Below are 115,343 nucleotides of genomic sequence, written 5' to 3'. Positions count from 1 at the left end.
CCGCTGCCAGCACCTGTACCGTTGCTAACCTGAATAGCCAGAAAGAGCTCGATTTCGTGCAGGGCTGTGTTGAGCAGAAGCTTGACAGCGAGGCGTTACTGACCATTATTCAGGCCGCCAAAGAGGCGAAGAAATGCGGCGTGGCACAGCGTTTGTATGCCAACCGCGCACAGGGGGGCGACAGTAAGATCGCCATCGCTTACGCCCGTGAATACGACCCTGAATCCCATCAGCCGGGCGAGTGCTTCAAAACGGCGGATAAAGACACGGCAGCCTACTGGTACGAGACCGCACTGCAGGCTGAACCTGACAATAAACAGGTCAAACAACGCCTTGAGGAGCTGGAAAAATGATCCCTTCCCCGATGTTGCGTCTGGCGCTGCCGCTGTGCGCCCTGCTGCTGTCCAGCCATGCGCTGGCCGCTGATGGCGATAAACCGCTGCTGCAGGAAGGGAAAAAAACCTTATTTCAGCGAGTACTCACCACGCCGGGTTGCACTCTGAGCAACGCTGCTGGCGAAGCGAAAGGCACGATACAACCCGCCTTCAGCAGTCTGTACGTTTACCAAAAAACAGAGGTGAAGGGCGCAAGCTGGATCGAAGTCGGGCCCGACAGCTACGGCAAAAAAATCGGCTGGTTACCCCAGGCCTGCACCGTTGACTGGAAAATGCAGCTGACCCTGGCCTTCACCAATCCGGCCAACCGCGACCGCCTGCTGTTTTTCAAAGAGCGAAAAAGTCTGGACGATATTCTCTCCGCAGCAGATCCGGTTTCTCTGGTTGCACCCCTGCGTGCCAAACTGAAGCGTGACGGCCATGCAGACGGGGTACAGGCCCAGGAACCGGCATTATTTGTCGATCTGCAAAAGCAGTTTTACCTGCTGCCGATCCTCAGCGGTGAAGAGGTGATGACAGAAGAGGGCTTCTATACCCGCCTGCTGAACGTCGCTTCGGTGAGTAAAGCCGACGCCACCGCCGCCGCCGCCAAAGAAGAAGAGAGCGTTAACAAAATCAAAGGGTTCAACGCCTCGGTGGTGTTTGTTATCGACTCCACCATTTCAATGGGACCGTATATCGATCGCACCAGGGAAGCGGTGAATAAGATCTACGATAAAATCAAACAGGAGAATCTGGGGGAGCAGGTGAAATTTGGTCTGGTGTCCTATCGCTCAAACACCAAAGCGGTGCCGGGCCTGGAATTCAGCACCAAAATCTTCGCCGATCCCAATCAGGTGAAAGATGGCCCGGACTTCCTGAAAAAGGTCGCCGACCTGAAAGAAGCCAAAGTCTCCAGCTCGCTGTATGACGAAGATGCCTATGCCGGTGTGATGTCGGCTATCGACGATATCGACTGGAGCCCGTTTGGCGCCCGCTACGTGGTATTAATCACCGATGCCGGCGCCATTGAGGGCAGCAATAAACTGTCAGGTACCGGTCTGGATGCCAGCCAGCTGCGCCTGGAGGCGGGCAACCGTGGCATCGCCATTTATACCCTGCACCTGAAAACGGCCAGCGGCAAAGATGACCACGCTAAAGCAGAAAGTCAGTATCGCGATCTCTCCAACTTTGACAGCACGCAGTCCAACCTGTACCAGACGGTGGATGCCGGCGATCTGTCCATCTTTGGTCAGCAGATTGATGCCCTGGCCTCTGCCATTACCGCGCAGGTGAAGTCCGCCTATATGGGGGATGCAGCCATCGGCAGTGCGATCTATGCCAAAGATGATGGTAAGAAGCTGACACCCGAGCAGAAATTACTGCAGGATACGGCGCTGATTGGTCATGCAATGCAGCTGGCCTATCTCGGCAAAAAGAACGGCACCCAGGCACCATTGGTGTTTAAAGCCTGGATCAGCGACCGTGACCTGATTAAGCAGAATATCCCCACCACGGATGTGCGGGTGCTGCTGACTAAGGGACAGCTGAGTGATTTAAGCGATGTGGTCAGTCAGATCCTGCAAGCCGCGAACGAGGGGATGATCTCCCCGGCAAAAATGTTTGAGCGTTTACGTACTGTCGCCGCCACTATGGGCGCCGATCCTAACCAGCTTAAGCAGCAGGAGAATGCCAAAATCAACGATCTCGGGGTGCTGGGCGAATATCTCGCCGACTTACCTTATCGCAGCGACGTGTTGAATCTGGACGAAGAGACATGGAAAAGCTGGGATGGGCTGTCGCAGGAGAAATTTATTCGCACGCTGTCGGCCAAGCTGCGCCACTACCAGAAATATAACGCCGATGTTGATCGCTGGGTTGAGCTTGCCGCTGGCAGCGATCCGCGCGATCGCGTCTACCCGGTGCCGCTGGAAATGATGCCCTGATGCTGCACATTGAGGACCTGTGTATTGTCCGGGGGCAGGGAAGCCAGGCCCACCGTGTCTCGTTGCCGCAGCTGGCACTGCGGCCGGGCGAGGTGATGGCCGTCACCGGCGAAAGCGGCTGTGGTAAAAGTACGCTGCTGGAAGCCATCGGCTTATTGCTGCGCCCCAGCCACATCGGGCGTTTTATGTTGAGCCAGGCGAGCGGGCAACGGGATGTTGCCGCCTTGCTCAATGGCGATCGTCAGGCGGAGCTGGCCGATATGCGTGCACGGCAGTTAGGGTTCGTCTTGCAAAATGGCGGCCTGCTTCCCTATCTGAACGTGCGCGACAATATCCGCCTGCCCTGCCAGCTGCTGGGCAAAACGCCCGACAAAACCCTGCTGAACCGGATTATCGACACCCTGAAACTGGGCCCTTTACTGGCCCGCTATCCGGCGCAGTTATCCTTTGGTGAAAGACAGCGAACCGCCTTTGCCCGGGCCATTGTCCATCGTCCCGCGCTGGTGCTGGCGGATGAACCCACCGCCGCGCTGGATCCTCACAATGCGCAGCAGCTGTTTAATCTGTTTATTGAGCTGGTGCGTCAGGAAGGGATGATGGCGCTGGTGGTGTGTCACGACTGGCCACTGGTCGAACGTTTCGGCTTACCTTGCCTGATCGCCCGCACCGATGCCCCAGCCGTGAATCCGGCCGATTCATCAGAGCCTGTCCAGGGGGAAACCCGCTTTGTCCTTTAACCGAACTCCGCTGCTTGCCCGGCTCGCTTTGCAGGACCTGTGGCACGACCGCACCATCTCCTTTTGCATCATTTCTTCGCTGGTGGCGGTGATAGCCCCTCTGCTGCTGCTGTTCGGCCTGCGTTTTGGCATTGTCAGCCAGTTACAGGACGACCTGGCGAAAGACCCGCGTAATCTTGAGATCCGCATGTTGAGCAGCAACAGCTATGACCAGGCCTGGATCGAACAGTTGCAACAGCGCCCCGACGTGGGCTTTGCTATCGGGCAGACGCGTTCGCTGAACACGCTGGCCGATCTGCAAACCGACAGCACCCATTTTATTGAAAGTGCCGAAGTGATCCCCACCGCGTCAGGCGACCCGTTACTGGGCAGCCTTGTTCTGCGTCATGACAATGAGGTGGTGTTAACCCAGGAAGCCGCACGCAAGCTGGCCGTCAGCGTCGGGGAGACGATCGATCTCCGGGTGAACCGTCAGTTTGAAGAGCGCCGCGAGTGGGGACGTCAGCGTCTGACCGTGGTGGGTATTTTACCGGCCACTTACTTTAATCGTCCGGCTATCTTTACCCGTCCATCGCTGTTACTGATGCTGGAACATTTCCGCGACGGCTTCGCTATCCCGGCCCTCGGCGTCAGCAGCGGCAACCCTCTTAGCGACACGTCACCGCGCTATGCCCGTGCCCGACTGTACGCCAAAGACATTGACCAGGTGGCCGGTCTTGAGCGCGATCTCCGGGCGCAGCGCATCGAAACCGCCAGCCGCCTGGCGGATATTGAAAATGTGAAAAGCATTAACCGGGTGCTGGGGGTGATTTTTAATACCATCGCCGCAACGGCCCTGATCGGCTGCATCGCCTCGCTGGTGGGCTCTTTTATCGCCAACGTCGATCGCAAACGTAAGCATATCGCTGTCCTGCGCCTGCTCGGCTTCACCGGCCCGGCCGTCGGCCTGTACGTGATGATACAGGGCTGTCTGCTCAGTTTGCTGGCGTATGTCGGTGGCTACAGCATCTATCTGATTGCCAGCCAGGTCTTTAACCGGGCGCTGGCGGGTAGCCAGGCCACGGGGCAGATGCTGTGCAAAATCACGCCGATGCATAGCCTTCTGGCCATGGCTCTGACGGCAGTGGTAGCGCTGCTGGTCGCCAGTATTGGCGCTTACCGTGCCATTCATATTGAACCCGCGCAGAGTCTGCGCGAGGTGTGATGCTGCCACCCTTATTTTCTTATTACTGATTAGCGGAGACTGTTCGTGACCTTTACGCCTTCCTCATTGTCATCCTGGCTGTTTCTGGCTTTGCTCGCCAGTACCGCACCTGCCCTGGCCGAGCCCTGGACAGGCGATAATTACAATCCGAAACCTGATGACGACGATATCATTTTGCCGATGCCCTGCGAGGGATCGATGGCCTTTCGCCGGGTCGAGATCCCCCTTGCTGGCCCTCTTGATGACTTGCCGATCACGCTGGGGCAGGATGGCGGAGAATGGGGCTTTGTTGAACACAGCTATCCGGCTTTTATCGCCGGGAGCTTCTCCGATGCCGGTAAGAGCAAAGGCCGTTATTACCTTATGGCAAAATATGAGCTTACCGCATTGCAATATCAGGCACTGACGCAGGGCACCTGCCCCACGCCGTCGCGTAAACTCAGCGTAGCGGAGACCGGTATCAGCTGGTTTGATGCGATCAGCGTGGCGAATAAATACAATGAATGGCTACGCAGTAATGCGGCCGATAAACTGCCGAAAGAAGACGGCACCGCTGGCTTTTTACGCCTGCCTACTGAGGTGGAGTGGGAGTTTGCTGCCCGTGGCGGACTGAAGGTCAACAGCGCGGAGTTTCGTGATGTCCATTATCCGATGGATGACATGAAAAACTATGAGTGGTATTCCGGTGCGCAATCGTCCAATGGCAAGGTGCAGCTGATCGGGCGTCTCAGCCCGAATCCTCTTGGCCTGCATGATATGTTGGGCAATGTCTCGGAGATGATGTTTACCCCGTTCTATCTCAATAAACTCAACCGCCTGCACGGTCAGGCTGGGGGCTTTGTGGTGCGCGGGGGCAACTTCCAGACCAGTGCAGCGGAGATCCGCAGTTCGGCGCGCAAAGAGGTGAACTATTACGACAGTACCAGCCCTGCGACCAGTAAAACCACCGGGCTGCGCCTGGTGCTGGTAGCCCCCGCGATGACCTCAACGGGCCGGGTTAAGCAGCTGGAAAAAAGCTGGGCTGCGCTCGGGGCAGACAGTAGCGGTGCAGATAAGAAAAAAGATGAAGCGAAAGACACCGTCAAAGCACTGGGAACGCTGGCCTCAGGGGTAGATGATGCCGCACTGAAGAAAAAGCTCAATGACCTGGAAAGTCAGCTGCGGGCCAGCAATCAGCAGCAGCAGGAAGAGCGCGCGCAATCGATCCGCGCCAGCCTTAACCTGGGATCGTTCCTCTGCACCAAGCTGCAGGATGATGGTCGCTTCCTCGATTTCCTCACACATAACTATGAGGCGCTGTGTAAGGATAAAGACAGCAGCGATCAGAACTGCGCTATCCGTAAAACCAAACTGGGTGAGCAAACAAAAAGTTTACAGCAGGTGACCAGTTACTACGCCAGTAGCCTGGTAGATTCGGCGACCTTATATGGCCAAGAAGGGCTGAAACATGAGGTTGGCGTCTTTGATCAGATGCTGACCCTGAACAAGCGTCTGTCCGGGCTCAAACCTTTCCTGGCCGCACACTGGCAGAACCAGCAGAAATATCTGGAGAACGGCAAGATTGATACCGCTGGCTGGCTGGAAAGCTGCAAGAAAATCTAAACCGTGTACAAAAGGCACAATGGATGTGCCTTCCTCAGCTCAACGAAAGCGGTTTACGATGCGCCCTGCTTATCTCCCTTCCTCAGATTTCAATCATGTTATACAGCATGCCGACCCACAGCAGAAAACCCGCCACGAAGTAGCTATAGAGAAATGCATTACTCGCCGGGAACTGATAAGGCCCCTTAATTTGGGCCTTTCTGGCTTTTATCAGGAGCAGAGGAGGAAGAAGCACGCTCCATATCACCAGCGCAATACCGGCATACGCTAACGCAGAAATAAAGCCGTCAGGGTTCACGATGCACAGCAACGCAGGGGGCAGGTAGGTCAGCGCCGCCGTGAGGGAGGACGAAGAAATGCCAAAAAAAGAACCCATCAGGTCATGAAGATAATCAAAAAGACCGAGGGAAGCGGACAGTAAAGAGGAGGTCACGGCAAAAAAAGCAAAGAACAATAAAACGCTGTTAATGTAATGGCTGAGTTCATTTTGACTCAAGGCCGTCATAAACACATTGATATTGCCTCCCTGGTCTTTGATGGAGGCAAGCGCGCTTCGGTCAAGGATGCCCATCGTCATGCCCAGCCAGTAGATATAAATTAATGCGGAAATACCCACGCCGAAGCACAGGGATTTGACGACTAATTTGTGCTCCTTCCCGCCATACATTTTGATTAATGAGGGGATGCTGCCATGGAAGCCGAATGAAATGATACAGACAGGGAGCGTTAATAATATCGAGGACAGGCTCCCGAAAGCCGGGCTACTCAATACCAACTCTGGAGAGATGCGATGTAAATGCCCTGCTGTTGCCATAAAAAAGGCGGTGAATTTTGCGGCAATAAAAAAGGAGATGATATGGGCAGAGAATCGCCCGCCCTTGCACACAACGGCCGAGACGAACAGGGTGATCAGGATGACGGAAATAACCGGATAGCGCTTCCCTGTCAGGTCAAATTGCAGGGTGGAAAAAACCGCAGAAGCCCCGGAAAGATACGCATAGGTCACCAGGTAGAGAACAAACACCAGGCTCAGCCCGACGATGAAGTTGATTTCTCGGCCTAACAGATTTTTTGTGAAAGTATGGAAGCTCGAACCCTGCGGAAATCTCATGTTCACATCGGCAAGCATCAATCCCGAGGCGAGCATAAATAAGGCGGAGAGAATAAGGAAGAGAGCGCCTTTGGTAAACCACAGTGCTTCTAACGCGATGGGCAGCGCAAACATTCCACCCCCGACAATGGTTGCAACGACCAGGACGGTGCCGTGAAACGCGCTGTTACTGTACTTCTGCATCTTTATACACCATAAAAAAGCCCGGAAGACCGGGGGTAAAATTGTCTTTCAGCGTCAGGCTTTGAAGGAACGATGAAACCTGTCTCTCACCTCCTGTGCAGGAGGGGGCGACGCGGCACGCCGTAGGATAGCATGACCTTCTCATCCTCAGGATGTGATCCCCACGACAAAATTCAATCCTCAGGTTCATATAAAATGAAATGCTGTTTCATTTTGTTGAGTTTGACGCGCTTTGCCGTTAAGCTGATTTCATCGGTTTCGGTATCGGGCACTGTCCGCACACTTTCGGGTCACGGCAAGCGCCTGAACATGTTTGGTAAAACTCAAGGAAACAACATGATTCTGGATAATTTCTCCCTGGCGGGAAAAGTGGCGGTGGTGACCGGATGTGATACCGGTTTAGGGCAGGGCATGGCGCTCGGCCTGGCGGAAGCGGGCTGCGATATTGTCGGCATCAATATTGTCGAACCTGCAGAGACCATTGAACGCATCGCGGCAACCGGGCGTCGTTTCCTCAGTCTGACCGCCGACCTCAGCGATACCAAAGTGATCCCGGCATTGCTGGAGCGTGCAGTCGCGGAGATGGGCCACCTGGATATTCTGGTGAATAACGCCGGGATTATCCGCCGTGAAGACGCCATCGACTTCAGTGAAAAGAACTGGGATGACGTAATGAACCTGAACATCAAATCCGTGTTCTTTATGTCGCAGGCGGTGGCAAAACAGTTTATCGCGCAGGGAACGGGCGGGAAAATTATCAATATCGCGTCGATGCTCTCTTATCAGGGCGGTATCCGTGTGCCTTCCTATACGGCCTCGAAAAGCGCGGTGATGGGCGTGACCCGTCTGCTGGCGAACGAATGGGCGAAGCACCAGATCAACGTCAACGCGATTGCACCCGGCTATATGGCCACCAACAACACTCAGCAGCTGCGCGCCGATGAAGCCCGTAGCGAAGAGATCCTCGGCCGCATTCCGGCCGGGCGCTGGGGCCTGCCAGCCGACCTGATGGGGCCGGTGGTGTTCCTCGCATCTACAGCATCTGACTATATTAATGGCTACACCATCGCCGTCGACGGCGGCTGGCTGGCGCGTTAATACCCCCTAATTCACTGATGTGCAGCGGGCGATCCCGCTGCACCCAAGAGGACGTTAAAATGAAAATTGCACTGATGATGGAAAACAGCCAGGCGGCTAAAAACGCGATTATCCTGAAAGAGCTGAACGCGGTCGCCGGGGAGAAAGAGTACCCGGTGTATAACGTTGGCATGTCAGACGAGCAGGATCACCACCTGACCTATATTCATCTGGGGATCATGGCCAGCATTCTGCTGAACTCGAAGGCGGTGGACTTTGTGGTGGCGGGCTGCGGCACCGGGCAGGGCGCGCTGATGTCGCTGAACCTGCATCCGGGCGTGATCTGCGGTTACTGCATTGACCCGGCAGACGCTTTCCTGTTTGCCCAGATCAACAACGGTAATGCGCTGTCGCTGCCGTTTGCCAAAGGATTTGGCTGGGGTGCCGAGCTGAACGTGCGCTTTATCTTCGAAAAAGCCTTTAGCGGTGCGAAAGGTCAGGGCTATCCGGCCGATCGTAAAGAGCCTCAGGTACGCAATGCCGGCATCTTAAATCAGGTGAAAGCCGCCATCGTTAAAGAGAACTACCTGGATACACTGCGCGCTATCGATAAAGAGCTGGTAAAAACGGCGGTCTCCGGCGAGCGCTTCCAGAAATGCTTCTTCGAGAACAGCCAGAACAAAGAGATCGAAAACTTTGTGCGTGAAATCCTCGCATAACGCGCTCTCTTTCTTCAGGCATAAAAAAACCGGTGCTGAATCAGCACCGGTTTTTTATTGGGCACGATAACTTATAAAAAGTCCTGCCGCTGCGGGGTAAAGGTGTCTAACAGCACGCCTTTTTCCAGGCAGATGCAGCCGTGAACAATGTCCGGCTTTTTATACAGCGTATCGCCCGCGCCTACTTCGTGAGTTTCATCACCGATGGTAAAGCGGAAGCGACCGGAAAGCACATAGGTAAGCTGCTCATGCACATGGTGATGCATCGGGCCGATGGCCCCGGTCTCAAAGCTGACCTCCACCGCCATCATGCTGCCGCCGTGGGCCAGAACGCGACGGCTCACACCATCGCCCAGGTCTTGTAAGGGTCTGTCTTGCTTGTAGATAAACACGGTTTAATCCTTCCTTAATGAGTGGCGCAGGGCGTCCGGGATCTCCGCCAGATAGAGCGCGGGCAGCCCTTCGTAATCCGTGGTGAACAGCACGTGGCGATCGTCCGGCGAGAAAGAGGGGTGCGGATGGGTTACCTGGCGGTCACCGTCCAGCACCTGCCAGGAACTGTTATGTGCAGCCAGCGGCGCGTACTGGCGCGTTTGGGCGTCGAACAGGTATAGCCACGGGTCGTTCTCAATCGTATGGCTGGCGGTATCTTTCACATCTACCGGTGTACCGGAGCCATCGCCGACCAGTAGTGTGCCGTTGTCATTGCTCATCAGATGCGAGCAGGCAGGCATGGTCATCAGGCTGATGTCTTCCCCTGTTTGCGGGTCGAAGCGGCGAATATGGCGGTCGTGCTGGCCCTTCAGATAGGAAACATAGATCAGCGCAGAGCCGTCCGGCACCCAGAACTCATGAGTGCAGCTTTCCCCTGGCGCGTGTTCTTTCACTTTACGCACGTTGCCGCCGTCTTCATTCACCAGCCACATACGCGCATCCACCAGATCGTGCGGGCCTTCATGGCAGAATGCCACGGTGCTGTCGTCAAACGGACGATAGATCGGGTGCCCCAGCCACTCATTTTTTTCATGGATGACGTGAGACTGGCCGCTGAGCAAGTCGATGCGCAGCAGGCGGCAGTGCGGGTTACTGTGATAGAACGACTGGAAAATGGTCCAGTCAGAGAGCGGCGTCCAGTCCTTGCGGTCGATCTCAATCCCTACCAGGCTGGTGCACTCGCTGTTGGCGACCCAGGTGCCGTAACCGACCCAGGCATCCGGCACCTGATAGACGGTTTCCTCACTGAAGTCAGCCAGCGTAACGCGTTGCAGCAGGCGTTCATTTTTTACGTAATAAAGGTGCTGGTCATCCGGCGACAGGAAACCCCCGAAGGTGTTATCGCCGGCGCCCTCCGTCAGCTGTACCGCCTTCTGCGACTTCAGGTCGAGCAGGTAATAGTTGCGATGACCGTCGAACTCTCCGGCAAACAGCAGCTTGCTGCCGTCGCGGGTAAAGCACTTCTGATAGAAGTAGTTACGGTGGCACAGCACATCAGGTGGCGTTAAGCGCGTCACCCGGGCGCCGGTCTGCGCATCCTGAACGGTGTGGAAGTTGAATTGGATCTGAGAACCTTTTGCCATGATTCACTCCATCGGTGGCCATGAGTGTCGCCCTGTGGTGAGCGTCTTCATTTAATTGAAATGCTGTTTCATAAATATGAAAACACATTACCACCGTGGAGAAGGCTACGGGGTCAGTCGCTGCCAGAAATGCAAAGCCGATCACAAAACAGCCGCTTTTTGTTCAGAAAAGCGGGATACATGGCGCAGGTAGCGGGGTGTATATTTCTTTTCTCACCGGGATGCTTCGGACAAGTTGTTATATTTAAGTGTCTGTATTGTAGTAAAAATAACAGCAATGTCGTTATTTTTACGCGGCATCACGGTGGGCCATGTGAGGCTGGCTTAGTCGTTTTATTGATAAGAATGTTACATGTCTCGCAAATCTGTCTGAGAAATCACCGTCTGCTGTTTTAACTGTGAGTTAATTCACATCTATTCAGCGGGGAGATCTATATAAAACACCGTATCTATAAAAATAAAACAACGGTTCATTTTTATAAAATCTCTCTGGGCGGGGCTCACATGAACGTAGAAAAACCAATTCTCTTCAGACATCAGCTGGCATACGGCGGTGGTAATTTACTCGGTAGCGGGGCGCTGGCGATTGCCGGTATCTGGCTGCTTTACTTCTATACCACTTTTTGCGGGCTGACGCTGTTACAGGCGTCGGCGATCTTCTCTGTTGCCAGCATCATCGATGCGATCAGTAATCCGCTGATGGGCTATCTTTCGGATAACTTCGGCAAAACGCGCCTCGGCAAACGCTTTGGCCGCCGTCGCTTCTTTATCTTACTCGGCATCCCGCTGATGATGGTCTACCCGCTGCTGTGGGTGGAAGGCTTCGGCTTCTGGTACTACCTCTCAACCTACGTGCTGTTTGAGCTGATCTACACCTCGGTGATGGTGCCTTATGAAACCCTCGCCACTGAGATGACCACCGACTTCTCGGCGCGCTCCAAGCTGACCGGCTACAAGGCGATTTTCGGTAAGGTTGCCAATTTCCTCGCGGCATTTATCCCTGGCCAGTTCATTCTCATTTACGGTAAAGAATCTGCCGAGCCGTTCTTCTTCACGGCGCTGACCTACGGCGTGATTTTATGCGTGGCGATGATCATGCTGTATATCTCCTCCTGGGAACGCCCGGTAGAAGAGACCACCCCGGTCGATGAGAAGAAAATGACGCTGGCGAAAACCATGCTGACGCTGGTGCGTGATATGAAGTCGACCTTCCATCTGCGCGTATTCCGCAAACATCTGGGTATGTACCTGTGCGGGTTCGGCGCCGAGTGGCTGTTCGCCTCGGTCTTCACTTACTTCATCATCTTCGTGTTGCAGTACGACCCGGCGATGGTGGCGGGCCTGAGCAGCCTTAACTCTCTGTTACAGCTGTTCTCCACCGCGATCTTTATCGGCATCTGCGTCAAGCACGGTTTCAGCAAACCCTACATTCTGGCGCTGGGCATCGTGGTGTTCTCCGTGGTGTGTTACAGCCTGCTGCACTTCCTGCATCTGCCGCAGCAGTACGCCACCGCCGCCATGCTGGGCATCACCGTGGTATTCGGCATTGGTACGGGTGGCGTCTACTACATTCCCTGGACGGTCTATACCTTCCTGGCGGATATCGATGAAGCCTTTACCGGCCGTCGCCGTGAAGGGATCTACGCCGGTGCCATGACCTTCTCCGGCAAGCTGATGCGTTCGGTGATTGTCTTCGCGATGGGCGCCATCCTCAGCTTCTACGGCTTCCAGTCTAAATCTCAAACGCAGCCGGAAAGTGCTATTACGGCAATTGCGCTGGTGTTCTGTGTGGGCGTGATTGCGCTGGCGCTGATGGCGATGGTCTTCAGCCATCAGATGAAGCTGAACCGCAAAACGCACCTGGTGGTGCTGGGCGAAGTCGCCAGAATAAAGTCGGGCGGGCTGATTGGGCATGTTCAGCCGGACGTGCGCTTAGTGATGGAAGAGCTGATCGGTTACCCGTATGAAGAGTGCTGGGGCAACAGCAAAGTGTGCCGCAAAATCTTCGATACCCCTGCCGTTGAACTGGTTGAGGAGCCTGCACCGAAACCGCTGGTGAACCGCACACAGCATCCGTAATACCCCGATTTAACACGCGATTTATCCACCTACCGACTGGCCGGAAAACCCGGCCAGCGGCGCCCTGCGCCTAAAGGATGAGAATGATTATGTGGGAACGTCAACTCTGTATTATCACGTTGTCCCTCGGGCTGAGCGCGCCCGTTGCGGCGGCGCTGCCGGAGCCTGGCACGCTGGTCTGGCACAGCATCACCTTCGGTCAGTCGACCGACGTTAATTTTGCCACCAACGTACTGGCAGACAAAATCGGCCGCAATGAAACCCTGCTGGCTGGAGGCAAAGCGGTGCCGGCAGAAGGCAGCCTGCTCACCACGCCCTTCACGCTGGAAAGCCGTGGCGGCAAGGTGGGCAACAGCCACGATGGCCTGACGTACTTCTATACGCGCTTACCGGCGGACGCCAATTTCCTGCTGGAAGCCGATATCACGCTGAATCAGTTCGGTCCGGAAAACGGGGCAAAACCGGCCGGGCAGGAAGGGGCGGGATTGCTGGTCCGCGATATTTTAGGCCCAGCCCGCGCGCCCGTTGTTCAGCCGGGCATTGAAGAGTTACCGGCCGCCTCGAATATGGTGATGAATACAGTGATGGCGATCGGTGACAAGCCGCCCGCGGTGGCGCTGGTGGCCCGTCAGGGCGTGCTGCAGCCCTGGGGCAATACCGGCATCGGCATTGTGCGTGAGCCGTATCAATCGTTGACCACGCCACAGCATTTTTCACTGCGTCTGAGCCGCACCGACAGCGGATTTGAGGTGGCGTATGCCCCCCAGGGCAGCCGCGCATGGAGCAGCAAAGCGGTGGCGGGCGCAGACCGTATCACCCAACTGGATAAAACGCAGTATTACGTCGGCTTCTTTGCGTCACGTAATGCCAGCATCACAGTGAATCACGCCACGCTGACGCTCAGTGAGGCGCATACGCAGCCCGGTGTGCCGTATGTCGCGCCTGTGCTGCCATCGCGTATTGAAGTGATGTCATCCCCTCGCCTCACCCGGCGTGACGGCGTGTTCCAGCTGCGCACCAACGGCAACGGTCTGATCACTATAGAACATGGTGACACCGCGCTACTGCGCCAGAAAAGAGTGCGTGGCGGCGACGTAGTGGCGCTGCCGGTGAAGGCCACATCGACGCCGCGCGATCTTAAGGTCACCTTTACACCGGATAACGGCCAGCGCCTGACGCAAACGTACCCGCTAAGTCTGGCGCAGGTCAGTCATCCGGATACGCTTTACGCTTCCGCGCAGGGGGCTGCGGATAACGATGGCTCACGTGAACATCCGCTGGATGTGGCCAGTGCGGTCAATCTGCTGGCGCCGGGCGGCACGCTGTGGCTGGCAGAGGGCGAGTATCCGGCCACGGTGATCCCTGCCACGGCCAGCGGCACCGGGCAGCACCGTAAAATGCTGCGGCCGCAGGGCGACAACGTGGTGTTTAACGGTCTGACGCTCGATGCCAGCTACTGGCATATTCAGGGCATTACCGTCACTAAAAAAAGTTTCCATATTGCCGGCAGTCACAACCATATCGACCGCGTTCGTGCTCATCATGCCGATGATACCGGCATCTGGGTCGCCTCACCGGATGGCATCGGCCGCGCACTGTGGGCCAGCCATAATCTGATCAGCAACGCTGAGTCCTGGGGTAATCAGGACCCGGGACGGAAAAACGCTGACGGTTTTGCGGTGAAAATGCGTGTCGGTGAGGGCAACCGCCTGGTGAACTGCTATTCCCACGACAATATTGATGACGGTTTTGACCTGTTCAACAAAATTGAAGACGGCCCGAACGGCAGCGTCACCATCGAAAACAGCCTGTCGGTAAATAACGGCAGCAACGGCTTCAAACTGGGAGGCGAAGGGCTGCCCGTGGCGCATGTGGCGCGCAACAACATGGCGCTGAACAACGGCATGGATGGCTTCAGCGATAACTTCAATCCTGGCGCGCTGATGATTGCAGGCAACCGGGCGCTGGATAACCAACGGTTTAACTTCCTGTTCCGTCCGTCGCCTTACACCACGCCAGATAAACAGGGCACCTTTAGCGGCAATATTTCGCTGCGTACCGTGCCGGGAAAATATGACGATGTGGTCAGCGGGAATATCGATGATACGAATGTTTTTTATCACGTGAAAACGAGTGAATTAATCAAAAGTACGATCCAAAAATAACATCAAACTCTCTGGGATAACTTAATGAAAAATAACAGACTGCTGCTCTGCGGTCTGCTGCTGGCCAGCGCCAGTAGCCAGGCCGTCACCCTTGACCTTCGCCATGAGTGGCTGGACGACAGTAAACAGCATAAAGACCGAATGATGGTGTCACACCGGTTTGATAATGGCTTTGGTTTTTCACTGGAAGCCAAATGGAAATCGGGGGGCGATAATAAGAATAAAGCCTTTACCGACCTGGTGGATAGCGGTACAGAAAGTACCGTCAGTTATCAGTACAAAGTGACGCCCGCCTGGTTCCTGCAGCCGGGGTTCACCCTGGAATCCAGCTCGGATAACAGTATTTATAAGCCATTTTTAACCACCGGATACCAGTTCGATAACGGTATTTATTTTAACGTGCGCTACCGTTATGAATATACGCGTTCGACGAAAGAAAATACGGATGATAAGAAAACGAACCGGGGTGAATTCTGGCTGGGTTATCGGCTGGCGGACTGGCGTTTTGAATATAACTATATTTATAAGCACAGTGACCAGGTGTTATACGACAACGACAAATGGGATTATGAGCAGGATCTGAAGGTGGCGTATAACATCAATAAACAGTGGACGCCGTATGTGCAGGTGGGTGATGTTTCCGTCAGGAAAACCGCCGATGACAGGCAGACCCGCTTGCGCATCGGGGTTCAGTATAACTTCTGACGTGAGATAATGATGCGTGGGCCCCCCCGGGGGCCCCGGGGGGCGCATAACCTGATTTACCGTCCCACGCGCGCCTGGATAGCCGCGGGATAGCGCTCCCCAACGATTTTCACCGTCTCCAGCGCCTGGTTGATTTGACGTAAATCTGCCTGAGCCAGGATGATCTCCGCAGCGTGCAGGTTCTCCTGTAACCGGTGCTGCTTAGTGGTACCCGGGATCGGCACAATCCACGGCTTCTGCGCCAGCAACCAGGCCAGCGCGATCTGTGCCGGTGTGGCACCTTTCTCTGCGGCCAGCGTTTTCAGTATGGTCACCAGTTGCTCATTGGCTTCCAGCGCCTCGGCGGCAAAACGCGGCACTTTACTGCGGAAGTCATCTGCGCCAAAGGTGGTGCCCGCGCCCATCGTGCCAGTGAGGAAGCCTTTGCCCAGCGGGCTGAACGGCACAAAGCCGATTCCCAGTTCCTCCAGCAGCGGCAGGATTTCCTGCTCAGGTTCACGCCACCACAGAGAGTATTCGCTTTGCAGGGCGGCAACGGGTTGCACCGCATGGGCACGGCGGATGGTCTGCACACCCGCTTCAGAGAGGCCGAAGTGTTTCACCTTGCCTTCAGAAATCAGATCTTTCACCGTTCCTGCCACGTCTTCAATCGGTACATCGGGATCGACACGGTGCTGATAAAGCAGGTCGATAACGTCGGTATTCAGTCGGCACAGCGAGCCTTCTACCGCTGCACGAATGTGCTCAGGACGGCTGTTTAAGATCTGCTGTTTATTGTCATCACCAAACGTGAAGCCGAATTTGGTGGCGATCACTACCCGGTCGCGGAAGGGCCTCAACGCTTCGCCGACCACGTCTTCATTGAGATACGGGCCATACACTTCTGCCGTGTCGAAGAAGGTCACACCCTGCTCAACGGCGGCGCGGATCAGCTCCACCGCCTGGCGGGTATCCGTTGCCGGGCCGTAGCCGAAGCTCAGCCCCATACAGCCCAGCCCGAGTGCGGAGACTTCCAGCCCTGACTGGCCAAGAATACGTTTCTGCATTAGTGAGTCCTCATGTAAAGGTGCCTGAAAGGATGCATCTGTTTTCCCCCAAAGAATGGCTCAAGGAATAGCCTAACGTAAGTCGACTTATCGGATTAGACGCTATAATTCGCTAGCCTTTATGAATTTAATTCATGAAATGATAAAGTCAGGCCAAATGAGGTAAAAATTTTAGTTTTTTGTCTAAAAAATAGTATTTTTACTTATTGTTTGTGTGGTGTTGAACTGGTAGGTTTCCACCGCGTTTGGGAACGCGAAAAAATCAGAAATGCAATAATTAACGTGTTGTAAAATATAAAGGATTATATTTTATGAAGGTTCTTTTTGTCGGAAGCGGTCTATCGGCCCAGCAGGCGCGTAGTTATAAATATCACGACCATATCAAAGTGTGCCTCAATAATGCCTGGCGTATCTATGAGGGAGGCGAGTTTGATTACTGGATACATCCTAATGATTTTCCGAAGGAGAATTTCCCTTCTTGTGTGAGTTATAAACATGAGGTCAGGCATGCAGAATACTCTGCGGTTATTCATGAAGGTGCCCGTCGTTTGGGTGTTCAGGCGGATACAGGCTTTGAGATTGAAAAAAATATTGGCTACACCTCTTTTTTCCAGGGCCTGTACTGGATAATGCTGGGTTTATCGCCAGAAAGAATTGGTTTGCTTGGGTTTGACCACGACTATAACAAAAATAAAACGGATAAATGGGTCGCGGACGATAAGCCTAATATTCAGAACTTTTTTAATAATAAAAAAGAAAAAACCATAAAAGAGTGGGCGGATAATTATTTTCAGGGGTTTGAAAAAGACTTTTTCTATGGCCATGGAACGCCTGATCCAATGCGATATGGCCCGGAATATATTGAGAGAAAAATGGTCCTGGCGCAGGAAAAAGCAAAAATCCTGGGTATCTCGATCGTCAACTATTCTGAGCGCGAATCGCCCTATAAAATATTTGAGCGTCACATTATTTAATATTCTACTTTTCGTCATGCCGATTCTTGCTGCCGTCCGCCCGTTGCCGCAAGAATCGGATAAGTGCTAATCTTTTGTCAGTATCCTGCTGATTTCATTGCCATATCCTCGTACTGTCAGTACGCCATCCAGCAATTCAACCACCGCAAAAGGCACCTCTTCCGCGCCGTCGAGCATCCCTTTCATAATAATAAAATCGGTATTGTCGCGCCGCACATAGCCACCGCGATGGTCATGCCCGGTAAAGCAGGCACGCACCTGATAGCGGCACAGCAAATCAGCCAGTTCACCGCCATTCCACAGGATATGACCCGTATGCGGGGCCAGCGGATAGTGACCAAACACCACCACGGTTTCCCCCAACTGCTGCGCCTGTTGCAGCTGTGCTTCAATCCATGCCAGTTGATCACTGCCCACTGCGCCGTTCCACAGCTCGGCCTGCGGCTGCTGACGGGCCTGCAGATCGGCCAGTATCGCTTGTGCCTGCTGACGATCATCACCGTTGCCCTGATTGCAATACAGGCTGATGTCATTTCCATCGAACACGATAAAGCGGTAACCCGAGAGGCGGAACTGATAATAGCTTTTCGGTAAACCCGCTGGCGGCGTATGCGCCGAGTTCAGGCGGTCGGAAATCACCTGCGCATCATGGTTGCCAATCACAATCGCGTGCGGATGATGCAGTGTTTCATACAGCGGCAGCAGTGCCTGATAGCTTGACCAGTGGCGGTCCACGAGGTCACCCAGCGTGACGACAAAATCGAGCGGCTTGCGGTTAAAGGTGGCAATCGCCTTCGGCAGCTTGTGCAGCGCATGGCGGTAATAGAGATTTTTCGGCACATCTGCGTCTACATCGGCGTACTGCGGGTCGGCAACCAGGCCAAAGCGCAGCGTGCCGTCGGCCGGGTGTGTGGAACGCATCACCGGCGGCTGATACAGCATGGCCGCAGCGCCCAGCGCCTGGCGTTGCAGAGAAGAAAGCGGGTGAGGTGTGGTTTCAAAAGACATATATCGCTCCGTTAGCGGATACCGGCACGCATAAAGGACTGAACAAACTGACGCTGGAAAATCAGGAACAGCACCAGCAACGGCAATGACGTCATCAGCGTTGCGGCCCCGACCAGCGCCCACTGTACCCCTTGTTCCGGGGCGGAAAACAGCTGCAAACCGACGGTAATGGGCCGCACGTTGATGGAGTCGGTGATCACCAGCGGCCAGAGGAAATCGTTCCAGTGGAAGCTGATCGACACTAGCGCAAACGCGATGTACACCGGTTTGGCCAGCGGCACATAAATACGGCGCAGAATGGTCCAGCGGCTGGCCCCTTCAACGATCGCCGCTTCTTCCAGCACCATAGGAATACTTTTAAACGTCTGACGCAGCAGGAAAATAGCAAAGGCCGAAGCAAGATAGGGCAGTGCAATGCCCCACAGTGTGTCGCGCAGCCCCAGCGCGCCCACGGTTTTGTAATTGTTGAGGATCAGCACGTCGGGGCTGATCATCAGCTGTAGCAGGATCAGGGCAAACAGCAGGCCGGAGAACTTGAGGCGAAAACGGACCAGCGCATAGGCAGCCATCGTCGCCAGCACCAGCTGACAGATCACAATCATCAGCACCAGCAGCGTGGTGTTAAGAAAGTAGCGGGCGAACGGTGCGGCGTGCCAGGCATCGATAAAGTTCTGCAATGTCAGCGGTGAAAACAGCACAAAGGTGCCCTGATCCGACGCCGGGTGAATGGCGACCCAAACCGCTACCAGAATCGGTAAAAACCACAGCAGGGCGGCCAGCCAGATCGCCAGATTCAGGCACAGACGGCCCAGCGAAAACGACCGTGCGGGAAGCGTCATGGTCAGGCTCATTGGTAATGCGCTCGCTTATCCAGCAGGTGGAATTTGATTAAAGCAATCGCGCCGAGGATCACCAGCAGCACCACGGTCATGGCGGAAGCGGCCGGTAAATCCCAGAAGCTGAAAGCGGTACGGTAGATGTAATAGAGCAGCAGGCTGCTGCTGTTATTCGGTCCACCGTTGGTCATGGCGATCACCTGGTCGACGATGCGGAACGCATTCATCGAGGCATTGATCAAAATAAACAGGGTGGTGGGCATTAGTAATGGCCACTGCACGCGGCGGAAGAAATAGCGGCGTGAGGCGCCGTCAATGTCTGCCGCCTCACTCAGCCGCGGATCTATCTGCTGTAATGCCGCCAGATAGAAAATCATAAAGAACCCGGCTTCGCGCCAGACGGAAACGGCCATCAGGCTCCAGAGCGCACTGTCGGGATCCCCCAGCCAGTTGACGGGCGGCAGCGAAAATAGCGCCAGTAGCTGGTTGAGCAGGCCGAGCTGGGGCGTGTAGAAAAACAGCCACAGGTTGGCGATGGCAATCATTGGCAGTAGTGAAGGAATAAAAAACGGCGGCGCGGGTCAGCGCGCTGCCGCGCAGGCGACGATTCACCGCCAGCGCCATCAGCAGGGCCAGCCCCACCGCCAGCGGGATCGTGACCGCGGCATACAACAGGTTATTACGCAGCGACAGCATAAAAATGTCGTCATCCAGCAGCGCGGCATAGTTATCCAGCCCGACGAACCGGGCCGGATGCCCGTTGCGCGCCGCAGAGAACAGGCTCTCCCACATCGTGGCCACCGCCGGATAATGGGTAAACGTCAGCAGAAAACCCAGTGCCGGTAACAGCAGCAGGTAGCCATAAATCTGCATTGACAGACCCCGCTTGCGGGCAGCCGGTGCCAGAGTGTGAAGAGAGCGCATAGGTGTCCGTTACTGGTAAGGTTTCAGCAAGCGGTCAGCCTGCTTCTGAGCCGACTCCAGCGCCTGCTCAGGGGTTTTCTCCTGAGTGACGGCGGCTTCAACCGCATGGTTCAGGGCATCCTGAATCTGCACGCTGTTGTAGGTCGAGAGTTCCGGCTGGGAATATTTCAACTGCTCACGCGCCACCAGGGCCTGAGGCACCTGTTTGACGTAATCCTGCATCACTGTGGTGTCCCATGCGGCAGGTGAGGTTGCCACGTAGCCGGTGGCGATACTCCAGCGAGCGGCCTGCTCAGGTGCTGATACCCAGCGAATAAATGTCATCGCGGCTTTTTGCTGCTCAGGAGTGGCATTTTTGAACAAATAAAGGTTACCGCCGCCGGTCGGGCTGCCGCGCTGGGTTTTCTCCGGCAGCATGGCGACGCCGAACGGGAATTTGGCGTTGTCACGCACGGTGGTCAGGTTACCGGTGGTGGTCACCATCATGGCGGTTTTGCCGCTGATAAAGTCCTGAGGTGTGGTGCTCCAGGCAATCGCGCCTTTCGGCGACACGCCCTCTTTCTGTCCGAGGTTGGTCAGCCACTGTAAGGTTTCGACGTTCGCCGGGGTATTAAAGGCCACGGCAGTGCCTTTGCCGTTATCCAGGCGGCTGCCGTTGGTGGCCGCCAGGCCCTGGAAGTTCCAGTAGCCGTTCGGCGTGGACGGGATCTCAATGCCCCACTGGCTCACGCCTTTGTCGTCTTTCACCACCAGTTTTTTACCGAAGTCGACCACCTGCTGCCAGTTGGCGGGTGGGGTTTCGCCGTCCAGACCGGCTTTCTCAAACGCCTGCTTGTTCCAGTACATCACTACGGTGGAACGCTGGAAAGGGATGCCCCACACCTTGCCTTCGATATGGCGCAGGAATGCCGGATAGAACCCTTGAATCCACTTTTTGCCCTCGGCATCATTCGCCAGGTCGCTGGCAGCGGTAATCGCACCCGCGTCGATCAGAGAATAGGCTTCGATATCACCAATTACGGCCAGCTGTGGCGCATTGCCGCCACGAAACGCGGTCAGGGCTTTGGTCACTGTCGTGGCATAGTCACCGGTATAGACGGGCTGAATGCTGACCTCCGGGTGCAGTTTTTCAAAGTCAGCGACCAGCGTATCGACGGTGTGGCTGATTTTGCCACCTACGGCAATCGGGTAGTACATCTGAAGTTTTACAGGGTCGGCCGCGAAAGCAGACGAGGCTGCACAGAGTAACATGGCAGACGTCAGGCGTGAGAAACGGAGAACTGGAGACATGGTTTTCCCTTAAGCGATAAAAGAGTGGTTAAACAGCATATTTTTGTTCTGACGGTAAAACGGTTTGTTCCGCGCCGTAGCAGCGTTTGCCGCTGGCGCTGACAAAGAAATAGTGTTTGCTCGCAGACCATTGCAGCCCGACTTGGCTGTGTTCGCTAAAGCGCCTCATGCCGGCCACTTTGACGGTGATCGGCTCCTGGCAGGCGGCGATCTGGCAGACCAGCAACGTGTCGGCGCCCATGTATTCGTAGCTGATCACACGCGCAGTCAGAGCGGCGTGTTCGGCTGAGGTCAGTTGAATATCTTCGGCGCGTAATCCGAGGCTCAATCCGGCTTCAACGCCGTACTGCACCACCGGGATCGGCATCTCACCCAGGTAGTGATGGTTGCCTTCACGGCGCAGCGGGATGATGTTCATCGGTGGAGCACCGATAAATTGCGCAGCAAATACCGTGGCCGGGTTGTTGTAGAGGTTATCCGGGGTGTCGTGCTGCTCGATGTTGCCGTCATTCAGCAGAATAATTTTATCGGCCATGCTCATCGCTTCGGTCTGATCGTGGGTCACGTAAAGCATTGTCAGGCCGAGCTTTTTCTGAATGGCGCGGATCTCGCGGCGCATGCTCTGGCGCAGTTTGGCATCGAGGTTGGAAAGCGGCTCATCCATCAGGCACAGTTTATTGTTGGCGATCACGGCGCGGCCCAGCGCCACGCGCTGCTGTTGCCCGCCGGAAAGCTGGGACGGCAGACGGTCGAGCAGCGGTTCCAGCTCCATCAGACGGCTGACATCGGCCAGACGTGAGGGAAAATGACGCTTATCTTCACCCCGGGCGCGCAGCCCGAACAGCAGATTTTCGCGCACATTCAGATGCGGGAACAGCGCGTAAGACTGGAACACCATCGACAGTTTGCGCTGTGAGGGCGGCAGTGCAGTCACGTCGGACTGCTGGAAATAGATCGCGCCACTGTCGGCCGATTCCAGCCCGGCAATGGTGCGTAGCATGGTCGATTTGCCACAGCCGGAAGGCCCGAGCAGCGCGATAAAATCACCCTCTGCCACCTCAAAGCTGATGTCGTTCAGCGCGGTTTTGGTGCCCCAGGCTTTGTGAATATGGTGAAGAGAGAGATAGCTCATGCCAGCGGTGCGTCTTTGCAATAAGAAGTGGGCCTAAGCTAGCGGGGCTGGATGAACTTTTTATTAACGCAGGATGACGCTTATAAGACGCTGACCGCTGACGTCAGGCAGGGTGATACCATAATAGCGCCCCGTCCGCAGGACACAGACGGGACGACAGGTTCAGACGTGGCGTTTTTCATGACATAAGTAGCTGAAAGTCGCAAACAGGCAAAGTGAATACCCCAGCAGTTCACTGCCTTCTTCCGCCATGTTTTTCACCGTGCGGTTATAGCCATCCAGCATAAGATGTTCCCAGAGTTCGTGCATACCGAACAGTCGTGAGAAGACCAGAATCGTCAGCATCCCGGCAGACATCAGCCCCCATGCCGGATGGGTCACAAAGGCGGCAAGACCCGGGATGATGCTACGTGAGTTCCGCAGCGCGACTGCCACGCAGGCCAGGGTCACCGCAAGGGCAAACCAGAGCCAACAGCCGTGTCTGATCGCATCAAACAAGAAATCCAACTCACGAATGAACATGCAGCTGAAGAACCCAGCCACCAGCACCATCACCGACCGCTGCGCCGGGGAACGCCAGGCGCGATGAAAGAACAGACAGGCAATGACTGCCAGCATGATTTCCTGAGCTATTTCCGTCAATGAGGTTTCATGGACGGCATTATTCATCCAGACAACATCAGCAAAGAGCAACCCCATCATCATGCCAAGAAACAAAGCAGCGCCTAAAAATGTGAATATCTTATTTTTTATAATCGATAAATCAGTCGACATGTTACCCCCCAGTCAATATTGGGGGGTCATGATAGGGATGTTCCATAACAGAACTGGTCATTTTATGCGATTGACTTATATAGAGCACATAATGACATCTAACCTGCAGTTTTTTTATTCAACCTATTGTTATGGATGGTATTTTTTTTCCTGCTGTTCAAACCAGCTTGCCGGTACGCTGTGAGGTGGCTGGCCCAACTGCGCTATTCCCTGTTCGATCACCTGATTAGCCATCTGGTGAAGCGTGGCATGACCTGCGGTCAGCAGACGGATTTGCACCCGTTTTTCAATCAGATAGACGCGGGCAAAATGCGGATCAAAATGAATAATTGAGCGGGTATTATCGATAATATCCGCCAGCTTAATGGTCTGCGCGTCAGCAGAGGCTTGTTGAGTATGGCGAAAATGGGCCAGCTTACGCGCGGTGCGGTTCTGCCCGGCAACGGCACCCTGGTTGGTCAGCATTTCAACCAGCGACATCACCCGTTCGCCGAAATGGGTGCGGATATCCTCCAGCGTACTGCTGGTGTCTTCAACGGTATCGTGCAGCCAGGCCGCAGCCAGCATCTCTTCATCGTCACTGACACTTCGCACCAGTTCGACCACCGCAGCCGGATGCACGATATAAGGTTCATCGGTGTATTTTCGGCGTTGATCCGCTGCGGCATGCGCCTTGCTGGCGTAGCGCTGCGCGCGTTCTTCCAGAGTTTGCATCGTTTTTCTCCCTGCCTGTAAAGTCGCTTGCAATTGTATAGTGCACTATCTATATTATTTTTCATGACTACAGATAAAGATGACAAAAAAGCGGCGGATGCGCCACTGTTGCTCGACCGGCAGCTGTGCTTCGCGATCTACTCCGCTAACCTGGCGCTGCATAAGATCTACCGGCAACTGCTGGCCCCGCTGGATATCACCTATCCCCAGTATCTGGTGATGATGGTGCTGTGGGAGCGGGATGACGTCACGGTGTCGGAGATCGGTGAGCGGCTGTTCCTTGACTCTGCAACCCTGACACCGCTGCTGAAACGTCTGGAAACTGCCGGACTGCTGCACCGTCTGCGTTCGCGTAAAGATGAACGCCAGGTGGTCGTGACGTTGACGGATAAAGGCAATGCGCTACGCCTGCAGGCGCGGGCTATCCCTGAATCCGTGATCTGTGCTACGTCCTGTGAGATGGAAAAATTACAGTCGCTTAAAGGTGAGCTGGAAATGCTGCGCAATAATCTGAACAGCTAATCTGCCCTTGTTTTTTCAGTCAAAGCGCTTTATTAATATAGGTAGTGTGCGATTTAATCGCGTAAAAAATCAAAAGGAAACACACCATGTCGTTAGAAAAAGTTGTATACCGTGCAAAAGCAAAAGCCACCGGTGGCCGTGAAGGCCGCGCTACTTCTTCCGATGGCGTGCTGGATATCCAGCTGGGCCTGCCGAAAGAGATGGGCGGCGCAGGCGGCAATGTCACTAACCCTGAGCAGCTGTTCGCGGCGGGTTACTCTGCCTGCTTCCTCGGAGCGATGAAGTTTGTGGCGGGGCGTGACAAGTTCGCTATGCCAAAAGAGGCGTTTGTTGAAGGGGAAGTGGGTATTGGTCCATTGCCGACAGGCTTTGGCATTGAAGCGACCCTCAACATTCATCTGCCGGGCATGGACAGTGCTGAGGCGAAAAAGCTGGTCGATGCCGCCCATATCGTCTGCCCTTACTCCAATGCCACCCAGGGCAATATTGACGTGACGTTGAATATTATCAACTAAGTCGTCTGACCGGGGCTGTCGCCCCGGTTATCGTCATTCCTGCTGTATATGATCCCACACTCTTGCATACCGTTCGCGGCACGATTCCGCACCTTCCTCTCAATGATACGTAAAATGCCGAAATTACATATCCTCACAGACTAACCCTGCTGAGTGTGTTTAACTACGCCCCCTGCTAAGGATTCTTACCCCCTCATTTATCATCAGATTCCTCTGGTTATGGACGGCCTTAAGGTTTATCGGTATTGCGTCCGAACTCTGACGCAGGACCAGGGTCTGATTAGCGTTCAGATCGTGTTAGCAATTGTTTAGGTTACGCCAGGATTAAGGTCGAATGAATTCTATTAAATTGTTTACCCAGCAAAAGTTGTCGCTGTTGCTGGCTGTCTACATCGGGTTGTTTTTAAATCTTCCGGTATTTTATCGTCGATTTGATCCCTTCCTCGCTAAGTTTGAAATGATGCAATGGCTGTCAGCACTGGCAGAAGGGGTGGCGGCGATCCTGCTGACCTTCTTCCTGCTGCGCCTGCTATCGCTGGGTGGGAAAATGTTCTGGCGCATTGCCGCCAGCCTGCTGGTGCTGATCTCTGTCTCTGCCAGCTACTACATGGCTTTCTTTAATGTCGTTATTGGCTACGGCATTGTCGCTTCCGTGATGACCACCGATACCGACCTGTCTAAAGAAGTGGTGGGTTATCACTTTGTCCTGTGGATGGTACTGGTCAGTCTGATCCCGTTGGCGTTGATCTGGTGGAGCAGCCTGCGTATGACGCTGCTGGAGCAGCTCAAAACACCGGGGCAGCGCATCAAGCCATTACTGACGCTGCTGCTGGCGCTGCTGCTGACCTGGGGCCCTATTCGCTATTTCGATAAGGTGCAGAGCGCCAATGAGAAGCTGACCAACGTTGACCTGCCGAGCTATGGCGGGGTGGTGGCGCACTCTTACCTGCCGTCCAACTGGCTCACAGCGGTCGGGCTGTTTGCCTACACCAGCTATGACGAAAAAATGGACAGTGACGATCTGTTCGACCCGGCAAAAAACTTTACCTATAAGGCGCCTGAAGGGCTGGATGATACCTACGTGGTGTTCGTCATTGGTGAAACCACCCGCTGGGATCATATGGGCCTGCTGGGCTATGAGCGTGACAACACGCCGAAGCTGTCGAAAGAGAAGAACCTGGTGGCGTTCCGCGGTGAGTCCTGTGATACCTCCACGAAACTCTCCCTGCGCTGCATGTTTGTGCGTGAAGGGGGAACGATGGATAACCCGGGACGTTCGCTGAAAGAGCAAAATGTCTTTTCGGTATTGAAATCGCTGGGCTTCAGTTCGGATCTGTACGCCATGCAGAGTGAGGTGTGGTTCTACAACAACACCAATGCTGACAGCTATGCCTTCCGCGAACAGATAGGCTCAGAGAAGCGTAACCAGGGGAAATCCGTGGACGATATGCTGCTGATCCCGGAGCTGAAATCGTCGATTGACGACCACCCGAAAGGTAAGCATCTGGTGATCCTGCATACTAAAGGCTCTCACTATCTTTACTCTCAGCGCTATCCGCGTGAATTCGCTCGCTACCAGCCGGAGTGCATGGGCGTGGATGATACCTGCAGTAAAGCGATGCTGATTAACGCTTACGATAACTCCATTCTGTATGTTGATACCATGCTGGACAGCGTGTTTGACCAGCTGCGTGATAAGAAAGCGATTGTGTTTTACGCCGCCGATCATGGTGAGTCCATCAGCGAAAACATGCACCTGCACGGTACGCCACGCAATATGGCGCCGCCGGAGCAGTTCCGTGTGCCGATGATTGTCTGGGCGTCGGATAAATATCTGGCAGACCCGGCCAATAAGAGCGCGTTTGAGCGCCTACAGGCTGAGCAGAAAGCGGGCAAGACGCACCGCCACGTTGAGCTGTTTGACACCATCATGGGATGCCTCGGCTATACTTCTCCCAATGGTGGGATTAAGCAGGCCAATAACTGGTGTGCTAAACCATAAGTAAACGTAGGGGCCAGGCATGCCTGACCCTGACCTGGGCGAGGCATGCCTCGCCCCTACGCTTGCCATTATCCAACCGAATAATCTGCTGCTGTTCAACATTCCCTCTCCCTCCTTTTTGCAGAAAAATACCCTAAAAACCGCAGAGAAGCCTTATCCGGCCTGGGGCCAGTTACTTAATTCGCAACGCGTTTTTCTTATGACCGAATGTGACTTGTTGCCTGTTTCTTATCTTAGCGTTGCAGCATTTTTATCTATAAGTTAGCCATATAGCCCATTTTATCGGGGGGAAATCGGCTGTTGGTGGATTATTTTGTGGGTTTTTTTTCGGCGTGATGTACTGACTGTTTTCCATTAAACCAGGGTTTAATGTGGCGTTCATCACACTTAATAGCGTTTTACGCCATTAATGTTATTAAATTGTTTTTTTTATATTTGCTTGCTGTTTCTCACACTCTGAGTAAATACCCTACGCTTGTATTGACGTTCCCTGAAACAATTGACAAATTGAAGCCTCAGTACAAAAGGTAAGGGGATTTTTCTGATAGTTTCTGCATCGTCAGAACGTCTCCACATCCCGTCAGATTGACTGATGCCGCAAGGCACCACGCACAGGCCACTCAAAAAATATTATCGGCCGGCGTAACTACCCCTATTGCTGCCAAAAACAGTAAGACGGGTATGCACACAACAACATCACATCACTATTGGAGCATAAGCATGAGTATTTCCCTGGCTAAATCCGGGATGCTGAAAGTCGGTCTCAGCGCGATTGCGTTGTTAATGGCTACAGGTGTTCAGGCGAAGACCCTGGTGTATTGTTCTGAAGGTTCGCCTGAAGGTTTTAACCCGCAGTTATTCACCTCTGGCACCACCTATGACGCCAGCTCGCGTCAGATCTATAACCGTCTGGTGGAATTCACCATTGGTACCACCGAATTACATCCTGCGCTGGCAGAAAAATGGGATGTGAGTGCAGACGGTAAAACCTACACCTTCCACCTGCGTAAAGGCGTGAAGTGGCAGACCACCAAAGACTTTAAACCGACGCGCGACTTTAATGCCGATGACGTGGTATTCACCTTTGAACGTCAGCTGGATAAAAATAACAAGTATCACGGCGTGTCTGGCGGCAGCTACGAATACTTCGAAGGCATGGACATGCCGAACCTGATCAGCAAAATCGTGAAAGTGGATGACTCTACTGTACGTTTCGAGCTGACCCGTCCTGAGTCGCCATTCCTGGCCGACCTGGGCATGGATTTCGCCTCCATTCTTTCGGCTGAATACGCTGACAATATGATGAAAGCCGGTACGCCGGAAAAACTGGACCTTAACCCGGTTGGCACCGGTCCGTTCCAGCTTCAGCAGTACCAGAAAGATTCACGCATTCTGTACACCGCCAACAAAGAATACTGGGGTGCTAAACCGAAAATTGATCGTCTGGTGTTCTCCATCACCCCGGATGCTTCCGTACGTTACGCCAAAATGCAGAAAGGCGAATGTCAGGTGATGCCGTACCCGAACCCGGCTGATATTGCGCGCATGAAGCAGGATAAAAACATCAACCTGCTGGAGCAGCCAGGTCTGAACGTCGGTTATCTGTCGTTTAACGTTGAGAAAAAGCCACTGGATAACCTGAAAGTTCGTCAGGCGCTGACCATGGCAGTGAACAAGAAAGCGATCATCGAAGCGGTTTATCAGGGCGCGGGCCAGGAAGCGAAAAACCTGATCCCACCGACCATGTGGGGCTACAACGATGCCGTTCAGGACTATCCGTACGATCCGGTGAAAGCCAAAGCGTTGCTGAAAGATGCCGGTATGGCAGACGGCTTCGCTATCGATCTGTGGGCGATGCCAGTACAGCGTCCGTACAACCCGAACGCACGCCGTATGGCTGAAATGATTCAGAGCGACTGGGCGAAAATTGGTGTGAAAGCCAAGATTGTCACCTACGAGTGGGGCGAGTATCTGAAGCGTGCTAAAGCCGGTGAACACCAGACCGTGATGATGGGCTGGACCGGCGACAATGGGGACCCGGATAACTTCTTCGCCACCCTGTTCAGCTGTGCAGCGGCGAAAGACGGCTCGAACTATTCTCGCTGGTGCTACAAACCGTTTGAAGATCAGATCCAGCCAGCACGTGCCACCGACGACCACAACAAACGTATCGAGCTGTACAAACAGGCTCAGGTTGTGATGCATGACCAGGCGCCTGCGCTGATTGTCGCGCACTCTACCGTCTACGAGCCAGTGAGTAAGAAAGTCTCAGGCTATGTTGTTGATCCGCTGGGCGGGCATTACTTCGCTCAGGTAGATATCCAGGAATAGTGTTCAGGGGCGGGGCTTACCCGTCCCACATCATTATTTGTAGGGGTCAGGCATGCCTGACCCTTCTTGCCAGGAAGCAAAAAGGTCGTCAAGGCGCAGTTCGCTGCGTCGCGGGTGGATGTCCCCTGAGGATTTTCGCGCGCAAGATGTGAGCAATAATAATCCTGTTGGTTACGGCTGGCAGGAACTAATAGAGAATGCGGAATATGCTGCAGTTCATACTCCGACGCTTGGGGCTTGTCATCCCAACGTTTATCGGTATCACCCTGTTAACCTTCGCGTTTGTTCATATGATCCCCGGTGACCCGGTGATGATCATGGTGGGCGAGCGCGGTATCTCCCCTGAACGTCATGCACAGCTGATGGCCCAGCTCGGTCTGGATCAGCCACTCTGGCAGCAATATCTCTCCTATATCAAAGGCGTGATGCATGGTGACCTCGGCATCTCACTGAAAAGCCGTGTCCCGGTGTGGGAAGAGTTCGTCCCGCGCTTTAAGGCCACGCTTGAGCTGGGTATCTGCGCGATGCTGTTTGCCGTTGCCGTCGGTATCCCGGTAGGCGTGCTGGCTGCGGTTAAACGCGGTTCCATTTTTGACCACACGGCGGTGGGCATCTCCCTGACCGGTTACTCCATGCCGATCTTCTGGTGGGGCATGATGCTGATCATGCTGGTTTCGGTGCAGCTCAACCTGACCCCGGTGTCCGGGCGTATTGGCGATACGGTGTTTCTTGATGACACCATGCCGCTCACCGGCTTTATGCTGATTGATACCCTGATCTGGGGCGAACCCGGCGATTTCAACGATGCCGTGATGCATATGATCCTGCCCGCCATTGTGCTAGGGACCATTCCGCTGGCCGTGATTGTGCGTATGACGCGCTCGGCGATGCTGGAAGTGCTCGGCGAAGACTATATCCGGACTGCACGTGCCAAAGGGCTGACGCCGATGCGGGTGATCGTGGTGCATGCGTTACGTAACGCCATGTTGCCCGTGGTCACGGTGATTGGCCTTCAGGTCGGTACGCTGCTTGCGGGCGCCATCCTGACGGAAACCATCTTCTCCTGGCCAGGCCTGGGGCGCTGGTTAATCGACGCACTTCAGCGCCGCGACTACCCGGTGGTTCAGGGTGGGGTGCTGATGGTGGCCACGCTGATTATCTTCGTCAACCTGCTGGTCGACGTGCTTTACGGTGTGGTTAACCCACGCATCCGTCACAAGAAATAAGGGGCCAACATGTCTGTTGTGGATCCAGGCAGCGTCAACGCTGCACCCAAGCCGATGACCCCGTTACAGGAATTCTGGCACTACTTTAAGCGTAACAAAGGTGCAGTGATTGGCCTGGTTTACGTGGTACTGATGATTATTATCGCGGTGTTTGCCAACGTGCTGGCACCCCACGCGCCTGCTGAGCAGTTCCGTGATGCGTTACTGCGTCCGCCAGCCTGGCAAGAAGGGGGCAGCTGGCAGTATGTTTTCGGCACGGATGATGTTGGCCGTGACGTGCTGTCGCGCCTGATGTACGGCGCCCGCCTCTCGCTGCTGGTGGGCTGTCTGGTGGTGGTATTGTCGCTGATCTTCGGCGTCATTTTCGGCCTGATTGCTGGCTACGTTGGCGGTTCCGTGGATGCGGCGATTATGCGTCTGGTGGATATCATGCTGGCGCTGCCAAGCCTGCTGCTGGCGCTGGTGCTGGTGGCGATCTTTGGCCCATCGATTGTTAACGCCTCGATAGCGCTGACCTTCGTCGCCCTGCCGCACTATATCCGTCTGACCCGTGCGGCGGTGCTGGTGGAGGTGACGCGCGACTATGTGACCGCCTCCCGCGTGGCCGGGGCCGGAGCTGTACGCCAGATGTTCGTCAATATTTTACCAAACTGCCTGGCACCGCTTATCGTGCAGGCGTCTCTCGGTTTTTCCAACGCGATCCTCGATATGGCCGCGCTGGGTTTCCTGGGTATGGGTGCGCAGCCACCAACACCGGAGTGGGGCACCATGCTCTCCGACGTGTTGCAGTTTGCGCAAAGTGCCTGGTGGGTGGTCACCTTCCCGGGTGTTGCCATTCTGCTGACGGTACTGGCATTCAACCTGATGGGCGATGGTTTACGCGACGCTCTTGACCCGAAACTCAAACAGTAGGCAGCGAGATGGCACTTTTAACTGTAGATAAGCTTTCGGTGCATTTCGGTGACGAAAAAGCACCTTTCCGCGCCGTCGACCGCATCAGCTACCAGGTTGAGCAGGGGCAGGTGGTGGGTATTGTCGGTGAGTCCGGCTCCGGTAAGTCCGTCAGTTCGCTGGCGATCATGGGGCTGATTGATTACCCCGGCAAAGTCATGGCTGACAACCTGGTGTTTAACCAGCGCGACCTGAAACGCATTTCGTAAAAAGAGCGCCGCCAGCTGGTGGGCTCCGACGTTGCGATGATTTTCCAGGACCCGATGACCAGCCTCAATCCGTGCTACACCGTGGGTTTCCAGATTATGGAAGCCATCAAGGTGCATCAGGGCGGCAACAAACGTACCCGTCGTCAGCGCGCTATCGATCTGCTCAATCAGGTCGGTATTCCTGACCCGTCTTCGCGCCTTGATGTGTATCCGCATCAGCTTTCGGGGGGGATGAGCCAGCGCGTGATGATCGCCATGGCGATTGCCTGCCGACCAAAGCTGCTGATTGCTGATGAGCCGACCACGGCGCTCGACGTAACCATTCAGGCGCAGATCATTGAGCTGCTGCTTGACCTGCAACGCCAGGAGAATATGGCGCTGATCCTGATCACGCACGATCTGGCGCTGGTGGCGGAAGCTGCGCAGCACATTATCGTGATGTATGCAGGTCAGGTGGTGGAAACCGGCAAGGCGGTAGATATCTTTAAAGCCCCGCGCCATCCTTATACCCAGGCCTTGCTGCGTGCGCTGCCGGAGTTCGCGGCGGATAAAGCGCGCCTCGCCTCGTTACCGGGGGTGGTACCCGGCAAGTATGATCGCCCGAACGGCTGCCTGCTGAACCCACGTTGCCCGTATGCCAAAGATCGCTGCCGCAACGAGGAACCGCCACTGCGTGATATTGCCGGGCGTCAGTCCAAATGTCATTTCCCACTGGATGATGCCGGGAGGCCCACTTATGAAGCCTGAACACGATAAATCGACACTGCTGATGCAGGCGATCGATCTGAAAAAGCACTACCCGGTTAAAAAAGGCTTGTTTGGTCAGGAGCGTCTGGTCAAAGCGCTGGATGGTGTCTCGTTCGATCTGGAGCGGGGCAAAACGCTGGCCGTGGTGGGGGAGTCCGGTTGCGGAAAATCAACGCTCGGCCGTCTGCTGACCATGATTGAAACGCCAACGGAAGGTCAGCTGTTCTATCAGGGGCAGGATCTGCTGAAGCATGACCCGCAGGCGCAAAAGCTTCGTCGCCAGAAAATCCAGATCGTTTTCCAGAACCCTTACGGTTCTCTGAACCCGCGTAAGAAGGTCAGTCAGATTCTCGAAGAACCGTTATTGATTAATACGGACTTTACGCGCGCTGAGCGTCGGGAGAAAACCCTGGAGATGATGGCGAAGGTTGGCCTGAAAACCGAACATTATGATCGCTACCCACATATGTTCTCAGGCGGCCAGCGTCAGCGTATTGCGATCGCACGCGGGTTGATGCTGGACCCGGACGTGCTGATTGCCGATGAACCGGTGTCAGCGCTCGACGTGTCGGTACGTGCGCAGGTGCTGAACCTGATGATGGACCTGCAGCAGGACCTCGGCCTCTCTTACGTGTTTATCTCCCACGACCTGTCGGTGGTGGAACATATCGCGGATGAGGTGATGGTGATGTATCTGGGCCGCTGTGTGGAGAAGGGGAGTAAAGAAGAGATCTTCGCCAATCCGCGCCATCCTTATACTCAGGCGCTGCTGTCAGCGACGCCACGTCTCAACCCGGATGAGCGGCGTGAGCGTATTAAACTGACCGGTGAGCTGCCAAGCCCGCTGAATCCGCCGCCGGGATGTGCGTTTAATGCCCGCTGCCGCCGCCAGTTTGGCACTTGCGTGCAGCTGCAACCGCAGTTGAAAACCTTCGGCGCACAACAGGTAGCCTGCTTTGCCGTGGAGCAGGACGAAAACAGTCAGGCCTGACCTGTCTGGTTACCCTGAAAATGGCTCTTCTCCGGAAGGGCCATTTTGCATTTCCCGCCTGCTATCGACCGGGCGCCGCCGCCCCAACCAGTCTTTTCCCTTCTTATTTTTCAGATGCCTCTTCTCATAAGCCGGATGAAATGCTTAAGAGAAATACGAGATTCATGAAGTACTGCTATGCTGTATGAAAAGCAGGCTAATGAATCGATTCTAAGTCCAGGTGCTCTGAAAAAAGCTGAACAGGCATGGCAGACGTTTTTTTTCAGTAAGTTATGCGGTCTGCAGACAAAAAGGATGCGCTGGAAATAATATTACCGAAGTCAATGAACCGTTAAGAAAGAGTAAGGACTGACGAGTTATTTCATTTTCATGAAATAACTCCCATAAATAGGTAATAAATAGATAATTAAGACAAATAATCACCTGGCTGATATATCACTTATGTAATTATATTTTTTTATTAAATTTCAGGTTATTAGCTCATTAAAAGTGTTTCTTCTATGATATGAGAATAGTCTGAACTATTTAAAAATGTATGTTATATTGCCGCGAAATCATCCACCTTGCGCGATCAGACATATGAACAGTTATGATGACCTGCAGCGTTTTAAGGAAAAAACGCAAACAAACCACATTGAATTCAAAGATATGTCTGAGCAAACGCTGAACTCGACAACCACCAACTGGGCCATCATCAAACAGTTGCTGAATGATGGCGCGGGGTCGGTGCTGGATAACAGTCAGCGTATTGATCGGGCTGTTCCTCAACCGGTTGATTTTGCTGCTTTTACATCGTCATCGGTGGAAAACGCGCCGGCGATATCATCGCTGCCGGTTCAGTCCTTTGTGCCTGCCACTCCAGACGCTTCAGATCGCGTTGGTGCATCGCTGCTCGACAGTATTTCAGCCTCGTTGCAGCCTGCTGCAGTCGTTCCTGCACAACCCGTGTTCCAGGCCGCAACGGCTCCTGTGCCGCAGCCTGTCGCCACTCAACCCGTTATTGCGGCACATTCGCCTGCTGACGAAGCACCGGCGAATGTGAGCTACAAACAGTTGTTTAGCACGGCAGCGGCGCCGGGCTCCGCTGCACTTCCGAAAGATATGTTGTTACATCCCCTGCTGGAGAAAATTGCCTCATGCCGTTAGTTTGTGTTTGCTCCCCTAAAGGCGGTGTGGGTAAAACCACCATGGCAGCTAACCTTGCTCATGCCCTCGCTCGTGGCGGCAGTAAGGTGCTGGCGATCGATTTTGACGTGCAAAATGCGCTGCGCCTGCACTTTGGTGTTCCGTTGGCCGATAGCCGTGGTTTTGTGGCGAAATCTGCCGAATCTTCTGACTGGAGTCAGTCCATTCTCACCACCGGCGGCAATATTTTTGTTCTGCCTTATGGCGAGGTGACGGAAGAGCAACGCATTGGGTTTGAAGAAAATTTAACCAAAGATCCCAACTTTCTTGCGCGTGGTCTGCATACGCTCCTGGACTATCCGGGGCTGGTGATCATCGCTGATTTCCCTCCGGGTCCGGGTCCGGCCCTTAAAGCTATGGCCGCACTGGCCGATATGCATTTAGTGGTTATGCTGGCAGACACGGCGTCACTGTCTCTGCTGCCACAAATTGAAAATGAGAAAATGATTGGTGGCCCGTTAAACCACCGCTATGGTCATTATTTCGTTCTTAATCAAAGCGATAGTCGCCGCAATATCAGCCGTGATGTCACCGCTTTCATGCAGCAACGCCTCGGCGATAAGCTGATGGGCGTGGTTAACCGCGATGAAAGCGTGGCAGAAGCCAATGCTTCCCAGCAGTCTATTTTTGATTTTAGTCCGGTCTCTGCCGCGGCATTTGACATTGAGCTGATCGGTAAACGCCTTGCCGCGTTGCTCGACATCAAAGTCGGTGACGGTGAAATGCACGCCCCGCTAAAGTCCCGCTAACTGCCGGAATATTACCAGGCAGGGATGCCTGAAGACGCGCGGTCCGATTATTTGGGGCTGCCACGAATTATAACAATCCGTATTCAGGATGACTTATGAATAAAGTCATGTTTTATCTGCTGCTGCTGATATTGTCCCCCTTAGCCGCAGTGATCATCATCACGCCGATGGATAGTCAGAAACAATATATTTTCGGCTTAATCTCTATCGCGATCCTGTTCTTATTGGGGATCAGCAAGAGCAAAAAAATCTCGCTGGTGATGGTGATCCTCTCCGCAATGATGTCTACGCGTTATATTTACTGGCGCGCAACGGAGACACTGCATTTTTATTCTGAAGTAGAAGCCATTCTCGGTATCGGGTTATTTATTGCCGAACTTTATGTCTGGCTGATATTAATCCTCGGTTATCTGCAAACCTCATGGCCGCTTAAACGCACCATTGAGCCGCTGCCGGACGATGTCAGCCTGTGGCCAACCGTGGATGTTTACGTCCCCAGCTATAACGAAAGCCTGGATGTGGTGCGTGATACTGTGCTGGCCGCCCAGTGCATCGACTACCCGCGCGATAAGATAAAAATTTATCTGCTTGATGACGGTAAGCGCAGCGAGTTTGCCCGCTTTGCCGCCGATGTTGGCGTGGGTTACATCACCCGTGATAATAACCACCATGCGAAAGCCGGTAACCTCAACCATGCGATGAAAATCACCAAAGGTGAACTGATCTGCGTGTTTGACTGTGACCACGTCGCGACCCGTACTTTCCTCCAGGCGACCGTGGGTGCCTTCCTGAAAGATGAAAAGCTGGCACTGCTGCAAACGCCTCACTACTTCTATTCACCGGACCCGTTTGAACGCAACCTGAAAGCCGCGCGTGACATTCCTAACGAAGGCGCACTGTTCTACGGGCCGGTACAGCAGGGTAACGATAACTGGAACGCGACCTTCTTCTGCGGTTCCTGTGCGGTGATCCGCCGTTCAGCGCTGGAAGAAATTGGCGGCTTTGCGGTTGAAACCGTCACCGAAGATGCGCATACCGCGCTGAAAATGCAGCGTCTGGGCTGGGGCTCTGCCTTCCTGGCGATCCCGCTGGCGGCCGGTCTGGCGGCCGAGCGTCTGGGCCTGCATATTGTTCAGCGTACCCGCTGGGCGCGCGGTATGACGCAGATTTTCCGCGTCGATAACCCGCTGCTGGGCCGGGGGCTGAAATGGCAGCAGCGTCTGTGCTATCTCAACGCCATGCTGCACTTCCAGTTTGGTCTGCCGCGCGTCATCTTCCTGACGGCACCGCTGGCCTACCTGCTGTTTAACCTGAACATCATTCACTCATCAGCCAGCCTGATTTTTGCTTATGTGCTGCCGCACCTGGTGATGTCGCTGTATGTTAACTCCCGCATGAATGGTCGCTTCCGTGCCACCTTCTGGGGGGAGATATACGAAACGGTGATGGCATTCCACCTGGTGATCCCGACCTTCCTGACCATGATTTCACCGAAACACGGTAAGTTTAACGTGACGGATAAAGGCGGCCTGCTGGATGTCGGTTTCTTCGACTTTAACATCGTTCGTCCACATGTGATCTGCGCCCTGCTGCTGCTAGTGGGTGTGGTTAGCGGCATCATCCGCGCTACCGCCCATGATTACTTTGGCGTTGACCCTTATGTGATTGCGCTGAACGTCGGCTGGGCAACCTTCAGCCTGATTATTCTGATGGCCGCTATCGCCGTTGCACGTGAGACCAAGCAGGTGCGTAAAACCATCCGTATTGATGTCAGTCTGCCGGTCGTAGTGCATTACGCCAGCGGCATCTCTTCGCGGGCCACCACCATCAACCTGTCGATGGGGGGTGCGCAGATCCAGGCCCCGGACCAGCGTCATGAAAACGATGAGATTGAAGCGATTGATGTCATCCTGCAATCCGGCGTGATCTCCATCCCTGCGCAGTCTATCGGTGCTGAAGATGACGTCATCCGTCTGCAATTCCACGAAATGCCGCTGTCGCGCCGCCGTGAACTGGTGCGTGTGGTGCTGTCGCGTGCCGATGCATGGATTCAGCCGGAAGGACGTAAAGATAATCCGCTGCGTTCGTTGTTAACCATTATTCGTACGGTATTTGAACTGTTCTGGCTAACGTGGAAAGACCGTCGTGCCAAGAAAAAACGTCTGGCACAAGCGGAAGAGGATAGTGTGGCATGAAGCATTTATTACTGCGCGCACTGTGCCTGAGTACAGCGCTTACCCTGGGCAGTGTTCAGGCCGATCCGACCAGCGTGACCCAGGACAGCAGCGCGCTGTCTGATATTCCGCCGCCGGCCGATGTCGGTGCGGCGGCGGAACCTGTCGCACCGTCTGCTGAGTTACAAGAAAACGATCAGCCTGCCGCTGCTGCGGAAGGCGACTTACCTGCGGGCGAAGAAGCCGCACTGCCGCCGGGGACGAATGAGGGGCTGCCTGCGGGCCTGCCACCGTTACCGGCCCCGGTGATGGAGGATGCGACTGCAGCGGAAACGGTGATGCTCAACCAGCCGCTGACCAGTACGGTCAGCGTGGCGCAGATGGGCCAGACGCAGGGTATTACACTGACCGGCGGCCAGTTGCAGTCAGGCATCGTCTTTACACTGCCGACGGATGAAGTCATCACCAATGCGCGTCTGAACCTGTCGCTGAAAGTGTCACAGGCACTGGCAGCGCGTAACACCTCGCTGCAACTGATGCTGAACGGTCAGCCACTGGGCACCTTGCCACTGAGTGCGTCCGACCGTGCCAGCGAAGATTATCAGCTGGATATTCCCGCTGCGATGGTGGTATCGAGCAATAACCTGAGCTTCAAAGTTAACGATGCAGACCAGTTAATCTGTGAGCGCGATAGCGATCAGCTGTATCAGGTGACAATCCTGCCGAAAACCACGCTGTCGCTGGAAGGCCAGCAGTTAAACATCGGCACCAGCCTGCGTAATTTCCCACGTCCGTTTATTGATCCCCTGCGGATGAGTCCGTCGAGCGTTGCCATGATCTTTGGCGAAAATGTGACGCCAGGTGACGTCAGTGCAGCGGCGATCCTGTCATCCTGGATGGGGATTCAGGCAGACTATCGCGGCATCAACTTCCCGGTGATTCGTGGACAACTGCCCGAGAAAAACGGCGTGGTGTTTGGTCACCCCGGCGAGAAAATTGGCAGCCTGACGTTACCGGACAGCGAAGGACCGTCACTGCAAATCGTGGATAACCCGGATAACCCGGTCTATAAACTGCTGCTGATTATCGGGAAAACCGACGACCAGCTGCGTCAAGCGACCTGGCGACTGCTGCAACCCTTCGACGTGGATGAGTCTACGCTGGCCGTGGCTCCGCAGAGTATGCCGCTTCGTCAGCCGTACGATGCGCCGCGCTGGATCAATACCGACCGCCCGGTTCGCCTGAGCGAGTTGCTGCGTAAAGATCAGAACCTGACCACCACCGGCCTCTGGCACGATGCGCTGCGCGTTAACTTCCGCGCTGCGCCAGATCTGTTCCTGTGGGACGGTGACAGCATTCCGGTGCAACTGAACTATCGCTTCCCGTCAGAAAGCTGGATTGATGAAGATCGTTCCCTGCTCAACGTCACGCTGAACGGCACCTTCCTGCGTAACCTGACGGTGAACAAAGTGGGCCTGCTGGAGAACATCTGGCACCGCCTTGGCGGTGATGCACGTCAGGAGAAATACAGCCTGAGACTGGACCCGTACCTGATTTACGGCGACAACCAGATGCAGCTCTATTTCAACATCAAACCCAAGGCCAGCGCCCCCTGTAGCGTGCTGACCAATAACAACATTAAGAGCCGGATTGAGGATGATTCGTTTATCGATCTGAGTCATACCCGTCACTTTACGCTGTTGCCGAACCTCTCTTACTTCGTGGGTGCCTCTTTCCCGTTCTCGCGTCTGGCTGACTATTCGCAGACGGTGCTGCTGCTGCCCTCAAACCCAACCGATGCTGAAATCAGCACGCTGCTGGATATGGCAGGGCGTTCGGGTAATGCAACGGGTGCGGCGCTGAGTCAGAACAGCGTGATGTTTGGTATTCCGACGACCGGCACACTGCGCGGTCGTCTGGAAAACAGCGATATTCTCTCGGTATCCACGCTGTCGCAGGCCAGCTTTAACCGCGAGATGCTGGAGAGTTCACCGTATGAGCTGAACAACCATACGCTGGGCGTTAAAGTCCCGAATATACTGGATAACCTGCGTGGCTGGCTGACGGGTGACTGGTATCGCCAGACGCTGGATGCTGACCGTTACTTCTCGTCAAATGAAGACTGGCGTGGCTTTATCAGCTATCGCTCACCGTGGAACAGCAGCCGCCTCGTGGTCATGACGGTGGCAACGGATGATAACCAGCTGGCCCGTTTGCATACCGACATGACCTCATCGCGGATTAACGCCGGTATTCGTGGCGATACGGCGATCATTACGGATGAAAACGGTATTCGCAGCTTCCGCGTTGGCGCGCAGTTCCCGAGCGGGCAGATGCCGTGGTACATGATGGTGGTGTGGTATGCCAACCAGCATGCGGTATTGCTGTCGTTGCTGGCGCTGTTCTGTTCAACGGTGGTGGGCCTGAGTGTCTATGTCTTGCTGAAACGCCATGCACGGCGCCGTCTGCAACCGAATAATAATTCCAATAGCTCTGGCGAGACAAAAGAATGATGAAAACCACACTCACTCCCTTAACCGCCAGAATTCGTCATTGCTGGATGATTGGCAGCGGGCTTGCGCTGTCGGTGATGGCATCTCCATTGTTTGCCGCAGAGAGTAACCCGGCGATTCAGGCACTGTTTGACCAGGCGAACTACTGGCATCAGAAAGCCCATGATGAGCTGGCGCGTGATGCGTTAAACAAAGTGCTGATGGTTGACGGCAACAACGCCCAGGCGCTGTATCTGATGGCGCTCTGGTCCCAGCAGAGCGGTGACGGGGCAGCGGCGGCTAAATGGCGGGCACGCCTGAGCCAGGTGTCACCGCAGGATTCGCGTCTGTCTGAGCTGGATAACGCACGCCAGTTGCAAACGATTCCGGCGGCGCAGCTGTCGCTGGCACGTCAGCAGGCGCGCAGCGGCAACACCGCCGCCGCATTACAGACCTGGCGTAATACCTTTAAAGGCACCGAGCCTCCTGCCAGTGTGGCGGCGGAGTATTATCTGACAATGGCCGGTGACCGCGCCATGCTGCCGCAGGCGGTAGATAACCTGCGCCAGTTCGCAGCACAGCATCCACAGGATACGGGCGCGAAACTGGCACTCGGTAAAGCGCTGACCTATCAGGAAGCGACCCGCCGTGAAGGCCTGCAAACGCTGGCAGAGCTGGCAGGCGGCAACGCCGATGCTGACCGCTCTCTGCGTCAGGCCCTGCTCTGGCTGGGTCCGCAAGCCGGGGATGCCCCGCTGTACCAAAATTACCAGCAACGTCATCCGCAAGATAAGACGGTGATGGACTACTTCCGTAAAAACGTGGGCGGAGCAGCGAAAGGTCAGGGCTTTAACGCACTGAACAGCGGCGACGTCACGGGCGCGCAAACCGCGTTCGACCAGGTCCTGCAAACCAACCCGGAAGATGCGGATGCGCTGGCTGGCCTCGGCTATGTGGCGCAGCGCAGCGGTGATTATGCCAAAGCGGCAGATTATCTGGATCGTGCCGCGAAGCTGGGCGGTACTAACAGCGAGCAGCGCCAGCAGCAGGCAACGGATGCCCGTTTCTACGGCCAGTTAGCCAGTGCGCAGCAGGCGATGAAATCCGGTGACAGCGCCCAGGCGCTGAGCCTGAGTGAACCGTTAACGCAGGCGGCGGGCGAGAAAGGCGTCACGGCGAAGCTGTTCCGCGCTGACGTGTTGCGCCGTAATAATCAACTGGATCAGGCTGCACAGAGCTATCGTGACGTGCTGGCGAGTGATGCGGATAATCGCCCGGCGAAAGAAGGGCTGTTCTATGTGCTGCGTCAGCAGGGCAATACCGCCGAAGCCAACACGCTGCTGGCCTCGCTGCCTTCCAGCGTGCGCGAAGCGGTGACGCCGCGTCCGGTGGCGACCAGCGAACCGGTACGTCGTGAAGCGAAACAGGCGCTGGCTGCGGGTAATCCACAGCGCGCCATCAGCATCCTGCAACAGGGCATGCAGCGCTTCCCGGCTGACGGCTGGTTGCGCCTCGATCTGGCGCGTATTTATCAGCAGCAGGGCAATACCGCCGCCGCATCGGGTGTGATGCAGCCTGCCTTCCGTAACGGTGCCAGCAGCAATGAAGTCTATGCAGCCGCGCTGTTTGCCAGCGAAAGCGGTGCCTGGGCACAGGCGCAGAGCCTGCTGTCGCGCATTCCGGCGCGCAGCCAGAATGCTGATATGCGTGCGCTGGTGCAACGTGTGAACTTCAATCAACAGATGTCCGTCGCTCAACAGTATCTGGCGCAGGGCTCGAATGCGGCGGCAGCGAATACGCTGAAAGCGCTGGCGGCGAACCCGCCACAGAACCCGGCCGATGTGGGTAACCTGGCGAAAGGCCTGGCGCAGGCGGGCGATATGTCCACGGCGGTGGCTCTGGTGCGCGCGAACATGCAGCGTGGCGTGCAGGGTAACGCCGGCGACTATGCGGCACAGGTGGCAGTACTGAATCAGGCAGGTCTGGGGGCAGAAGGGCAGGCCTTCCTCAGTAACCCGGAATTGCAGTCACGCAGCACCAGCGAGCAACTGGCGGGTCTGCGTAACGGTGAGGTGATCAATGAAGTGGATAACCTGCGCGAACGTAAACAGTATGCTGCCGCCTACGACAAACTGATTGGCGCCCTGCAGAAAGATCCGCAGAACTCCGATCTGATGTTCGCGATGGCGCGTCTGTACCAGTCCGGCAAAATGAACAAAGAAGCGGCGGTGGTTTACGACTACCTGATGACCCGCGATACCGAGACTCAGGACGCGCGCGAAGGGGCGATCAATACTGCCCTGGCGCTGAATGACGTGCCAAAAGCACGCGGTCTCGCCAGCGGCCTGCGCGGGGAACCTTCACCGGAACGGCTGCTGCTGCTGGCGCGTGTTTCTGAAGCAGAAGGCGACCACAACCAGGCGCTGAGCTACCTGCGCACGGCGAAAGGCAAGATGATTGGCCTGGAGGGCAGCAGTGTGGGCAGCGTGGCCGGTATTGGTGGGCTGACGCTGTCTGATAACCCGTTTATCAACCGCACCACCATGACGGTCCGCAAATCCCCTTCGGTGTATGGCAATACCATGCCGTGGCAGCAGGCGCCGGATGCGCGTGACTACCGCAATATCGGGGGGGCCAGCGGCGGTCTGACGGTGGTTGGCGGTGGCTCAGAGGCCGCCCTCCAGCAGAACCAGACGCTGCACCAGATCGACACCATGATGGACGAGCTGACGAAAGATACCGGAACCTGGATGCAGGGGGGCGTGCAGATCCGTGGGCGTGACGGCGAAAACGGCTTAAGTAAGCTGACCGAAGCCAAAGCCCCGCTGGTGTGGTCAAGTTCACCGCTGGGCGATGCGCGCTTTGACTTTACCGTAACGCCAATGACGCTGAGTGCAGGCAGTGCCAGCGGTGATGCTTATCGTCGTCTCGGTACGGGTGCAGCAGGTGTGTCTGTAGAGAACCTGATTCAGAATATCAAGAATGAGCAGACCAACTACAGCGGATTAACCGCCACCGAGAAGGCGACATTTGATGCCGCTAACCCGGGCGTGGGGGCTGAGCTGACCAACCTTACAGGTATTGATAGTGCGGATTATAATCCGTTCACTAACAGTGGCCTGAGTAACTTGCAGAGCCTGAACAATAACGCCACGCTGGCAAAATACCTGGCGGCTTCATCTCGTAAAGTTAACGTTGATACTGCATCGTCAGCCTCAACCGATTCTCAGACCGCAACCGGTGTGGAGCTGAACCTGGCGCTAAGCGGCGACAGCTACAAAATTGACCTCGGCAGCACACCGCTGGGGCAGGATCTCAGCACCATGGTCGGTGGCGTGAAGTGGGCGCCGAAGCTGACGGACTACCTGACGCTGATCCTGACCGGTGAACGCCGCGCCGTCACCGACAGCCTGCTCTCTTATGTGGGGGTGAAAGATGCCTACACCGGGAAGAGCTGGGGCCGCGTGACCAAGAACGGCGGTAACGCGCTGTTAAGCTACGATGATGGCGATGCCGGATTCTATGTGGGCGCAGGTGGTTACAGCTATATCGGTGAAAACGTGGCCAGCAACACCTCGTTAATGGGGAATGCCGGCGCCTATGTGCGTCCGTTCCACTTTAACGATCGCGAGCTGAAAACCGGGATCAACATCAGTTGGATGGACTTCTCGAAAAACCTCAGCAACTTCAGCTACGGTTCAGGGGGTTACTTCAGCCCGCAGAACTATGTCAGCGTGTCGTTCCCGGTAGATTTCACCCAAACCTATGACGATGTGAGCGTGAAGATCGGCGGTTCGGCGGGCTATCAGTCCTATACTCAGGACAAAGCCGCCTACTTCCCGAACAACAGCGACTATCAGGCACTGCTGGAAGATATGGTGACAGCGGGCTATGCCAAAGAAGCCTACTTCAGCGGCGGCAGCAAAAGCGGCATCGGCTATAACCTGCATGCGGGCGCCGATTACAAGATCAACAAAGACGTTACCATTGGCGGTCAGTTGGGCTATGACACCTTTGGCGACTATAACGAAAGTACAGCGCAGCTCTACTTCCGCTACATGCTGGGAGGCAAATAAGCATGAGTCAGTTACAGGAACGCACCCTGCAATATTACCGTCAGCAGCAGTATCAGCCGGGCTGGTTTGATCTGCTGAGTGTGATGATTAATGGAATGCTGAATAACGCCGGTGAGCTCGAAAGTCAGGCCTTTTTACGCCAGATGGGCGATAGCCTGGCCCATCGTTACCCGCTGGGCGCGATCGCGACCGTGGCGGATCTGGAAGCACAGATCAATCAGGTGCTGGCGCGCTTCAACTGGGGATTTGTTGATCTTAAACCGTCGGAGACGGCGATTGTTATCGATCATCTGGCGCTGCCGCCGGGCGATGGCGTGATGCCGGACCGTCAGTGGCGTCTGGCGTTGGGTGCGGTTCTGCTGGGCCTGTATGCCCGCTGGCTGCGCGGTCAGGGAGGGGGCGATAACGTTTCCCTGACCTGTGAAGAGACCGGTGAAAGCTCACTGCGCTTTCGTTACCAGGCATGAGGAGTAGGATGATGGCAATGTTCAGGGCAGGAATAATTTTGCTTGCGCTGGTGCTGGGGATGTCCCAGGCCAGTGCCGCAGACGGTTGGAGCACGTTTAAAACGCGTTTTATGACATCCGAAGGACGTATCCAGGATACGGGCAATAATAATGTCAGCCACACGGAAGGCCAGGGCTATGCGATGCTGATGGCGGTGTATTACAACGACCGCAGTAGTTTCGACAGCCTGTGGCGCTGGACGCAGAAGAACCTCAGCAATCCGAACAACGGTCTGTTCTACTGGAAGTACATCCCCGGTGCCAGCGACCCGGTCAGTGACCGCAACAACGCCTCTGATGGTGATGTGTTGATCGCCTGGGCACTGCTGAAAGCGGGCAATAAGTGGAATGTACCGGCGTATTTACAAGTGTCCGATCGTCTGCAAAAAGCGATTATTGACCGCAATGTGATCACCTTTGCCGGGCGGACGATTATGTTGCCTGGCGCGCAGGGTTTTAACAAAACCAGCTATGTGATCCTCAACCCATCCTACTTTATTTTCCCGGCGTGGCGTGACTTTGCTGCCCGCAGCCATTTGAAGGTGTGGAACGCCCTGATTGACGATGGTACGCAGCTGCTGTCTGAGATGCGTTTTGGTGACAGTGGCCTGCCAATGGACTGGGTGGCGATGAACGCCGACGGTTCAATGGCTCCGGCTACCGCCTGGCCGCCGCGTTTCAGTTATGATGCGATCCGTGTTCCGCTTTATCTGCACTGGTATGATCCTGCCTCGCTGCAACTGGTGCCGTTCCAGCGTTTCTGGATGAACTTCCAGCGGCTGCAAACGCCGGCCTGGATTGATGTGCTCAGTAGCGATAAAGCGCCGTACAATATGGCGGGCGGCCTGCTGGCGGTGCGCGATTTGACGCTGGATGATACCGGTTATATCAATGATGCGTTGAACAGCAGTGAGGATTATTATTCGGCCAGTCTGCGCCTGTTGACGTTCCTGGCGCTGAACGACCGCTAACGCCTTCACCTGCGGGTCGGGCATGCCCGACCCCTACAACGGACAGGTCACCCACCCTCATTTTGCGTAGGGGCGAGGCACGGGTACAGACCGACCACATGGGTAACACTTTAGACTGACCACATGGGTAACAGTTATAAACGGCATAGCGGAAGAGACTCACTATGCCCTGGACTGAGACTGTTACCATGCAACGCCTCGATTTTATCCGTGCCTGCCTCGCAGGCACACACTCTGTCGCTTCACTTTGCCGCCAGTTCGGCATCAGCCGCAAAACCGGCTACAAATGGCTTGAACGCTTTGACCCCGGCGACCTTCGCTCCCTTGAAAACCTCTCCCGCGCGCGCCTCACCTCATCCTGCGTTATCCCTCCCGACCTGGCACAGCACCTGATATCCCTGCGCCGCGCACACCCGGACTGGGGGCCCAAAAAACTGCGACACTGGCTGATTAACACGGGCCATCCCGGCCACGTTCCTGCCGCCAGCACCATCGGCAACCTGCTCGCTCGCGAAGGGCTGGTCACGCCCCGTAAAGTCCGCCGCCGCACGCCCGGTAACGCCGCAGGTCTGACGGATATCTGCCGCGTTAATCAGGTCTGGAGCGCAGACTTCAAGGGCTGGTTCCGCCTGCGTGACCGCAGCCTCTGCCGGCCATTCACCCTGACGGATAACCTCAGCCGCTACCTGCTGGCGTGTGAAGCAGGCACCCGTGAAACCGGGGCGTTCGTCCGCCAGAATCTTGAGCGGGCCTTCCGGGAATACGGGCTGCCGGACGTGATACGCACGGACAACGGGCATCCCTTCGCCGGTACGGGCATCGCCGGCCTGAGCCGGCTCAGCGTCTGGCTGATAAAGCCGGGCATCCTGCCGGAACGGATCAGGAAAGGGCATCCTGAAGAGAACGGGCGGCATGAGCGGATGCACCGTTCACTGAAGAGAGCGCTGGCCTGCGGCAACATCTTCACGACGCAGGCAGAGCAGCAGATGTGGTTCGACGCCTACCGGCGAGAGTTCAACGCAGAGCGGCCGCACGAGGCGCACGGAGGAAAAACGCCGTCGTCGGTATGGACCCCGTCAGCACGGGGGTGGGACGGGGAGGTGCCGGAGGTGAAATACCCGGAGGGCTCAAGGCTGCTGCGGGTTCAGGCAAAGGGAGGAATAAAGCTGGATAAGTGGATGTTCCTGAGCGAAGCGCTGAGGGGAGAATACGTGAGGCTGGTCGAAGTGGATGACGGCGTGGATGTCATCCTCTTCGACCGGCTGATACTGGCTTACTATGAACGGGCAGAAAAGCGTATTATCAGGGTCGACCCGGCATAAAAGTGTTACCTGTGTGCCCGGTCTGATCTGTTACCTATGTACCCGGTCCTACACATGCCCGACCCCTACAACGGACAGGTCACCCACCCTCATTTTGCGTAGGGGCGAGGCACGCCTCGCCCTGATGTGGTTCGGGCATGCCCGGCTCCTACTGTGGATACGCCACCCAATCCCCACCGTTCAGCCGAATCCAGGGTTTCCCCTGATACATCATCACCACCGCATTATCATTCTCGGAGATCACCGGGGTCTGGGGTAAATCAGCCGTCAGTGTCGCCATATTCACATTGGCGGCATTAAACACCTGACCATCAACCACGCGGGAAACCAACTCGGAAATCGCAAGCAGGCTGGTCGGCGTACTGACATTCAGCGGCTGTGCAGCATGGGGTGCCTTCATCCCAACAAACTTGATGCCCACCGGAACATGGGTAATCGACGGGCTGGGAATATCGCGCAGGCCGGACATCTGCATCCGGTCACCTTCCAGCGCCGCACCGTGCTCTGGCACCACCAGCACCATCACCCGGCGGCCGGACTTATCCAGATTGGTCAGAAAATCATCCAGCTGATCGAACAGCTTTTTCGCCCGTGGCTCCCAGGGGGCGGTTTTGTTGCTGCCCAATTCACGCGTGCCGTCGTGCAGTGGGATCAGATTATAGAAAGTGGCACTGCGGGCCTCGCTGCTTTTCTGCCGGTCATCCAGCCAGCGCTGCATCACCTGGGCATCATCAAACACCGGTTCCCCGTCAAACGAGGTTAACTGAGGTTTCAGCCCGGCCTGTGACATCAGCGGTGCCTGTAAATTGCCGTCATCACGCAGTTCCTGCAAATAACCGCCAAATACACCCGGATGGTCCAGCATCAGCTGTTGCTTAAAGCCGAGCTTCGCCAGGTTATCAAACAGATAGCAACGCTCATCAACCGGTTTGTACAGATCGCTGTGCGAACTCTGACCACAGCTGGCACGCAGCAGGCGGATCCCCGCCGGGCCGCTGTAGCCGGTAGCGGCATTGTAGTTATCCAGCACCACATCAAAGTGCTGCCACAGTGGGTGATTGCGCAGTTTCGCAAACTCGATGTCTGACCAGGCCAGCGAGCAGATATTGATCACCAGAATATCAAAGGGCGCGGAGTCCGCAGGCAGCGTCTCCGGGAACTGCGTAATGCGCTGTTTTTCGCTGTTATAGAAGGCGTTCAGATGAGCCGTCAGGTTGGCGCTGGTGGGAGGAAGCGTCTCTTCCATACCGCTTGCCGCACTTTTTAAAGCCTCAGGTGCCGGGTTTGTTGCCACCGGCGGTGTGGCTTCCCCGGCAGGCAGCAGGTTAAATGCCGGTCCGGCGAGGTTCACCACGTTCACCCACACCAGCATCAGCGAAACCACCACCGTCACCCGCACCCATTGGGCAAGGAACAGATACAGCACCAGCAGAATAAAGGCACCGCCGACCATCTGCCAGTTGATGAAGCGGGTCGTTAAGTCCAGCAGATAGTCGGCGGAAAACCCGGCGAGCTGCCCGCCCTGACTGAGCAGCGTTTGCAGGCCCGGTAGCCAGGTATCCTGCCAGAACAGGGCAATACCAATGGGAACCGAGATCCAGTGACGCAGCCGGTGCAGCCTCACCGATGGGATCGGCATCAGCAGCCACGCCAGGAAAATCAGATTGTTCAGCGCATGGAAATTAAGGTAGCCAAACCACAGCAGCGCAAATTTGAGCAGAAAGTAAAAATTCCAGCCGCCCAGCCCGCGCCAGTAGCGCCAGACAGGAGGGGATGCAGATGTGACAGGTTGGCGATCGTTCATCGTTTCTTGGTTTCCGAATCAGGATATTTTCGCCGCCAGGTCCCTTCATATTTCAGGGCGCGAGGTGGCAGAACACGGTGCAGGATCCCGCGCCATTTTTTGGGCAGCCAGCGGCTGTAAAAAGGCTTCAGTAATAACAGGATCAACAGCAGCAGAATGACGATCTGCACCCCATCCATCAGTGTCATTGCGGGCCCTCTTTATCTGAACGGGTGGCGAGCGTCACTTCTTCCGGCACCAGGCGGATCTCTGGCTGTTTGGTATCGGCCGCCAATTCGTGGGTCTCAGTCGGTGGCGCATCACGCCAGGCGCTGGGCAACATACTGGTTATCTGCCTGACTTCCGAAAGGATTTGTAAATCCTCAAACCACACCATCCGGTTAGTGAAAATCTCGTTGGGCGGCAGATGAAAAATGTACTGCAATGCCGTATCCAGGTCGGTGTAACGGCAGGAGGAGAGGAACAGATACACCCGATCCTCTATACGTGTCACCAGGTCACCGTAGCGTCGCGGCTTGCACAGCGTCAGCGCCTGTTCCGGGCTGAGTTCCGGCACGGGACGCAAAGCCACCAGCAGACCTTTGCCATCTTCCGGTAGCATGGTGTTACCGATCAACCGTGTCACTGAGCGGCAAAAATGCTCCAGCGGCAGGTAGCCTTTCTCCTGCAGTGGCTGCATGGAACGCAGTAATACGCCAAGGTCAGCAGGTACATGGCGGTTATAGAACTGCCCCTGCAACCCTTCCAAAGTGGTAAGAAAACGCGACATAGTGGCATTGAAGGGCACGATGGCATTCACGCCGCAGGCCAGCAGCAGGCGTTCATCGCTGTAGCGCAGGGACGTTTGCATTTCACGCACCACAATTTTCAGGGCGCTGCCGCGCGTGCGGCGCAGGCCGTGAATATCACCCGCCAGAGTCGCGATTTGGTCGTTATGATGCAGATTAAAGATCACCGTGGCGGCACTGGCCTGCTGCGCCCGGCTGGCAAGCTGACTGTTATCATCAAACAGCGTCCATGCGCTGGAAAGAGGTGGCGCACCTTCCAGTACCGTTTTTTCTGCCAGATAAAGATATTCATCATTTAATGTTAACGGTGTGTTTTGCTCTTCTTCATTAATTTGCAGGAAAGAATCCTGACTCAGCGTGAGTCGCAGCGCACGATCTGCCAGCATGCCACTTTTATTACACCACCAGTTAACCCGGTAATTCCAGCTGTCCTGTTGCCATTCAAGATGCGACAAACCCTCCAGATGACGATAGCGCGTTTGTAAATCATTACGCAGGAGATTAACGCCGGGACCAGAGGTGATAATCAACATTGTTGATTTTCGCGCGGTTAACCATTTTTGTATTCCCTTCAGCCAGCTATTTAACTCGATGGACGATAACGTCTCCCACGTGCTAAAGGCGGTATAAAAAATGAGGAATCGGGGTTTATTGGTTAATACCCGGGAAAAATCTTCCGTCAAATCCATCAGTGCCTCGGTCGTTTCAGGCAAAGAGAATAATGGGATTTTATTCGGGCCGCCTTGTGGAGCAGGTGTCAACAGGCTCTGGGGAGGTTCAGTGGTGCTGATCAGGGTCAACGCTCGTTGAGCCGCTATCGTCTGGCGCACCAGCAGGCGTGCATCTTCCTGCCGGTTTACTGTGACCCAGTAGCAGCCTGGCGGCTGCATCAACACTAATTCATTTTGAACCTGTCCAAGCCCTAAGGTAAATGAAATCGTCATAAGATTTTTTGCACCAGGGATAATCCAGCATGAAGGCAATCTGGAAAAAATTTTTCATAACACTTGTTATACTGTAAATATACATTACTACTTACCAGGTGCCAGTGAATCATTGATATCGATTTCACATTTTTATGCATCAGGTTGCCGGGGACGTCTGGCCACTGATGGCGGTCAGTGTGGGGGCGTGTTCCTCCGGTGGTTTTAACTTAAGGGTAAAACAATGAGATTTAAATCATTAACGTGATAAATGTATATTATTAAATCGATCCATTCCTGCATAATGGCTGGCAAAGATGAATAAAAATCAGCGTCCTGCTTTACAAGCCGAAAGTGAACCACCTGATGATATTAGCGCATTGGGTGAGGCATTTTCACTCGGCGCATTTCGTTATATCGATATCGCCCGTCAGGAAAGACTGGCGGCCATTTATGCGCGATGGCCATTATTGACAGAACTGGATGCACTTCAGAATAAGGAAAGTTAATGCCAATCGTTGCATTGTCGGGATTGCGTGGCGGCGTGGGCACCACTTCTGTCACAGCGGCGCTGGCCTGGGCACTGAACTGCCTGGGTGAACGCACTATTGCCATTGATTTTTCCCCTCATAATCAGCTGGGTACCCATTTTAATTCTCCCCTGGCACATTCCCGTGGCTGGGCACACAGCATGCGACACCAGCAGCCCTGGCAGCAGAGCGCGATGCGTTATACCGCGCAGCTCGACTTTATTCCCTTCGGGCAGCTTCCGCGTGAAGAAGGGCAGGATTATTTTCGTCAGCCTGAAGCGTTAGTGGCACCCTGGTCCACGCGTCTTGAGGCCCTGCGTAGCGAATATCGCTGGGTGCTGCTGGATATCCCGGCGGAGCTGTCCCAACTGAGCCATTCGCTGCTGCAGGCCGATCACCATTTGCTGGTGCTCAACCCGGATGGTAACTGCCATCTGCGCCTGCATCAGGCCAACGTTCCGGCCAACACCCTGTTCCTGATCAACCAGTTTACTTCCGTCAGCAAGGTGCAGCAGGATTTGCACCAGCTGTGGTTAAGCACGCTCAGGGCAATGGTTCCGCTGGTGATCCATCGCGATGAGGCGCTCGCGGAAGCGCTGTTAAGCAAGCAACCGTTGGGCGAATATCGCCCGCTCAGCCTGGCGGCAGAGGAGATGGCGACCCTGGCGACCTGGTGCCTGGTCAACCTTAAAGGTAAAGCGGCATGAACCCACTGCGCTGGCTACTGATCCCCCCGGTGTGGCAGGCATTACACCAGCGCTATCGCGACTATCGTCGTCATCGCGCCCCGGTGCTGACCGCAGCCCTCCAGTGCCTGCTGGTGATGCTGGGCTGGACGCTGCTGCGATTTGAATCCCCGGAGTGGCAGTCCGTGCGTGTCCGCCGCCGCCAGCTCTACCCGCAGATTTCGCCGGAACGCCCACGCCCGGCGGATCTGTTGCGTTATCTGGTACAGAGCCTGTGGCTGGTGTTGTTTATGCCCAATGATGCTTCACCGCGCAGCGAGCGCCTGCGGCTGAATGCCTTCCGCCCGCTGGCGCTCAGGCGCAAACTCTTTCACCGCTGGCTGCACCGCCTGTCGCAAAAAGCGCAACGCAGCAGGCTGGAAAGCCGGGCTGAGCGCTGGTTAAATCAGCTGCATCCGTGGCTGCGCAAAGCCTTGTTCAGCGTGGCGGTGCTGGTGGCTACGGCCCTGGCCCTGCTGTGCATCTCGCAGCCGTTTGATATCTGGACGCAGTTTATCTTTGTTATGGTGCTGTGGATGGTGGCGATGGTGGTGCGGCGGATTCCGGGCCGCCTGCCGGTCATGATGATGATTGTCCTGTCACTGACCATCTCCTGCCGTTATCTGTGGTGGCGCTATACCGTTACGCTGAACTGGGACGACCGGATAAGCCTGATTTTTGGTTTGCTGCTGATTGCTGCTGAAACTTATGCCTGGGTGGTGCTGTTACTGGGATATTTCCAGAGCCTGTGGCCACTGCACCGCCAGCCGGTGTCGATGCCGGAGGATATTGATAGCTGGCCGACGATTGACCTGCTGGTGCCAACCTACAATGAACCGTTAAGCGTCGTTAAGCCGTCCATTTATGCTGCACTGGGCCTCGACTGGCCGCGAGAGAAGCTGACGATCTATCTGCTGGATGATGGGCAACGCCCGGAATTTCGTGAATTTGCCGCCAGCGTTGGTATTCAGTACGTGGCGCGTGAAACCCATGAGCATGCGAAAGCCGGCAATATTAACCATGCCCTGCGCACGGTGTGCCGCAGTGAGTATGTCGCTATCTTTGACTGCGACCACGTGCCCACGCGCTCCTTCCTGCAAATGACCCTGGGCTGGTTTATTAAAGACCCGAAGCTGGGAATGTTGCAGACGCCGCATCACTTCTTCTCGCCGGACCCGTTTGAGCGCAATCTCGGACGTTTCCGCCGTACGCCCAACGAGGGCACGCTGTTCTACGGGCTGGTACAGGATGGTAACGATGTCTGGGATGCCACCTTCTTCTGCGGTTCTTGCGCGGTGCTGCGCCGTAGTGCCCTGGAGGACGTTGGTGGAATTGCCGTTGAGACCGTCACGGAGGATGCCCATACCTCGCTACGCCTGCACCGTAAAGGCTATACCTCGGCCTATATCCGCATTCCGCAGGCCGCCGGGCTGGCGACGGAGAGCCTGTCGGCGCATATCGGGCAGCGCATCCGCTGGGCGCGCGGTATGGTGCAGATTTTCCGCCTGGACAACCCTTTGCTCGGCAAAGGGCTGAAGCTGGTTCAGCGCCTGTGCTACGCCAATGCCATGCTGCACTTCCTTTCGGGCATTCCCCGGCTGATTTTCCTGCTGGCTCCGCTGGCCTTCCTGCTGTGCCACGCGTTTATTATCTTCGCCCCGGCGTTGGCGATCGCCATTTACGTGCTGCCGCATATGCTGCACACCAGCCTGACCAACTCGCGTATCCAGGGCCGCTGGCGGCACTCCTTCTGGAGTGAGGTCTATGAAACTGTGCTGGCCTGGTATATCGCGCGCCCGACCACTGTGGCGCTGCTGAATCCGCATAAGGGGAAATTTAACGTCACTGCTAAGGGCGGTCTGGTCGCGGAGGAGCACCTCGACTGGGTGATCACCCGGCCTTATATGTGCCTGGTGCTGATTAATCTTGCCGGCGTTGTCGCCGCCGTCTGGCGACTTGCATACGGCCCACCCAGCGAGATCCTGACGGTGCTGGTCAGCCTTATCTGGGTGTTTTACAACCTGATTATTCTGGGGGGCGCGGTGGCAGTGTCCGTTGAGGCCCGGCAGATCCGAGAAGCACACCGCGTGGAGATCGCGATGCCTGCGGCCATTGCCCGCGCAGACGGCCATCTGGTGCCTTGCACGTTGCGCGACTATTCAGACGGGGGTGTCGGGGTGGAGCTGCGTGAAGCCAATGCGCTGAGCGATGATGAGGCGGTATTTTTACTGCTTAAACGGGGTCAGCAGGAATTCAGTTTCCCGTGCACTGTGCAGCGCACCTTTGGCCGCCGGGCGGGTATCCGGCTGGATAACCTGACGACGCAGCAGCACGTTGAATTTATTCAGTGCACCTTTGCCCGGGCCGATACCTGGGCACTCTGGCAGGACGGCTTCCCGGAAGATAAACCGGTACAAAGTCTGGTCGATATCGTGGTGCTGGGTTTTAAAGGCTATCTGCGTCTGGCGGAGTACGGGCCACCGCGCCTGCGCCAGTTATTTGTTGGTTTAACCGCGCTGGCAGCGTGGATAACCTCTTTCCTCCCTCATGGTGTGGGGCGCGTGCGCAGCCCCGTGACGCAACAGTGAAGATAAAATGATGACGATAAAAAAAAGCTGGTTTACCGCGCTGTTGCTCGGGGTGATGCCACTGAGTCAGGCAGCCGATACTGCAACGCCACAGGCGCCTCTGATAACACCGTTGCCTGCTGCACCGCTGCGTGAATCGGTGCTCAACTTTGGAAAAATCGCGCCACCGCCCGGTGCTTTTTCCCTGCGCGGCACCCATCCCGAGGGGCAGATCGAATTCGGCGTACGCAGCGATGAGGTGGCGACTAAGGCGCTGCTGATGCTCAGTTTCCGCCCGTCGCCCGCCCTGCTCCCGACGCTGTCACACCTGAAAATCTACCTGAATGACGAAATGGTCGGACTGGTGACACTGACGGCTGAACAGCTGGGAAAAGAGAACCAGGTGGAGGTGCCGATTGACCCGCGTTTTATTGGTGACTTCAACCGCATCCGTTTTGAACTGGTGGGACATTACACCAATGTCTGCGAAAATCCGGCGTACAGTTCGATTTGGCTGGATATCGGTAAAGAGAGTCGTCTGGAGCTGACGCTGCAAAAGCTGCCGCTGACCAACGATCTTTCACATTTCCCGGAACCGTTCTTCGACAGCCGCGATAACCGCCCAATGTCGCTGCCGGTGGTGTTTGCCTCGGCGCCGGATCTGACTGAACAGCGTGCGGCGGGTATTCTGGCTTCCTGGTTTGGTACCAAAGCGCAGTGGCGCGGGCAGAACTTCCCGGTGATGTACAATCAGCTGCCGCAGGATCAGCATGCCGTGGTGTTTGCAACCAACACTAAGCGTCCGGATTTCCTGAAAAATCTTCCAGCGGTGGATAAGCCGACCGTGACGATCGTCAGCCAGCCAGACAATCCCTATCAGAAAATGCTGCTGGTCATGGGGCGCGACGATAACGATCTGATTATGGCAGTTAAGGGGATCGCGCAGGGGGAGTTGCTGTTACGTGGGCAGACGTCCATCGTTGAGTCACTGAAACCGCTGGCTGATCGTCAGCCGTACGATGCCCCTAACTGGGTGCGTACCGACCGCGCCACCACCTTCTCTGAATTGCAGCAATACCAGGGGCAGTTGCAGTCTGATGGCCTGCAACCTTCGCCGCTCAATTTCACCCTCAATCTGCCGCCAGACCTGTTCCTGATCCGCGCGCGTGGGATTGATATGGATCTGCGCTATCGCTACACCTCGCCGATCCTGAACGACAGTTCACGACTGGCCGTTCACCTGAATAATCAGTTTGTTCAGGACTATCCGCTGGTGGTGAAGAAAGACCGCAGTCAGCAGCTGCTGCACATTCCGCTGATCCAGGGACTACAGGATGGCAGTACTAACCTGACGATCCCGGCACTGCGCCTGGATGTGGTCAATCAGCTGCGCTTCGATTTTGACTATGCCCTGACCTTTATTGGTGGCACTGCCGACGGGCGCTGTGAAACGGTGGTGCCGGTTAAAAATCACGTGGTGATCGACGGTAGCTCCACCGTCGACTTCTCGGGTTATCGCCACTTTATTGAAATGCCGTCCCTGCGTGCTTTTGCCTCCGCCGGGTTCCCGTTCAGCCGTCAGGCCGACCTGGCGAAGACCCTGGTGCTGGTCAACGCGCAGCCGCAGCCTGAGCAGGTGACCGCAATGCTCGACGCACTGGCCACCATCAGCGCACAGAGCGGCTATCCAGCGCTGAAGGTTCGCCTGACTGATAACTGGTCGCAGGCGAAAACAGAGGATGCTGACCTGCTGATGATTGGCAGCCTGCCCGCAGACTTAAAAGACGACAGCAAAATTAATCTGCTGGTGGATGCGGCAAAAAGCTGGGTTAACAAACCGTTGCGTCAGCCGGTACTCAGCAGCGTTGACGGCCCGGCGGTCGATCGCCAGCCGGAAAGCCAGACCACCATTGTTTCCGCCGGGCCGATGGCCGCCGTTGTGGGCTTCCAGTCGCCGTTCTTTGAGCAGCGTAGCGTGGTCGCGCTGCTGGCCGACAGCCCACAAGCCTGGCGACTGCTGGCCGATGCCATGAATGACAGCGGCAAACGGGACGCGATGTTTGGGTCGGTATCGATTATTCGTGAGTCCGGCGTTAACAGTCTGCGCGTGGGTGAGACGTATTATGTCGGACACTTGCCGTGGTGGGAGCGCCTGTGGAACCTGCTGGCGACGCACCCGCTGTGGCTGGCAACGCTGGCGGGTGTGGTGGTGATCCTGTTCGCGGTGCTGGTCTGGCGCGTGATGCGCGGCATCAGCCGTCGTCGTCTGTACGACGAGGATGACGAAGAGTGATGCGCCCGCTGCATGGGCTGCTGCTGCCTGTTCTCCTGTTGCCACTCAGTGCCGTTTTTGCGGCGGATAGTGTGGCCCCGGTAGCGTGGCTGTTACAACAGGTGCGTACCGGGGAGGCGACCAATAAGTACGACCTGGTCGCCCAGTCACTCTACCGGCTGGACAAAATTGCCCCGGATAACCCGGATGTGCTGGCGGCAAAACTGCGTCTGGCGCTGCGCCAGGGCGATCAGGCCAGCGCTGCCCGGCTGATGAGCCAGCTCAATCAGATTGCCCCGTCTTCGGCGGCAACACGGCAGGCGGCCGCCAGTATGCTGCTGATCACGCCGGAAGGGCGTCAGCAGTTCCAGCAGGCACGGCTACTGGCGGCCTCAGGTCGGCTGGAGGAAGCCCGGGCCGCCTGGGACCAGCTGTTCCACGGCGCGTTTCCGTCAACTGATATTGCGCTGGAGTACTGGCGTCTGGTGGCGCGGCTGCCTGGCCAGCAGGCGCAGGCGCTGGCAGAAATGCAGGCACTGGACGGCCAGGCACCGGGTAATGCAGAGCTACAGCAGTCGATTACTCAGATAAAGCAGGATGTCGGCCGTACACAAGCGGATACCCGTGCCGCGGCGCTGGGCGCACGTGGCCAGGCGCTGACTCAGGCCGGTAACCGTGCGGCTGCCACGACCTGGTTTCGTCAGGCGATCAATGCCGCTCCAGAGGGTGACGACGTGAGTAAATGGCAGAGCCTGCTGCGTTCGAATCAGTACTGGCTGGCCATCGAGCAGGGCGATAAGGCGCTGGCGCAGGGGGATACTCGCGCGGCAGAGCGTTACTACCTGCAGGCACGGCCGCTTGACCCGCGTGACGGCTATGCGCGCATTGGTCTGGGTGATGTGGCGCTGGCCCGTAAGGACAATAGTCAGGCCGAACAGCATTACCGCGAAGCGCTGCGCGTTGAGCCGGGTAATACCACGGCGGTGCGTCGGCTGGCCGCTGTTTATCAGCAACAGTCTCCGCAGCGGGCGCTGGATTTCCTGAATACCCTGCCCGTCGCGCAGCAGCGTGCGCTGGGCGATACCCTTGCCAGTCTGCGCAGCAGTGCGCTCAGTGATGAGGCCGATCGGCTGGGGGAGCAGGGGAAATGGTCGCAGGCGGTAGCAAAATACCGCCAGGCACAGCCGGATGCCCCGGATGATGTCTGGCTGAATTATCGCTACGCCGGGGCGTTGCGTGAAAACGGCCAGACGGCAGCGGCAGAGGCGGTGATGGCGGCGATGGCCCGGCGCCAGCCGCAGGACCCGGCACAGGTCTATACCTACGGGCTGTGGCTCTCGGGGCGCGATAACGATGATGCCGCGCTGAAGCAGCTAAACACCCTGCCGAAAGCCCGGTGGACGCCCGATATTCAGGCACTGTCAGATCGCCTGGAAAGCCAGCGTCAGCTCGACCAGATTGATGCTCAGATAGCGCAGCAGCAGCCCGCTGATGCGCAGCGTCTGTTACAGGCGCTGCCGCCTGCGGTCAGCGCTGCCAGCCTCAGCAACGGACGCCGGGTGGCGAATGCCTGGGCAAGCATCGGTGAAACCGATCGTGCGCGGACACAGTATGCCGGGCTGAAAGCGCAGGCAGAAAAAGAGAGCCCGTCGGAGCTGAGTGCGCTGGTGTTACGTGATGCTGCCAGGCTGGAGGCCGCACAGGGCCAGCCCGCGGCCGCACTGAACGATTACCGGCAGGTGATGGTGGCCAGCGGTATTGCCGCGCAGCCCCCGGTCGATAACGACACCTTTACCCGGCTGACGCGTAACGATGTGCGCGATGACTGGCTGAAACGGAGTATCCGCAGCGACAGTGCCGACCTGTATAAGCAGCAGGATACGGTGTTCACGCTTGAAGAGGATTACTCGCGCAATAAAGGTACTGGCGGCATTTCGGATTTCACCGCACGTACCACCATGTTGCAGGCGGACACGCCCTGGGACGAGGGGCGAAGCTGGCTACGACTGGACAATGTTGATGTGTCGGCGGGGACCTTTTCACGTAATAGCAGCGGCAATATCACCGAAAATTTCGGCACCTGTGCCAATGACGATGCGCAGTGCAGCCGGGACTTTAAACAGCACCAGAATGGCACCAGCATCGGCGCAGGGTATCGCAGCGATCGCTGGTCGGCCGATCTCGGCACCACCCCGCTTGGTTTCGAAGTCACGAACTGGGTAGGGGGTCTGACCTGGAATACCGACATTGATGAGGTGGGCGTTTCACTGACCGCGTCAAGGCGGCCAATTTCCAGCTCGTTACTGGCTTTTGCCGGGGCGCGCGACCCGAACCCGGCCAGTGGTAAAACCTGGGGCGGGGTGGTGGCAACCGGTGGCGCCATCGGCCTGAGCTATGACCGGGGTGAGGCACATGGCATCTGGGCTGATATCAGCGCCCATCAGATCGGCGGCACTAACGTGGCAGATAACTCCCGCGAACGCCTGATGAGTGGCTACTACTATAAGTGGATTAACGAGGACAACCGCCGCGCAACGATTGGCCTGAATGGCATGCTGTGGCATTACGCGAAGGATCTCAGCGACTACTCTCTCGGCCAGGGCGGCTACTACAGTCCGCAGCGCTATGCGTCAGTGTCGGTGCCTGTCACCTTCCGTCAGCGCACGGAAAACTGGTCATTTGACCTTGGTGGCTCGGTTTCACTGTCCCACTCAAAAACGCGCGCCCAGCCGCGTTACCCCCTCAGTTTTGGCGACCTGACCCGCGATAATCCGCCGGGCAGTGACGGGGGCGGCAGCGGCGTTGGCTACACCTTACAGGCGCTGGTGGAACGGCGGTTATCGTCACACTGGACGCTGGGGCTCGGGGTGGATATTCAACAGGCGAAGGATTATACCCCCAGCCACGGATTGATGTATCTGCGCTATTCGATGGCTGGCTGGCAGGGCGATCTGGATATGCCGCCGCAGCCGCTGATCCCCTATGCAGATTTTAAATAATGCGCAGGGCGCCTGAAAAGGGGGCAGGAAGACCAGGAAAACCCCTAAACGAACGATTGCGAGGCGTGATAGCTTAAAATACGGTTGCCTTAGGATATACTCGGGACTGTTTTTTTTGCCCTATATGCGCTGAATCAGAGATTCGGTGCTTCGGAGACCCGGCTTGCGCGTCAGTCGTTCATTAACGATTAAGCAAATGGCGACGATTTCCAGCGTTGCAGTCGTGACCATTTGTATTTTTATCGTCATACAGCTTTTTCATTTTGTGCAGCAGCGCAGAATCGACTACGCCCAGCAGATGGAGAACGTGGCACATACCGTTCGCCAGCCGTTGTCACAGGCGGTACTCAAAGCGGATATTCCTCAGGCTGAATATATTCTTAACTCGCTGCGTCCGGCCGGTATTCTGGCGCGTGCAGAAGTGGTGTTGCCCAACGGACTCCAGGCGCTGCATACGGACTTTGAACCCGAGAAACCGGTGCCCCGTTTTATCATGGAGTTGTTTGAGCTGCCGGTGCAAATCACCGTCCCTCTCTATTCTGTCCAACCGGCCAACCCTAAGCCCCTGGCGATACTGGTGTTGCAGGCCGATTCCTGGCGCGTGTATCAGTTCATTCTCAGTGCTGTCTCGACGATGGTCACCGCCTATCTGCTGCTGGCGCTGATCCTCTCCGTCTCTATCAGTTGGTGTATTAATCGGTTGATGGTGCGCCCGCTGCGCAATATTTCCCACGAGCTGCGTGACCTGAGCCTGCAACAGGCGATCGGTCATCAGCTGTCGTTGCCGCGTCATCATCGTGATGATGAAATCGGCATGTTGATCCGCCACTACAACCGCAACCAGAAGATGCTGGCATCGTCCTTTGATGAGATGAGCCACATGAGCACCCATTTTTCTCTTACCGGCCTGCCGAATAAAACGCTGTTTCTGGCGCTGCTGGAGCAGCATCTGCGCGCTGTTGGCCCGGCGGGTATGTTTACTCTGATCGTGGTGCGTTTTGAAACGCTGCTGGAGACCAACGGGCTGGTCACTGACGAGCAACGTCATGCCATGCTGCTGACGCTGGTGGAGAAAATGCGTGAGTGTATTGATGAGCGTACGGTGCTGGCGCAGCTGTCGATCTGCGATTTTGCCCTGCTGGTGAAACGTGCGAATAACCCGTTCCGTGGACTGCGGCTGGCGCGGACTCTGATGTTGCGCCTGAATCAGCCGATCAGTTTGCAGCATATGCAGCTGCGGCCGAATATCAGCGTGGGCATGGTACTGCGTGAAGCCGACAGCCTGAGTGCCGCCGATCTGCTGGCCCGCGCGACCTCGGCCATGGTCTCAGCACGCCATCAGGGGAAAAACCAGATCTTGTTCTTCGACCCGGCATTAACCGAGCGCGCGCAGAAACGGCTCACCCAGGAACATGATATTTTGCAGGGGCTGGAGCAGCAGCAGTTTGCACTGTGGTTGCAGCCGCAAATCGATATGAACAGCGGTAAGCTGGTGGGCGCTGAGGCGCTACTGCGCCAGCGTCAGCCCGATGGCTCCTGGTGCCTGCCGGAAGATCTGATTACTAACGCGGAGGAGATTGGGGTGATTACCGCGCTGGGCCGCTGGGTGTTTGAAGCCTCCTGCCGCCTCCTTGCCGACTGGCAGCAACAGGGGATCGAATTGACGCTGAGTGTGAATCTCTCGGCCATCCAACTGCGCGAAACCACAATGGTCAGTCATTTACAGGCGCTGATTCAGCGTTATGACATCCGTCCCGGTCGTCTGATGCTGGAAATCACTGAAACTGCCCAGATTGGCGAGCCTGAGCAGGCGCTGCGTCTGTTAAAGGAATTACAGAAAACCGGCGTTTCCATCGCGCTGGATGACTTCGGCATGGGCTATGCCAACCTGAACTGGCTGAATCAGTTTAAAGCGCTGCCGATTAGCAAACTGAAAATGGACCGCAGTTTTGTCGCCGCGCTGCCGCATGATGACAGCATGATACGCATTGTTTCCTTCATCGCTGAGCTGATGCATCTGGACGTCGTGGCCGAGGGTGTAGAAACCGAAGAGCAGCGTGACTGGCTGCTGGCCCGGGGTATCTCTATTGGTCAGGGTTATCTCTATTCCGAGGCGCTGCCGCTGGCGCAATTTGAGCAGCGTTATCTGTCACATGCCTGAGACGCGGGTCTACCTTTTACTTTCTTTAGTTATACAACATTCTGCTGACGTGATTCAGCTCTGATAAATGTCGATTGGGTGGCCCCACGCCGGGCCACCCCGTACCAATCCTGTTAACCGGATGTTACTTTCGCGCTGTCGCTTGACGAAAAAACAACAATTAACGCGGTTAACGGATACCTTTATGAAAACTTCCCTGTTCAAAAGTCTTTATTTCCAGGTACTGACAGCGATCGCCGTCGGTGTGCTGCTCGGGCATTTCTACCCTGAGCTGGGTGCGCAGATGAAGCCGCTGGGTGATGCCTTCGTCAAGCTGATCAAAATGATTATTGCCCCGGTGATCTTCTGTACCGTGGTGACCGGTATTGCCGGTATGGAGAGCATGAAAGCCGTCGGGCGCACCGGTGCCGTGGCGCTGCTCTATTTTGAAGTGGTCAGTACCATTGCGCTGATTATCGGCCTGGTGGTGGTGAACGTCTTACAGCCTGGCGTGGGCATGAACGTTGACCCGGCCACGCTGGATGCTAAAGCGGTGGCGATGTACGCCCAGCAGGCTGAACAGCAGGGCGTGGTGGCATTCCTGCTGGATGTTATCCCGGGCAGCGTCATTGGTGCCTTTGCCAGCGGCAATATTTTGCAGGTGCTGCTATTCGCTATCCTGTTCGGTTTTGCTCTGCACCGTATGGGCGATAAAGGCACGCTGGTGTTCAACTTTATCGACAGCTTCTCCAAGGTCATTTTCGGCATCATCAATATGATTATGCGTCTGGCACCGATCGGGGCTTTCGGTGCAATGGCCTTCACCATTGGCAAATACGGCGTGGGTTCACTGGTACAGCTCGGCCAACTGATCATCTGCTTCTACATCACCTGCCTGCTGTTTGTGGTGGTGGTGCTGGGGCTGATTGCTCGCGTGGTCGGTTTCAATATCTTCAAATTTATTGCCTATATCAAAGAGGAGCTGCTGATTGTACTGGGGACGTCCTCTTCGGAGTCGGCGCTGCCACGTATGCTGGATAAAATGGAGAAGCTGGGGTGTAAGAAATCCGTCGTCGGCCTGGTGATACCCACCGGTTACTCCTTCAACCTCGACGGCACCTCGATTTACCTGACGATGGCGGCGGTCTTTATCGCTCAGGCCACCAATAGCCATATGGATATCTGGCATCAGATTACCCTGCTGGTGGTGTTGCTGCTCTCCTCGAAAGGGGCCGCAGGAGTGACCGGCAGTGGCTTTATCGTGCTGGCGGCAACGCTCTCGGCCGTTGGCCACCTGCCGGTGGCGGGTCTTGCGCTGATTCTCGGGATTGACCGCTTTATGTCCGAAGCCCGTGCGCTGACAAATCTGGTCGGTAACGGCGTGGCGACCGTTGTGGTCGCAAAATGGGTGGGTCAGCTGGACGAAAAGCAGCTAAAAGAGACGTTGAATGCGGGTAAAAAACAGCAAAAAGCAGCCTGAAACATCGCGATAAGTACTTAATTCACAAAAAATCACCTCAAATGCCCGTCGTGACTTGCCCTCACGGCGGGCATTTGCATAATAACCCTCATATTATTTTATGATTTTTCATTCCGCTGTGTGACATCCTCGTCGATGCGTGGTCTAAGAGCTGTTCCTTTTAAAAACAGTGGCTTTCCGGAGCCATCTGTCACCGTGACAGAATCAGGCCGTAGACCGCCAGTGATAATTATTTGGTTTGTGATTGAGTAGGGGTTCACATGCAGGGCACCAGAATTCGTTTATTGATTGGTGGAATATTACTGGCAGCGGCCAGTAGCACTGTGCAGGCGGAAACACTCCAACCCGATCCTGCCTGGCAGCAGGGAAAACTGGAGAACGGTTTTAGCTGGCAGTTGCTCACCACCCCGCAGCGTCCCAGTGACCGCGTTGAAATTCGCCTGTTAGTTAACACGGGCTCGCTGGTAGAAAGCGCCCAGCAGGCTGGCTACAGTCATCTGTTACCCCGTCTGGCTCTGGTGCATAATGCCACGCTGGATCCGGCGCAGCAGCGCTCACTGTGGCAGCAAAGTATTGATCCGCAGCACCCCCAACCGCCAGCCATCACCTCGTATGATTACACGCTTTACAATCTGAGCCTGCCGAATAACCGCCCGGAAATGCTGAAAGAAGCCCTGACCTGGCTGGCAGCAACCGCAGGTAAAATGACGATTAACGATCAGGTGGTGAACACTGCCCTCAATGCGGATGACCCGATTGCCACCTGGCCGGGTAATCCGCAGGATGTCTGGTGGCGTTACCGTCTGAAAGGCTCTTCGATGCTGGCGCATGACCCGTCCGCTGCGGTAAAAACTCCGGTGGATATGGCGCAGCTCTATGCGTTCTATAAACAGTGGTACACGCCTGATGCCATGACGCTGTTCGTGGTGGGTAACGTAGACAGCCGCAGTCTGGCAGAGCAAATCAATAAAGTATTCTCCCCGCTGGAGGGCAAGCGCGATCAGCCTTCCGCAATGCCAACACTTTCGCCGTTGCCACAGCAGCCGGTGAATCTGGTGAACAACGGGATTAGCCAGGATCGTCTGTCGCTGGTGTGGGATACGCCGTGGCAGCCCATCCGCGAATCACAAAACCTGCTGCGTTACTGGCAGAGCGATCTGGCGCGTGAAGCGCTGTTCTGGCATGTGCAGAAAGTCCTGAGTGATAACAAAACCCAGGGAATGCAGGTCGGCTTCGATTGCCGGGTGCTGTATCAGCGCGCCCAGTGCGCCATCAATATGGACGCAGACAACGCGGCACTGAATAACAATCTGGAGCTGATCGCCAAAGAGATGGTCAACGTGCGTGATAAAGGGCTGACTCAGCAGGAGTTCGATGCGTTGATGACGCAGAAGAAAAGCGAACTGACCAAGCTGTTTGCCACCTATGCACGCACCGATACCGATGTCCTGATGAGCCAGCGCCTGCGCTCTCAGCAGAATGCGGTGGTGGATATCGCTCCGGAGCAGTATCAGAAACTGCGTCAGACTTTCCTGTCAGAGTTAACCCTCGACCAGCTCAACCAGGAGCTACGTCAGCAGTTAACTCAGGATATGACGATGGTGCTTATGCAGCCGCAGGGCGAACCTGAAACCAAGGTGAAGATGTTGCTCGAAAGCTGGCAGAAAGTGATGACGCCGATAGCGCCAGTGGTTACCCCAGCGGACGCGGCACCAACGGACGGCAGCGCACCGGCACAGTAATGGGTGTTATCACGGGGCGGACTCGCTGTTTCGGTCCACCCGTGATGTCACCATTTCCGCGCGCGCAGCCATTCGTTGACCAGCATCGGCCAGCTGGCGAGCGGCAGGTCGGCCACGTTACGAATGCCGAAGCCGTGGCCGCCTTTTTCATAGAAGTGCAGTTCGCACGGCACCTGATGTTCACGCAAAGCGCTGAACATCACCATGCTGTTATTCACCGGGACTGACGCGTCATCAACGGCGTGGATCAGCAGCGTCTGCGGTGTGTTATCGCTCACGCGATTCTCCATTGAGTACGCGTCAATTTCCTTCTGACCCGGGTTTTCACCCAGCAGTTGCAGACGCGACCCGCTATGAGCCAGGCCATCACGCATGCTGATCACCGGATAGATCAACACCAGCGCATCGGGGCGCGGAGAACGCGCATCAGCAGCATCCTGCACCGGATAGAGTTTTTCACCAAAACGCGTTCCCAAACTGGCGGCGACATGCCCTCCGGCTGAAAACCCCATCATGACAATTTTCTCGCCATTACGGCCGCGCAGTGCGCGTTCACGCAACACTCTCACGGCGCGCTGGGCATCGGCCAGCGGTGCATCCGCTCCTTCATGGTGACCATCTGCGGGCAGACGATAGGTCATCACCGCCAGCGTATAGCCCATAGAGGTAAAGAACATCGCCAGGGCGCTGCCCTCTTTATCGATCATGATGCGCTGGTAACCGCCGCCAGGGGCGACCAGCAGCGTGATGCCGTTCGACTGTTCCGGGTACCACACTGCCAGCTCCGGGCAGCGGACGCCGCTGGCCGCACGGTCGAAGGGCTCATAAGGTTTGGCCAAATCAATAATCTGCGGCTGCGCCCGTGAATCGCTGGCGCCTGGCGCATCGCCGTGTGGCCAGATGTTGAAAATTTCTGCGTTCATAGGCGCCTCAATATTATTGCTGCAACAATCATTAGAAATTATAGAAGCCGTAGAAAAAAGGAAGGTGATATTTATCACGGCGTATTGAACAGAAACTGTGCCGCTTTATTTTTTCGCCGTCTACTATTTCACCTCATCGGTAATCATTTTCGGAATATGCTCAACTCTCTCTTTTTTCAGGCCTGATGCGCCGTCGTTACTGCTCTGGGCGGTTTTTTACATTAGATTTTTTTAGATATTGCCCTAAACACAAACTATTTATGCGGCTGCTGTTTTTATTCATTAATAATTGTAATTTTCTGATAACCGTTCCCTGGTAATAATTTGACTTAATATTATTGATTCATCAGAACGGCATATTTTTCTGTCAGAGACTATGCTGTCTGACGGAATCTGAACGGAGAGTGAAGATGAAACGCAGTGTGCGTTATATCCTGATTTTATGTCTGGGGATGTTCGTGAGTTTGCCCCTGTTTGCGCAGCAGTATGCGTTTCTCAACCAGGATGACCTGGTGCTGAATAAAACGCGTCTGCAGCAGCAACAGGCGCCCACGCTGACACTGAAAGCCTGGCATCAGCTACAGCACGAGGCCGATAAGGCGCTGGTTGCGCCACTGCTGAGCGTGACAGAGAAAGGGCTTACGCCTCCCAGCGGCTCAAAACACGATTACCTGAGCCTCAGTGCCTACTGGTGGCCGGATGACGCGGCCCCGGGTGGGCTGCCGTGGGTACGCCGTGACGGTAAAATCAACCCTTCAACCAAGAACAATGACAGCGACGGTGTGCGGCTGGCGACGTTTACCGCCCGGGTACAGACCCTGACGCTGGCGTGGTATTTCTCCGGCGATGAACGCTATGCCGATCGCGCGATCGCCTTGATCCGCCACTGGTTTCTCGATCCTGCCACGCGGATGAACCCTAACCTGAACTGGGCCCAGAGCGTACCGGGCAAGGCCGAAGGGCGGCGCTCCGGCGTGCTCGATGGACGTTACTTTGCCACGCGAATTGTGGATTCCCTGCTGATGCTGCGCACCGCGCCTGGCTGGCGTCCGCAGGATGAACAGCAGATGCAGCAGTGGATGAGTGATTACCTGCACTGGCTACAGACCAGCAAACAGGGTAAGGGGGAAGCGCAGGCGGAGAATAATCACGGTAGCTGGTACAACGTGCAGGTGGCGGGTATTGCCTGGTATCTGCAACGGGCTGAGGTGATCCCACCCATGCTGGAGCAGGCAAAAAAACGCATGAGTTACCAGTTTGCTGCCGATGGCAGCCAGCCGAAGGAGCTGGCACGCACCCGATCCTTCCACTACAGCTGGTTTAATTTGCAGGCACTGACCGCCCTGGCCACGGTGGCGCAGAACAGTCATACCGGCGATCTGTGGCATTATCGTACCCCGCAGCAGGCCAGCCTGCTGACAGCGCTGGATTTTATGGCACCGTACAGCGGCAACAACAAAACCTGGCCCTACCGCAGCCTTGACCATATTGGCGTGCGCCTGATCCCGTTGCTGTCGCAGGCCGATAATCAGCGTAATAGCGATCGCTATCAGGCGGCGATCCGTCAGGCTAACTGGGATCTGCCCAATGGCGGAGAAGGGCGCGGGGCAACGATCTCCGCGCTACGCGATACCTGGCTGCTGGCCGTGCCGCGCGTTAGCGAGGTGCAGGCATCCGCTCACGGGGAATAATCGCCCCGCGATGCTGGATCACCGTACTGGCGGTGAGGTGGCCGCGCTGTGCGGCTTCCGTTGCGCTCCCGCCGGTCAGACGCACGGCAAGGTAGCCTGCGCTGAAGGAGTCCCCTGCGGCCGTGGTATCGACTATCGCGGAAGGCGGCAGACGCACCGCCGGGATCTCCAGCAGTGGCTCGCTGCCATTCGCTACCAGACAGGCATCGGCACCGCGTTTAATCACAATCTCACTGACGCCCGCCTGCTGCGTGCGTGCAATCACTTCAGCCACACTGGCTTCGCCCCACAGCAGGGTTTCATCGTCCAGCGTCAGGAACGCGATATCGGTGCAGGCGAGGATTGCCTGATAGGCACTCTGCGCCTCCTGCGGGTTCTGCCACAGGCGTGGGCGGTAGTTATTATCGAAAATAATCTTGCCGCCGTTTTTGCGGCAGGCGGCCAGCAGGGCGTAGAGGGTTTCCCGGCTCTCCGGGCTTAAGATCGCGAGGCTGATCCCGCTCAGATAAAGATAGTCATAATGGGCCAGCTGCTGACAGATCGCTTCTGCACGCTCGCCTTGCAGCCAGTAACGCGCGGCAGCATCGTTGCGCCAGTAGTAAAACGTACGTTCACCCTGCGGATCGGTTTCAATCACATACAGGCCCGGCAGTTTGTTCTCCATGCGCTGGATCAGGTCGGTCTGTAGCGACTCGCTTTGCCAGGCGGCGATCATCTCACTGCTGAAGCTGTCGTGACCCAATGCGGTCACATAATCTACCCGCAGCGCCTGTTCGGGTACCTGGCGGGCTACGTACACCGCGGTATTCAGCGTATCGCCACCAAATCCCCGGCTCATATCGCGACCCTGCTGGGAGAGTTCAATCATACATTCGCCGATCACGGCCAGTTTCTGTTGCGTCATGGTCATTCGCTCAATGAAAAGTCTGCGTTCAGTCTCGCTGCGTGCGGGGCAACAGTCAATGATTTAAAACGACGTTTTAATTTTATTGTGATGTGGGTTTAGTCACGGCCAACTGATGATAAAACGCCCTAAACAGCGCCTGTTTTAGCGATTGAAAGGGCAAAAGATGGGTAATCTTAGCAAGGCTAACGTGGCTGTATGTGGATAAAGTTCTCAGGGACGATGCCGATACTTGCAACACGGGATGCCATACGAAGGCGGTCTCACAAATAAAGGATCATAATAATGGTGCTGAATAGCCTCAGTCACCGGTTACCGAACGCAATCGTCGAACAAGAGCAGCTTAAAGAACCTGTTTACTGGCAACAGTGTCAGCGTTCCTATAACTTCCAGCCGATTTACCGGGTAGACGGTAGCCTGATGGCAATTGAGTTGCTCACAGCGGTGTTTCACCCATCCGCGCCGGGCCAGAGAGTTTCGCCGGAGCTTTATTTTGCAACGCTTGAAATCCCTCAACGTCTGCATATTGTGGCCGAGCAGCTGACGCTGCTGGCTAAATGGGAAAGAAAATTTGTCAGTACTAACATCGTCGCCTCCGTCAATATCGACGGGCCAACGCTGTTGGAAATCCAGCATAACAAAACCGTTCGTCAGTTAATTGCACGCTGCCCGTGGGTGCGTTTTGAACTGGTCGAACACCATGTGCTGCCACAGGAAGTGATCGTTGCACAGATGCCTGAGTTGGGGCCGCTGTGGCTGGATGACTTCGGCTCTGGCATGGCGAACTTCTCCGCGCTGACCGAACTGAAGTACGACTACATCAAGCTGGCACGCGAGCTGTTTATCCTGCTACGTGAAAGCGAAGAGGGTAGAAATCTGTTTGGTATGCTGCTGGCTCTGATCAATCGCTACTGCAAAGGGGTGATTGTTGAAGGGGTGGAAACGCGCGAAGAGTGGGAGCAGGTACGTAATTCTCCGGCCTATGCTGCCCAGGGGTATTTCTTTGCCCGACCTATGCCGTTTGAACAGCTGGAGACTTTGCCGCTGAACCTCGTCTGATCCCATGTGCTGTCGTCTCGACTATCTTTAATCAGAGACGGATAGCCATCAAGGAGACGACGAATGTCGCGTACGGGGAAAGTCATTAGCTGGATTGCCGGGATTTTTGTGCTGCTGGTGGTGGTGATGGTCATTGTGATCGCCACCTTCGACTGGAATCGCCTGAAACCCACTATCAACCAGAAAGTTTCTGCCGAGATTAACCGCCCGTTTGCCATTCGTGGCGATCTGGGTGTGGCGTGGGAGCGCAACCGTAACGAACCTGGCTGGCGTCGTTGGGTGCCCTGGCCGCACATACATGCCCAGGACATTATGCTGGGTAACCCTCCTGAAATTCCTGATGTCACCATGCTGCACCTGGCGCGTATCGACGCCACTCTCTCACCCCTGGCGCTGCTGAGTAAGCAGGTGTATCTGCCGTGGATCAAACTGCAACAACCGACCGCGAAGCTGGTGCAAACGGCCGACCGCAAAAACAACTGGACGTTTAACCTCGCGGGCAGTGACTCAAAACAGGAAAATCAGCCGCCTTCCGCATGGTCTTTCCGCCTGGACAATATCGTTTTTGACCAGGGGAACATCGCTTATCGTGATGCGATCAATAAGGCCGATGTGCAGGTCACCGTTGACCCGCTGGGTAAACCGGTGCCTTATGCCCAGCTGGCAGGAGGCAACGACCAGCAAAAAGGGGCAGCAGATTTTGTCTTCGGCTGGCGAGTCAGCGGGACGTACAACAACGAGAAACTGAACGGTGACGGCAAAATGGGCGGCATGCTGTCGTTACGCAGCCAGAATACGCCATTCCCGATTCAGGCTGATATCCGCAGTGGCACCACGCGCGTGCGGGTGGCGGGGACCGTGCAGGACCCGATGAACCTCGGCGGGGTGGATATTCGCCTGCGTTTCTCCGGCGATACCCTGGCCAACCTCTACGGGCTGACGGGCGTTCTGCTGCCGGATACGCCGCCGTATGAAACGGATGGCCATCTGACGGCGCGCTTCCAGCAGGCCGCTGGCGCGGTCTTTCGCTATCAGGGCTTTAACGGCCATATCGGCGACAGCGATATTCATGGTTCCCTGACCTACAGCCAGAGTAAACCCCGGCCTAAGCTGGAAGGGACGCTGGAGTCACGCCAGCTGCGTATGGCCGATCTCGGCCCGCTGATCGGCGTCAATTCCGGTAAGGGCAGTGAAAAGACAGAAAAAGCCAGGACACAACGCGGGGAGGCCGCGACACAGCCAGCCGATCGCGTGCTGCCGCACGATAAATTCGACACGAAAAACTGGGATGTGATGGATGCGGATGTGACATTCAAAGGCCGACGGATTGAGCACAGCAGCTCACTGCCGATCAGCGATCTTTCCACTCATCTGATCCTGAAAAATGGCGATCTGCGCCTCGACCCGCTGCGCTTCGGCATGGCCGGGGGAAGCCTGAATGCCAGCGTCCGGCTGGAAGGCGACAAATCGCCAATGCAGGGACGCGTGGATCTCCATGCCCGCAATCTGAAGCTGCGGCAGCTGTTCCCGGGCGTGGAAGCGATGCAGAGTGCGCTTGGCCAGATGAACGGTGATGCGACGCTGAGCGGGCGCGGTAATTCAGTGGCCGATTTGCTGGCAACCAGCAACGGCGACCTGAAGCTGCTGATGAATGATGGCCTGATCAGCCGCAGTCTGATGGAAATTGTGGGTCTGAACGTGGGTAACTACGTGGTGGGTAAGCTGTTCGGTGATGATGAAGTGAAAATCAACTGCGCGGCCGCCAATCTTCAGGTGAACAATGGTCTGGCCTCGTCACGGTTGTTTGTCTTCGATACCGAAAACGCGATTATCAATATTACCGGCACCACCAATTTTGCTAACGAACGTCTGGATCTGTCGATTAACCCGGACAGCAAAGGCATCAGGATTATCACGCTGCGCTCGCCGCTGTACGTACGTGGCACCTTTAAAAATCCCGATGCCGGTGTAAAGCCCGGGCCATTGATTGCTCGCGGTGCGGCGGCGGTGGCATTAGGTGCGGTGGTGGCCCCGGCAGCGGCGCTGCTGGCGCTGATCTCACCGAGTGATAACGACGATAATCAGTGCAGCCGTGTATTGCAGCAGATGAAAAGCGGGAAATAACGTCGTGCGGGGCGGGTATTGATAAGGACGAGGCAGACCTCACCGCTACAATCATTGACACGGGCGAGGCATGCCTCGCCCCTACAGTCATCGATACGGGTGGGTCGGTCTGTACCCATGCCTCGCCCCTACGGTCATCGATACGGCGAGGTATGTGGTCGGTCTGTACCTATGCCTCGCCCCTGGATCCGTTGTAGGGGTCGGGCATGCCCGACCCGTCATCAGGTAATATCAATCAAACAACGATTCGTGGCGGGTTTCTTTGCACAGGATCAGCGCAATCAGCGTCAGGCAGGCCATCGACGCCAGGTAAACGCCGACATAGAACAGCCCGTAAGTGTGCGCTAACCAGGTGGCAATATACGGCGCGATGGATGCACCCAGAATCGACGACAGGTTATAGGAGAACGATGCTCCGGTATAACGGACTTCGGTCGGGAACAGCTCCGGTAATAGTGCGCCCATCGGTCCGAAAGTCAGCCCCATAATGCTCAGGCCACAGACCAGGAAAGCCATAATCAGCATCTGATTACCGGAACCCAGCATCGAGGGGAAGATAATCGAAAAGCCGATAATAATCAGGGTAATGACGATCATCGTCCTGCGGCGACCAAAGCGGTCGGCCAGCAGCCCGGCAATCGGCACCATGATGCCAAAACCAATCACCGCCAGCATCAGCATCCACAGGAAGGTATTACGTGGAATGCCCAGTCCGTTAGGCGCGGGCGTGGTGCCGTAGGTCATGGAGTAAACGGTCATGATATAGAACAGGGTGTAGGTCGCCAGCATGATGAATGTACCAATAATAGTGGTACCCAGATGCTTGCTGAACAGGGTGCCAATCGGCACTTTCACCTGTTTATTCTCTTTCTGTACTTTGGCGAAAACCGGCGACTCATGCAATGAGACACGGACATACAGGCCGATCAGCACTAATACCGCTGAGAGGATAAACGGCACGCGCCAGCCCCAGCTCATAAACTGTTCGTCAGTCAGCAGCCAGGAGAGCAGCAGGAAGGTGCCGTTGGCAAAGAAGAAGCCAATTGGCGCGCCAAGCTGCGGGAAGGATCCATACAGGGCGCGTTTTTTCGCCGGAGCGTTTTCCGTGGCCAGCAGTGCCGCACCACCCCATTCGCCGCCCAGTCCCAGACCCTGACCAAAACGTGCCAGCGCCAGCAGCAGGGGAGCGAACACGCCAATCGTTTCATAGCTCGGCAGCAGGCCGATCGCAACGGTTGAAATGCCCATGGTCAGCAGCGAGGCGACCAGCGTGACTTTACGTCCGACACGGTCACCAAAGTGGCCAAACACCGCTGAACCGATAGGGCGTGCGATAAAGGCAATGGCGAAGGTCGCCAGTGACTGTAGCGTGGCAACGGTGGCATCGCCCTGTGGGAAGAAGATATGCGGGAACACGATTACCGCGGCAGTAGCATAAATATAGAAATCGAAGAATTCGATAGCAGTGCCGACCAGTGAAGCAATAACGACTTTACCGCGAGAGTTGACGGGCGTGGCGTTGGGGTCGGTGTCGATGGATGGCGCGATGGAAGCTTGCATAAATTTTTCTTATTTGAATGTGAATGTAAACGGCGTAACAACGAATCTTACGCACAGGCAAAGCCGCATTCAATGGCGAAAAAGCACCGAACAGGCGGGTTAATCCAGCGAAAAGAGGATAATTTTCATTCCGCGATATTTGAGGGTGAATGGCAGGGCGAAATCGACGATTTCTGGCGTGAACCACTGCAAAACAGCCAAATTAAAGTTATGTCTCAGCAATAAATGCTGTCTTTTGGTTGAATTATCGCCACTTGTCCAGATTATCAACTGCTTTATGCCCGGTTGCCGTTGCACTACGGCTAAGGGGTTTCTTAATATCGTTGATAAAAGGTTTAGAAAGTAAACTATCAGCACGGTTTACAACCTGGTTTCGGCGGAATAGAATCTCGTCACTTTCTTCTCAGGAGCACACAATTGGACAGTCACCCTGTAACTCACGCGTTATAAAGGCAGGCCTACTCCGTTGTGCGCCTGCCGTTAATCGGCGGGCTATGTTTCCTCTCTTCTCAGAGCAGTAGCATCCCGTATAAAGAACTTTAAGATGTCCAGCCTGTGGCCGGACGGGGATTGCGTATGCGCTTTTTTGTTTTCACACCACAACGTCATCATCTTTTTCCTCCGGGCTGCCTGCGTTAATTCCTGTGCAACCGGTGCGCCTGTGCGCATCTCAATTCCCGTCGTGAGACGACAATGAGAACGACAAAGATGACATGGACTCCTTTTATCCTGCATTTGACCCTGGCGGTAGCGCTGGGGGCGATTATTGGCGCCGAGCGCCAGTGGCGACAGCGTATGGCTGGCCTGCGTACCAATGCGCTGGTAGCCACCGGTGCGGCTATTTTTATTCTCAGTTCGGTCAGCACCTCGCCGGACAGCCCTGGGCGTATCGCCGCACAGATTGTTTCCGGTATCGGTTTTTTAGGTGCCGGCGTCATTATGCGCCAGGGAATGAACATCTCCGGGCTGAACACGGCAGCAACGCTGTGGTGCTCTGCGGGAGTGGGCGTGCTGTGCGGGCTTGGGCAGTTTGCCAATGCCACCGCGGCAACCCTGGTGCTGCTATGCGCTAATATCCTGCTGCGTGAAGCGGCCCAGCGTATCAATACCCGGCCCAGCGCGACAGAGCATGAGCCGGAGCAGCGCTACCGCATTCAGATTGTGTGCGGCAGTGAAGATGAAATTTTGGTGCGCACGCTGATCCTGCAGGCGCTGAATGGAATGGCACTGCGCCTGCAGTCGCTGTACAGCGCGGATATCGCCCGCCCGGGTCATCTGGAAGTGAGCGCTGACGTGATGGCATTTCCCGCCGCGCAGCGGGAGATTGAAAGTATTGTCTGCCGCATCAGTCTGGAAAAAAGTGTCAGTGCGGTGCACTGGCGGATAGCGCCAGACCAGGCGATTTAACCCCACACAGGAGCACAATGATGAAAGAACCTCCGTCCCGGGAGAGGCAGTGGTGTGATAACAGGAGGCACATGCGGAAATAATTCCAGCCTGCTGTTCATCCTGCCCGTCGCCTCCCCCCTGAATCAATAAAAAAATCCTCGTGTGCAGGCGTGCTATGCCTGCGCGTGAAACACCTATGTTCAAGGAATGGCATGATGAAAATGCACCAGAGCAACCTGAAAATGGCACGTGACCTGGCGATCGCCAGCGCGGCTACTCAGAGCCAGGATCACACCCTCGCTCATCTTAATACCCAACGCCAGGGCCTCACCCGCGAAGAGGCGGCGGCACGGTTACAGCAGTACGGCGCCAACCAAATCGCCAGCGATACTGCCCCGGCGGCGCTGACCCAGCTGTTGCAGGCGTTTAATAATCCGTTTATCTGGATCCTGATGGTGCTGGCGGCCATCAGCGTGCTGACCGACTACATCCTCCCACTTCGCCGGGGAGAAGAGACCGATCTGACCGGTGCCATCATTATGCTGGTGATGATTAGTCTCAGTGGATTGCTGCGCTTCTGGCAGGAATATCGCACCAATAAAGCCACAGAAGCCCTTAAATCGCTGGTCAGCACCACTGCTACGGTGCAGCGCCGCAGCCATGCCGACAGTGAAGCGGTCAGCATCGAGGTGCCGCTTCAGGAGGTGGTTCCAGGCGACATCGTGCTGTTGTCGGCGGGCGATATGATCCCGGCAGACGTGCGGCTGCTCTCATCACGCGACCTGTTTGTCAGCCAGGCGGCGCTGAGCGGGGAAGCGCTGCCGATCGAGAAATACGACAGCCACAGTCACCTTCATCGCGCCAGCCCGCTGGCCGATGAGCAGGATTTGCTGAGCCAGCCCGGTATCTGCCTGATGGGTACCAATGTGGCCAGCGGCAGTGCGACGGCGGTAGTGGTCGCAACGGGCAATCAGACTTGGTTTGGTTCCCTGGCGAAGCCGCTGGTCGGTGAGCGCCCACAAACCTCCTTTGACCGTGGCGTCAACAGTGTCAGTTGGTTGCTTATCCGTTTTATGCTGGTGATGGTTCCGGTGGTCTTGCTGATTAATGGCTACACCAAAGGCGACTGGAGCGATGCGCTGCTGTTTGCGCTGGCCGTCGCCGTTGGCCTGACGCCGGAAATGCTGCCAATGATTGTCAGCTCTAATCTGGCGAAAGGGGCAATTGCCCTGTCGAAACGCAAAGTGGTCGTAAAACGTCTGAATGCTATCCAGAACCTGGGCGCGATGGATGTGTTATGCAGTGATAAAACCGGCACCTTAACCCAGGACAAAATCATTCTCGCCGGGCACCTCAATGTGCGGGGCAGCAGTGATGACCGCGTACTGCAACTGGCCTGGCTTAACAGCCGTCATCAGACCGGGGTAAAAAACCTGATGGACCGCGCAGTACTGGGGTTCAGCCAGGGTAACGCTGCCGTCAGTGGGCTGTGGCGCTTTCGTAAAATCGATGAGCTGCCGTTTGATTTTGAACGCCGCCGCCTGTCGGTGCTGGTCGCAGACGATGGCCAGCAGACCCTGATTTGCAAAGGGGCGGTGGAGGAGATGCTGGCGGTCTCAGCCTGGTGGCAGGACGAAGGAGAAGTGCGTCCACTGGATGAAGCTGCATGCCGTCAGATTCGGCAGTTAGCAGCGGACTATAACCAGCAGGGCTTCCGCGTGCTGGTGGTGGCAACTCGCCAGATAAGTGAGCACCCGCTTACCACTCAGCTCAGTGCCGCCGATGAACGTGAACTGGTCATCACTGGCCTGCTGACGTTCCTCGACCCGCCGAAAGAGAGTGCGGCTGCCGCGATAGCCGCACTGCATGAACAGGGTGTGACGGTCAAAGTGCTGACCGGGGATAACGCGGTGATCACCAGCAAAATCTGCCGGGATGTGGGGCTGGAGCCGGGGGAGCCGCTGTGCGGCAGTGAGCTTGCGCGCATCAGTGATGTTGAGCTGGCGCGCCTGGTGGAGCAGAGAACCCTGTTCTGCCGCCTCAGCCCGCAGCAGAAAACGCGCGTGTTGCAGGCGCTGCAAGGTAACGGGCACACCGTGGGTTTCCTTGGCGATGGGATTAACGATGCCCCGGCGCTGCGCGCAGCGGATGTCGGGATTTCCGTCGACAGCGCGACCGACATCGCGAAGGAGTCGGCAGACATCATTCTGCTGGAGAAAAGCCTGCTGGTGCTGGAACAGGGGGTGATCAAAGGCCGCGAGACGTTTGGCAACATCATCAAGTATCTGAATATGACCGCCAGCTCCAACTTCGGCAACGTGTTCTCCGTGCTGGTGGCCAGCGCCTTTATCCCGTTTCTGCCGATGATGGCGATTCATCTGCTGTTGCAGAACCTGATGTATGACCTGTCCCAGCTGGCGCTGCCATGGGACAAGATGGACAAGGAGTTTCTGCGTAAACCGCGTCAGTGGGATGCGAAGAATATCGGTCGCTTTATGCTGTGGATGGGGCCCACTTCATCGATCTTCGATATCACCACCTTCTGGCTGATGTGGCATGTGTTTGCTGCGAACAGCGTTGAGGCGCAGGCGCTGTTCCAGTCCGGCTGGTTTGTTGAAGGGTTGCTGTCGCAGACGCTGGTGGTGCATATGCTGCGCACGCAGAAAATTCCGTTTATTCAGAGCCGCGCCGCGTGGCCGGTGATGCTGATGACCGGGCTGGTGATGGCGCTGGGTATTTTGATTCCCTTCTCACCGCTGGGCCATGCGGTGGGTCTGGTGCCGCTGCCGTGGAATTACTTCCCGTGGCTGCTGGCGACACTGCTGGGCTACTGCCTGGTGACGCAGGGCATGAAACGTCTTTATATGCGCCGTTTCGGTCAGTGGTTCTGAGGAGAAGAGATCATGAAAAATTCTAATGCTGTTACGGCGATCGTGCTGTTTTTTGTCGGGCTGCTGATTTTTTCCAGCAGTATCGCGATGATTTTTAGCGGATAAATAAAAAAACGGGCGGACCGAAAGAGAAGGTCCGCTTTTCATTAATACAATGGACTGAACTTGACGACTGAATAAAAAGAAATCAACCTGAGTCCTCATATGGAAGATGAAAAACAAGAGGGATATAATGCCGATAAAATTATTTCGTTTTACTCAATTTGCAGATTTGCGTGCTGAAGGTGTCGGATCCCTGAATGCATCTTTTACATTATCCCTACATGTCACCGAAGATAATGTAAAAGAAGGCAAAAAGTTACAACTATCTGCTTCGATGATATGCAACGCTGCTAAAACACACATCCAATTTTAGAAGTACGGGCGGGATATGTTTTAGATACGGGTTATACAGGAACAGTAAGGCCTTTTCCCTTAGACATGACTCAACGTATTTCATTAAATAAATTCAATATGGATGCTTATGAAAAGCAAAATTGACTCTTCGGTTTTTTTTGTTTTATTTATCTTTTTGATGATCTTTCTTTTCTCTTGTGCATCAGCGAAGGATGGTTCTTTATCCAGAGATGAACCCACCCAGGAAACCGTTGAACTCACGAAAAAAATGATTTTTTCAGATGAAGAAGAGAAGAATAAAATCTTCTCTTCTTTTAAAGAATTAATGGATGAAAACCCAGGAAATATCACCATCAGAAATATGTATATCAATAATCTGATTGCAGAAAAACATTATGAAGAAGGGTTGAAATATCTCCGTGCGATGAACAAGAAAAACCTCACGCGGACTAACTTACTCACTCAGTGTATGTTGCAGGAACGGCTAGAGAAAAGAGACGAGGGGTGCTATAAAAAAGTTATTGCACTGTCTGAAGAAAACAATGCTATTGATTCAGACTATATCAGTGCCCTGTTTTTTATGGATGACAAAAGATTTGAAGCGTTAAGACACGAACTAATTAAAGAAAATAAGTTTAAAGAATCTGATTTCCTGGTCTTTACGCTGGGAAAAGAGAAAATGTTACATGAGTTCTTTCCATAGTTCTTTTGTTGATTCCTTATGGGCCGACCGAAAAAGAAGATCGGCCCATTTTTTTTACGGGCGAATAAACCGCACGTAAATAAAGCGGATGATGTAAAACTCAATCACGCCCAGCAGCAGGAACCACAGGCAGAACACCAGCGTATACAGCTGGCCGATATCTGCCAGGTGGAACATCTCAACCAGCCTGCGTGCCAGCGTCAGACCGAATGAAGGCGCAGGCAGCAGCAGCGCCGAGAGAAAGCCGAGCAGCAGGGCGCTCATTGGCATCAGGAAAGTTTCAAACGGGTTTTTCATCACAATTCCGTGTTAGTCAGTTGCGGCTATTTTCTGTTAATCCCAGAGCGTCTTCAACCATTAACCACCAGCGCTGCGGGCACCTGCTCACGCATCCAGTGCACAAAGCTGCTGCGTTTTTCCGATGGGCTGAGGTCCTGGCGCCACAGCAGATTAATCGGGCGACTGGCCGGTTGCCACTGTTGCAACAAAGGCACCAGCCGACCCGCAGCAATATCCTGCGCCAGCAGAATACGCGGTTGCAGTATCAACCCGGCACCGGCCAGCGCCGCCTGACGCAGCGCCTGACCATCGTTACAGGTAAAGCTGTTGTCGAAAGGCCAGGTGACATCGCCCCACTGCCAGGCGTTATTCTTATTCCATGCCATATTGGCGAGGCAGCGATGCTGATGCAGATCCCCGGGCGTTTGTGGCGTGCCGTGTTGTGCCAGATAGTCTGGCGCTGCGCACACCACCATCTGATACTCCCCAAGAAACTGGGCAACCAGCGGTTCACTATGCTTCAGCCCCCCGATACGGATGGCAAAATCAAACCCTTCGGCAATCAGATCGACAAAGCGGTCGTTGAGATCCAGCACGATCTTCACCTGCGGGTAACGCAGCTGATAGCCGGTGACCACGGTGGCGATAGCGCTGGCCCCCAGATTGAGCGGGGCGCTGATACGCAGCAAGCCGGACGGTGTCTGCTTCATATTTTCCATGCTCTCATCCGCTTCCCTGAGCAGTACCAGCGCCTGTTTGCACTGCTGGTAGTAACGCTCTCCGGCTTCTGTCAGATGCTGGCGTCGGGTGTTTCGCTGCAACAGGCGGGTATTCAGCGCGGTTTCCAGCTGGCGCACATGTTTACCGACCATCACGGCGGTGATATTCAGCCGCCGCGCGGCTTCGCTAAAGTTGCCGCTCTCAACAGCGCAGATAAAGGCTTCAATGCTGCGTAATTTATCCATGATTACAAACTCTGGGTTTGGAGTTCCCGAAAGTATCGCGCATTTATCCCGCAACTGCACTGCGTCACACTGACCGGACTCATTCATCAGGCAGGAGACACAACATGAAGATTTTAGTGATTGGCGCATCAGGTACGGTGGGTCAGGGCATTGTGCAGGCGCTGGGGCGCGACCATCAGATCATTCGCGTGGGGAAAACCCGGGGCGATTTTCAAGTCGATCTCACATGTGAGGAGAGTGTCAAAGCGCTGTTCGCCCAAACGGGTAAGGTGGATGCGGTGATCTCAGCGGCAGGCGGTGTCCACTTTGGCCCGCTGGCTGAGATGAGCAGTGACCAGTTTAACAGCGGGCTACAGGACAAGTTGATGGGGCAGGTGCGGCTGGTGCTGATCGGCAAAGCCTTCGTCAATCCCGGCGGTTCCTTCACGCTGACTACGGGGATTCTGGCCCAGCAGCCGATCCGCACCGGGGTCAACGCCACCGCCGTCAATGCCGCGCTGGAAGGTTTTGTACTGGCGGCGGCCAGTGAACTGCACGGCCTGCGGATTAATGCCGTCAGCCCAACGGTCTTAACGGAATCGCTGGAAAGTTATGGCCCGTTCTTCCCCGGTTTTGAAAGCGCCCCGGCGAGTCGTGTGGCGTTGGCTTATCGCCGCAGTGTCGAGGGAATCGATAACGGACGTGTTTTCCGCGTCTGGTAATGCCCGTCATGCTTGACGCTGGCTCTGCGTTGGCTGCATGCACTTACCCGAATCACTGACTTAAGTCAGCTCATCGGGATGCATTTATTTGCCGCCTTGATCCAGCGCCAATTATTCAGGGCATATGAGGTGGGGATATTGATGCTGAAAAGTGGCGAAATATCCCCCAACCCCCGCAGGGATGTATATCCCTACACTTTTTGTAAGACGGTAATTTTTTTAGAGTTTTCGCCCACATTTTCCCCGCTAAAATAGCAATCGTTAAAAAGTATAGCCAAGGCTATACTCAAATCCCTGATTTTACTGTCTTTTTTTCTGGTGATTAGCGTGCTAGGATGCGCTTCACTTGAACGAGCTTGTGATTATTTTTCCAACATAAGCTGATGTTTTAACGAACTGGAGCGCAACTGCGGTTTCAGACCGGATAAATACAATGAACCTATACGCCACTCTTATTCTGGCTTTTGCTATGTCGATGGATGCCTTTGCGGCCGCTATCGGCAAAGGGGCCAGTCTGCATCGCCCCAGCCTGAAAGAAGCACTGCGTACCGGTTTGATCTTCGGTGTGATTGAAGCACTGACCCCGCTGATCGGTTGGGCGATTGGCCTGGCTGCCAGCCAGTACATCATGGCTTGGGACCACTGGGTGGCCTTCGGACTGCTGTTTATTCTTGGCAGCCGGATGATCGTTGAAGGTGTGCGTAAGAAAGAGTGCAAACCTGAAGAAGCGCCAACCAGCCACGGTTTCTGGCTGCTGGCCTGTACGGCTGTCGCCACCAGCCTGGATGCTATGGCAGTGGGCGTCGGCCTGGCCTTCTTGCAGGTGAATATCGTCACCACTGCGCTGGCGATTGGTTTTTCCACCATGGTGATGGCGTCTGCGGGTATCCTGCTGGGCCGCTTCCTTGGCCCGGTGATGGGAAAATGGGCAGAAATTTTCGGCGGTGTAGTGCTCATTGGTATCGGCTGTAGTATTTTGATTGAACATCTGGGCCGGTAAACAGAGCTTCCGGCCTCTTCTGGGGCGGAGTGGGTATGGCGTTATCGGTAGTCGACTGGAACAGCCGTAATCACATTGAATGTTCACACCTGACCGCCAGTCATGCGGCTTTCCCGCTGCACACCCACGAAGAATATGTCATCAGTGCGAATCTCAGCGGCATTGAAACCCTCAGCCTCCATCAGCAAACCCTGTCAGTTCATGCCGGGGATATCACTATTTATAACCCTGAAACGCTCCAGTCTTCGCAGTTTGGTGCCGAGCCGGTTGAGTTTTTTAGCATTCATTTACCGCAACAGGTATTTGCCGATCTTACCGATCGATCATTGCCGATCCTGCGGGAAGGGGTGCTGCGCGATCCAACGTTGTTCGCGGCGATCTGTGGTTATGTGCTGTCCCCGGATGAAGAGCAGGTTCAGCAGCAAAACCTGCTGTGGCTGACCAGCCAGCTGCTGAAACACAGCCAGGGGGAGACAATCCCGCTGGCACCCGTCACCATCGGGCGGGCGCTGGAGTGCATGCGTGACAATCTGACCATGAAGCTGACGCTGGATGAGCTGGCCGCCGCCGCCGGATTGAGTAAATATCATTTTGTGCGTCAGTTTCGCCAGCAGATCGGCATTGCGCCGCTGCAATATCATATGCAGCTGCGCCTGCTGGCCGCGCGTAACCTGCTGCGGCACCAGCACAGTGCGCTGGATGTGGCGCACCGACTGGGTTTCTACGATCAGAGCCATTTTATTAACAGCTTTCGGAAGATGATGGGCATTACGCCGCATCACTATCTGCGTATCTTCAGCCGATAAATTCACGGTAGCCGGAGAGGATCACGTAACCCGCGAAGTAGCAAAAAATCACCGCTGACGCGATATACGACCAGCGTAGCATCTTTGCCCCGAGCATCCTCCCGCCCACGCTGCCCACCGTGCACAGCACGGCCGTCCAGACAACGCCCGCAAGGAAAAATCCGCTCAGGAACCAGCCCGATGCTGCCGTTCCGCTGCTGCTCATCCGCGAAATCAGCGCACCGCCGACGGCGGCAAACCACAGGATTGCCGTGGGTGAGGACATGGCAAGAAAGATGCCACGGAAAAAATTCTGGCGCAGACTCAGTGCTTCACCGATATCCCCGGCGCTCAGTTCTGCGGTCGGGCGCAGGGCGCTTTGCACCATCTTCCAGGCAAACCACAGCAGGATCAGGGAGCCGCCGATCCACAATACCCAGCGTACCGGAGTGAACTGCAGCAGCACCGCCATTCCGGCCATCGCGAGGATCGCATAGATCAGATCGCCCACGCAGGTGCCGATCCCCAGCCAGAAGCCATGGAAAAAACCGCGCTGCATCGCCAGGGTGATCATCGCAATGTTGGCGATGCCGATATCCAGGCACAGGGAAAGACTGAGGAGAAAACCATTAGAGAAGGGCATTGGCGTCCGATCCAGGATGAGTGAGGTCGCCATTATCATCAGGCGTCTCGCAGAAATATTGGAAAAAATTGCGCAGTAAGTCGGGATTTCATCCCGGGCCGGGTTTACCGTTTAGCAACGGTTTACCTTTTTATCGGCATAATTAACTCAATTTTGTGATCTGGCTCATAAAATATTGCCTGAAAAACGTGCGGAATGTATAATTTTTTAGCGATTTTCAACAAAAGCTGCAAACAGGTCATCATGAAAAAATTCTTCAAATACGTGTTCCGGGTTTATGTCGACACCTTCAAACACGTACCGCCAGGCGCTGTTCTTTAAGCGCCGGCTGCACCGGACACCCTCGATAACGCGTCGGTCAGGGATTTGACCGATGGTTATCACCTTTTCTGATAATCACTTTATAAAAATATTGCATCATCGTGCATCCTGCGCGAATCTGACTGTTATGCAAAATACTCAGCTGTTCCCCACCACCACGACCACCACCGCTTCTGGCGGAGAGTGGCGAGTTTGCGTGGCTGAGTAGTTAGCAAACCTTTCCCCCTCCCGCCGGTTACCGACGGGGCTGCCTTGTTCTCCGTTGTTGCCGGTTCAACTGAAGCCAGAATAAAGGAGAAATGCCATGTCTGACGCCTCCGCGTTGCTCGTGATCGATATGCAGGCAGGTTTACTGCACGGCCCGCAGGTGCCCCATAACAAAGCACAGTTGCTGGATCACGTTTCCTATTTGATCACATCGGCGCGCGCGCAGCAGATACCGCTGTTTTTTGCCCAGCACACCGGCCCGGCGGGTTCACCGATTGCCGCAGGCAGTGAACTCTGGCAAATCGCACCTGAACTGCCACTGCTGGATTCTGACCGCTGTTTTAACAAAACGCGTCCGAGCTGTTTTGCCGACACACCGTTACTGGCCTGGCTACAGAATGCCGGGATAAAACGGCTGGTGATCGTGGGGATGAAGACCGAATATTGCGTGGATACCACGTGTCGTGCGGCGGCAGATCGGGGATTTGAGGTGGTGCTGGTAAGCGATGCACATAGCACCACGGATAATGCGGTGTTAACGGCAGAGCAGATTATTGCCCATCATAATGCGACGCTGTCGGGGCCATTTGTGCAGCTGCTGACGACGCAAGAGATCCGTTTTTAGTCAGTTATCGGCATTGAGGCAGAAAAAAGCCTCAATGCCGGCTTTGCCTGTTATGGGGTCGGGCCTGCCAGGGCGATGCGTGCACCCTCTTCCGTGCGGGTGTACTGCTCGAAATTCGCGACAAACAGCTGGGCTAATTTTTCGGCTGCCTGCTGCCACGCTTCTGCGCTTTCCCAGCCATTACGCGGGTCGAGCAGCGCATCGTCAACACCCGGCACCTGCGCCGGGATAGCCAGCCCGAAGATCGGCAACTGGCTATCATTTTGCTCAATGGTGCCGTTCAGGATCGCGTTGATGATAGTGCGAGTATCCCGCAGTGACAGGCGCTTGCCTGCGCCATTCCATCCGGTGTTAACCAGCCAGGCTTCCGCCTGAGTCTCATTCATTTTTTCTTCCAGCACGCTGGCATAGCACGTTGGCGGCAGCATTAAAAACGCCGCGCCATAGCAGGCCGAGAACGTCGGTGTCGGCTGGGTGATGCCGCGTTCTGTTCCGGCTAATTTTGAGGTAAACCCAGACAGGAAGTGATACTTCATCTGTTCGCGGGTCAGGCGTGAGACCGGAGGCAGTACGCCGAAGGCATCAGCGGCAAGGAAAATCACCTTCGACGGGTGACCTGCGGCGGACACCGGCCTGACAATATTCTCAATGTGCGAGAGGGGGTAGGACACGCGGGTGTTCTCGGTTTTGCTGCCATCCGCGTAATCGACGGTTCCATCCTCTTTGAGCACCACGTTTTCCAACAACGCATCCTGACGAATAGCGCGGTAGATCTCCGGCTCTGCGGCTTCACTGAGGTTGATGGTTTTGGCATAGCAACCGCCTTCGAAGTTGAACACGCCCTCGGCATCCCAGCCGTGTTCATCATCACCAATCAACTCGCGCAGTGGATCGGTGGAAAGCGTGGTTTTCCCGGTGCCTGACAGGCCGAAGAACAGAGCGACATCACCCGCCGCGCCGCGGTTAGCAGAGCAGTGCATCGAGGCGATGCCACGCTGTGGCAGCAGGTAGTTCATCACCGAGAACAGACCTTTTTTCATTTCACCCGCGTACCAGGTGCCGCCGATAAGCTGGATTTTCTCGGTGAGATTGAAGGCCACAAAGTTTTCAGAGTTCATCCCCTGAGCCTGCCACTGGCTGTTGGTGCATTTGGAGCCGTTCATCACGGTGAAGTCAGGGGTAAAGTTCGCCAGCTCTTCTGCGGAAGGGACAATGAACATGTTCTTCACGAAATGTGCCTGCCAGGCAACTTCGGTTATCACCCTCACCGCTAGTCGCGAGTCTTTATTCGCGCCACACCAGGCATCGACCACGTAGAGTTTTTTACCGGACAGCTGCGTGCAGACCAGTGCACGCAGTTCTGACCAGACGGTAGGTGAGAGAGGATGGTTATCGTTGCGGCCCTGACCGGCATCCGACCACCAGACGTTATCTTCGGTCAGTGCATCGCGCACGATGTATTTATCACGCGGTGAACGTCCGGTGAATTCCCCGGTATCCACGGCTACTGCACCGGAGGCGGTAATGGTTGCGCGTTCCCAGCCCACTAAGTCCGCTGCGGTTTCATGCGCCATCAGCAGTTCATAGCTGGGGTTGTAAATCACGTCCTGGAGGTCGGTGATTCCAAGGTCTGACAAGGCTGTATTAAGGGATGCAGTGCTGGACATGAGATACCTGACTATTTAGGGGCTGAGGATGAGTTAATGGTTTGTTGCGAACTATTCCACGGATACTAGCACTGGATAACAGATGCTTTAATTGCATAATTTCTATTCTGGATGCAAAATTTGCATACTATTTTTGCGATGCGGGAGACGGACAGCGGTGATCGGCAACCTTGAAGTGAAATGGTTTTATGATGTGATTGCGCTGGAAGAGAGTCGGAGCTTTACCCTGGCGGCGGAGAAAAGGAACATCTCACAGTCATCGTTTAGCCGACGCATACAGTCGCTGGAATCCGCGCTGGGTTTTATGATTTTTGATCGCAGCAAAAACCCGTTACAGCTGACGCAACAGGGTAAAAACTTCATCGGCTATGCGCGCAATATGCTGGACGATATGGATTTTCAGCTCAACCGCATCAAAGGGTTAGATAACCTCCGGCAGAGCATCAAGATCGATGCGGCCCCCTCTCTTTCCGTGCTGTGGTTGCCCGAAATGATTGCCGGGTATAACGACAGCAATGAGCGCATCCACTATGTTGAATCGATTAATGTGAATGATGCGGTCTATAACCTGAAAGAGGGAAAATGTGATTTTATTCTGAGTTTTTATAACGAAGAGTTAATGAACTATCCCTTTGTTCATCACAAGATTTTTGATTCCCATCTCCATCTGGTCACTCCCTGTGATGATGGTGGTCAGCCGTTGTACTCCCTGAGCCACGATATTTTGCCGTTAATGAAATACGCTACCGACAGCTATATGGGACGGCAGGTTAACCAGGTGATCGACACATTGTCTGAGGACACTTTTACGCTGCGGTTTGTTTCGTCGATGAGTGAGCTGTTAAAGCGTATGATCGTCAATGGGCAGGGTGTGGGCTGGTTACCGCAGTACTCGATAAAAGAGGAACTCAGCCAGGGAAAACTGGCGATTATGGACCCTTCTGTTTCCCTCGGGATCAGCGCCTATGTTTACCGTTCCGGCTCCAGGCTGAACCTTTCCGCTGAACGGTTTTGGCAGTATATTCGCACGCAACCGACACGTCGGGAATAATCAGGGGTAATGGCGCGTCATCACAGGAAAGATACCTGATCATTATAGGGGCGGACCCTCTGATTCGGTCCGCCCGCCTCGCATCGTTATTCGAAATCGACCCAGGTCGCGCCCGCATCGGCCGACTCAACGCAGCGCTCAACCCACTGCACACCGGCAACACCCGCATGAACATCCGGATACCAGAAGTCAGCCAGCAGCGCTTTATCACCACGATCGGTGGCATCCATTGCTACGGCAAAGCGACGATAGAGGTTTGACCAGGCTTCGAACAACCCTTCTGGATGGCCGCCACCGATACGGTCTTCTTCCAGCGCACGCGGGGCCAGGTAGCCCATGCCGCGCTCCAGAATGCGTACCGGCTCGCCCTGAATTTCATAGCGTAACTGGTTCGGCTGTTCGTCCCACCACTCCAGACTGGCTTTCGATCCGATCACGCGGATCTTCTGGCCATGCATCGATCCGCAGTTCACCGCAGAACACCACAGCGATCCCACGGCACCGTTGTCGTATTCCATCAGTACAAAGGCGTTATCCTCGAGCGGCGCACGGGTTTTCACAAAGCTCTGGCGGGAACACATCAGACGCGTGATTTTCAGATCGGGCAGCATGGTTTCCGCGAGGAACAGCGGATGCGTGGCCAGATCGCCCAGTACGTAGCTTGGCCCGACAAATTTCGGGTCAACACGCCAGCGGGTGCTGGGGTTCGCCAGTTCCACCGCTTCATTGTGGAAGCCGTGAGAGAACGACATATTCACAATACGGATATCGCCCAGCAGGCCTTCCGCAATCATGCTGCGCGCCTGTTGGATCAGCTGATGGCCTGAATAACCATAGGTGACACCGACGATTTTATTCTGTTTTTTGCTGAGTTCCGCCAGCTCTTTGGCTTCTGCGGTGGTGAAGCACAACGGCTTCTCACACACCACGTGCAGGCCCGATTCCAGCGCGGCTTTACAGATAGCGAAATGCGTGTTGTTCGGCGTGGCGATGGATACGGCTTCAATGCCGTCAGCGCGCCCTGCTTCCTGCTGGAACAACGTCTGATAATCGGGATAGCAGCGATCGCCCACCACGCCCAGGCTTTCACCGAAGGCGCGGCCGCGTGCCGCATCAATATCAAATGCGCCCGCCACCAGGGTAAAGGTGTTGTCACGCAGTGCCGCTGAACGGTGGATATAGCCGATCTGGCTGGTGCCGCCGCCGCCAACCATGCCCCAGCGCAGGGAGCGATCGAGAGGTTTGATGCCGTTAATCATGGTAAGTCCTTAATCAGAATCCAACAGAGTTGAGGTAGCTCAGGCTTTCGGTCACGTCGTGCAGGCTGCCATCGGCATTGCGCGGGTCACGTTCCTGTTCAATGGTGATCCAGCCCTGGTAGTGGCGTTCGGCCAGGAAGGCACGCACTGCCGGGTAGTCGATGGCCCCTTTGCCAATCGGGCACATCACCCCTTCGGCACAGGCGGTGAAGAAGTCCAGCTCCCGGGCGATCACATCGCGGAATACCGCGTCGTTAACGTCCTTAAAGTGCAGGTAGTCGATGCGTTCAAAGTACTGTGCCAGCGCAGGGATCGGGTCCATACCGGCGTAGTACAGATGCCCGGTATCCAGGCACAGGCCCGCTACGCTGTGCGGGATGTCCTGCACCAGTTTTGCCAGCTCATCGGCAAACTCGATGCTGCCGCCCGCATGTGGATGGATAACCGGGCGCACGCCGTAGGTTTTGGCAATGCGGCTGATTTCGGTGATATGGCTCATCATGCGCTGCCAGTCGGTGTCGGACAGGCGCACGGCTTTATCGTACTGCCCGGCAAGACGCGCGCGTTCTGCATCGCCAAAGTCGATAATCACCAGGTAAGGCGCAGGAATGTTGTCGCCATGCGTCGGTGTTGCCGTCGGCACTTTTGAGACATTGCGGCACAGGTTATGCGTCAGCTCAATCATCGCCGGGAAGTTGGCTTCGCTCACCAGATCGTCAAAGAGGGTGCCCGCCACAATCGTCAGCCCGTACTGGTTCAGTTTTTCGGTCAGCAGTGCCGGGTCGGTTGGCAGATAGGTCCAGGGACCCAGCTCAATGCTCTTGTAACCGGCCTGTGCGGCTTCTTTCAGCACTTTCTCATACGGCGGCAGATGCGGGTTTTTTGGGTCATCGACGCCCCAGCTGCAGGGTGCGTTAGCAATATGAATCGTCATTTCGGTGTCCTTTCTTTATCTGTAAATCGCAATCAGTGAGTAGCTGTTTTGCTTTCTTGTTTAGTGGTCTCGAAGCGTTCCAGGATCAGCGCTTCCATTTTTTCCAGTGAAACCCCTTTGGTTTCCGGCAGCAGGGCTTTCACAAACCACCAGGAAGCCAGTGAACACACCGCGAACAGCAGCAGCGGGAAAGCACCGTGGAAGTTATCGTTGAGATAGGCGTTCTGGTTCATCATCGGGAAGGACTGGCTGACAAAGAAGTTACCGGCCCACATGGCGCAGATAGAGAAGCCCATGCCAGCACCGCGCAGGCGGGTGGGGAAGATTTCACCAATCACCGTCCACACCACCTGGCCCCAAGTGCCGCCGAACAGGAACATAAAGCCAAACAGGCCGATAACAGAGACCCAGCCGGTCATGCCGCTGTAGAAGGTATAGAAAGTGATCAGCAGGCATACGGCAGAGCCGAGGGAACCGATCAGCAGCAGTGATTTGCGTCCCATTTTGTCGATCAGCATCATGCCGACCACCACGCCCACAAACTGCAGCACCGCCAGCCAGATGGTCATGTACATCGCTTCCTGCATGTTATGGGTCACGTTCATCAGCAAGGTCGGGCCAAAATACTGGATGACGTTGATGCCGGTGAGCTGGTTAAAGATGGCCAGGCCAACGCCAATCACCAGGAAGATCGAGGTCTTACGGTTGAAGCTGACGCGCTCGCGGTTGACCTGCTTATCGGCGTTATAACGCAGCGACTCCTGGATCTCGTTCATCACGCGTTGTGCATGCTCAGGAGTGGAGATGCGCGAAAGGGTTTTCAGTGCCTGCGCGTTGCGGCCGACCATCGCGTTCCAGCGGGGTGACTCAGGAATAAAGCCGACAAACAGGAAGAACAGGATGCAGGGAACAAACGCGGCACCCAGCATCCAGCGCCAGCCGTAGGCATTCAGCCACTCTGGATCGGCATTTTTGGCAATCAGGTAGTTGGTCAGCAGGACCAGCACCTGGCCGCCAACGCAGCAGATCATGTGCATGGTCATGGCCCGACCGCGATAATCTTTCGGCGCGACTTCGGCAATGTAGATAGGGGAGATCACCGAGGCAAGGCCGATGCCCAGTCCGCCGATAATGCGGAACACCACAAAGGTGGTGAAATCCGGGGCCAGCGCAGTGCCGGCAACGGAGACCACAAACAGAATGGCGGTGACGATCAGCATTTTTTTACGGCCATAACGGTCAGCCAGTTTTCCTGCCACCAGGCAGCCAATTACACAGCCGATGATGACGTTAGACACCGCCCAGCCCGTTTCGGCAGGTGAGAGTTGATAGTGATGGCTGATAGGTTCGATAGCGCCGGAGATGACCGACGAATCATAGCCAAACAGCAGACCACCGAGGGCAGCAACGGCGCAAATCGCCATCACATAGGCCATGTTATGTTTTGGTGTTGACAGAGGCACGGAGGGAGTCCTTCAGTTATTATTTGAAGGAAGTATCAAACAAACATTCCATTACCTACAATGATGGAATGTTTGTTTTTTGATGGTGATCTCACTATTTTTGATAGTTTTGAATGATAATATTCTATCATTTGCGCTATTTCAGTGAGTTATTCGATAGTTCTGTCGGATTTCGCTGTTGACCCGCAGTGCGTCAGTAATTCTCTTTGGTTATCAATTCGAAACTGCTGGTCAGGGCGATAAAGCCACCACGTTCCTCGATGCTGGCCTGTTGCATCGCCTCAATGACGCGGGCGGCCAACTCGTCCAGTCGATGGGCAATCATGATATCCAGCGTGCCGTCGATCAGTGCCAGCTGAGCATCCTGCAACGGGCCGTGGCAGATCAACGTAATCTCCCGCCGCCGGGCACTGTCACGCAGGGCATTGACGACACCTTCCACGCCGCCGCAGGGCGCATAGATCACGGACAATTCCGGGTGGCGATGAATCAGTTCGGCAGTGACCTGATAGCCCCGCTCAACGTTTTCAAAACTCTTAACCGGTTCCAGTACCGTATGGCCGGTGGCGTATTCCCGCAGGTACGAACGGAAGCTGATTTCGCAGGTTTCCTGACATAAAAAGCGATTATCACCGACAATCACCCCGACTTTTCCCGGTGGGCCGCTAAGACGCTGAACTGCCCATGCGGCGGTTCGGCCCGCTTTTCGGTTATCCAGGCCGATATACCCGGCGTGGCCACAGGGCGAGAGATCGGAGAGGACGGTAAACACTTTCACGCCTTTTTGCGTGGCTTTTTCCACCGCCCGACGGATGAGCGCATTATCCAGCGCGATCAGTGCCAGCACGTTAACATGATCGCTCAATTCATCAATCGTTGCCGCCGTTTCTTCAATGGCATGGATATCATGAAAGGCGAATTCAATGCGGGTGCCCTCCTGTAAATAGGGTGCGGCGTGCTGTTCCAGTGCCCGGGAAAACGTATCGTAGAACGAGTAGTCACGCGACAGCAGAATGACGCCAATCCGCAGCGAACCTGAACTCTGGCGCGGGGCGCTGACGTTAAGAAAATCAGGATCAAAACGATAGCCGAGCCGGGACGCGGCCTGAACCACGCGATGCTCGGTGTCCGGGCGAACCGGAGCCCGTCGGTTCAGTACCCTGTCGACCGTCGCAACACCCACGCCAGCTTCGCGGGCGATGTCCGTTAATGTGGTTTTTTTCATCCTGGATTCCCTGATATAAGCAATGACAAAAAACTATCACGTCTGCCCACAGGGCAACAGTACAGGCAGATGACTAAATACTCAGGACATGACGCTCATCAGATTATTTTTTTTATTGAGCACAAAATAAGATTTAAAAATTTCATTTTTGGCCGGTGTCAGTAAAGGTAAAAAAACCCAGATATTTCCAAAATTATGCTATCTTCCTGCAAACATACCGCGTGGTATCTTTTAACTGAAAACGTCATGATTAAATACCCCACATCATCTCATTCACTGCGCGAAGCGCTCTGCTGTGAACGAGGTTATAAGCGTAAAAAACAACCGGAACAGGTCAGGGCGGCGCTGATCCACTCCGCTGCCGAGCTTGCCGCCCTCGAGGGGCTGACAGGGGTCACTGTGCAGGCCGTTTCTGCGGCGGCGGGTGTGACGAAAGGCGGGTTCTTTCATCATTTTCCCCATAAGCAGGCGCTGCTGGATGCGGTCTTCGAGAGTTTCCTCGCGGAGAATGAACAAGCTATTGACCGTGTCATGGCCGCTGACGAGCCATCATCCGGTTGCTTCACGCGTGCGTATATTAGCGTGGCGTTTGATGACATTTTACAGGCGGAAAAAAGCCTGAGGATCCCGTTATCGCTGTCGATGATGGCATCACCCGATCTGTGTGAACGCTGGTCGTTGTGGCTGGCGGGGCGGCTACAACGCCACCACGAGACGGACAGTCTTCCACAGCATGAGGTGGCGCGACTGGCGGCTGATGGCGCATGGTTGGCCTATTCACTGGGTAATGGCCGCGGTATACGTGACGCGTTATCCCTGAAAAACATTTTGCTGACACTCACCAGAGAGCGACCTTTATCGTGAAAACGACCTTCAAACAGGAAGTTGTTCATCAACTGCTGCACTGGCTGGAAGGGAATATCCACACGCCGCTGACCATTAACGACTTTGTTGAGAAGTCGGGCTATTCAAAATGGCATCTGCAACGTATTTTCAAAGAGGTGACCGGGCAGAAGCTGGCGTCGTACTGTCGTCAGCGGCGTCTGACCTCCAGTGCGGTAATGCTGCGTCTGTTTGATAAACAGATCGATTCCGTTGGCAGTGAGCACGGTTTCTCCAGCCATAACGTCTATCACAAAACGTTTAAGCGCCATTTCAACGTGACACCCGCACAGTATCGTGATGCGTTGCACTGGTCATGCAAAGGGTTGTGTCCGCCGATTAACCTCAGCGAAATGGCTGTTCCTGAAGGTCAACTGGTCGAGCTGGATGCGATGACCTTGCAGGGGCGCGTGACGGATTATGCTTTCACGCTGGATACCATTTGCCACTTTTGCTGGGATCAACGCGCCATTTTATGGCGGGAACGACTGGCGTCAGCGGTGGCAAAACCCACCGCGCTGTACGGTCTGACCAATGTGATCAAAGGGGGGCCGCGTGCCGATGATTGTGCCACCCTGCAGTACCTGGCCTGCTTTGATCCTGATACGGCAAGTGGGGAAGAGCCTTTGGTGCAGGTGGATATCGAAAAGCAAACTTATCTGCATTTCACTTTCAGCGGCGATGTGCAGCAGTTTGCTGATTTCATCAAGCTGATTTATGAACATGCTCTGCCGACAGCGGGCGCGGTGCGCCGTGATGGCTACGATATTGAGCGCATCGATCCGCAGCGCATCAGAAGTGCCGGTACCGCTCGCATTGACTACTATGTGCCAGTGATTGTCTGATTGCAGGATCGGGTATGCCCGTTCCCTGTTATCCAGGGACCGGGCATATAACCGTAAACTGTCTGTCGGTGTTATTTCAGCAGTTCAGCTGTCATATGAACGCCGTTGTTGGTATTGGCTTCAGTAATTTTGTAAGACGATGCACCCGCCTGCTGTGCCTGAGCGGCGATGCTGGCTTCTGCGCTGTCCAGCGTTGAACCGGTTGCGGTCACGCTCTGTGCAAAGCTGGCGAAAGATACGGTAGAAAGTACGATAACTGCTGCAAAAGTTTTGATGGATTTCATGGGGTGGTTCCTTTATTAAGTTTGTTTGATTAAGGCGTTTTGCCTCGTTGAAAGCAATACTACGCTTGCTAATGAAGTAGTGATAGCGGAGTGATTTGCTTATCTTTATCAAATAATTTGATTGAAAACTGACGGCGCTTTACATTGCTTGCACAACACTGACTGACAACGCTCTTTCACGCTGTAGATTGACGCTGCATGACATTCGCCGCCCGAAAATAGCCCTTCCTTTCGCGTAATAATAAAAATGATTATCATTCAACTTAATGCTACGCTCACGCGGCCGCTTTGCTCTGTCGCCAGTGAGAACCTATCGTGTCAGCGTTTGAACAGTATTACGTAGAAGTCCTGCGCTTTCTGACGCGTAAGCTGCGCGACCGCGACAGCGCCCAGGAGATGACGCAGGAAACGTTCAGCCGGGCGTTGACGTTGCCATCAGGTGGGCCGGTGCAATCACCGCGCGGCCTGCTCTATCACATCGCACGTAACCTGCTGGTCGACCGCTATCGCCATCAGCAGCGTCAATCCCATGAAAACCTTGATGACATCGATGAATCCTGTATTGTCGCACCCGGCGGCTGGCAGCCTGAGGCTCAGGCCGAAAGCCGGCAGTATGCGGCTCAACTGGTGGCGACTATCGACAGTCTGCCACCGCGCTGCCGTCAGGCGTTCGTGCTGCACCGTTTTGACGGGCTCTCACAGAATGAGGTGGCGAAGGTGATGGGGATTTCCACCAATATGGTTGAAAAACATATTATTCGGGCGATGACGGCCTGCCGGGAATGCAGCGAACGCTGGCAGGACAGCAAGGGATAATGCGATGAATACCTCTGATTCCTCACGTACCGAACGGGCGGAGAAAGCCCAGCACTGGCTACTGCAACAGCAGGCGGGCTTAACGCCCCGGCAGCAGCGGGAGTTTGCGCGCTGGCAGGCTGATGACGATAATGCTGCTGAGTTTGCCCGGGCGCAGCGCCTGTGGCAGCAGCTGGGTGCGTTGCCTGCGGCTGATATTGCCCGCCTGCGCCAGCAAACCCGGCGCGAACTGTCCGCCCCGGCACGGCGGGCTCGACTGCTGTGGCCTGCACTGGCGATGCTGTTGCTGGCGATGCTGGTCTGGCCTGCCTGGCAGAGTCTCGCCCCGGCTCAGTTCGAACAGAGCTACGCCACTGCGCGCGGCGAACAGCGTCTGATTACCCTCCCTGACGGCAGTGAACTGAATCTGGATGCAGGCACCCGGCTGCGTGTTGCTTTTTATCCGCAACGGCGCGAAGTGTGGCTGGAGCAGGGGCAGGCCTTTTTCCAGGTGGCGCATCAGGCAGAACGCCCTCTGACGGTGCGTAGTGGCCCGTCACGGGTGACGGTACTCGGCACCGCCTTCAGCGTTCGTTATATTCCGCACTCCATGAGTGGGGAAGGGGTGGATGTCGCCGTGCGTTCCGGTGCTGTGCGCGTTGGCCCGCTGTCAGGCTGGGAATACAGCTGGTGGCGACTGGTGAAAACCGTTGGACTGTCTCAGGCTGATGCTCATCTTCAGGTGCTGCGCGCCGGGCAACAGGGCCGCAGTGATGCCCGTGGTTTGCTGGTGGGAGAAAGCGCCATTGCTCCGCAGGCGGTCGCCCCCTGGCAGCAGGCGCGCGTTAATTTTGATAACACCCCGCTACCGCTGGCGCTGGCCGAATTCGCCCGCTACGGTGCGGTGAACTATCAGGCAGATCCTCAGCTGGCGGATCTGCGCATCACAGGAAGTTTCGAATTGCAGCGGCTGGACAGTTTTGCCAGAGCGCTACCCGCCGTGCTGCCGGTGGTGCTGAAGAAGCAGGGTGACAGCACACTGATCGTGCCGCGTAACAGCAAAGCAAAAAAGTCGTAAAAAAATGGCGATGTGACGTCAGGGTTTTGTCTCCCGCTGCGTCTACTAAGGGAAATGATTCTTATTACATAACCTTTGGGAACTGACACATGGCTCTGTTTACCTTTGCTGCACTGCCGGGAAAATCTCTGAAATACAGCGCAGTATCGCTGGCTATCGCACTGAATACGCTGGCGCCTTATGCTGCTGCGGCCAGTGCAACCGTGGCGGTTTCACTGCCGCAGCAGCCGTTGTCGTCGGCGCTGAACGCGCTGGCACAACAGGCTGGCGTTCAGCTTATCGTTGCGCCATCGGCGGTCGCCAATAAAACCGCCCCTGCCGTGAGCGGCACCATGACGCTGGAAAGCGCCCTCGACCGCCTGTTACAGGGCAGTGGCCTGCACTACAGTCGTCAGAACGATATGGTCACCGTCGAGCCGGGCGATACCCTTGATGGCAACACCCTTACAGTAACTGCCAACAGCGGCCAGCAGGGCGGCAGTGTTCCGCAGCAGACCAGCAGCGCCACCAAAACCAACAGCTCACTGCTGGACGTCCCGCAGTCAGTCTCCGTGATCAGTCGCCAGCAGATGGACCGCCAGAACGTACAAAGTGTGACGGAAGCACTGCGCTATGTGCCGGGGGTAAAAACCGAAACCTACGGCGTTGACCCAAAAGGCTATGACTGGATTTATATTCGTGGCTTCAATGCGTTAACCACTAACGACTATCGTGACGGTCTGCGCCAGCTCAACAACAGCTACAGCTATTTCCGTACCGAGCCGTATGCACTGGAACGCATCGATGTGGTACGCGGCCCGTCATCCACCCTGTTTGGCCTGGGCGATGCCGGTGGCATTATCAACCGCGTCAGCAAACTGCCTACCGCCCAGGGCGTGCATGAAGTGGAAGTGCAGCTTGGCAACTTCGACCGCCGCCAGCTGCAGTTCGACCTTAGCGACAAGATTAACGATGACAGCCGTTATCTCTATCGTCTGGTGGGTGTAGCGCGCGACAGCAATACCCAGTTCCAGTACGCCAACGGCCCGAAAGTGAAAGATGATCGCGTGTATATCGCCCCCTCATTCACCTGGCTGCCGAATGCCGACACCAGCCTGACGCTGCGTGCCGACTACCTGCGCGACAGCTCCGGCGGCACCATCGCCGTACTGACGCAGCCTGATGGCAAAGTCACCGATACGCTGCTGGGCGATTACAGCTATAACCATTTCCGCAACGAGCAGTTCACCGTGGGTTATGAGTTTAGTCATCAGATGAATGATGCTATCCAGCTGCGCCAGAACCTGCGTTTTGGTCAGACCGACACCATCCTCAATAACCTGCTGCCGGGCGCGACGGATTACACCGCAGGCACCCAGGCACGTAATGCTGTGCGTTTTGATGAGCATATGCAGGCGTTCAACATCGACAACCAGTTACAGGCTGATTTTGCCACTGGTACGATCAATCACACCTTGCTGACCGGCATCGATTACAGCTGGCTGGACGGTAACGCAAAACGCTTTAACCAGGCTGCTCCGACGCTGAATATCTTCCAGCCACAGTACGGTGTGGATATTTCTGACCCGACCACGCTGGTGAATAATAACAATCAGACCACCTCCCAGCTTGGCGTCTATGCGCAGGACCAGATCTCCCTGACGCCGAACTGGCTGCTGACCGTGGGGGGGCGCCATGACGATATCAGTATGCGTACCCAGAACAACCTGACGGAAAACACCAGCTGGTTGGATAAAGATGCCTGGACAGGTCGCGCCGGGTTGACCTGGCTGGTGGGTAACGGCCTGGCGCCATATATCAGTTATGCTGAGTCCTTTACACCGAACAGCGGTACAGACAGCAGCAATAATACGTTCACGCCGAGTAAGGCACACCAGGTTGAGGCCGGGATCAAATACCAGCCTGATGCTGACCTGCTGATGACGCTGGCAGCCTTTGAAATCACCAAAACGAATGTGCTGACCAACGAGCTGGTCAATGGCCTGGCGACCGGTTACCAGACGGCCTCAGGCGAAGTGCGTTCACGCGGTATTGAGTGGGAAACCCAGGCGCAGCTGACGCAAAATCTGCATGCGCTGGCGTCTTACAGCTATACCGATACGGAAATCACCAAGAGCAATGACGGCGTGCAGGGCAATAAACAGGCGAACGTCCCGAAACATATGGCGTCAGTATGGTTGAGCTATGGCTTCACCCAGGGCGTGTTGGATGGCCTGACGCTGAACAGCGGCGCACGCTACGTCGGCAGCATGTATGGCGATAATGAAAATACGGTGGCGGTGAAGAACTTTGCTCTGGTTGATGCGGGCGCTGCGTATAAGGTTAACCAGCATCTGACCTTCGGGATGAATGTGCAGAATCTGCTGAACCATCAGTATGTTGGCACCTGTGACGGCACCACCAGCTGCTATCCGGGCCAGGAGCGTACGTTGATTGGTTCCGTGAAATATAACTTCTGATGTCACAGGGATTGTGGCGGCGGCGCGACTGCCTGAAAGCGCTGTTGCTGGCACCGCTGGCGTTCAGTCGCGATCTGTACGCGCAGCCGCTGGCGACAGATCGCATTGTGGCGATTAACTGGGCGGCAGCGGAGCTGATGCTGACGCTCGGGATCACGCCGCTGGCGATCTCCGACAGCGGCTATTTTCGCCGCCGCATCCCCGACCCGGTGCTGCCTGCCGCGGTCAGGGATATCGGCCCTTACTGGGAACCCAATCTGGAGTATCTTGCTCAGCTGCGGCCATCACTGATCCTCAGTGATGCGCTGTCGCCGTCAATCCTGGCGGCGCTGGCGCGGATTGCTCCGGTGGAAGTGGTTAATATCTACCCGGCGGAGGGGGATGCCTGGCAGTCGCTGTGTGACTGGCTGCTGCCGCTGGCGGCCCGGCTTAATCATTTGGCGCAGGCACAACAATTGCTGGATGCGGCCAGCCAGCATCTGGCTGATTTACGACAGCAACTGGCGACGCGTGCGCGTCCGAAAGTGTGTGTGGCGGTGCTCAATCAGGACGGTAAGCATGCCACAGTTTATGGCCAGCACAGTCTGGTGCAGTGCGTACTGGATCGGCTGGGGCTGGAAAATGCCTGGCAACAGCCGGGTAACCGCATTGGGTTGGCGAATGTCAGCATCGATCGTCTGGCGACTCTGGCTGATACCCGGCTGTTTTATAGTGAATTGCCCACCACCGCCGATCGGTTGCGCAAGGCACGGCAGTCCAGCGCGTTGTGGCAGCATCTTCCTCTGGTGCAGCAGGGCGATGCCGTCCCGCTGCCCCCCGTTTTTCCGTTTGGTGGTGTACGCACCGCCCTGCGTCTTGCCGACAGCCTGGCGCTGCGGCTGCTGAGTGAACCCTGATGTCACGCAATGCGCCGCTGGCGCTGTTCTGCGGTTTGCTGCTGTTGGCGCTGGCGCTGACGGCCCATCATCTGTTGCCGTTGCTGCACGACGAGAGCAACGGTCACCTGCTGCTGCACTACAGTTTTCTCCCCCGACTGACAATCAGCCTGCTGGCCGGAGGCGCACTGGCGCTGGCCGGTCTACTGTTCCAGCAGGTACTGCGTAATCCGCTGGCCGAACCTGCCACTCTTGGCGTTGCCGCGGGATCGAATCTGGCGATTGCGTTGGCGCTGGTGCTGGCACCCGGTCTGTTGGTGTGGGGTATGGCGCCGGTGGCGCTAGTGGGCGCGGGCATCACCACCCTTTTACTGCTGTTGCTGGTGGCGAAACAGCAACTGGCGACGCTGAACATCCTCCTCGCGGGCATGGTACTGAGCCTGTATGCCAGCGCCATTTCTACGCTGCTGGTCATGTTTAACCACGACTATCTCAGCGATCTGTTCAGCTGGCAGGCTGGGGCGCTCAGTCAGAATGGCTGGGACAGTGTGCGTCTGCTGTTGTTGCCGCTGCTGCTGCTGAGTGGCGGCAGCCTGCTGCTGGCTCGACCGTTAACGCTGATCGGTCTGTCAGAGCAGAGTGCCGCCAGCCTCGGCGCTTCACCGCTGGCCATTCGCCTGCTGACGCTGTTGATCGCCGTGGCGCTCAGTGCGCTGGTCACCAGTCAGCTAGGCATTATCAGCTTTATTGGCCTGGCGGCTCCCGCACTGGTGCGGCTGCTGGGCGTACGCCGTTTCAGCCAGCAGTTACCCTGGACCCTGGCCTTTGGGGCAGTGCTGTTATGGCTGATTGACCAACTGGCACAGTCACTTTCTCCCGCGGCGGGCGATGTGCCAACGGGCGCGATTACCGCATTATTCAGTGCGCCACTGATCCTGCTGCTGCTGTCCCGCCAGCGGACCATTCATTTTTCTCAGGCCGCAGCGGATGTACCTGCTTTTTCTACACCGTTGGGTGGCCGTAAGATCGCACTACTCCTTTGCCTGCTGTTGCTGGCGATCGGCTTGTCGCTGGGATGGAATCGTCAGTTCAATGAAGGGATGCTGCTGGCGTGGCGCTGGCCGCGGCTGCTGGGATCGCTGGCTGCCGGAGCGATGCTGGCGGTGGCGGGTGTGTTAATTCAGCGCCTGACGCGCAACCCGCTGGCCAGCCCTGAGTTGCTGGGCATCAGCAGCGGTGCATCACTGGCGATACTGCTGCTGTTTATGCTGGCGGGACCGTTGTCGTGGATGTTTCCTGCCGCGCTGTTCGGCAGCCTGCTGGCGACCGGGGCGATGTTGTGGCTGGGTGCCCGGCGGGGTTTTCAACCACAGCGTCTGGTGCTGGTGGGGTTGTGTCTGACCAGTATCAGCGGCGCGCTGACCAGCCTGCTGATGCTAAGCGGAGACCCGCGTGCGTTGCAATTGCTGAACTGGAGCACTGGCTCGACCGCAGGTATCACGGCCAGTGTTGCGTTGTCCGGGGCAGGGCAGGCGGCAGTGCTGATTCCTCTGGCGCTGCTGCTCCGGCGTGGTCTGCAACTGCTGGGACTGGGCGCACAACCGGCACAATCGCTGGGACTGAATCTGCGTACCCATAGTCTGTTAATTCTGCTGCTGGCGGCGGCACTGACGGCGGGTGGCACGTTGCTGATCGGGCCGCTGAGTTTTGTCGGGCTGATTGCCCCACAGCTTGCTCGCTATAGTGGGGCACGCAGTGTGTCCACTCAGATTGGGCTGGCAGCATTGCTGGGGGCAACGCTGATGGTGCTGGCCGACTGGCTTGGACGTAACATCGCCTGGCCGTGGCCTGTTTCGGCAGGGATCCTTTGCTCGCTGATCGGTGCGCCCTGGTTTTTATGGCAACTGCGTCGGCGCTGAATGAGTGCCGCCGCATCTGCCCGAAGCTAACATCTGCAAGTCCGTCTGTGCCCCCGGCTGTCAGGTAGTCAGCAACTTGTGTAGCGCCTGTAAATCACGTTTCACCCATTCCAGTTCCTGGGCGAATTTTTCATCCGACAGCAGTGGCTGGCGGAATACGGTGATCAATACCTGTGAACCCTCTTCGTTGGCGACAATACGCATAGGGACGAAGATTTCTTTGCTATAACCGCTGTCAATATAATGGTCCATAATGCAGAAAGGATTATGTTCGGTGAAGCGTACTTTGACCGGTCCCTGTGGGCCACGTCCTTTCCAGCTATTGCCATCCGGCTCAAGCGGCCCCTGACTCAGACCTGAAGCCCACTTAGGGAAAAACTCCGGTTTCCAGATCGTTTCATACAAATCTACCCAGTTACGATGGATAGCCAGGCTAAGAGTATGTGAGGACAGCATAATACCTCCGGTCAGTGGTCAATAACGGATTTAACCATCCCGGAAGGACGATGGGAAGGAGGAGCGTTCTATTGTGTTAACTGGGTAGCGAAGAGCGGCTGTATGTGGCGGTAGGCGAGGACTGAAACGACAAACGTTAACGTGGGTTGCCTGAATAAGGTTCCTCACCGTTAGTGCAGCTTTCCACTACGGTGAGGAATCTTGTTATTTACATGCTTTTTAATTCAGCATGCGAAGTCTCAACATCATAACGTCCGTGGAAACAGAGGTCGATTGGGTGAGGATGCCAGTCAATTAGCCCTCTTATTTCAAAAAGAATCAGACCGTTTTTTGTAGGATGCTCTTCGCTCAGTAGCGAACGCACCATCAGTGATTCAGGAATAATTCTTGTTTCAAATCGCAGAATCGCTGTTCTGATATTTTTTTCAATCGAATGCCATCTATGCTGATGGGAAAAGCTGCCGACCAGGGCACTCACGCCATAGTTTACAACTGAGTCTGCCACCAGGTTGTGCTTGTATTCATCAAGACTGTCTTCGATGTTGGTATTATTCAGCATCGTAGCAATATCTTTCTGAACAATTGATCGCATCATTCTCGAATCAAAAAATAATTCATCAAAGCGTTCAATGCTTTTTTTTGGATCGTCATCTTGTAATCTTTCCAGTAATGTGGGCAAAAACTGCCTTTTCTTTTCCATCACTGAATCCTTATGTAAACGTTATTTTTCCGCTTTCCAGTAACGAGAAATCGCCTGCATCGGTAATGATGACCTTGCGTCCTGATCCTTTGGAACAGGTGGCAGAGACATCTTCCCATTCTGTTACTAAACCGAGCTTGGCATCCTTGCTGGCATTTTCTATCAGGGGATAGCGTGAAGGGATGTATCCGTAATACATATCGCTACTGGTCTGAATATGGGCTTTAGACCAGATTAAGTCGATGAGTTCTTTCGGCTTTTCAATGCTTAACGACTTTATCTCGGAGAAGGGTACCCAACGATAACCACCGGCAGCGATAAATTCACAGGCAGGCCCAATACGCCCGTCACTGTCTGAAATCCATGAAAATGAACCGATTTGCGGACCTTCCCCAGCGCTTACATTCACCAAAGAGAAAGCCTGGCTGCGCAGTTCGTCCTGTTCGTTCAGCGATCCTTCAGACAATAACTTGTTTGCCTGATTTAACAGGTTAATCCATTCGGGTAACTCAATATTGAGCATGCCAGGTAAGCGTTCGCCACGCAGGACTTCCTCTCTGATTAATTCACTGAATATCAGGTTTTTTGCAATCTCCACTTCTTCTAAGGAATCATTTTTAATGACTTCTATGGTTTGCAGTTGCATCAATGCTTTTTGCCATGAACCTTCAATACAGTACAGTTTGTAGAGTGTTTCACGTAAGGAGATATCATCAGGTTTAGCCTTAACCTGAGACAAGCAATTCGCCAGAACCTCCTCAAGTGAGGCGGTCTTTAACGATCCATATAATGACTTTGTAGTATCCATCTACTATTTCCTTCTGATTATATTTTAGTAATGGCTGTCCAGTCCAATCTTATAAAGATCCTGGAAAGCAAGTTCAGGTATAACTTTTTTCTCTTTTGCCGTGAATTTTTCCGGCGCCAGTAGCATTAATATTTCATATTTTTCTTCTTCATACAGAACATCATCCTGCAGGTTAGCAACTTCAAGCTCATCCCAGACTTTATCAATCAATGAAGGTGCATCCAGAATACATTCCATGATGGTTTTCGATTGCATCTCTGATCGAGTAGCATCAAAGAAACCGTCATCATTAATAACGTAATGAGATTTTTTTCCGTCCTTATTATAGAGGTTGTTGTTGATGTGTCCCCAAATCAGGAATTTCTTATATTCAGTTTCCAGCGGTTTAATTGCATCATTCTCAATGACTCTTTCCGAGACCATCTCATTTGAGTAATTTAGATCGGCAATATAATGTGCACCGTTTGGTAAAATATCTTCTATTTCAGGAGTGTGGGTGTTACTTCTATCTGTTTCATAACCATTCAGTGTATAGAACATATCTTCAAGAGAAGTTGTGCTCTCACTGACCACTGCCTGAATATTATAATGGCCAATTTGTATTTCTGAACCTAAATTCAGGGTGCGAATTTCGTTCTTTTCAACAGGGATCCCATCAATAATACAGACATAATCGCTACAGGCATTGAAAACGGCTGCTCCCGCGAGTGTCCAGTAAAAATACACAATATTCTCTTCAGACTGAGCAAGATGCTGGTCTGAAAACTCCCCCTTTATAACGTTGAAACCCACCCGCGCTTCTGATGTATGAGATTCATCAAGTTTGAAGCGATAGCGCTGATCAGGCCAGGTCATTGATAAGTACATTTTTTAGCCACCGATATAAACATCACCAGAACCACTGGCTACTGCAGCACCGCATCCGCAGACGTCTCCCAGTCGGGCTGCATTGCAACTATTGATAAACACAGATCCTGAACCGGACGCTACCGGGGCCGCACCATGAAAGGCACAGGTAGCAACGCTGCCGCCTGTGATAGCGGCGTTACAGCTGTTGATCGTTGTATCGCCGGAACCTGAAGCAATCACTCCACCGTGGCACACTGCATCGCTAACTCTGGCTGCATTTTGCATAAATCACCTCATGTTGATTAATTCATCATCAAATAAAAAGGGCCTGAACTGTTTCGCCATTATTGGCTTGAGTCAGGTTCGGCCCTGTTGTTTATATCCCGTTACTTAGGGACCCCACGTCGGGGTCACCGGCGGCTCGGTTACCGGCGGTTCGGTCACAGGTGGCTCAGTCACCGGAGGCTCGGTCACCGGCGGCTCGGTTACCGGAGGCCCGGTTACAGGCGGCTCGGTCACAGGTGGCTCCGTCACCGGCGGTTCTGTCACAGGTGGCTCGGTCACCGGCGGTTCTGTCACAGGTGGCTCGGTCACCGGCGGTTCGGTCACCGGTGGCTCGGTCACAGGTGGCTCCGTCACCGGCGGTTCGGTCACAGGTGGCTCCGTCACCGGCGGTTCGGTCACAGGTGGTTCGGTTACCGGCGGCTCGGTCACAGGTGGCTCGGTTACCGGCGGTTCGGTCACAGGTGGCTCGGTCACCGGCGGTTCGGTCACAGGTGGCTCGGTTACCGGCGGTTCGGTCACAGGTGGCTCGGTTACCGGCGGTTCGGTCACAGGTGGCTCGGTCACCGGCGGTTCGGTTACAGGCGGCTCGGTTACAGGTGGCTCGGTCACCGGCGGCTCGGTCACCGGCGGCTCGGTTACCGGCGGCTCCGTCACCGGCGGTTCGGTTACCGGTGGCTCCGTCACCGGCGGTTCGGTTACCGGCGGCTCGGTCACCGGCGGTTCGGTCACAGGTGGCTCCGTCACCGGCGGTTCGGTTACCGGTGGCTCCGTCACCGGCGGTTCGGTCACAGGTGGCTCCGTCACCGGCGGCTCGGTCACCGGCGGTTCGGTCACAGGTGGCTCCGTCACAGGTGGCTCGGTCACCGGCGGTTCGGTCACAGGTGGCTCCGTCACAGGTGGTTCGGTCACAGGTGGCTCCGTCACCGGCGGTTCGGTTACCGGTGGCTCGGTCACCGGCGGTTCGGTCACAGGTGGCTCCGTCACAGGCGGTTCGGTCACAGGTGGCTCGGTCACCGGTGGCTCGGTCACAGGTGGCTCGGTTACAGGTGGCTCGGTCACAGGCGGCCGGGTAACCGGCGGCTGAGTAACAGGCGGCCGGGTAACAGGCGGTTCGGTAACCGGCGGCCGGGTAACAGGCGGTTCGGTAACCGGTGGCCGGGTAACAGGCGGCTGAGTGACAGGCGGCCGAGTAACAGGCGGCTGAGTGACAGGCGGCTGAGTGACAGGCGGCCGAGTAACAGGCGGCTTAGTCACAGGCGGAACGACTATCGGTGGGAGTATTGGCAACGGTAGTAATGGTAATGGGAGCGGTAAAGGAATGAATCCAAACGCGGCAAGCCCAGGCAAACCAGCTAACATCGCACCGCCACCACCGCCGCCGCCGCCGCCGCCACCGCCACCGCCACCTTTACAATCGCAACAATCACCGGGATTAATATCGACCTCACCAGCTTGTATGACAATTTTTCCACCTGCGACAATTTTAATATTTGAAGCAGAGATGGTGAGCATGCCACCTGAACTGATTGCGAAAGCGCCCCCGGCAACGGCTGCAGCTGCACCACCCACCGCCAGTGAACTGGCACCGCCAACAGCTGTTGAAATGGCACCGCCAACAGCTGTTGACATGGCACCACCCACGTTAATAGCGTTCGCTCCCCCAACAGCGAGTGAGTTAGCTCCGCCCACGCAGGTTGACATTACGCCGCCTACGTTAATAGCGTTCGCTCCCCCAACAGCGAGTGAGTTAGCGGCGCCCACGGTGGTTGCCATAAGGCCACCTACGTTGACGAAGCTCGCTCCCCCCACAGTGTTTGACTGAACAGCGCCAACAACAGTGGTCATAGCGCCACCAACGAGCAGGCTGCTGAATCCCAAAATGTTTGCTGTCTGGAAACCACCGACAAATTTCGTTCTGGAAAGGCCAACCTTAAGATTTGAGTTCGCACCAATAACCTGTTTTTCATTGGCTTTTGTCAGGCGGCTCATATCGCGCTCAGCTTGCTCCCAGTAGCGTTCAAGGCCAGGTTTATCTTCAAACCGTATGCCGTTGAAGTTGGTTCGTCCGCCACCGACAGTACGGCTGACCAGGCCACTTTGTGTGGCATTAGCAGGAAGATCCCAGGGAGGCATCGTAACGTTATTGTAAAGGCTACCTAGAATCAGAGGTCTGTCGGGGTCGCCATTAAGAAAGTCGACAATGACTTCATGACCAATACGAGGAATATTGATTCCACCAAAATTATTACCTGCCCAGGCCTGGCTCACACGTAGCCAGCATGAGTCTGATTCGATATTTTTCCCGTAGCGATCCCACAGAAAATGAACTTTGACTCTGCCATATTTATCGGTCCAGATTTCTTGTCCCCGAGGACCGACCACAATGGCTGTTTGTGGGCCACGTGTCTTAGGTTTTATCGCAGTACGTGGATGACGATAAATTTTGGTTGTCGGCTGTACGGTAAATTCGCATTGGTACTTAAAATTTTCCTGCCCCGATACCTGACCAACTTCCTCAACGTCTAATTTGCTGGAAATGATGAGATACTCGCGATTAACTTTTTTAACCGGGAATCCTTTGAGATTAAAATTAGATCCACAGACAACGCCGCGCAGCTCACCAAATCCAGTTGCACGAGAACCCGTTGCACCTAATTCTTCAATACGCACTTTAGCTAATTGCTCACCAATGCCGGGCTGATCGTAATCGCCTGGCCAGTGATAAACTTCCATGTCATTAAAGCTGGTTTTACGTGGTTTGCTGTCCAATGCCATAATATCAGCACGTGACTTAGTGAAGTCATAGTCGTTGGTCACCCAGGAACCCGTAGTGATACTTTCCTGATGATCGAATCGGGTAACATACTCTCCGCCTGCTTTCGGTAAATCAGGTTCATATTTGAGAGTATGGTAAGCAGGACTCTTAAATTTTTTGTGGGCACCAACATGATCGACAATAACCATTTTATGCTTATGGTCATGGTGTTCAAAAAACCAGTAAATTCCCCATTCTTCCATCAGACGCTGGATGAAGTTAAAGTCGGTTTCACCATATTGAACCTGGAAATCGAGCTGCGGGTAACTGCTACTGAGACGTTTATCTAATGGGAAATTATAGTCAGATAACACTTCATCAATAATATCTACCACATTTTTATTCTGGAAAATTTTATAATCTGCTGTGAGATCAGTCAGATAAAGCCAAGGTCTGATAACAAATTCATGCTTGGCCTGATTGGCATCACGGCCAAGAAATCTCGCCTGCTGCACCAGCCCTGATATTTCGCGTATCCCTTTCCCAACGCCAGTAACTGCATCAAGGCCGCTGCCATCCAGCTCTATCTCGATCGTCATTTCTTTTCCGATGAGATCTTTAATCTCAATGTTTGACGCAGATTGCCAAGGGATCAAGGGATTAGCGGCAGTTTTGGTCATGATGGTGTACGAGTACAGTGTAGATAATGACTCTTCACCTTTAAGCGTTGATGGGACCAAAGCTGGTTCGCCTAACAAGAGAGGCATTGCGGCGCTGTACAAGTTAATAGTTCGTGACATTAGAATCACCTTATACGAAATTGATTATCCATAACCACTAACGGCTCGCGTTAGTAATATCCATCGGTACCGGTATTTTCTTAGAGTCTATAATTCGACCATATCGACTTTGTCGCCAAAGCCAGATGAAATTTCCGGTCTGAATGCACTCAGGCCAGCTTTTCCATGGCATAAATTCTACTCCACCATTAATGGGGGTCTGATTGTCTAATATGTGGCAATTTGACAGTAATGGTTCAGATGCATTAATGAATCTAAAGTTTTTACGAATTAAAACAGACTCTAAAAATGGTGAGTAGTGTATCTGTAAAGCTTTAATCCACTCCAAAAATTGCGAGTTTTTTGTATTAGCATTCATTTCACCTTGTCGAGCTGCAAGGATTCTTGCCTGCCAAAAAGCGATGTGAAATTTTTTTTTGAAATCCACTGCTATTACATCATAGGGGAGTCGAGAAAAAATGACACAAAGATTATCTTTATTACAGTTATTTTTAGAAATAGTCAATGCGCCGATGTAATAGTGCTTCCGGTATAGTTGTTTTGCCGAAAAAGCAAAGCACCATGGATAACTATCGGCTATTTCATCATCCTGAGAGAGCATTTTAATCTCAGGTTCAACCGTATCCTGTAAGAATTTAAGTATTCTCCGATGATGCTTTCTACGCCAGTGATACCAACGATAGTGACGACTATCATCAATAACAGATATCTGCAATGTCATATTCACCTCCGCTGGTAATATTTATGAAAATTTAACGGAACGAAGATCACCCTGGACACCGGAAGTCCCGCAGTAAACGCGTAATTAATCGATCATCATAGGTGATGCCTGACGCTTTAACATCCACGCGCCGGTTACTCAAGGAGAACACCAGGACAGGGTTAGCAGATGAAGAGTTTTCGATTGTTTTCACGTTGTCCATCCAGTGGAAAAGAGCCCAGGGTCCAGTGAAAACCAGGCCAGAGGATTTATCAGCCATTCTTGGTTGGGCAGTCATATTGACATTGGACCCCATCCGACTGCCCGGCCAGGTAAATGTTTCCGGAGCAACAGGTCCGTGCGAATAGTCCATCGTCGTTCCATCAAAATTCATACTAAGCTGCGTGATGGTGGGTGCCATGTAGGGCACAGAGATCGAGAAGTTAATCGACATTTGTTTACTTTCTCCGTTCTGGAAAAAGGTATTGCGAATATCCTGGGCCTGTTCGAACGTCTTCAGTGTTGTGGAATCGTTTTCACCATTGTCACTGTTATAACGCCAGGGCTTAACGGACGTGTTCACTTTATCAGCCAGATTGTTTTTGAAGAACATCTCAGCTAATCCACCCGGTGCGAAGAAATGTTCAAAATCACGAACACGTACTTCTTCAGGACTCTTGGTAAAAGGATAGCGACCTTCAAGGGTGTTTCTACATACCTCACCCAGATCTGCTTCTATCTTTTTATTACTTTCAGAGATAACCAGATGGTTAACCTTTTTATAAGCACCATTCAGAAGTGGCTCAATAATATTCTTAAGCGGATCAGGCCAGGTTTGTGATTCTGCACTGATCTTAAGGCCTGCATCTGAAAGCGTCGGCATACTGCCGTTTTTGAGTGCATTATCAGAAAGAACAAATATCGTGTACTGGTCGTGGAGAACCCCCATGATGTTCCTTAAACGGCTGCCAGTCATGGAGGTGCTACCCGCCTTTTCACTGGGACGTGTAGAACCTGTAACAAATTCTCGCAGGGTAGAGAAGTGGCTATCGACACCTTCCCATAACCGTTTTTTTTCCAGTGATACCAGCAACTGATTTGCTTTGTTCACGTTTTGTAGCAGGCGTGTACTGGAAGAGCGGCTATCAATCAACTCCTCGTTCTGTAAGGCCGAAAGTGTCGTTTCTTCAACAGCCCTCTGCGCAAGATTGACCAATGGTGAATCTGATGAAACCATGGTACGCAGCAAGTAAATATCAAAGGACAGCGCTAACTGTCCATTTCGGCTCTGTGAACGATTTGAGTTCAGGCTGATCTCACTGAGAAAGCGACTCCACCGTTGAGTGTATTCATCATAATAACGCTGCATAATCTTTTGCTTTATAGGATCGATGCGTTTAGCGTTTGCCAGCATTGCAGAGCCGAGCAACCCCAACTCTGCATGCATTCTGGTCGAGCTGAATTCTGCTAACGAGGTGTTATGTTTGCTTTCCATAACCCAACCATCTTCATCATTAAGTTTAGTCACAAGGGCGGTTATTTTTTTTTTAAAAACCTGATGATAACCGACATAGGTAAACAACCCAGGAATGCTGGTTGCATGATGATCGGTTTCATCCAGGGTGAAAATTTGGTTGGCTTTACCATCGGTCATTTTATCCAGTGTCAGATTTTCTGGGGCATCATCCTGCATAATTACCTTAATGCGCTCATAAAGACGGTCACTGAGCGAAATACGGCCTAATACATCCCTTGCCTGTGTAACTAAATCAGCATCTAGCGGTTGTGAATAATGACGCCAATCCGGTAAATCAAACAGATTATCTAAATGAGCAATAAAAATTTCCTTATCAGCGTAGGGTACAATTTTACCAGAGTCATCCCAAGCCTTGGTTATAGTATCAATAAGGAATTTTTTATCGAATTTTCCTTTCCCATTGAGCATCAGATACGCTTTTAACGCAGTATATATCTCACTATTATCATCACCGAGAACTGCATCCTGAAGCTTGTCTTGCGCTTCATGTTGCACATTTGGGAAGAGCAGTTTCTGTAAAAAATAGTGATATAATGAGGTTGAGTCGGATGTTATATCCCAGCCCACATATTGACCAAATCTGAAGTTCAATGGTGGGTGTTCAACGTCCAAATCACTATATTCAGGCATGTACTGAGCCATGGACAACAATGTAGGAATCAGTTCGGGATTGTTTGCTTTCTCAAACTCTCCAATTTTCCCTTCTAGAGAAATTACTTTTTCACGAATAGTATTGAGATATCCATCATTATTATAATAACTATGATAGAAACCATTGATCAGCCATACAGTTAACAAAATACATGAGCAATGTATCACTATGTTCTGGAAGCGATATTTCGATTCAGCACTTAAGTTGTGGCGCACCAGATGGGCATCTTTAACGATGATCTCTGAAAATAGTGTTTTGAGAAAGTAATGGCGACCATAAGCGTTGTCAGTGACTAAAAAATCACCTTCATTAATTTTTCTTGTGACGGAGTCAACCGCATTAACGGAACGTCTGTGCACAAAATTATCCCATTTATGCATTAACGTATTGTTATTTATGAGGTAAACATTAGCCGGTTGGTGATTACTGACGAAATATAAGCCGCGTAAACTGGTGAAACCTTTGCTTTCATCATATCTTGAAGTGAAAAATATGTTTTGCAGCATGTCAGATATTTCCTGTGACAAAACACGGAAATCCTGAGGGAAACTATACATTCTTTTTCTATCGTTAAGATTCAGTTCTTCTTGCTGGCGTAATGTCATCTTCTCTTCAATACGATTTTCCAGCAATACCAGCTCGGTATCTACACGCTCACGCAGGTCTGAGGCTGGCATTTTCATTTCTTCGCCATAGGGGAATGTCACGCCCCAAATCTGTTCGCGTTCCTGTTCTGTCAGTATCCTGAAGTATTCAGAAAATCCAGAAAGTTGATCTATTTTTGACACCAGTACATAAACTGGGAAATGTATACCAAGAGTTTTGCGAGTATCATCGAGTCTTGCTCTGATTTTAGCAGAAAGGTCGTACAATTCAGCCTTGCTGCGCCCCATAACATCTGAAACAGAAATATTGATAATCACGCCATTTATGGCTTTTATTGATCGGTATTTCCGGATGCCATTTAAAATGTTTTTCCATTCGTTATTATTTTCATCCGCCTGGCTAACATATTTACCGGCAGTGTCTAAAAATAGAGCATCATTCGAAAACCAACATTCACAATTGGTTGTTGCTATTGTTTTTCTGGCAATTTTTTTTAATTGTTCTGGATCAGGAAAACTCTGCCCTGATGACAGTACTGATGATGTTTTTCCCGCATTTTCTGACCCAATTACCATATACCATGGGAGATCGCTAAGAAACTTCTCTGGAAGGAAAAATTGCTTAAATTTCGAAGCGTTTTTGCTAAAATTTTTAATGTAATTGTTAGCATTACGAATTATTGCAAAAATTTCATCCTGATTAAAATCTTCTTTAACTTCTTCATCTTTAATGAATTTATCTAGAAATTTAGGGTTTCTCTTTAATGCAATAATGAGCTTCCAGATACCATAAAAAAATGCAAGAGCGAGTATACAACCAATGGCGATAATTCTACGATTTACGCTATTAAGAGGATAGGACTTGCCCATTAAAATGTACGGCCCCATTATCCAGACTGCACAGCTAAGTGCCAGTAACGCCATGATTAGCAGGGGCAGTCTGAACCACAGTCCGATCGCACAGAACAGGGAAATAACGATCAAAATGATACGCGGTTCAACATCTTCTAATGGCCGCGTTTCTCCAAATCCAAAAAATGGCCCCAAATACCAAATAAAGAGCACCAACAGAATGAAACATGCCACTGTTAGCATGATCTTTGTTACACGGATAGAAAATAATCTATTAATTAAAGACATTGCTAATCTCATCAATAAGTAACGAAGAATTCTACGCGCCTGTTTTGCGCACGACCTTCGGGGTTACTATTACTACTCACTGGCTGAGTATCGCCTACGCCTTGAGTATGTATTTTTTTCTCAGATAAACCGGTGTTAACAAAAAGTTTGGCCACGGCTTTAGCTCGTAATTCAGAAAGAATAGTGTTGTTTTCAATTCCAGACTTGTGAATGGGCGTTGCGTCGGTATGTCCAACAATAATTACATTGCCATTGACTCTTTGTACTTCTTTCGCTACTCGATTCATAACATAATCCATATCAGGTTTTACGGATGTTGCGCCGACTTCGAATATCGAATCACCCTTGAATACGACTTTACTTTGCTCTTTTGTCTCGTCAACACTGACTAAACCTTTCGCTATTTCATTTCTTAACAAGTATGCGAGCCTAAGTTTCTTAGCCTCTGGTTTTGCCACATTCACTTTCCGCATCGCAAGAATTTTATGCTCAATAACACTCTGGTTAACTGATAACCAATATTTATACCAAAAGAACGTTGATGAAATTAAAATTCCGCATAACAACAATGTCACGCGTACGGGAACGATCAATTTCTCACGTTTCGGCTTCCCACGGCTAACCAATCCGTGTGGCGATAAAATTGTCGAAGTCGTATCTTTTGTGCTTTGAATAATGGTAAGTAAACGCTGTCTGATTTTCGTCAGTTGGCGGTCACCATCTTCAATAATACTGTAACGACCTTCAAATCCAAGCCCAAGAATACGCAAAAGTACCTCAAGTACGTCTGCATATTCATGGGGATTCATGGAAAGACGGCCAACAAGCAGGAAAAATTTGTTGCCCCCGTCGTTATCACCTTCGAAGTGGTTAAGTAAGTTACTCTGTGACCAGCCCGCACTCTGTGCCCACGCTTTTTCATGCGCGGCTTCGTCCAGTGCGGTACACAGACAGTAGCGAACAATGGCCATTTTCTTCCACGAGACATCTATCTCATCGCAAACAATAACGAAGAGATTTATTTCATTTTTAATACTTCTTTTGAGTACTTCAACATGTTCGCTCGAGTCAACATGTTCAGGCATTTCACTTAACGCGCGAAGCAAATACTGGCTAGCTTCCAGTAGTGGATTTTCAGCCTGCCTGATGTTTACCAGCCGTTGCTGGACACTCTCACTTCTGAGCGATGTTTCGTTTAAATAGTTTTTCTCGCTATGAAGAAATCGCTCAATTTCATCATGTTCTTTACTTTCCTTAATACTATTGTCAATGGAAATACTGTGCTCATCCGGCAGAAATCTGCCGAGCGCCTGAGGTGTAAGTTCTTCTGGTGGGATGTCTTCAGCCTCAAGACCACGATCCTGTATTTCGCTCATTAGTTCCTAACTCCCCAAAGTTCCATTTTCAATCCAGGGAATTCCCCGGCTACGTGCAGGGCAATTGCCCCTGTAGCAGAGATTTTTTCCCAGAATGGTCCACTTTTGAGCAGATCGAAATAAACATAACCTGAACTGTAAGGAATCTGTCGTGGAGGAACGGGTAAGGCTTGCAGGACTAGCCCTGGTAAATGCGACCTGACCAGCTCATGCAATTGCTGCGGTGCGCTAATTTTTGTCTGTGAAGTAAATTGCTGCTGCAACACATCCATTGCGAGTTGTGCATGGACAGCAAGAACAAGGTTTGAGAATGAGTGCAATTCTGCAGGCAACATAGATGCAGACCAGACACCATTTCCTTTTGGCAGTAACGGGATCATTTGTCCTGCCCGAACCAGTATCTGATTCAGAAGATAGTTCACTTCATCAACCAATGGTCGAATTGATTCATAAAGTCGAGCATGATCGTAACCTGGCGCAGCGACCGGACGGCGCGTCGTAGTCCGAACAAAAGTGGATAATTCACCCGAAAATTTTGCCAGTTCCTGATATATCAGGATCGGCGGTAGCTCAGGAATATGCCTGATATGATCAAGAAGTGGTTCATATTTATTGAAAATTTGTAGCAGCAAATAGTCAACAACCTCAGCACCGGCACTCGCTTTGCCATCGCTGGCGGATAGACGGGTTGCTAACATTTCTGCTCGCATTTTAACCAGACCGTTAAGGTGTGTTAACCATTCTGTCAGAAGTATATTAGCTGCATAAGCGGTTACTGGCGGAATATGGTCTTCTGAGTGAAGTAAAACACTACCATCGGGCTGTATTGCCCTTATTTTCGTTAATGGTAAACCGAGCCAGGACTCTGTCATTTCAGTTTCAGGTACCAGACGCATGCGTAATCGACTTAATTGAACAGGTTTAGCACCTTGTCTGATTGCGTTAGTATCATTGAGATTCGTTTCATAGGCCAAAAATCGGGCGAGTGAACTCTGATTGTTTTTATCAAAGATCGTCTCATCACTGTTTTCCAGACGAAGTGGAACGGCAAGATAGATCATCTTTCCTAAATGGTCTGGACTGATTGTCAGTGGCTCAGGGATTTCTGCATGCTCAGGGATATCGAATGGGGTTCCATCAGGCAGAACGCCGCCTCCCGATCTCAGAACCAGTTTTCCATATGCCAATGCTTCTTTATCTATATCATATTGGGAAAAACCCCAAAAAAAAGGATTGAGGGTCGCTGTGCGCTTATGTACAAAATATTCTAAATAGCGCTCTTGTTGTTGGAATAGTTGGGGACGTAGAAACAGTCCTTCGCTCCAGACGACTTTATTCGTTCTCACATCTTAATCCATTTTATTGTTGAGATTGAAGTTTTACTAAAGTCAATACTCAGAATTTGTGGCTCTTCTGAATGCATTAACTTCCACCAAGGGACAGGTTTAACCTCTGGAAGCATGATAGCTTTGTTCCAGTCCGCGAGATTTATATCCCGATATGCAGCGACTACTCCCAGAGCTACGCTGGATTTTCCAGGGCTAATCTCAATATTTCTTTTTTCACCTGGCATCAGAATAGCCTGATACAATTTTTTCGACTGTTGTGATAAAGCATTATTGGTGTTGTTTATTATTGAGTAATAATCACTGTTATCAAATG

General features: G+C 54.4%; 89 protein-coding genes and 2 pseudogenes (2 of these 91 only partly in view). 54 read left to right on the top strand and 37 right to left on the bottom strand.

The window, feature by feature from the left end:
• The 5 genes in view from WH279_RS01800 to WH279_RS01780 are tightly spaced (at most 45 nt apart) and all read left to right on the top strand, a layout consistent with a single transcriptional unit that may run on beyond the window.
• A protein-coding gene (locus tag WH279_RS01800; RefSeq protein WP_339454825.1) for a hypothetical protein crosses the window boundary here: on the top strand, positions 1–353 show its 3' end. The gene continues 721 nt to the left of window position 1, outside the view; 353 of the gene's 1,074 nt are visible here — the last part of the coding sequence; the start codon falls outside the window, past its left edge; the stop codon is at positions 351–353.
• On the top strand, positions 350–2,320 hold the full coding sequence (locus WH279_RS01795; protein ID WP_339454824.1) for a vWA domain-containing protein: 1,971 nt from the start codon (positions 350–352) through the stop codon (positions 2,318–2,320). The genes WH279_RS01800 and WH279_RS01795 overlap by 4 nt, the downstream gene beginning before the upstream one ends.
• Positions 2,320–3,057, top strand: a complete 738-nt coding sequence (locus WH279_RS01790) for an ABC transporter ATP-binding protein (RefSeq protein ID WP_159338593.1) — start codon at positions 2,320–2,322, stop codon at positions 3,055–3,057. Before WH279_RS01795 ends, WH279_RS01790 begins: the two co-directional genes overlap by 1 nt.
• On the top strand, positions 3,047–4,261 hold the full coding sequence (locus WH279_RS01785) for an ABC transporter permease (protein WP_339454823.1): 1,215 nt from the start codon (positions 3,047–3,049) through the stop codon (positions 4,259–4,261). Before WH279_RS01790 ends, WH279_RS01785 begins: the two co-directional genes overlap by 11 nt.
• A gap of 45 nt (positions 4,262–4,306) precedes the next feature.
• Entirely contained in the window at positions 4,307–5,863 is a 1,557-nt protein-coding gene (locus WH279_RS01780; protein WP_339454822.1) for an SUMF1/EgtB/PvdO family nonheme iron enzyme, read from the top strand.
• 82 nt (positions 5,864–5,945) lie between these two features.
• On the opposite strand, the gene WH279_RS01775 is transcribed toward WH279_RS01780, so the two are convergent.
• Positions 5,946–7,157 carry an aromatic amino acid transport family protein gene (locus tag WH279_RS01775; RefSeq protein WP_339454821.1) on the bottom strand — a complete coding sequence of 404 codons (1,212 nt, stop codon included), beginning with the start codon at positions 7,155–7,157 and terminating at the stop codon, positions 5,946–5,948.
• A gap of 336 nt (positions 7,158–7,493) precedes the next feature.
• Here WH279_RS01775 and kduD point away from each other — a divergent pair, with 336 nt between their 5' ends.
• Complete coding sequence (gene kduD / locus WH279_RS01770) at positions 7,494–8,255, top strand: 2-dehydro-3-deoxy-D-gluconate 5-dehydrogenase KduD (RefSeq protein WP_339454820.1); 762 nt, start codon at positions 7,494–7,496, stop codon at positions 8,253–8,255.
• Positions 8,256–8,314: 59 nt separating this feature from the next.
• Entirely contained in the window at positions 8,315–8,953 is a 639-nt protein-coding gene (locus WH279_RS01765; protein ID WP_133844663.1) for an RpiB/LacA/LacB family sugar-phosphate isomerase, read from the top strand.
• Positions 8,954–9,024: 71 nt separating this feature from the next.
• On the opposite strand, the gene WH279_RS01760 is transcribed toward WH279_RS01765, so the two are convergent.
• Both WH279_RS01760 and WH279_RS01755 read right to left on the bottom strand, forming a co-directional pair.
• A complete protein-coding gene (locus WH279_RS01760; protein ID WP_133844661.1) occupies positions 9,025–9,345 on the bottom strand; it encodes a cupin domain-containing protein in 321 nt (106 codons plus the stop codon).
• 3 nt (positions 9,346–9,348) lie between these two features.
• On the bottom strand, positions 9,349–10,530 hold the full coding sequence (locus tag WH279_RS01755; RefSeq protein ID WP_339454819.1) for an oligogalacturonate lyase family protein: 1,182 nt from the start codon (positions 10,528–10,530) through the stop codon (positions 9,349–9,351).
• 504 nt (positions 10,531–11,034) lie between these two features.
• On the opposite strand from WH279_RS01755, the gene WH279_RS01750 reads away from it, so the two are divergent.
• The 3 genes from WH279_RS01750 to WH279_RS01740 all read left to right on the top strand — a co-directional run bounded on the left by WH279_RS01750 (position 11,035) and on the right by WH279_RS01740 (position 15,479).
• Complete coding sequence (locus tag WH279_RS01750) at positions 11,035–12,609, top strand: MFS transporter (RefSeq protein ID WP_133844657.1); 1,575 nt, start codon at positions 11,035–11,037, stop codon at positions 12,607–12,609.
• An 89-nt stretch (positions 12,610–12,698) separates the two neighbouring features.
• The gene (locus WH279_RS01745; RefSeq protein WP_339454818.1) at positions 12,699–14,774 is read left to right on the top strand and encodes a right-handed parallel beta-helix repeat-containing protein; all 2,076 of its coding nucleotides are present in this window, start codon (positions 12,699–12,701) and stop codon (positions 14,772–14,774) included.
• Between the two features lie 24 nt (positions 14,775–14,798).
• Positions 14,799–15,479: an oligogalacturonate-specific porin KdgM family protein gene (locus WH279_RS01740; protein ID WP_339454817.1), complete on the top strand. Its 681-nt coding sequence runs from the start codon at positions 14,799–14,801 to the stop codon at positions 15,477–15,479.
• A 56-nt stretch (positions 15,480–15,535) separates the two neighbouring features.
• Here WH279_RS01740 and WH279_RS01735 read toward each other — a convergent pair whose 3' ends face one another.
• Positions 15,536–16,525 (bottom strand): aldo/keto reductase, encoded by a 990-nt coding sequence (locus WH279_RS01735; RefSeq protein WP_339454816.1) that lies wholly within the window; start codon positions 16,523–16,525, stop codon positions 15,536–15,538.
• A 311-nt stretch (positions 16,526–16,836) separates the two neighbouring features.
• Here WH279_RS01735 and WH279_RS01730 point away from each other — a divergent pair, with 311 nt between their 5' ends.
• Positions 16,837–17,499, top strand: a complete 663-nt coding sequence (locus tag WH279_RS01730) for a hypothetical protein (protein WP_339454815.1) — start codon at positions 16,837–16,839, stop codon at positions 17,497–17,499.
• 66 nt (positions 17,500–17,565) lie between these two features.
• Here WH279_RS01730 and WH279_RS01725 read toward each other — a convergent pair whose 3' ends face one another.
• The 7 genes and pseudogenes from WH279_RS01725 to WH279_RS01695 form a co-directional block, all read right to left on the bottom strand.
• Positions 17,566–18,507: a metallophosphoesterase gene (locus WH279_RS01725; RefSeq protein ID WP_339454814.1), complete on the bottom strand. Its 942-nt coding sequence runs from the start codon at positions 18,505–18,507 to the stop codon at positions 17,566–17,568.
• Between the two features lie 11 nt (positions 18,508–18,518).
• Complete coding sequence (locus WH279_RS01720) at positions 18,519–19,346, bottom strand: carbohydrate ABC transporter permease (protein WP_445235205.1); 828 nt, start codon at positions 19,344–19,346, stop codon at positions 18,519–18,521.
• An 8-nt stretch (positions 19,347–19,354) separates the two neighbouring features.
• Positions 19,355–20,267 (bottom strand): annotated as a pseudogene (locus WH279_RS01715) (carbohydrate ABC transporter permease).
• 9 nt (positions 20,268–20,276) lie between these two features.
• Positions 20,277–21,557 carry an ABC transporter substrate-binding protein gene (locus tag WH279_RS01710; protein ID WP_339454812.1) on the bottom strand — a complete coding sequence of 427 codons (1,281 nt, stop codon included), beginning with the start codon at positions 21,555–21,557 and terminating at the stop codon, positions 20,277–20,279.
• Positions 21,558–21,585: 28 nt separating this feature from the next.
• Positions 21,586–22,689, bottom strand: a complete 1,104-nt coding sequence (locus WH279_RS01705; protein ID WP_133844641.1) for an ABC transporter ATP-binding protein — start codon at positions 22,687–22,689, stop codon at positions 21,586–21,588.
• 162 nt (positions 22,690–22,851) lie between these two features.
• Positions 22,852–23,463, bottom strand: a complete 612-nt coding sequence (locus WH279_RS01700; protein WP_339454811.1) for a hypothetical protein — start codon at positions 23,461–23,463, stop codon at positions 22,852–22,854.
• A 129-nt stretch (positions 23,464–23,592) separates the two neighbouring features.
• Positions 23,593–24,177 (bottom strand): HD domain-containing protein, encoded by a 585-nt coding sequence (locus WH279_RS01695; protein ID WP_339454810.1) that lies wholly within the window; start codon positions 24,175–24,177, stop codon positions 23,593–23,595.
• 63 nt (positions 24,178–24,240) lie between these two features.
• Here WH279_RS01695 and WH279_RS01690 point away from each other — a divergent pair, with 63 nt between their 5' ends.
• From WH279_RS01690 to WH279_RS01610, 17 genes and pseudogenes are all read left to right on the top strand, one after another.
• Positions 24,241–24,699: a MarR family winged helix-turn-helix transcriptional regulator gene (locus WH279_RS01690; RefSeq protein ID WP_200642276.1), complete on the top strand. Its 459-nt coding sequence runs from the start codon at positions 24,241–24,243 to the stop codon at positions 24,697–24,699.
• Positions 24,700–24,785: 86 nt separating this feature from the next.
• Positions 24,786–25,214: an organic hydroperoxide resistance protein gene (locus WH279_RS01685; protein WP_133844632.1), complete on the top strand. Its 429-nt coding sequence runs from the start codon at positions 24,786–24,788 to the stop codon at positions 25,212–25,214.
• A 334-nt stretch (positions 25,215–25,548) separates the two neighbouring features.
• Positions 25,549–27,216 carry a kdo(2)-lipid A phosphoethanolamine 7''-transferase gene (eptB, locus tag WH279_RS01680; RefSeq protein ID WP_339454809.1) on the top strand — a complete coding sequence of 556 codons (1,668 nt, stop codon included), beginning with the start codon at positions 25,549–25,551 and terminating at the stop codon, positions 27,214–27,216.
• 19 nt (positions 27,217–27,235) lie between these two features.
• Complete coding sequence (locus WH279_RS01675) at positions 27,236–27,481, top strand: hypothetical protein (RefSeq protein ID WP_339454808.1); 246 nt, start codon at positions 27,236–27,238, stop codon at positions 27,479–27,481.
• A 455-nt stretch (positions 27,482–27,936) separates the two neighbouring features.
• Positions 27,937–29,547, top strand: a complete 1,611-nt coding sequence (gene dppA / locus WH279_RS01670) for a dipeptide ABC transporter periplasmic-binding protein DppA (protein ID WP_339454807.1) — start codon at positions 27,937–27,939, stop codon at positions 29,545–29,547.
• Between the two features lie 206 nt (positions 29,548–29,753).
• Positions 29,754–30,773: a dipeptide ABC transporter permease DppB gene (gene dppB, locus WH279_RS01665; RefSeq protein ID WP_339454806.1), complete on the top strand. Its 1,020-nt coding sequence runs from the start codon at positions 29,754–29,756 to the stop codon at positions 30,771–30,773.
• Between the two features lie 9 nt (positions 30,774–30,782).
• Positions 30,783–31,685, top strand: a complete 903-nt coding sequence (dppC, locus tag WH279_RS01660; RefSeq protein WP_133844624.1) for a dipeptide ABC transporter permease DppC — start codon at positions 30,783–30,785, stop codon at positions 31,683–31,685.
• 8 nt (positions 31,686–31,693) lie between these two features.
• Positions 31,694–32,680: pseudogene (dppD, locus tag WH279_RS01655) on the top strand (dipeptide ABC transporter ATP-binding protein).
• Positions 32,670–33,671 carry a dipeptide ABC transporter ATP-binding subunit DppF gene (dppF, locus tag WH279_RS01650; RefSeq protein WP_159338348.1) on the top strand — a complete coding sequence of 334 codons (1,002 nt, stop codon included), beginning with the start codon at positions 32,670–32,672 and terminating at the stop codon, positions 33,669–33,671. Before dppD ends, dppF begins: the two are co-directional and overlap by 11 nt.
• A 531-nt stretch (positions 33,672–34,202) precedes the next feature.
• Positions 34,203–34,817 carry a cellulose biosynthesis protein BcsO gene (bcsO, locus tag WH279_RS01645; RefSeq protein ID WP_339454805.1) on the top strand — a complete coding sequence of 205 codons (615 nt, stop codon included), beginning with the start codon at positions 34,203–34,205 and terminating at the stop codon, positions 34,815–34,817.
• On the top strand, positions 34,808–35,605 hold the full coding sequence (gene bcsQ / locus WH279_RS01640; RefSeq protein WP_339454804.1) for a cellulose biosynthesis protein BcsQ: 798 nt from the start codon (positions 34,808–34,810) through the stop codon (positions 35,603–35,605). The genes bcsO and bcsQ (WH279_RS01640) overlap by 10 nt, the downstream gene beginning before the upstream one ends.
• Before the next feature lie 95 nt (positions 35,606–35,700).
• Positions 35,701–37,800: a UDP-forming cellulose synthase catalytic subunit gene (gene bcsA / locus WH279_RS01635; RefSeq protein ID WP_339454803.1), complete on the top strand. Its 2,100-nt coding sequence runs from the start codon at positions 35,701–35,703 to the stop codon at positions 37,798–37,800.
• Positions 37,797–40,292: a cellulose biosynthesis cyclic di-GMP-binding regulatory protein BcsB gene (bcsB, locus tag WH279_RS01630; RefSeq protein WP_339454802.1), complete on the top strand. Its 2,496-nt coding sequence runs from the start codon at positions 37,797–37,799 to the stop codon at positions 40,290–40,292. The genes bcsA (WH279_RS01635) and bcsB (WH279_RS01630) overlap by 4 nt, the downstream gene beginning before the upstream one ends.
• A complete protein-coding gene (locus tag WH279_RS01625; protein WP_339454901.1) occupies positions 40,292–44,347 on the top strand; it encodes a cellulose biosynthesis protein BcsC in 4,056 nt (1,351 codons plus the stop codon). Before bcsB (WH279_RS01630) ends, WH279_RS01625 begins: the two co-directional genes overlap by 1 nt.
• A gap of 2 nt (positions 44,348–44,349) precedes the next feature.
• A complete protein-coding gene (gene bcsD, locus WH279_RS01620; protein WP_339454801.1) occupies positions 44,350–44,814 on the top strand; it encodes a cellulose biosynthesis protein BcsD in 465 nt (154 codons plus the stop codon).
• 11 nt (positions 44,815–44,825) lie between these two features.
• Positions 44,826–45,824, top strand: coding sequence for a glycosyl hydrolase family 8 (locus WH279_RS01615; protein WP_339454900.1), 999 nt, complete (start codon positions 44,826–44,828; stop codon positions 45,822–45,824).
• A 188-nt stretch (positions 45,825–46,012) separates the two neighbouring features.
• On the top strand, positions 46,013–47,146 hold the full coding sequence (locus tag WH279_RS01610; RefSeq protein WP_339454800.1) for an integrase core domain-containing protein: 1,134 nt from the start codon (positions 46,013–46,015) through the stop codon (positions 47,144–47,146).
• Positions 47,147–47,294: 148 nt separating this feature from the next.
• Here the strand turns inward: WH279_RS01610 and bcsG are convergent, their stop codons facing one another.
• Genes bcsG through bcsE form a run of 3 tightly spaced genes read right to left on the bottom strand, consistent with a single transcriptional unit; the run spans position 47,295 to position 50,682 of the window.
• Entirely contained in the window at positions 47,295–48,950 is a 1,656-nt protein-coding gene (gene bcsG, locus WH279_RS01605; protein WP_339454799.1) for a cellulose biosynthesis protein BcsG, read from the bottom strand.
• Positions 48,947–49,138, bottom strand: a complete 192-nt coding sequence (gene bcsF, locus WH279_RS01600; RefSeq protein WP_339454798.1) for a cellulose biosynthesis protein BcsF — start codon at positions 49,136–49,138, stop codon at positions 48,947–48,949. The genes bcsG and bcsF overlap by 4 nt, the downstream gene beginning before the upstream one ends.
• Positions 49,135–50,682 carry a cellulose biosynthesis protein BcsE gene (bcsE, locus tag WH279_RS01595; protein ID WP_339454797.1) on the bottom strand — a complete coding sequence of 516 codons (1,548 nt, stop codon included), beginning with the start codon at positions 50,680–50,682 and terminating at the stop codon, positions 49,135–49,137. The genes bcsF and bcsE overlap by 4 nt, the downstream gene beginning before the upstream one ends.
• A gap of 296 nt (positions 50,683–50,978) precedes the next feature.
• Between bcsE and bcsR the strand changes: the two genes are divergently transcribed.
• The 8 genes from bcsR to WH279_RS01555 all read left to right on the top strand — a co-directional run bounded on the left by bcsR (position 50,979) and on the right by WH279_RS01555 (position 65,116).
• A complete protein-coding gene (bcsR, locus tag WH279_RS01590) occupies positions 50,979–51,170 on the top strand; it encodes a cellulose biosynthesis protein BcsR (RefSeq protein WP_339454796.1) in 192 nt (63 codons plus the stop codon).
• The gene (gene bcsQ, locus WH279_RS01585; protein ID WP_339454795.1) at positions 51,170–51,898 is read left to right on the top strand and encodes a cellulose biosynthesis protein BcsQ; all 729 of its coding nucleotides are present in this window, start codon (positions 51,170–51,172) and stop codon (positions 51,896–51,898) included. The genes bcsR and bcsQ (WH279_RS01585) overlap by 1 nt, the downstream gene beginning before the upstream one ends.
• Positions 51,895–54,504 (top strand): UDP-forming cellulose synthase catalytic subunit, encoded by a 2,610-nt coding sequence (bcsA, locus tag WH279_RS01580; protein ID WP_339454794.1) that lies wholly within the window; start codon positions 51,895–51,897, stop codon positions 54,502–54,504. The genes bcsQ (WH279_RS01585) and bcsA (WH279_RS01580) overlap by 4 nt, the downstream gene beginning before the upstream one ends.
• Before the next feature lie 10 nt (positions 54,505–54,514).
• A complete protein-coding gene (bcsB, locus tag WH279_RS01575) occupies positions 54,515–56,776 on the top strand; it encodes a cellulose biosynthesis cyclic di-GMP-binding regulatory protein BcsB (RefSeq protein ID WP_339454899.1) in 2,262 nt (753 codons plus the stop codon).
• The gene (locus WH279_RS01570; RefSeq protein ID WP_339454793.1) at positions 56,776–59,754 is read left to right on the top strand and encodes a cellulose synthase subunit BcsC-related outer membrane protein; all 2,979 of its coding nucleotides are present in this window, start codon (positions 56,776–56,778) and stop codon (positions 59,752–59,754) included. The genes bcsB (WH279_RS01575) and WH279_RS01570 overlap by 1 nt, the downstream gene beginning before the upstream one ends.
• A 163-nt stretch (positions 59,755–59,917) precedes the next feature.
• Positions 59,918–61,915 carry a biofilm formation regulator HmsP gene (hmsP, locus tag WH279_RS01565; protein ID WP_339454792.1) on the top strand — a complete coding sequence of 666 codons (1,998 nt, stop codon included), beginning with the start codon at positions 59,918–59,920 and terminating at the stop codon, positions 61,913–61,915.
• Positions 61,916–62,099: 184 nt separating this feature from the next.
• Entirely contained in the window at positions 62,100–63,374 is a 1,275-nt protein-coding gene (locus WH279_RS01560) for a dicarboxylate/amino acid:cation symporter (protein ID WP_200642294.1), read from the top strand.
• A 260-nt stretch (positions 63,375–63,634) separates the two neighbouring features.
• On the top strand, positions 63,635–65,116 hold the full coding sequence (locus WH279_RS01555; protein ID WP_200642295.1) for a M16 family metallopeptidase: 1,482 nt from the start codon (positions 63,635–63,637) through the stop codon (positions 65,114–65,116).
• Between the two features lie 47 nt (positions 65,117–65,163).
• Here WH279_RS01555 and WH279_RS01550 read toward each other — a convergent pair whose 3' ends face one another.
• Entirely contained in the window at positions 65,164–66,039 is an 876-nt protein-coding gene (locus tag WH279_RS01550; protein WP_339454791.1) for an alpha/beta hydrolase, read from the bottom strand.
• 410 nt (positions 66,040–66,449) lie between these two features.
• On the opposite strand from WH279_RS01550, the gene WH279_RS01545 reads away from it, so the two are divergent.
• Positions 66,450–67,730 (top strand): alginate lyase family protein, encoded by a 1,281-nt coding sequence (locus WH279_RS01545; protein WP_339454790.1) that lies wholly within the window; start codon positions 66,450–66,452, stop codon positions 67,728–67,730.
• On the opposite strand, the gene WH279_RS01540 is transcribed toward WH279_RS01545, so the two are convergent.
• Complete coding sequence (locus WH279_RS01540) at positions 67,696–68,634, bottom strand: sugar kinase (RefSeq protein WP_339454789.1); 939 nt, start codon at positions 68,632–68,634, stop codon at positions 67,696–67,698. The two genes, WH279_RS01545 and WH279_RS01540, sit on opposite strands and share 35 nt — an antisense overlap.
• Before the next feature lie 285 nt (positions 68,635–68,919).
• On the opposite strand from WH279_RS01540, the gene pdeH reads away from it, so the two are divergent.
• Complete coding sequence (gene pdeH, locus WH279_RS01535; RefSeq protein WP_200642298.1) at positions 68,920–69,693, top strand: cyclic-guanylate-specific phosphodiesterase; 774 nt, start codon at positions 68,920–68,922, stop codon at positions 69,691–69,693.
• Positions 69,694–69,756: 63 nt separating this feature from the next.
• The gene (locus WH279_RS01530; RefSeq protein WP_339454788.1) at positions 69,757–71,817 is read left to right on the top strand and encodes an AsmA family protein; all 2,061 of its coding nucleotides are present in this window, start codon (positions 69,757–69,759) and stop codon (positions 71,815–71,817) included.
• Between the two features lie 231 nt (positions 71,818–72,048).
• Here WH279_RS01530 and WH279_RS01525 read toward each other — a convergent pair whose 3' ends face one another.
• Entirely contained in the window at positions 72,049–73,377 is a 1,329-nt protein-coding gene (locus WH279_RS01525) for an MFS transporter (RefSeq protein ID WP_339454787.1), read from the bottom strand.
• Between the two features lie 708 nt (positions 73,378–74,085).
• On the opposite strand from WH279_RS01525, the gene WH279_RS01520 reads away from it, so the two are divergent.
• The 3 genes from WH279_RS01520 to WH279_RS01510 all read left to right on the top strand — a co-directional run bounded on the left by WH279_RS01520 (position 74,086) and on the right by WH279_RS01510 (position 78,756).
• Complete coding sequence (locus tag WH279_RS01520) at positions 74,086–74,784, top strand: MgtC family protein (RefSeq protein ID WP_133844575.1); 699 nt, start codon at positions 74,086–74,088, stop codon at positions 74,782–74,784.
• 197 nt (positions 74,785–74,981) lie between these two features.
• Positions 74,982–77,657, top strand: a complete 2,676-nt coding sequence (mgtA, locus tag WH279_RS01515; protein ID WP_339454898.1) for a magnesium-translocating P-type ATPase — start codon at positions 74,982–74,984, stop codon at positions 77,655–77,657.
• A gap of 523 nt (positions 77,658–78,180) precedes the next feature.
• Positions 78,181–78,756, top strand: a complete 576-nt coding sequence (locus tag WH279_RS01510; protein ID WP_339454786.1) for a hypothetical protein — start codon at positions 78,181–78,183, stop codon at positions 78,754–78,756.
• A 54-nt stretch (positions 78,757–78,810) separates the two neighbouring features.
• Here the strand turns inward: WH279_RS01510 and WH279_RS01505 are convergent, their stop codons facing one another.
• Both WH279_RS01505 and WH279_RS01500 read right to left on the bottom strand, forming a co-directional pair.
• Entirely contained in the window at positions 78,811–79,053 is a 243-nt protein-coding gene (locus WH279_RS01505; RefSeq protein ID WP_133844569.1) for a DUF1158 family protein, read from the bottom strand.
• A gap of 53 nt (positions 79,054–79,106) precedes the next feature.
• Positions 79,107–80,000, bottom strand: coding sequence for a LysR family transcriptional regulator (locus tag WH279_RS01500; protein ID WP_339454785.1), 894 nt, complete (start codon positions 79,998–80,000; stop codon positions 79,107–79,109).
• Positions 80,001–80,104: 104 nt separating this feature from the next.
• Here WH279_RS01500 and WH279_RS01495 point away from each other — a divergent pair, with 104 nt between their 5' ends.
• From WH279_RS01495 to WH279_RS01485, 3 genes are all read left to right on the top strand, one after another.
• Positions 80,105–80,701 (top strand): short chain dehydrogenase, encoded by a 597-nt coding sequence (locus WH279_RS01495; RefSeq protein WP_339454784.1) that lies wholly within the window; start codon positions 80,105–80,107, stop codon positions 80,699–80,701.
• Between the two features lie 433 nt (positions 80,702–81,134).
• Positions 81,135–81,701 (top strand): manganese efflux pump MntP, encoded by a 567-nt coding sequence (gene mntP / locus WH279_RS01490; RefSeq protein ID WP_133844564.1) that lies wholly within the window; start codon positions 81,135–81,137, stop codon positions 81,699–81,701.
• Positions 81,702–81,736: 35 nt separating this feature from the next.
• Complete coding sequence (locus WH279_RS01485) at positions 81,737–82,507, top strand: helix-turn-helix transcriptional regulator (RefSeq protein WP_200642307.1); 771 nt, start codon at positions 81,737–81,739, stop codon at positions 82,505–82,507.
• Here the strand turns inward: WH279_RS01485 and WH279_RS01480 are convergent.
• Positions 82,497–83,129 (bottom strand): LysE family translocator, encoded by a 633-nt coding sequence (locus WH279_RS01480; protein ID WP_200642337.1) that lies wholly within the window; start codon positions 83,127–83,129, stop codon positions 82,497–82,499. The genes WH279_RS01485 and WH279_RS01480 overlap by 11 nt on opposite strands.
• A 625-nt stretch (positions 83,130–83,754) precedes the next feature.
• Between WH279_RS01480 and WH279_RS01475 the strand changes: the two genes are divergently transcribed.
• A complete protein-coding gene (locus tag WH279_RS01475; RefSeq protein WP_171149462.1) occupies positions 83,755–84,282 on the top strand; it encodes a cysteine hydrolase family protein in 528 nt (175 codons plus the stop codon).
• Between the two features lie 50 nt (positions 84,283–84,332).
• Here the strand turns inward: WH279_RS01475 and pckA are convergent, their stop codons facing one another.
• Positions 84,333–85,949: a phosphoenolpyruvate carboxykinase (ATP) gene (gene pckA, locus WH279_RS01470; RefSeq protein WP_339454783.1), complete on the bottom strand. Its 1,617-nt coding sequence runs from the start codon at positions 85,947–85,949 to the stop codon at positions 84,333–84,335.
• Positions 85,950–86,106: 157 nt separating this feature from the next.
• Here pckA and WH279_RS01465 point away from each other — a divergent pair, with 157 nt between their 5' ends.
• Positions 86,107–87,000, top strand: coding sequence for a LysR substrate-binding domain-containing protein (locus tag WH279_RS01465; RefSeq protein WP_339454782.1), 894 nt, complete (start codon positions 86,107–86,109; stop codon positions 86,998–87,000).
• A gap of 86 nt (positions 87,001–87,086) precedes the next feature.
• Here the strand turns inward: WH279_RS01465 and WH279_RS01460 are convergent, their stop codons facing one another.
• From WH279_RS01460 to WH279_RS01445, 4 genes are all read right to left on the bottom strand, one after another.
• Positions 87,087–88,259 carry a Gfo/Idh/MocA family protein gene (locus WH279_RS01460; RefSeq protein ID WP_339454781.1) on the bottom strand — a complete coding sequence of 391 codons (1,173 nt, stop codon included), beginning with the start codon at positions 88,257–88,259 and terminating at the stop codon, positions 87,087–87,089.
• A 13-nt stretch (positions 88,260–88,272) separates the two neighbouring features.
• Entirely contained in the window at positions 88,273–89,193 is a 921-nt protein-coding gene (locus WH279_RS01455) for a TIM barrel protein (protein WP_339454780.1), read from the bottom strand.
• Between the two features lie 32 nt (positions 89,194–89,225).
• Positions 89,226–90,656: a sugar porter family MFS transporter gene (locus tag WH279_RS01450; protein WP_339454779.1), complete on the bottom strand. Its 1,431-nt coding sequence runs from the start codon at positions 90,654–90,656 to the stop codon at positions 89,226–89,228.
• Between the two features lie 193 nt (positions 90,657–90,849).
• A complete protein-coding gene (locus tag WH279_RS01445) occupies positions 90,850–91,881 on the bottom strand; it encodes a LacI family DNA-binding transcriptional regulator (protein WP_200642310.1) in 1,032 nt (343 codons plus the stop codon).
• Between the two features lie 246 nt (positions 91,882–92,127).
• On the opposite strand from WH279_RS01445, the gene WH279_RS01440 reads away from it, so the two are divergent.
• Positions 92,128–92,745: a TetR/AcrR family transcriptional regulator gene (locus WH279_RS01440; RefSeq protein WP_339454778.1), complete on the top strand. Its 618-nt coding sequence runs from the start codon at positions 92,128–92,130 to the stop codon at positions 92,743–92,745.
• Positions 92,742–93,608, top strand: a complete 867-nt coding sequence (locus WH279_RS01435; protein WP_339454777.1) for a helix-turn-helix domain-containing protein — start codon at positions 92,742–92,744, stop codon at positions 93,606–93,608. The genes WH279_RS01440 and WH279_RS01435 overlap by 4 nt, the downstream gene beginning before the upstream one ends.
• 71 nt (positions 93,609–93,679) lie before the next feature.
• Here the strand turns inward: WH279_RS01435 and WH279_RS01430 are convergent, their stop codons facing one another.
• On the bottom strand, positions 93,680–93,892 hold the full coding sequence (locus WH279_RS01430; protein WP_133844541.1) for a YdgH/BhsA/McbA-like domain containing protein: 213 nt from the start codon (positions 93,890–93,892) through the stop codon (positions 93,680–93,682).
• 315 nt (positions 93,893–94,207) lie between these two features.
• Here WH279_RS01430 and WH279_RS01425 point away from each other — a divergent pair, with 315 nt between their 5' ends.
• The 5 genes from WH279_RS01425 to fhuB all read left to right on the top strand — a co-directional run bounded on the left by WH279_RS01425 (position 94,208) and on the right by fhuB (position 101,018).
• Positions 94,208–94,708 (top strand): RNA polymerase sigma factor, encoded by a 501-nt coding sequence (locus WH279_RS01425; RefSeq protein WP_339454776.1) that lies wholly within the window; start codon positions 94,208–94,210, stop codon positions 94,706–94,708.
• Between the two features lie 4 nt (positions 94,709–94,712).
• A complete protein-coding gene (locus tag WH279_RS01420) occupies positions 94,713–95,765 on the top strand; it encodes a FecR family protein (protein ID WP_339454775.1) in 1,053 nt (350 codons plus the stop codon).
• Positions 95,766–95,854: 89 nt separating this feature from the next.
• Complete coding sequence (locus WH279_RS01415) at positions 95,855–98,224, top strand: TonB-dependent siderophore receptor (protein ID WP_339454774.1); 2,370 nt, start codon at positions 95,855–95,857, stop codon at positions 98,222–98,224.
• Positions 98,224–99,120, top strand: a complete 897-nt coding sequence (locus tag WH279_RS01410; RefSeq protein ID WP_339454773.1) for an ABC transporter substrate-binding protein — start codon at positions 98,224–98,226, stop codon at positions 99,118–99,120. Before WH279_RS01415 ends, WH279_RS01410 begins: the two co-directional genes overlap by 1 nt.
• Positions 99,120–101,018, top strand: a complete 1,899-nt coding sequence (gene fhuB / locus WH279_RS01405; protein ID WP_339454772.1) for a Fe(3+)-hydroxamate ABC transporter permease FhuB — start codon at positions 99,120–99,122, stop codon at positions 101,016–101,018. The genes WH279_RS01410 and fhuB overlap by 1 nt, the downstream gene beginning before the upstream one ends.
• A gap of 60 nt (positions 101,019–101,078) precedes the next feature.
• Here fhuB and WH279_RS01400 read toward each other — a convergent pair whose 3' ends face one another.
• The 11 genes from WH279_RS01400 to tssJ all read right to left on the bottom strand — a co-directional run.
• Positions 101,079–101,474: a polyketide cyclase gene (locus WH279_RS01400; protein ID WP_339454771.1), complete on the bottom strand. Its 396-nt coding sequence runs from the start codon at positions 101,472–101,474 to the stop codon at positions 101,079–101,081.
• Between the two features lie 208 nt (positions 101,475–101,682).
• Positions 101,683–102,174, bottom strand: coding sequence for a type VI secretion system baseplate subunit TssE (locus tag WH279_RS01395; RefSeq protein WP_339454770.1), 492 nt, complete (start codon positions 102,172–102,174; stop codon positions 101,683–101,685).
• A gap of 10 nt (positions 102,175–102,184) precedes the next feature.
• A complete protein-coding gene (locus WH279_RS01390) occupies positions 102,185–102,982 on the bottom strand; it encodes a type VI secretion system accessory protein TagJ (protein ID WP_339454769.1) in 798 nt (265 codons plus the stop codon).
• Between the two features lie 24 nt (positions 102,983–103,006).
• Complete coding sequence (locus tag WH279_RS01385; RefSeq protein ID WP_339454768.1) at positions 103,007–103,837, bottom strand: TagK domain-containing protein; 831 nt, start codon at positions 103,835–103,837, stop codon at positions 103,007–103,009.
• Positions 103,838–103,852: 15 nt separating this feature from the next.
• Positions 103,853–104,116, bottom strand: coding sequence for a PAAR domain-containing protein (locus WH279_RS01380; protein WP_339454767.1), 264 nt, complete (start codon positions 104,114–104,116; stop codon positions 103,853–103,855).
• 105 nt (positions 104,117–104,221) lie between these two features.
• A complete protein-coding gene (gene tssI / locus WH279_RS01375; RefSeq protein WP_339454897.1) occupies positions 104,222–107,638 on the bottom strand; it encodes a type VI secretion system Vgr family protein in 3,417 nt (1,138 codons plus the stop codon).
• 70 nt (positions 107,639–107,708) lie between these two features.
• Positions 107,709–108,392 (bottom strand): hypothetical protein, encoded by a 684-nt coding sequence (locus WH279_RS01370; RefSeq protein ID WP_339454766.1) that lies wholly within the window; start codon positions 108,390–108,392, stop codon positions 107,709–107,711.
• Between the two features lie 46 nt (positions 108,393–108,438).
• Positions 108,439–112,305, bottom strand: a complete 3,867-nt coding sequence (gene tssM / locus WH279_RS01365; protein WP_339454765.1) for a type VI secretion system membrane subunit TssM — start codon at positions 112,303–112,305, stop codon at positions 108,439–108,441.
• A gap of 11 nt (positions 112,306–112,316) precedes the next feature.
• Positions 112,317–113,681 (bottom strand): type VI secretion system protein TssL, long form, encoded by a 1,365-nt coding sequence (tssL, locus tag WH279_RS01360; RefSeq protein WP_339454764.1) that lies wholly within the window; start codon positions 113,679–113,681, stop codon positions 112,317–112,319.
• Positions 113,681–115,027: a type VI secretion system baseplate subunit TssK gene (gene tssK / locus WH279_RS01355; RefSeq protein WP_339454763.1), complete on the bottom strand. Its 1,347-nt coding sequence runs from the start codon at positions 115,025–115,027 to the stop codon at positions 113,681–113,683. The genes tssL and tssK overlap by 1 nt, the downstream gene beginning before the upstream one ends.
• A protein-coding gene (tssJ, locus tag WH279_RS01350) for a type VI secretion system lipoprotein TssJ (RefSeq protein WP_339454762.1) crosses the window boundary here: on the bottom strand, positions 115,024–115,343 show its 3' portion. The gene runs 181 nt beyond the window's last position; only the last 320 of its 501 coding nucleotides appear in the window; its start codon lies beyond the right edge, outside the window; its stop codon occupies positions 115,024–115,026. Before tssJ ends, tssK begins: the two co-directional genes overlap by 4 nt.

It is taken from the genome of Erwinia sp. MYb375 (assembly GCF_037479175.1).
Lineage (GTDB): Bacteria > Pseudomonadota > Gammaproteobacteria > Enterobacterales > Enterobacteriaceae > Erwinia > Erwinia rhapontici.
Note: the sequence above shows the minus strand (reverse complement) of the source record. Positions and strands in the feature narration are given on the sequence as shown.

Excerpts from the sequence above, each read along its gene's own strand:
- WH279_RS01795 (WP_339454824.1), top strand. The coding sequence starts at position 350 with ATGATCCCTTCCCCGATGTTGCGTCTGGCGCTGCCGCTGTGCGCCCTG.
- WH279_RS01790 (WP_159338593.1), top strand. The coding sequence starts at position 2,320 with ATGCTGCACATTGAGGACCTGTGTATTGTCCGGGGGCAGGGAAGCCAG.
- WH279_RS01775 (WP_339454821.1), bottom strand. The coding sequence starts at position 7,157 with ATGCAGAAGTACAGTAACAGCGCGTTTCACGGCACCGTCCTGGTCGTT.
- kduD (WP_339454820.1), top strand. The coding sequence starts at position 7,494 with ATGATTCTGGATAATTTCTCCCTGGCGGGAAAAGTGGCGGTGGTGACC.
- WH279_RS01765 (WP_133844663.1), top strand. The coding sequence starts at position 8,315 with ATGAAAATTGCACTGATGATGGAAAACAGCCAGGCGGCTAAAAACGCG.
- WH279_RS01755 (WP_339454819.1), bottom strand. The coding sequence starts at position 10,530 with ATGGCAAAAGGTTCTCAGATCCAATTCAACTTCCACACCGTTCAGGAT.
- WH279_RS01750 (WP_133844657.1), top strand. The coding sequence starts at position 11,035 with ATGAACGTAGAAAAACCAATTCTCTTCAGACATCAGCTGGCATACGGC.
- WH279_RS01745 (WP_339454818.1), top strand. The coding sequence starts at position 12,699 with ATGTGGGAACGTCAACTCTGTATTATCACGTTGTCCCTCGGGCTGAGC.
- WH279_RS01740 (WP_339454817.1), top strand. The coding sequence starts at position 14,799 with ATGAAAAATAACAGACTGCTGCTCTGCGGTCTGCTGCTGGCCAGCGCC.
- WH279_RS01735 (WP_339454816.1), bottom strand. The coding sequence starts at position 16,525 with ATGCAGAAACGTATTCTTGGCCAGTCAGGGCTGGAAGTCTCCGCACTC.
- WH279_RS01730 (WP_339454815.1), top strand. The coding sequence starts at position 16,837 with ATGAAGGTTCTTTTTGTCGGAAGCGGTCTATCGGCCCAGCAGGCGCGT.
- WH279_RS01725 (WP_339454814.1), bottom strand. The coding sequence starts at position 18,507 with ATGTCTTTTGAAACCACACCTCACCCGCTTTCTTCTCTGCAACGCCAG.
- WH279_RS01720 (WP_445235205.1), bottom strand. The coding sequence starts at position 19,346 with ATGACGCTTCCCGCACGGTCGTTTTCGCTGGGCCGTCTGTGCCTGAAT.
- WH279_RS01710 (WP_339454812.1), bottom strand. The coding sequence starts at position 21,557 with ATGTCTCCAGTTCTCCGTTTCTCACGCCTGACGTCTGCCATGTTACTC.
- WH279_RS01705 (WP_133844641.1), bottom strand. The coding sequence starts at position 22,689 with ATGAGCTATCTCTCTCTTCACCATATTCACAAAGCCTGGGGCACCAAA.
- WH279_RS01700 (WP_339454811.1), bottom strand. The coding sequence starts at position 23,463 with ATGTCGACTGATTTATCGATTATAAAAAATAAGATATTCACATTTTTA.
- WH279_RS01695 (WP_339454810.1), bottom strand. The coding sequence starts at position 24,177 with ATGCAAACTCTGGAAGAACGCGCGCAGCGCTACGCCAGCAAGGCGCAT.
- WH279_RS01690 (WP_200642276.1), top strand. The coding sequence starts at position 24,241 with ATGACTACAGATAAAGATGACAAAAAAGCGGCGGATGCGCCACTGTTG.
- WH279_RS01685 (WP_133844632.1), top strand. The coding sequence starts at position 24,786 with ATGTCGTTAGAAAAAGTTGTATACCGTGCAAAAGCAAAAGCCACCGGT.
- eptB (WP_339454809.1), top strand. The coding sequence starts at position 25,549 with ATGAATTCTATTAAATTGTTTACCCAGCAAAAGTTGTCGCTGTTGCTG.
- WH279_RS01675 (WP_339454808.1), top strand. The coding sequence starts at position 27,236 with ATGCCTGACCCTGACCTGGGCGAGGCATGCCTCGCCCCTACGCTTGCC.
- dppA (WP_339454807.1), top strand. The coding sequence starts at position 27,937 with ATGAGTATTTCCCTGGCTAAATCCGGGATGCTGAAAGTCGGTCTCAGC.
- dppB (WP_339454806.1), top strand. The coding sequence starts at position 29,754 with ATGCTGCAGTTCATACTCCGACGCTTGGGGCTTGTCATCCCAACGTTT.
- dppC (WP_133844624.1), top strand. The coding sequence starts at position 30,783 with ATGTCTGTTGTGGATCCAGGCAGCGTCAACGCTGCACCCAAGCCGATG.
- dppF (WP_159338348.1), top strand. The coding sequence starts at position 32,670 with ATGAAGCCTGAACACGATAAATCGACACTGCTGATGCAGGCGATCGAT.
- bcsO (WP_339454805.1), top strand. The coding sequence starts at position 34,203 with ATGTATGTTATATTGCCGCGAAATCATCCACCTTGCGCGATCAGACAT.
- bcsQ (WP_339454804.1), top strand. The coding sequence starts at position 34,808 with ATGCCGTTAGTTTGTGTTTGCTCCCCTAAAGGCGGTGTGGGTAAAACC.
- bcsA (WP_339454803.1), top strand. The coding sequence starts at position 35,701 with ATGAATAAAGTCATGTTTTATCTGCTGCTGCTGATATTGTCCCCCTTA.
- bcsB (WP_339454802.1), top strand. The coding sequence starts at position 37,797 with ATGAAGCATTTATTACTGCGCGCACTGTGCCTGAGTACAGCGCTTACC.
- WH279_RS01625 (WP_339454901.1), top strand. The coding sequence starts at position 40,292 with ATGAAAACCACACTCACTCCCTTAACCGCCAGAATTCGTCATTGCTGG.
- bcsD (WP_339454801.1), top strand. The coding sequence starts at position 44,350 with ATGAGTCAGTTACAGGAACGCACCCTGCAATATTACCGTCAGCAGCAG.
- WH279_RS01615 (WP_339454900.1), top strand. The coding sequence starts at position 44,826 with ATGGCAATGTTCAGGGCAGGAATAATTTTGCTTGCGCTGGTGCTGGGG.
- WH279_RS01610 (WP_339454800.1), top strand. The coding sequence starts at position 46,013 with ATGCAACGCCTCGATTTTATCCGTGCCTGCCTCGCAGGCACACACTCT.
- bcsG (WP_339454799.1), bottom strand. The coding sequence starts at position 48,950 with ATGAACGATCGCCAACCTGTCACATCTGCATCCCCTCCTGTCTGGCGC.
- bcsF (WP_339454798.1), bottom strand. The coding sequence starts at position 49,138 with ATGACACTGATGGATGGGGTGCAGATCGTCATTCTGCTGCTGTTGATC.
- bcsE (WP_339454797.1), bottom strand. The coding sequence starts at position 50,682 with ATGACGATTTCATTTACCTTAGGGCTTGGACAGGTTCAAAATGAATTA.
- bcsR (WP_339454796.1), top strand. The coding sequence starts at position 50,979 with ATGAATAAAAATCAGCGTCCTGCTTTACAAGCCGAAAGTGAACCACCT.
- bcsQ (WP_339454795.1), top strand. The coding sequence starts at position 51,170 with ATGCCAATCGTTGCATTGTCGGGATTGCGTGGCGGCGTGGGCACCACT.
- bcsA (WP_339454794.1), top strand. The coding sequence starts at position 51,895 with ATGAACCCACTGCGCTGGCTACTGATCCCCCCGGTGTGGCAGGCATTA.
- bcsB (WP_339454899.1), top strand. The coding sequence starts at position 54,515 with ATGACGATAAAAAAAAGCTGGTTTACCGCGCTGTTGCTCGGGGTGATG.
- WH279_RS01570 (WP_339454793.1), top strand. The coding sequence starts at position 56,776 with ATGCGCCCGCTGCATGGGCTGCTGCTGCCTGTTCTCCTGTTGCCACTC.
- WH279_RS01560 (WP_200642294.1), top strand. The coding sequence starts at position 62,100 with ATGAAAACTTCCCTGTTCAAAAGTCTTTATTTCCAGGTACTGACAGCG.
- WH279_RS01555 (WP_200642295.1), top strand. The coding sequence starts at position 63,635 with ATGCAGGGCACCAGAATTCGTTTATTGATTGGTGGAATATTACTGGCA.
- WH279_RS01550 (WP_339454791.1), bottom strand. The coding sequence starts at position 66,039 with ATGAACGCAGAAATTTTCAACATCTGGCCACACGGCGATGCGCCAGGC.
- WH279_RS01545 (WP_339454790.1), top strand. The coding sequence starts at position 66,450 with ATGAAACGCAGTGTGCGTTATATCCTGATTTTATGTCTGGGGATGTTC.
- WH279_RS01540 (WP_339454789.1), bottom strand. The coding sequence starts at position 68,634 with ATGACGCAACAGAAACTGGCCGTGATCGGCGAATGTATGATTGAACTC.
- pdeH (WP_200642298.1), top strand. The coding sequence starts at position 68,920 with ATGGTGCTGAATAGCCTCAGTCACCGGTTACCGAACGCAATCGTCGAA.
- WH279_RS01530 (WP_339454788.1), top strand. The coding sequence starts at position 69,757 with ATGTCGCGTACGGGGAAAGTCATTAGCTGGATTGCCGGGATTTTTGTG.
- WH279_RS01525 (WP_339454787.1), bottom strand. The coding sequence starts at position 73,377 with ATGCAAGCTTCCATCGCGCCATCCATCGACACCGACCCCAACGCCACG.
- WH279_RS01520 (WP_133844575.1), top strand. The coding sequence starts at position 74,086 with ATGACATGGACTCCTTTTATCCTGCATTTGACCCTGGCGGTAGCGCTG.
- mgtA (WP_339454898.1), top strand. The coding sequence starts at position 74,982 with ATGAAAATGCACCAGAGCAACCTGAAAATGGCACGTGACCTGGCGATC.
- WH279_RS01510 (WP_339454786.1), top strand. The coding sequence starts at position 78,181 with ATGAAAAGCAAAATTGACTCTTCGGTTTTTTTTGTTTTATTTATCTTT.
- WH279_RS01505 (WP_133844569.1), bottom strand. The coding sequence starts at position 79,053 with ATGAAAAACCCGTTTGAAACTTTCCTGATGCCAATGAGCGCCCTGCTG.
- WH279_RS01500 (WP_339454785.1), bottom strand. The coding sequence starts at position 80,000 with ATGGATAAATTACGCAGCATTGAAGCCTTTATCTGCGCTGTTGAGAGC.
- WH279_RS01495 (WP_339454784.1), top strand. The coding sequence starts at position 80,105 with ATGAAGATTTTAGTGATTGGCGCATCAGGTACGGTGGGTCAGGGCATT.
- mntP (WP_133844564.1), top strand. The coding sequence starts at position 81,135 with ATGAACCTATACGCCACTCTTATTCTGGCTTTTGCTATGTCGATGGAT.
- WH279_RS01485 (WP_200642307.1), top strand. The coding sequence starts at position 81,737 with ATGGCGTTATCGGTAGTCGACTGGAACAGCCGTAATCACATTGAATGT.
- WH279_RS01480 (WP_200642337.1), bottom strand. The coding sequence starts at position 83,129 with ATGCCCTTCTCTAATGGTTTTCTCCTCAGTCTTTCCCTGTGCCTGGAT.
- WH279_RS01475 (WP_171149462.1), top strand. The coding sequence starts at position 83,755 with ATGTCTGACGCCTCCGCGTTGCTCGTGATCGATATGCAGGCAGGTTTA.
- pckA (WP_339454783.1), bottom strand. The coding sequence starts at position 85,949 with ATGTCCAGCACTGCATCCCTTAATACAGCCTTGTCAGACCTTGGAATC.
- WH279_RS01460 (WP_339454781.1), bottom strand. The coding sequence starts at position 88,259 with ATGATTAACGGCATCAAACCTCTCGATCGCTCCCTGCGCTGGGGCATG.
- WH279_RS01455 (WP_339454780.1), bottom strand. The coding sequence starts at position 89,193 with ATGACGATTCATATTGCTAACGCACCCTGCAGCTGGGGCGTCGATGAC.
- WH279_RS01445 (WP_200642310.1), bottom strand. The coding sequence starts at position 91,881 with ATGAAAAAAACCACATTAACGGACATCGCCCGCGAAGCTGGCGTGGGT.
- WH279_RS01440 (WP_339454778.1), top strand. The coding sequence starts at position 92,128 with ATGATTAAATACCCCACATCATCTCATTCACTGCGCGAAGCGCTCTGC.
- WH279_RS01430 (WP_133844541.1), bottom strand. The coding sequence starts at position 93,892 with ATGAAATCCATCAAAACTTTTGCAGCAGTTATCGTACTTTCTACCGTA.
- WH279_RS01420 (WP_339454775.1), top strand. The coding sequence starts at position 94,713 with ATGAATACCTCTGATTCCTCACGTACCGAACGGGCGGAGAAAGCCCAG.
- WH279_RS01415 (WP_339454774.1), top strand. The coding sequence starts at position 95,855 with ATGGCTCTGTTTACCTTTGCTGCACTGCCGGGAAAATCTCTGAAATAC.
- WH279_RS01410 (WP_339454773.1), top strand. The coding sequence starts at position 98,224 with ATGTCACAGGGATTGTGGCGGCGGCGCGACTGCCTGAAAGCGCTGTTG.
- fhuB (WP_339454772.1), top strand. The coding sequence starts at position 99,120 with ATGTCACGCAATGCGCCGCTGGCGCTGTTCTGCGGTTTGCTGCTGTTG.
- WH279_RS01400 (WP_339454771.1), bottom strand. The coding sequence starts at position 101,474 with ATGCTGTCCTCACATACTCTTAGCCTGGCTATCCATCGTAACTGGGTA.
- WH279_RS01395 (WP_339454770.1), bottom strand. The coding sequence starts at position 102,174 with ATGGAAAAGAAAAGGCAGTTTTTGCCCACATTACTGGAAAGATTACAA.
- WH279_RS01390 (WP_339454769.1), bottom strand. The coding sequence starts at position 102,982 with ATGGATACTACAAAGTCATTATATGGATCGTTAAAGACCGCCTCACTT.
- WH279_RS01385 (WP_339454768.1), bottom strand. The coding sequence starts at position 103,837 with ATGACCTGGCCTGATCAGCGCTATCGCTTCAAACTTGATGAATCTCAT.
- WH279_RS01380 (WP_339454767.1), bottom strand. The coding sequence starts at position 104,116 with ATGCAAAATGCAGCCAGAGTTAGCGATGCAGTGTGCCACGGTGGAGTG.
- tssI (WP_339454897.1), bottom strand. The coding sequence starts at position 107,638 with ATGCCTCTCTTGTTAGGCGAACCAGCTTTGGTCCCATCAACGCTTAAA.
- WH279_RS01370 (WP_339454766.1), bottom strand. The coding sequence starts at position 108,392 with ATGACATTGCAGATATCTGTTATTGATGATAGTCGTCACTATCGTTGG.
- tssM (WP_339454765.1), bottom strand. The coding sequence starts at position 112,305 with ATGTCTTTAATTAATAGATTATTTTCTATCCGTGTAACAAAGATCATG.
- tssL (WP_339454764.1), bottom strand. The coding sequence starts at position 113,681 with ATGAGCGAAATACAGGATCGTGGTCTTGAGGCTGAAGACATCCCACCA.